The organism is Pantoea sp. Fr+CA_20 (assembly GCF_024520835.1).
GTDB classification, from domain to species: domain Bacteria; phylum Pseudomonadota; class Gammaproteobacteria; order Enterobacterales; family Enterobacteriaceae; genus Pantoea; species Pantoea allii.
Genome location: NZ_JALNPN010000003.1, coordinates 229970 through 343337, shown reverse-complemented (window position 1 = coordinate 343337; position 113368 = coordinate 229970). Strand labels below are relative to the sequence as shown.

At 52.7% G+C, this 113368-nt stretch carries 117 protein-coding genes, 5 tRNA genes and 1 pseudogene (2 of these 123 cut by a window edge); 43 read left to right on the top strand and 80 right to left on the bottom strand.

From position 1 onward, the window contains the following. Together lolD and lolC are read right to left on the bottom strand one after the other, a co-directional pair. On the bottom strand, positions 1-232 hold the start of the coding sequence (gene lolD, locus NR177_RS06490) for a lipoprotein-releasing ABC transporter ATP-binding protein LolD (RefSeq protein ID WP_063879098.1). It extends 473 nt beyond the left edge of the window; the window shows 232 of its 705 coding nt (coding positions 1-232); it begins with the start codon at positions 230-232; its stop codon lies beyond the left edge, outside the window. Continuing rightward, positions 225-1424, bottom strand: coding sequence for a lipoprotein-releasing ABC transporter permease subunit LolC (lolC, locus tag NR177_RS06485; protein WP_256852488.1), 1200 nt, complete (start codon positions 1422-1424; stop codon positions 225-227). Before lolC ends, lolD begins: the two co-directional genes overlap by 8 nt. 408 nt (positions 1425-1832) lie before the next feature. On the opposite strand from lolC, the gene mfd reads away from it, so the two are divergent. After that, a complete protein-coding gene (gene mfd, locus NR177_RS06480) occupies positions 1833-5282 on the top strand; it encodes a transcription-repair coupling factor (RefSeq protein ID WP_256852487.1) in 3450 nt (1149 codons plus the stop codon). A gap of 146 nt (positions 5283-5428) precedes the next feature. Here mfd and NR177_RS06475 read toward each other — a convergent pair whose 3' ends face one another. Further along, positions 5429-5896, bottom strand: coding sequence for a carboxymuconolactone decarboxylase family protein (locus NR177_RS06475; RefSeq protein WP_063879095.1), 468 nt, complete (start codon positions 5894-5896; stop codon positions 5429-5431). 108 nt (positions 5897-6004) lie between these two features. Between NR177_RS06475 and NR177_RS06470 the strand changes: the two genes are divergently transcribed. Then, a complete protein-coding gene (locus NR177_RS06470; RefSeq protein WP_256852486.1) occupies positions 6005-6436 on the top strand; it encodes a MarR family winged helix-turn-helix transcriptional regulator in 432 nt (143 codons plus the stop codon). Between the two features lie 208 nt (positions 6437-6644). Here the strand turns inward: NR177_RS06470 and NR177_RS06465 are convergent, their stop codons facing one another. The 8 genes from NR177_RS06465 to hinT all read right to left on the bottom strand — a co-directional run bounded on the left by NR177_RS06465 (position 6645) and on the right by hinT (position 12802). Then, a complete protein-coding gene (locus tag NR177_RS06465; RefSeq protein WP_063879093.1) occupies positions 6645-7187 on the bottom strand; it encodes a glycine zipper 2TM domain-containing protein in 543 nt (180 codons plus the stop codon). Between the two features lie 287 nt (positions 7188-7474). Then, positions 7475-8779, bottom strand: a complete 1305-nt coding sequence (locus tag NR177_RS06460) for an NAD(P)/FAD-dependent oxidoreductase (protein WP_074181004.1) — start codon at positions 8777-8779, stop codon at positions 7475-7477. 211 nt (positions 8780-8990) lie between these two features. Beyond that, positions 8991-9533 carry an alpha/beta hydrolase YcfP gene (ycfP, locus tag NR177_RS06455; protein WP_063879092.1) on the bottom strand — a complete coding sequence of 181 codons (543 nt, stop codon included), beginning with the start codon at positions 9531-9533 and terminating at the stop codon, positions 8991-8993. A 51-nt stretch (positions 9534-9584) separates the two neighbouring features. Beyond that, complete coding sequence (nagZ, locus tag NR177_RS06450) at positions 9585-10625, bottom strand: beta-N-acetylhexosaminidase (protein WP_063879091.1); 1041 nt, start codon at positions 10623-10625, stop codon at positions 9585-9587. 31 nt (positions 10626-10656) lie between these two features. Continuing rightward, entirely contained in the window at positions 10657-11469 is an 813-nt protein-coding gene (gene thiK, locus NR177_RS06445) for a thiamine kinase (RefSeq protein WP_063879090.1), read from the bottom strand. Next, positions 11453-12049, bottom strand: a complete 597-nt coding sequence (lpoB, locus tag NR177_RS06440) for a penicillin-binding protein activator LpoB (protein ID WP_063879089.1) — start codon at positions 12047-12049, stop codon at positions 11453-11455. The genes thiK and lpoB overlap by 17 nt, the downstream gene beginning before the upstream one ends. 10 nt (positions 12050-12059) lie before the next feature. After that, positions 12060-12431 (bottom strand): YcfL family protein, encoded by a 372-nt coding sequence (locus tag NR177_RS06435; RefSeq protein WP_063879088.1) that lies wholly within the window; start codon positions 12429-12431, stop codon positions 12060-12062. 20 nt (positions 12432-12451) lie between these two features. Then, positions 12452-12802, bottom strand: a complete 351-nt coding sequence (gene hinT / locus NR177_RS06430; protein WP_063879087.1) for a purine nucleoside phosphoramidase — start codon at positions 12800-12802, stop codon at positions 12452-12454. Between the two features lie 221 nt (positions 12803-13023). Here hinT and NR177_RS06425 point away from each other — a divergent pair, with 221 nt between their 5' ends. Next, on the top strand, positions 13024-13152 hold the full coding sequence (locus tag NR177_RS06425; protein WP_256852529.1) for a hypothetical protein: 129 nt from the start codon (positions 13024-13026) through the stop codon (positions 13150-13152). A 119-nt stretch (positions 13153-13271) separates the two neighbouring features. Here NR177_RS06425 and ptsG read toward each other — a convergent pair whose 3' ends face one another. The 14 genes from ptsG to yceD form a co-directional block, all read right to left on the bottom strand. After that, entirely contained in the window at positions 13272-14708 is a 1437-nt protein-coding gene (gene ptsG, locus NR177_RS06420; RefSeq protein WP_063879086.1) for a PTS glucose transporter subunit IIBC, read from the bottom strand. Between the two features lie 282 nt (positions 14709-14990). Further along, a complete protein-coding gene (locus tag NR177_RS06415) occupies positions 14991-15788 on the bottom strand; it encodes a metal-dependent hydrolase (protein WP_145394784.1) in 798 nt (265 codons plus the stop codon). Between the two features lie 15 nt (positions 15789-15803). Continuing rightward, a complete protein-coding gene (gene holB / locus NR177_RS06410) occupies positions 15804-16793 on the bottom strand; it encodes a DNA polymerase III subunit delta' (RefSeq protein ID WP_063879084.1) in 990 nt (329 codons plus the stop codon). After that, positions 16790-17425: a dTMP kinase gene (tmk, locus tag NR177_RS06405; protein WP_063879083.1), complete on the bottom strand. Its 636-nt coding sequence runs from the start codon at positions 17423-17425 to the stop codon at positions 16790-16792. The genes holB and tmk overlap by 4 nt, the downstream gene beginning before the upstream one ends. Continuing rightward, a complete protein-coding gene (gene yceG, locus NR177_RS06400; RefSeq protein ID WP_256852485.1) occupies positions 17415-18434 on the bottom strand; it encodes a cell division protein YceG in 1020 nt (339 codons plus the stop codon). Before yceG ends, tmk begins: the two co-directional genes overlap by 11 nt. After that, a complete protein-coding gene (pabC, locus tag NR177_RS06395) occupies positions 18434-19246 on the bottom strand; it encodes an aminodeoxychorismate lyase (RefSeq protein WP_256852484.1) in 813 nt (270 codons plus the stop codon). The genes yceG and pabC overlap by 1 nt, the downstream gene beginning before the upstream one ends. Before the next feature lie 122 nt (positions 19247-19368). After that, a complete protein-coding gene (fabF, locus tag NR177_RS06390; RefSeq protein WP_063879080.1) occupies positions 19369-20610 on the bottom strand; it encodes a beta-ketoacyl-ACP synthase II in 1242 nt (413 codons plus the stop codon). 85 nt (positions 20611-20695) lie between these two features. Then, complete coding sequence (acpP, locus tag NR177_RS06385) at positions 20696-20932, bottom strand: acyl carrier protein (RefSeq protein WP_003849865.1); 237 nt, start codon at positions 20930-20932, stop codon at positions 20696-20698. A gap of 153 nt (positions 20933-21085) precedes the next feature. Beyond that, positions 21086-21820, bottom strand: a complete 735-nt coding sequence (fabG, locus tag NR177_RS06380) for a 3-oxoacyl-ACP reductase FabG (RefSeq protein WP_014593428.1) — start codon at positions 21818-21820, stop codon at positions 21086-21088. A 10-nt stretch (positions 21821-21830) separates the two neighbouring features. Further along, positions 21831-22763 (bottom strand): ACP S-malonyltransferase, encoded by a 933-nt coding sequence (gene fabD / locus NR177_RS06375; RefSeq protein ID WP_256852483.1) that lies wholly within the window; start codon positions 22761-22763, stop codon positions 21831-21833. Between the two features lie 16 nt (positions 22764-22779). Next, positions 22780-23733 carry a beta-ketoacyl-ACP synthase III gene (locus tag NR177_RS06370; protein WP_145394791.1) on the bottom strand — a complete coding sequence of 318 codons (954 nt, stop codon included), beginning with the start codon at positions 23731-23733 and terminating at the stop codon, positions 22780-22782. Beyond that, positions 23734-24774, bottom strand: coding sequence for a phosphate acyltransferase PlsX (plsX, locus tag NR177_RS06365; RefSeq protein WP_063879077.1), 1041 nt, complete (start codon positions 24772-24774; stop codon positions 23734-23736). It lies immediately after the preceding gene. A gap of 25 nt (positions 24775-24799) precedes the next feature. Continuing rightward, on the bottom strand, positions 24800-24970 hold the full coding sequence (gene rpmF / locus NR177_RS06360; protein ID WP_013025362.1) for a 50S ribosomal protein L32: 171 nt from the start codon (positions 24968-24970) through the stop codon (positions 24800-24802). Positions 24971-24984: 14 nt separating this feature from the next. Further along, positions 24985-25506: a 23S rRNA accumulation protein YceD gene (gene yceD, locus NR177_RS06355; protein WP_063879076.1), complete on the bottom strand. Its 522-nt coding sequence runs from the start codon at positions 25504-25506 to the stop codon at positions 24985-24987. A 140-nt stretch (positions 25507-25646) separates the two neighbouring features. Here yceD and NR177_RS06350 point away from each other — a divergent pair, with 140 nt between their 5' ends. After that, positions 25647-26234, top strand: coding sequence for a nucleoside triphosphate pyrophosphatase (locus NR177_RS06350; protein ID WP_241536771.1), 588 nt, complete (start codon positions 25647-25649; stop codon positions 26232-26234). Positions 26235-26245: 11 nt separating this feature from the next. Here NR177_RS06350 and rluC read toward each other — a convergent pair whose 3' ends face one another. Beyond that, positions 26246-27202 (bottom strand): 23S rRNA pseudouridine(955/2504/2580) synthase RluC, encoded by a 957-nt coding sequence (rluC, locus tag NR177_RS06345; protein WP_063879074.1) that lies wholly within the window; start codon positions 27200-27202, stop codon positions 26246-26248. Positions 27203-27772: 570 nt separating this feature from the next. On the opposite strand from rluC, the gene rne reads away from it, so the two are divergent. Further along, positions 27773-31078, top strand: coding sequence for a ribonuclease E (gene rne, locus NR177_RS06340; protein ID WP_256852482.1), 3306 nt, complete (start codon positions 27773-27775; stop codon positions 31076-31078). Positions 31079-31494: 416 nt separating this feature from the next. Here rne and flgL read toward each other — a convergent pair whose 3' ends face one another. From flgL to flgB, 11 genes are all read right to left on the bottom strand, one after another. Further along, complete coding sequence (gene flgL, locus NR177_RS06335) at positions 31495-32457, bottom strand: flagellar hook-associated protein FlgL (protein ID WP_063879072.1); 963 nt, start codon at positions 32455-32457, stop codon at positions 31495-31497. A 14-nt stretch (positions 32458-32471) separates the two neighbouring features. Continuing rightward, positions 32472-34112 (bottom strand): flagellar hook-associated protein FlgK, encoded by a 1641-nt coding sequence (gene flgK, locus NR177_RS06330; protein ID WP_256852481.1) that lies wholly within the window; start codon positions 34110-34112, stop codon positions 32472-32474. Between the two features lie 124 nt (positions 34113-34236). Continuing rightward, on the bottom strand, positions 34237-35181 hold the full coding sequence (gene flgJ / locus NR177_RS06325; RefSeq protein ID WP_063879070.1) for a flagellar assembly peptidoglycan hydrolase FlgJ: 945 nt from the start codon (positions 35179-35181) through the stop codon (positions 34237-34239). Further along, positions 35181-36290: a flagellar basal body P-ring protein FlgI gene (locus NR177_RS06320; protein ID WP_096012331.1), complete on the bottom strand. Its 1110-nt coding sequence runs from the start codon at positions 36288-36290 to the stop codon at positions 35181-35183. The genes flgJ and NR177_RS06320 overlap by 1 nt, the downstream gene beginning before the upstream one ends. Before the next feature lie 9 nt (positions 36291-36299). Continuing rightward, complete coding sequence (locus tag NR177_RS06315) at positions 36300-37004, bottom strand: flagellar basal body L-ring protein FlgH (RefSeq protein ID WP_172823921.1); 705 nt, start codon at positions 37002-37004, stop codon at positions 36300-36302. Positions 37005-37069: 65 nt separating this feature from the next. Beyond that, positions 37070-37852 carry a flagellar basal-body rod protein FlgG gene (gene flgG, locus NR177_RS06310; RefSeq protein ID WP_063879066.1) on the bottom strand — a complete coding sequence of 261 codons (783 nt, stop codon included), beginning with the start codon at positions 37850-37852 and terminating at the stop codon, positions 37070-37072. Between the two features lie 17 nt (positions 37853-37869). After that, a complete protein-coding gene (locus NR177_RS06305) occupies positions 37870-38628 on the bottom strand; it encodes a flagellar basal body rod protein FlgF (protein ID WP_063879065.1) in 759 nt (252 codons plus the stop codon). Between the two features lie 20 nt (positions 38629-38648). After that, complete coding sequence (flgE, locus tag NR177_RS06300) at positions 38649-39896, bottom strand: flagellar hook protein FlgE (RefSeq protein WP_063879063.1); 1248 nt, start codon at positions 39894-39896, stop codon at positions 38649-38651. 26 nt (positions 39897-39922) lie between these two features. Next, the gene (gene flgD / locus NR177_RS06295; protein ID WP_063879061.1) at positions 39923-40594 is read right to left on the bottom strand and encodes a flagellar hook assembly protein FlgD; all 672 of its coding nucleotides are present in this window, start codon (positions 40592-40594) and stop codon (positions 39923-39925) included. 12 nt (positions 40595-40606) lie between these two features. Then, positions 40607-41011 (bottom strand): flagellar basal body rod protein FlgC, encoded by a 405-nt coding sequence (gene flgC, locus NR177_RS06290; RefSeq protein ID WP_063879059.1) that lies wholly within the window; start codon positions 41009-41011, stop codon positions 40607-40609. A gap of 2 nt (positions 41012-41013) precedes the next feature. Then, positions 41014-41427: a flagellar basal body rod protein FlgB gene (gene flgB, locus NR177_RS06285; RefSeq protein ID WP_063879057.1), complete on the bottom strand. Its 414-nt coding sequence runs from the start codon at positions 41425-41427 to the stop codon at positions 41014-41016. A 153-nt stretch (positions 41428-41580) separates the two neighbouring features. Here flgB and flgA point away from each other — a divergent pair, with 153 nt between their 5' ends. From flgA to flgN, 3 genes are all read left to right on the top strand, one after another. Further along, positions 41581-42240, top strand: coding sequence for a flagellar basal body P-ring formation chaperone FlgA (gene flgA, locus NR177_RS06280; protein WP_063879055.1), 660 nt, complete (start codon positions 41581-41583; stop codon positions 42238-42240). Positions 42241-42343: 103 nt separating this feature from the next. Continuing rightward, entirely contained in the window at positions 42344-42646 is a 303-nt protein-coding gene (gene flgM, locus NR177_RS06275) for a flagellar biosynthesis anti-sigma factor FlgM (RefSeq protein ID WP_063879053.1), read from the top strand. A 5-nt stretch (positions 42647-42651) separates the two neighbouring features. Beyond that, positions 42652-43083 carry a flagellar export chaperone FlgN gene (gene flgN, locus NR177_RS06270; RefSeq protein WP_063879051.1) on the top strand — a complete coding sequence of 144 codons (432 nt, stop codon included), beginning with the start codon at positions 42652-42654 and terminating at the stop codon, positions 43081-43083. A 367-nt stretch (positions 43084-43450) separates the two neighbouring features. Here flgN and NR177_RS06265 read toward each other — a convergent pair whose 3' ends face one another. The 5 genes from NR177_RS06265 to rimJ all read right to left on the bottom strand — a co-directional run bounded on the left by NR177_RS06265 (position 43451) and on the right by rimJ (position 49411). Beyond that, a complete protein-coding gene (locus NR177_RS06265; RefSeq protein ID WP_256852480.1) occupies positions 43451-45142 on the bottom strand; it encodes a methyl-accepting chemotaxis protein in 1692 nt (563 codons plus the stop codon). A gap of 440 nt (positions 45143-45582) precedes the next feature. Continuing rightward, positions 45583-47121 carry a murein biosynthesis integral membrane protein MurJ gene (gene murJ, locus NR177_RS06260; RefSeq protein WP_063879048.1) on the bottom strand — a complete coding sequence of 513 codons (1539 nt, stop codon included), beginning with the start codon at positions 47119-47121 and terminating at the stop codon, positions 45583-45585. Between the two features lie 121 nt (positions 47122-47242). Then, positions 47243-48163, bottom strand: coding sequence for a Gfo/Idh/MocA family protein (locus NR177_RS06255; RefSeq protein ID WP_256852479.1), 921 nt, complete (start codon positions 48161-48163; stop codon positions 47243-47245). Beyond that, positions 48164-48805, bottom strand: a complete 642-nt coding sequence (locus NR177_RS06250; protein ID WP_256852478.1) for a DUF480 domain-containing protein — start codon at positions 48803-48805, stop codon at positions 48164-48166. It abuts the gene before it with no gap. A 15-nt stretch (positions 48806-48820) separates the two neighbouring features. Continuing rightward, positions 48821-49411, bottom strand: coding sequence for a ribosomal protein S5-alanine N-acetyltransferase (gene rimJ, locus NR177_RS06245; protein WP_063879045.1), 591 nt, complete (start codon positions 49409-49411; stop codon positions 48821-48823). Positions 49412-49852: 441 nt separating this feature from the next. On the opposite strand from rimJ, the gene NR177_RS06240 reads away from it, so the two are divergent. The 8 genes from NR177_RS06240 (at position 49853) to NR177_RS06205 (ending at position 55503) form a co-directional block, all read left to right on the top strand. Beyond that, positions 49853-50416: a lipoprotein gene (locus tag NR177_RS06240; protein WP_096012325.1), complete on the top strand. Its 564-nt coding sequence runs from the start codon at positions 49853-49855 to the stop codon at positions 50414-50416. Between the two features lie 157 nt (positions 50417-50573). Next, entirely contained in the window at positions 50574-51617 is a 1044-nt protein-coding gene (gene pyrC, locus NR177_RS06235; protein WP_063879042.1) for a dihydroorotase, read from the top strand. A 62-nt stretch (positions 51618-51679) separates the two neighbouring features. Next, positions 51680-51925 carry a DNA damage-inducible protein I gene (dinI, locus tag NR177_RS06230; protein WP_096012324.1) on the top strand — a complete coding sequence of 82 codons (246 nt, stop codon included), beginning with the start codon at positions 51680-51682 and terminating at the stop codon, positions 51923-51925. Between the two features lie 145 nt (positions 51926-52070). Continuing rightward, positions 52071-52343 carry a hypothetical protein gene (locus NR177_RS06225; protein ID WP_063879040.1) on the top strand — a complete coding sequence of 91 codons (273 nt, stop codon included), beginning with the start codon at positions 52071-52073 and terminating at the stop codon, positions 52341-52343. Between the two features lie 247 nt (positions 52344-52590). Then, positions 52591-52845 (top strand): biofilm formation regulator BssS, encoded by a 255-nt coding sequence (bssS, locus tag NR177_RS06220; RefSeq protein ID WP_063879039.1) that lies wholly within the window; start codon positions 52591-52593, stop codon positions 52843-52845. Positions 52846-52941: 96 nt separating this feature from the next. Next, positions 52942-54057, top strand: a complete 1116-nt coding sequence (solA, locus tag NR177_RS06215) for an N-methyl-L-tryptophan oxidase (RefSeq protein WP_256852477.1) — start codon at positions 52942-52944, stop codon at positions 54055-54057. 293 nt (positions 54058-54350) lie between these two features. Continuing rightward, entirely contained in the window at positions 54351-54926 is a 576-nt protein-coding gene (locus NR177_RS06210; RefSeq protein WP_109716066.1) for a cytochrome b, read from the top strand. Position 54927: 1 nt separating this feature from the next. After that, positions 54928-55503 (top strand): YceI family protein, encoded by a 576-nt coding sequence (locus NR177_RS06205; RefSeq protein ID WP_063879036.1) that lies wholly within the window; start codon positions 54928-54930, stop codon positions 55501-55503. 38 nt (positions 55504-55541) lie between these two features. On the opposite strand, the gene NR177_RS06200 is transcribed toward NR177_RS06205, so the two are convergent. Then, positions 55542-56591: a rhodanese-related sulfurtransferase gene (locus NR177_RS06200; protein WP_063879035.1), complete on the bottom strand. Its 1050-nt coding sequence runs from the start codon at positions 56589-56591 to the stop codon at positions 55542-55544. Between the two features lie 263 nt (positions 56592-56854). Here NR177_RS06200 and NR177_RS06195 point away from each other — a divergent pair, with 263 nt between their 5' ends. From NR177_RS06195 to NR177_RS06185, 3 genes are all read left to right on the top strand, one after another. Continuing rightward, on the top strand, positions 56855-57778 hold the full coding sequence (locus NR177_RS06195) for a Kdo(2)-lipid IV(A) acyltransferase (RefSeq protein WP_063879034.1): 924 nt from the start codon (positions 56855-56857) through the stop codon (positions 57776-57778). Between the two features lie 225 nt (positions 57779-58003). Further along, positions 58004-58354: a DUF3147 family protein gene (locus NR177_RS06190; RefSeq protein ID WP_063879033.1), complete on the top strand. Its 351-nt coding sequence runs from the start codon at positions 58004-58006 to the stop codon at positions 58352-58354. 185 nt (positions 58355-58539) lie between these two features. After that, positions 58540-58941 (top strand): MysB family protein, encoded by a 402-nt coding sequence (locus NR177_RS06185; RefSeq protein WP_063879032.1) that lies wholly within the window; start codon positions 58540-58542, stop codon positions 58939-58941. Here the strand turns inward: NR177_RS06185 and NR177_RS06180 are convergent. The 3 genes from NR177_RS06180 to NR177_RS06170 all read right to left on the bottom strand — a co-directional run bounded on the left by NR177_RS06180 (position 58932) and on the right by NR177_RS06170 (position 63402). Then, positions 58932-59171, bottom strand: coding sequence for a YceK/YidQ family lipoprotein (locus tag NR177_RS06180; RefSeq protein ID WP_063879031.1), 240 nt, complete (start codon positions 59169-59171; stop codon positions 58932-58934). The two genes, NR177_RS06185 and NR177_RS06180, sit on opposite strands and share 10 nt — an antisense overlap. Positions 59172-59318: 147 nt before the next feature. Further along, positions 59319-61871, bottom strand: a complete 2553-nt coding sequence (gene mdoH / locus NR177_RS06175; RefSeq protein WP_063879030.1) for a glucans biosynthesis glucosyltransferase MdoH — start codon at positions 61869-61871, stop codon at positions 59319-59321. Further along, positions 61864-63402 carry a glucan biosynthesis protein G gene (locus NR177_RS06170; protein ID WP_172823920.1) on the bottom strand — a complete coding sequence of 513 codons (1539 nt, stop codon included), beginning with the start codon at positions 63400-63402 and terminating at the stop codon, positions 61864-61866. Before NR177_RS06170 ends, mdoH begins: the two co-directional genes overlap by 8 nt. A gap of 280 nt (positions 63403-63682) precedes the next feature. On the opposite strand from NR177_RS06170, the gene mdoC reads away from it, so the two are divergent. After that, positions 63683-64807 carry a glucans biosynthesis protein MdoC gene (mdoC, locus tag NR177_RS06165; RefSeq protein WP_063879028.1) on the top strand — a complete coding sequence of 375 codons (1125 nt, stop codon included), beginning with the start codon at positions 63683-63685 and terminating at the stop codon, positions 64805-64807. A gap of 33 nt (positions 64808-64840) precedes the next feature. Here the strand turns inward: mdoC and NR177_RS06160 are convergent, their stop codons facing one another. Further along, positions 64841-66301 (bottom strand): phospholipase D family protein, encoded by a 1461-nt coding sequence (locus NR177_RS06160; RefSeq protein WP_256852476.1) that lies wholly within the window; start codon positions 66299-66301, stop codon positions 64841-64843. 156 nt (positions 66302-66457) lie between these two features. On the opposite strand from NR177_RS06160, the gene NR177_RS06155 reads away from it, so the two are divergent. Then, complete coding sequence (locus NR177_RS06155) at positions 66458-67618, top strand: beta-glucosidase (RefSeq protein WP_256852475.1); 1161 nt, start codon at positions 66458-66460, stop codon at positions 67616-67618. On the opposite strand, the gene NR177_RS06150 is transcribed toward NR177_RS06155, so the two are convergent. From NR177_RS06150 to NR177_RS06125, 6 genes are all read right to left on the bottom strand, one after another. Next, a complete protein-coding gene (locus NR177_RS06150; protein ID WP_164484302.1) occupies positions 67609-67782 on the bottom strand; it encodes a hypothetical protein in 174 nt (57 codons plus the stop codon). The two genes, NR177_RS06155 and NR177_RS06150, sit on opposite strands and share 10 nt — an antisense overlap. A gap of 32 nt (positions 67783-67814) precedes the next feature. Continuing rightward, a complete protein-coding gene (locus NR177_RS06145) occupies positions 67815-67958 on the bottom strand; it encodes a hypothetical protein (RefSeq protein WP_014606152.1) in 144 nt (47 codons plus the stop codon). A 131-nt stretch (positions 67959-68089) separates the two neighbouring features. Beyond that, the gene (locus tag NR177_RS06140) at positions 68090-69496 is read right to left on the bottom strand and encodes an efflux transporter outer membrane subunit (RefSeq protein ID WP_256852474.1); all 1407 of its coding nucleotides are present in this window, start codon (positions 69494-69496) and stop codon (positions 68090-68092) included. Further along, on the bottom strand, positions 69493-70587 hold the full coding sequence (locus NR177_RS06135; RefSeq protein WP_218995293.1) for an HlyD family secretion protein: 1095 nt from the start codon (positions 70585-70587) through the stop codon (positions 69493-69495). The genes NR177_RS06140 and NR177_RS06135 overlap by 4 nt, the downstream gene beginning before the upstream one ends. Next, on the bottom strand, positions 70587-72269 hold the full coding sequence (locus NR177_RS06130) for an MFS transporter (RefSeq protein WP_218995291.1): 1683 nt from the start codon (positions 72267-72269) through the stop codon (positions 70587-70589). Before NR177_RS06130 ends, NR177_RS06135 begins: the two co-directional genes overlap by 1 nt. A 2-nt stretch (positions 72270-72271) precedes the next feature. Next, entirely contained in the window at positions 72272-72700 is a 429-nt protein-coding gene (locus tag NR177_RS06125; protein WP_063879023.1) for a MarR family winged helix-turn-helix transcriptional regulator, read from the bottom strand. 154 nt (positions 72701-72854) lie between these two features. On the opposite strand from NR177_RS06125, the gene NR177_RS06120 reads away from it, so the two are divergent. The 4 genes from NR177_RS06120 to NR177_RS06105 all read left to right on the top strand — a co-directional run bounded on the left by NR177_RS06120 (position 72855) and on the right by NR177_RS06105 (position 76421). Continuing rightward, complete coding sequence (locus NR177_RS06120; protein WP_218995290.1) at positions 72855-73700, top strand: AraC family transcriptional regulator; 846 nt, start codon at positions 72855-72857, stop codon at positions 73698-73700. 42 nt (positions 73701-73742) lie between these two features. Continuing rightward, the gene (locus NR177_RS06115) at positions 73743-74150 is read left to right on the top strand and encodes a DUF2000 domain-containing protein (RefSeq protein WP_256852473.1); all 408 of its coding nucleotides are present in this window, start codon (positions 73743-73745) and stop codon (positions 74148-74150) included. A gap of 370 nt (positions 74151-74520) precedes the next feature. After that, on the top strand, positions 74521-74781 hold the full coding sequence (locus tag NR177_RS06110; RefSeq protein ID WP_063879020.1) for a biofilm/acid-resistance regulator YmgB/AriR: 261 nt from the start codon (positions 74521-74523) through the stop codon (positions 74779-74781). Between the two features lie 134 nt (positions 74782-74915). After that, a complete protein-coding gene (locus NR177_RS06105; RefSeq protein ID WP_256852472.1) occupies positions 74916-76421 on the top strand; it encodes a SulP family inorganic anion transporter in 1506 nt (501 codons plus the stop codon). A 37-nt stretch (positions 76422-76458) separates the two neighbouring features. Here the strand turns inward: NR177_RS06105 and NR177_RS06100 are convergent, their stop codons facing one another. Next, the gene (locus tag NR177_RS06100) at positions 76459-76656 is read right to left on the bottom strand and encodes a DUF6404 family protein (protein WP_063879018.1); all 198 of its coding nucleotides are present in this window, start codon (positions 76654-76656) and stop codon (positions 76459-76461) included. 193 nt (positions 76657-76849) lie between these two features. Here NR177_RS06100 and NR177_RS06095 point away from each other — a divergent pair, with 193 nt between their 5' ends. Then, complete coding sequence (locus tag NR177_RS06095; RefSeq protein ID WP_156506658.1) at positions 76850-77101, top strand: hypothetical protein; 252 nt, start codon at positions 76850-76852, stop codon at positions 77099-77101. 124 nt (positions 77102-77225) lie between these two features. Here the strand turns inward: NR177_RS06095 and NR177_RS06090 are convergent, their stop codons facing one another. The 3 genes from NR177_RS06090 to NR177_RS06080 form a co-directional block, all read right to left on the bottom strand. Beyond that, entirely contained in the window at positions 77226-77495 is a 270-nt protein-coding gene (locus NR177_RS06090; RefSeq protein ID WP_063879017.1) for a YrhK family protein, read from the bottom strand. A gap of 844 nt (positions 77496-78339) precedes the next feature. Then, positions 78340-78546, bottom strand: coding sequence for a hypothetical protein (locus NR177_RS06085; RefSeq protein ID WP_063879015.1), 207 nt, complete (start codon positions 78544-78546; stop codon positions 78340-78342). A gap of 395 nt (positions 78547-78941) precedes the next feature. Further along, a complete protein-coding gene (locus tag NR177_RS06080; protein WP_256852471.1) occupies positions 78942-79250 on the bottom strand; it encodes a hypothetical protein in 309 nt (102 codons plus the stop codon). A 672-nt stretch (positions 79251-79922) separates the two neighbouring features. On the opposite strand from NR177_RS06080, the gene NR177_RS06070 reads away from it, so the two are divergent. Next, positions 79923-80792, top strand: coding sequence for a hypothetical protein (locus NR177_RS06070; protein ID WP_210453675.1), 870 nt, complete (start codon positions 79923-79925; stop codon positions 80790-80792). Between the two features lie 142 nt (positions 80793-80934). Here the strand turns inward: NR177_RS06070 and NR177_RS06065 are convergent. Beyond that, positions 80935-81462: pseudogene (locus NR177_RS06065) on the bottom strand (DUF4113 domain-containing protein); the annotation flags it as partial. A 108-nt stretch (positions 81463-81570) separates the two neighbouring features. Here NR177_RS06065 and NR177_RS06060 point away from each other — a divergent pair. After that, positions 81571-81807, top strand: a complete 237-nt coding sequence (locus tag NR177_RS06060) for a hypothetical protein (RefSeq protein ID WP_256852470.1) — start codon at positions 81571-81573, stop codon at positions 81805-81807. Positions 81808-81964: 157 nt separating this feature from the next. On the opposite strand, the gene NR177_RS06055 is transcribed toward NR177_RS06060, so the two are convergent. The 8 genes from NR177_RS06055 to uvrY form a co-directional block, all read right to left on the bottom strand. After that, entirely contained in the window at positions 81965-82186 is a 222-nt protein-coding gene (locus NR177_RS06055; protein WP_256852469.1) for a hypothetical protein, read from the bottom strand. Next, positions 82183-82797 (bottom strand): hypothetical protein, encoded by a 615-nt coding sequence (locus NR177_RS06050; protein ID WP_256852468.1) that lies wholly within the window; start codon positions 82795-82797, stop codon positions 82183-82185. Before NR177_RS06050 ends, NR177_RS06055 begins: the two co-directional genes overlap by 4 nt. A gap of 640 nt (positions 82798-83437) precedes the next feature. Further along, positions 83438-83524, bottom strand: a tRNA-Leu gene (locus NR177_RS06045). Between the two features lie 10 nt (positions 83525-83534). After that, positions 83535-83608 (bottom strand) — tRNA-Cys (locus NR177_RS06040). A 40-nt stretch (positions 83609-83648) separates the two neighbouring features. Further along, positions 83649-83724: transfer RNA gene (locus tag NR177_RS06035), tRNA-Gly, on the bottom strand. 191 nt (positions 83725-83915) lie between these two features. Further along, complete coding sequence (gene pgsA, locus NR177_RS06030; protein ID WP_063879010.1) at positions 83916-84464, bottom strand: CDP-diacylglycerol--glycerol-3-phosphate 3-phosphatidyltransferase; 549 nt, start codon at positions 84462-84464, stop codon at positions 83916-83918. 68 nt (positions 84465-84532) lie between these two features. Then, a complete protein-coding gene (uvrC, locus tag NR177_RS06025; protein ID WP_109717265.1) occupies positions 84533-86365 on the bottom strand; it encodes an excinuclease ABC subunit UvrC in 1833 nt (610 codons plus the stop codon). Further along, positions 86358-87017 carry a UvrY/SirA/GacA family response regulator transcription factor gene (gene uvrY, locus NR177_RS06020; protein WP_063879008.1) on the bottom strand — a complete coding sequence of 220 codons (660 nt, stop codon included), beginning with the start codon at positions 87015-87017 and terminating at the stop codon, positions 86358-86360. The genes uvrC and uvrY overlap by 8 nt, the downstream gene beginning before the upstream one ends. A gap of 430 nt (positions 87018-87447) precedes the next feature. Here uvrY and NR177_RS06015 point away from each other — a divergent pair, with 430 nt between their 5' ends. After that, positions 87448-87672 carry a DUF2594 family protein gene (locus tag NR177_RS06015; RefSeq protein WP_013025302.1) on the top strand — a complete coding sequence of 75 codons (225 nt, stop codon included), beginning with the start codon at positions 87448-87450 and terminating at the stop codon, positions 87670-87672. 33 nt (positions 87673-87705) lie between these two features. Here NR177_RS06015 and NR177_RS06010 read toward each other — a convergent pair whose 3' ends face one another. The 3 genes from NR177_RS06010 to NR177_RS06000 all read right to left on the bottom strand — a co-directional run bounded on the left by NR177_RS06010 (position 87706) and on the right by NR177_RS06000 (position 90780). Continuing rightward, a complete protein-coding gene (locus tag NR177_RS06010) occupies positions 87706-88317 on the bottom strand; it encodes an acyl-homoserine-lactone synthase (protein WP_063879007.1) in 612 nt (203 codons plus the stop codon). A gap of 122 nt (positions 88318-88439) precedes the next feature. Then, the gene (gene sdiA, locus NR177_RS06005) at positions 88440-89162 is read right to left on the bottom strand and encodes a transcriptional regulator SdiA (RefSeq protein WP_145395161.1); all 723 of its coding nucleotides are present in this window, start codon (positions 89160-89162) and stop codon (positions 88440-88442) included. A gap of 922 nt (positions 89163-90084) precedes the next feature. Beyond that, positions 90085-90780 carry an extensin family protein gene (locus NR177_RS06000; RefSeq protein ID WP_145395160.1) on the bottom strand — a complete coding sequence of 232 codons (696 nt, stop codon included), beginning with the start codon at positions 90778-90780 and terminating at the stop codon, positions 90085-90087. A gap of 281 nt (positions 90781-91061) precedes the next feature. Between NR177_RS06000 and cycA the strand changes: the two genes are divergently transcribed. Further along, on the top strand, positions 91062-92453 hold the full coding sequence (gene cycA, locus NR177_RS05995) for a D-serine/D-alanine/glycine transporter (protein WP_063879004.1): 1392 nt from the start codon (positions 91062-91064) through the stop codon (positions 92451-92453). A 43-nt stretch (positions 92454-92496) separates the two neighbouring features. Here cycA and NR177_RS05990 read toward each other — a convergent pair whose 3' ends face one another. The 3 genes from NR177_RS05990 to NR177_RS05980 all read right to left on the bottom strand — a co-directional run bounded on the left by NR177_RS05990 (position 92497) and on the right by NR177_RS05980 (position 95267). Further along, positions 92497-93471 (bottom strand): metal-dependent hydrolase, encoded by a 975-nt coding sequence (locus NR177_RS05990; RefSeq protein WP_256852467.1) that lies wholly within the window; start codon positions 93469-93471, stop codon positions 92497-92499. Between the two features lie 47 nt (positions 93472-93518). Further along, entirely contained in the window at positions 93519-94154 is a 636-nt protein-coding gene (rutR, locus tag NR177_RS05985) for an HTH-type transcriptional regulator RutR (RefSeq protein ID WP_256852466.1), read from the bottom strand. Between the two features lie 198 nt (positions 94155-94352). Continuing rightward, positions 94353-95267, bottom strand: a complete 915-nt coding sequence (locus tag NR177_RS05980; RefSeq protein WP_256852465.1) for a DMT family transporter — start codon at positions 95265-95267, stop codon at positions 94353-94355. Positions 95268-95793: 526 nt separating this feature from the next. Here NR177_RS05980 and wrbA point away from each other — a divergent pair. From wrbA to NR177_RS05965, 3 genes are read left to right on the top strand one after another with little or no spacing between them, the layout of a single operon-like run. After that, complete coding sequence (gene wrbA / locus NR177_RS05975; RefSeq protein ID WP_256852464.1) at positions 95794-96402, top strand: NAD(P)H:quinone oxidoreductase; 609 nt, start codon at positions 95794-95796, stop codon at positions 96400-96402. Between the two features lie 11 nt (positions 96403-96413). Continuing rightward, entirely contained in the window at positions 96414-96644 is a 231-nt protein-coding gene (locus tag NR177_RS05970) for a YccJ family protein (protein ID WP_063878999.1), read from the top strand. A gap of 56 nt (positions 96645-96700) precedes the next feature. Then, the gene (locus NR177_RS05965; protein ID WP_109717259.1) at positions 96701-98074 is read left to right on the top strand and encodes an NAD-dependent succinate-semialdehyde dehydrogenase; all 1374 of its coding nucleotides are present in this window, start codon (positions 96701-96703) and stop codon (positions 98072-98074) included. Positions 98075-98138: 64 nt separating this feature from the next. Here NR177_RS05965 and agp read toward each other — a convergent pair whose 3' ends face one another. The 3 genes from agp to NR177_RS05950 all read right to left on the bottom strand — a co-directional run bounded on the left by agp (position 98139) and on the right by NR177_RS05950 (position 100311). Beyond that, on the bottom strand, positions 98139-99797 hold the full coding sequence (agp, locus tag NR177_RS05960) for a bifunctional glucose-1-phosphatase/inositol phosphatase (protein ID WP_256852463.1): 1659 nt from the start codon (positions 99795-99797) through the stop codon (positions 98139-98141). 264 nt (positions 99798-100061) lie between these two features. Continuing rightward, positions 100062-100149, bottom strand: a tRNA-Ser gene (locus tag NR177_RS05955). A gap of 74 nt (positions 100150-100223) precedes the next feature. Further along, positions 100224-100311 (bottom strand) — tRNA-Ser (locus NR177_RS05950). Positions 100312-100532: 221 nt separating this feature from the next. On the opposite strand from NR177_RS05950, the gene yccA reads away from it, so the two are divergent. After that, complete coding sequence (gene yccA, locus NR177_RS05945; protein WP_063878996.1) at positions 100533-101189, top strand: FtsH protease modulator YccA; 657 nt, start codon at positions 100533-100535, stop codon at positions 101187-101189. 103 nt (positions 101190-101292) lie between these two features. Further along, positions 101293-101619, top strand: coding sequence for a TusE/DsrC/DsvC family sulfur relay protein (locus tag NR177_RS05940; protein ID WP_063878995.1), 327 nt, complete (start codon positions 101293-101295; stop codon positions 101617-101619). Here NR177_RS05940 and yccX read toward each other — a convergent pair whose 3' ends face one another. Then, positions 101620-101898 (bottom strand): acylphosphatase, encoded by a 279-nt coding sequence (gene yccX, locus NR177_RS05935; RefSeq protein WP_256852462.1) that lies wholly within the window; start codon positions 101896-101898, stop codon positions 101620-101622. It lies immediately after the preceding gene. An 82-nt stretch (positions 101899-101980) separates the two neighbouring features. On the opposite strand from yccX, the gene rlmI reads away from it, so the two are divergent. Together rlmI and hspQ are read left to right on the top strand one after the other, a co-directional pair. Next, positions 101981-103171 carry a 23S rRNA (cytosine(1962)-C(5))-methyltransferase RlmI gene (gene rlmI / locus NR177_RS05930; RefSeq protein WP_109717256.1) on the top strand — a complete coding sequence of 397 codons (1191 nt, stop codon included), beginning with the start codon at positions 101981-101983 and terminating at the stop codon, positions 103169-103171. 60 nt (positions 103172-103231) lie between these two features. Then, the gene (gene hspQ, locus NR177_RS05925; RefSeq protein ID WP_063878992.1) at positions 103232-103549 is read left to right on the top strand and encodes a heat shock protein HspQ; all 318 of its coding nucleotides are present in this window, start codon (positions 103232-103234) and stop codon (positions 103547-103549) included. 33 nt (positions 103550-103582) lie between these two features. Here hspQ and NR177_RS05920 read toward each other — a convergent pair whose 3' ends face one another. Beyond that, positions 103583-103996 (bottom strand): CoA-binding protein, encoded by a 414-nt coding sequence (locus tag NR177_RS05920; RefSeq protein ID WP_063878991.1) that lies wholly within the window; start codon positions 103994-103996, stop codon positions 103583-103585. A 167-nt stretch (positions 103997-104163) separates the two neighbouring features. Here NR177_RS05920 and NR177_RS05915 point away from each other — a divergent pair, with 167 nt between their 5' ends. Beyond that, positions 104164-104802: a DUF2057 family protein gene (locus tag NR177_RS05915; protein ID WP_063878990.1), complete on the top strand. Its 639-nt coding sequence runs from the start codon at positions 104164-104166 to the stop codon at positions 104800-104802. Between the two features lie 67 nt (positions 104803-104869). Then, a complete protein-coding gene (gene mgsA, locus NR177_RS05910) occupies positions 104870-105328 on the top strand; it encodes a methylglyoxal synthase (protein ID WP_256852461.1) in 459 nt (152 codons plus the stop codon). A gap of 1 nt (position 105329) precedes the next feature. Here mgsA and helD read toward each other — a convergent pair whose 3' ends face one another. Further along, positions 105330-107384 carry a DNA helicase IV gene (helD, locus tag NR177_RS05905; protein WP_256852460.1) on the bottom strand — a complete coding sequence of 685 codons (2055 nt, stop codon included), beginning with the start codon at positions 107382-107384 and terminating at the stop codon, positions 105330-105332. Positions 107385-107505: 121 nt separating this feature from the next. Between helD and NR177_RS05900 the strand changes: the two genes are divergently transcribed. Both NR177_RS05900 and yccS read left to right on the top strand, forming a co-directional pair. Then, positions 107506-107949 (top strand): YccF domain-containing protein, encoded by a 444-nt coding sequence (locus NR177_RS05900; RefSeq protein WP_096012247.1) that lies wholly within the window; start codon positions 107506-107508, stop codon positions 107947-107949. Continuing rightward, on the top strand, positions 107930-110077 hold the full coding sequence (gene yccS, locus NR177_RS05895) for a YccS family putative transporter (protein ID WP_218995360.1): 2148 nt from the start codon (positions 107930-107932) through the stop codon (positions 110075-110077). Before NR177_RS05900 ends, yccS begins: the two co-directional genes overlap by 20 nt. Here yccS and NR177_RS05890 read toward each other — a convergent pair. Continuing rightward, positions 110074-110700 carry a TfoX/Sxy family DNA transformation protein gene (locus tag NR177_RS05890; RefSeq protein ID WP_063878985.1) on the bottom strand — a complete coding sequence of 209 codons (627 nt, stop codon included), beginning with the start codon at positions 110698-110700 and terminating at the stop codon, positions 110074-110076. The genes yccS and NR177_RS05890 overlap by 4 nt on opposite strands. A 210-nt stretch (positions 110701-110910) precedes the next feature. Here NR177_RS05890 and sulA point away from each other — a divergent pair, with 210 nt between their 5' ends. Together sulA and ompA are read left to right on the top strand one after the other, a co-directional pair. Continuing rightward, complete coding sequence (gene sulA, locus NR177_RS05885) at positions 110911-111402, top strand: SOS-induced cell division inhibitor SulA (protein ID WP_063878984.1); 492 nt, start codon at positions 110911-110913, stop codon at positions 111400-111402. A 351-nt stretch (positions 111403-111753) separates the two neighbouring features. Next, positions 111754-112827 carry a porin OmpA gene (gene ompA / locus NR177_RS05880; RefSeq protein WP_256852459.1) on the top strand — a complete coding sequence of 358 codons (1074 nt, stop codon included), beginning with the start codon at positions 111754-111756 and terminating at the stop codon, positions 112825-112827. Positions 112828-112933: 106 nt separating this feature from the next. Here ompA and matP read toward each other — a convergent pair whose 3' ends face one another. After that, positions 112934-113368 carry the 3' portion of a macrodomain Ter protein MatP gene (matP, locus tag NR177_RS05875; RefSeq protein WP_141248571.1) on the bottom strand. Its footprint extends 33 nt past the window's final position, so 435 of the gene's 468 nt are visible here — the last part of the coding sequence; its start codon lies beyond the right edge, outside the window — the gene reads right to left on this strand; its stop codon occupies positions 112934-112936.

Below are 113368 nucleotides of genomic sequence, written 5' to 3'. Positions count from 1 at the left end.
ACATACCGTTGAGTGAGCGACCGTCAAACACCACTTCGCCCGAGGTGGGCGCATCCAGCCCGCCCAGCAGGTGCAACAAGGTGCTTTTCCCTGAACCCGAACTGCCGACAATCGCCATCAGTTCACCGGGTTGCACATCAAAGGTCACATTGCGCAGCACGTCGGTCTGCACGCTGCCTTCCTGATAGCGTTTGCACAGGTCACGGCACTGCAACAAAGGAGAGTTACTCATAGCGTAAAGCCTCAGCGGGTTGGACGGCGGCAGCGCGCCATGAAGGGTAAAGCGTAGAAAGCAGCGCAATAAGCATTGCACTAAAGGCGATAGTGACGACCTGCCACACATTGATATCGACAGGCAGCGCCGCACCATCCAGGAACAGGCCAATGACCGGCATCAGATGATTAAGCTGGCTGGCTAACAGCACGCCAAGCAGCGCACCGAGCAGCGTGCCGATGATGCCGGCGCTGGCACCCTGCACCATAAAGACGGCGACAATCTGACGGCGGGTTAATCCCTGCGTTTGCAGGATAGCGACTTCGCCCTGCTTCTCCATAATCAGCAGGCCCAGCGAGGTAATAATGTTAAAGGCGGCAACGGCAATGATCAGGCTCAGCAGCAGCCCCATCATATTTTTCTCCATGCGCACGGCCTGGAACAGGTCCCCTTTGCGTTCGCGCCAGTCCTTCCACACCATGCCAGGCGGTAAGGCCTGCTGAGTGACGCTGTCAACCTGTAACGGTTTATCCAGCCACAGCCGCCAGCCGGTAATGTTCCCCGCCGGATAACGCATGATGCGTGAGGCATCCTGCTGATTAACCAGAATCTGGTAACCATCGACTTCACTGTTAGCCGCATAGGTTCCGGCAACGGTAAACAGACGCTGACTCGGTACCCGGCCCATCGGTGTAAACTGACTGACGGACGGCACCATCAAGCGCAGCATGTCACCCCGTTTGACGCCCAGTTGCGCGGCCAGCTGTTCGCCCAGAATCACCTTGTATTGCCCCGGCTGTAGCACGCTTTGCTGCGTGTTCACGAGGTAAGGCGTCAGCGGATCTTTTTCATCCGGCTGAATGCCTAACATCACGCCAACCGAAACGCTGTGTGAGCTTTGCAACACCACGTTCGCCGTGGTTAACGGCGCGATGCGGTTAATCCCCTTAAGCTTCAGCTCGGATGCCGGGAATTGTTGAGGATTAATGCTGCCTTTGTCGCTGGTCACCAGCGCCTGCGGCATCAGGCCCAGGATGTTGCCCTCAAGCTCTCGCTCGAAACCATTCATCACAGACAGCACAGTAATCATTGCCAGCACGCCAAGCGTGATACCAATGGTGGAGAGCCAGGAGACAAAGCGACCGAAACGGTCTGCAGCTCTTCCGCGCATGTAGCGCAGACCGATAAATAGCGCGACAGGTTGATACATGGAATCCAATGTACAGTTGCTGGAAAATAAGTAGAGAGGATGATAAAGGAGCGGCTCACTTTATGAAACCTCTAACCCTCTGAGTCTGCTGCAAAGTTGTATCAGAATAGGTTATCAGCGGGTTGATGCACAGGATTAGCCTATAAAGATGATGTTAATCGTACGATGATGCAGCGTGAGAGCCGATATAATCATTACCGTAAAGAGATGACGGCAATGAACGTTACTCTGATGTACCCGTTTGACTTTCCTGCGAACGTTGTTCGCAAAAAAGATTTACACACAGCAACCCTTTAGTCACGCCTGCTTTAAGGCGAAGCGGTAGAAAAAATCTCCCGCAGAGGTGATCCCCATGGCGTATTATGGAATGATTACGCCCTGGTAAAAATGGAGCAACCTCGAGATCTCATGTCCGAACCGACTCGCTATACCCTGCCCGTGAAATCTGGCGATCACCGCCAGCTCGGCCAGCTGACTGGCGCTGCGCACGCGGTTGAGTGTGCCAGCATTACCGAGCGCCATGCTGGTCCGGTGTTAATGATCACACCCGATACACAAACCGCCCTGCATCTGCTGGACGAGATCCGTCAGTTTACCGACTTGCCGGTCGCGCATCTCGCGGACTGGGAGACGCTGCCCTACGACAGCTTCTCGCCGCATCAGGACATCATTTCGGCACGCCTTTCCACCCTGTACCAACTGCCCACCCTGCAGCGCGGCATGCTGATTATGCCGGTGAACACGCTGATGCAGCGCGTTTGTCCGCACAGCTACCTGCACGGTCATGCACTGGTCATGCAACAGGGCCAGAAACTGTCACGCGATCGCCTGCGCGATCAGCTTGAGCAGGCGGGTTATCGCCATGTGGATCAGGTGATGGAGCACGGTGAGTACGCAACCCGTGGTGCTTTACTCGATCTGTTCCCAATGGGCAGCGAGCAACCTTACCGCATTGATTTCTTCGATGACGAAATCGACAGCCTGCGCCTGTTTGACGTCGACAGCCAACGCACGCTGGAAGCCGTTCCCGCGATTAATCTGCTGCCGGCCCATGAATTTCCCAGCGATAAAAACGCCATTGAGCTGTTCCGCAGCCGCTGGCGTGAAATTTTTGATGTGCGCCGTGAGGCCGAGCATGTTTATCAGCAGGTGAGCAAAGGCACCCTGCCCGCCGGTATTGAGTACTGGCAACCGCTGTTCTTTGAACAGCCTTTACCTTCGCTGTTTAGCTATTTGCCCGACAACACCCTGATTGTTAACTGTGGTGATCTGGAAGGCGGGGCAGAACGATTCTGGAATGATGCCAACGCGCGCTATGAAAATCGCCGTGTTGACCCCATGCGTCCGCTACTTGAGCCTGCCACGTTGTGGCTGCGCCCGGATGCATTAATGGGCGAGCTGAAAGCCTGGCCGCGCATCCGTATGACCCACGACGTTCTGCCAGCGAAAGCCGCCAATACCAACCTTGGTTATGAATCCCTGCCGGATTTATCGGTTCAGGCGCAGGCGAAAGCCCCGCTGGATAACCTGCGCCAGTTCCTGGAGCAGTTCAGCGGCGGTGTGGTGTTCTCCGTGGAAAGCGAAGGTCGCCGCGAAAGCCTGCAAGAGCTACTGGCGCGGATTAAAGTGCGCCCCAAGCCGATTCATCATCTGAATGAAGTCAGCGCTGGACAGCATACCCTGATGATCGGTGCCAGCGAGCGTGGCTTTGTGGATACACAAGGCAACCTGGCGCTGATTTGTGAAAGCGATCTGTTGGGCGAGCGCATCAGCCGTCGCCGTCAGGATACACGTCGCACCATTAATCCGGACATATTGATCCGCAACCTTGCGGAGCTGCACCCCGGTCAACCGGTGGTGCACCTTGAGCATGGCGTAGGGCGCTATATCGGCATGACCACGCTGGAAGCGGGCGGCATACAGGCGGAGTACCTGATGCTCTCCTACGCCAACGATGCCAAGCTGTATGTGCCGGTTTCCTCGCTGCACTTAATCAGCCGCTATGCGGGCGGTGCCGATGAAAACGCGCCGCTGCATAAGCTGGGCAGTGATGCCTGGTCACGCGCCCGCCAGAAAGCCGCCGAGAAAGTGCGTGACGTCGCCGCCGAGCTGCTGGATATTTACGCGCAGCGCGCGGCAAAAACCGGCTATGCGTTTAAGCACGACCGCGAGCAGTACCAGCTCTTCTGCGAAAGCTTCCCGTTTGAAACCACGCCCGACCAGGCCCAGGCCATCAATGCCGTGCTGAGCGATATGTGCCAGCCGCTGGCGATGGATCGTCTGGTGTGCGGCGATGTGGGCTTCGGTAAAACGGAAGTGGCTATGCGTGCCGCCTTCCTGGCGGTGGAAAACAATAAGCAGGTTGCCGTGCTGGTGCCGACCACGCTGCTGGCGCAGCAGCACTATGATAACTTCCGCGACCGTTTCGCCAACTGGCCCGTGCGTATCGAAATGCTGTCCCGTTTCCGCAGCGCCAAAGAGCAGAATCAGATATTGCAGGACGCCAGCGAAGGCAAGATTGATATTCTTATCGGCACCCATAAGCTGCTGATGAGCGATATCAAGTGGCATGATCTGGGCCTGCTGATTGTGGACGAGGAGCATCGGTTCGGCGTTCGCCACAAAGAACGCATTAAGGCGATGCGCGCCGATGTCGATATCCTGACGCTGACCGCCACGCCCATTCCGCGTACGCTGAATATGGCGATGAGCGGGATGCGCGATCTGTCAATTATCGCCACACCGCCCGCGCGCCGGCTCGCGGTAAAAACCTTTGTGCGGGAATATGACGATCTGGTCATCCGTGAGGCGATTCTGCGTGAAGTCCTGCGCGGCGGGCAGGTTTATTACCTGTATAACGATGTCGAAAATATTGAGAAAGCCGCTCAGCGGCTGGCGGAACTGGTGCCAGAAGCACGGGTTGCCATCGGTCATGGGCAAATGCGCGAGCGCGACCTGGAGCGGGTGATGAACGACTTCCATCATCAGCGTTTCAATGTCCTGGTGTGTACCACCATCATTGAAACCGGTATTGATATCCCAACCGCCAATACCATTGTGATTGAGCGTGCTGACCACTTCGGGCTGGCGCAGCTGCACCAGTTGCGCGGGCGCGTAGGCCGCTCACACCATCAGGCTTATGCCTGGCTGCTGACCCCGCACCCAAAAGCCATGACAACCGACGCGCAAAAACGTCTGGAAGCCATCGCATCACTGGAGGATCTGGGCGCAGGCTTTGCACTGGCCACGCACGATCTGGAAATTCGTGGTGCCGGGGAACTGTTGGGTGAAGAGCAAAGTGGTCAGATGGAAACCCTGGGCTTTTCACTCTATATGGAACTGCTGGAAAATGCGGTTGATGCCCTGAAAGCGGGTCGGGAACCGTCACTGGAAGATCTCACCAGCAACCAGACGGAAGTCGAATTGCGGATGCCCGCGCTGCTGCCGGAAGACTTTATTCCGGACGTCAACACTCGCCTGTCACTGTATAAACGCATTGCCAGTGCCGAAGCAGAAGATGAGTTGCAGGAGCTGAAGGTAGAAATGATTGACCGCTTCGGGCTGCTGCCCGATCCGGCCCGTAATCTGCTGGATATCGCCGTATTGCGGATGAAAGCCAAGGCTCTTGGCGTGCGTAAAATCGAAGCCAGCGATAAAGGTGGCTATTTCGATTTTGCGCCGCAGAACTGCGTGGACCCGGCCTGGCTGATTGGCCTGCTGCAAAAAGATGCGCGGCAGTGGAAGCTTGAAGGCCCGACGCGCCTGCGCTTCACCCGTGAACTGGCAGAACGCAAGGTGCGGATGGAGTGGGTGCAGTCGTTTATGTCCCAGCTCATGGAAAACCGTATCGCCTCCTAGCCCGCCACATGGCGAACAGCACCGCAGTGCGTGCATAAAGCCGCCTTAATGAAAGGCGGCTTTTTTTTGCCTGAATTCCCGCGTAGTTATTGAGCCTGTGCGGTTTTCACAGAAATTGCGCGTGTGAGGCGCTGCCCGAATCTTCTTTATCGGGCCAGCGGCGGGGCAAACTGCAACGCACCTGCGATACGGTTCCAGGCATTGATGGCCCCAATTGCCGAGGTCAGGAACATCACCTCCTGCGGCGTAAACAGGGTGCTGAGGTTATCGTACAACGCGTCCGGCACCGGCTGCTGTGACATGAGGGTTAACGCCTCGGTCCATGCTAGCGCCGCCGCTTCACGCTCGGTGTAAATGCCTGCATCGCGCCAGGTCGCCACCAGATCGATTTTAGCCGCAGCCAGCCCTGTTTTACGCGCTATATTGAGATGAAACTGCAGGCAAAAGGCACAGCCATTAAGCTGTGACGCCCGGAGCTTAATCAATTCAGTCAATGACTTATCCAGGCCAGCGTTGTCAACCGCCTTGCCCAGCATGCTCAGGGCAGCGACAACTTCCGGCGCCGCCCGCTCAAACGTGGACCAGTCACTTCGGTTATGAGAATGCGATGTCATAAATAATCCTGTCTGTTAATATAAGAACTCGAACAACAATATAAGAGTTCTTATATTATGCGCAAGTCAGGATCGCACAATCTGCCGCTGCCAGGCCCCGGAGAAGGTATGCGAGGCACGAAAGGCCACATTGGCTACCTGCTCCGCCAGGCACATGCTGTTCACAAGATACGGATGGAAAATGCCTTAAAAGCCACCGGCCTTACCCTGCCCCAGTTTTCGGTACTGACCATGCTCGCCGCCTATCCGGGCGCATCGGGCGCGGAACTGGCCCGGCTGTCGCTACTGACGCCGCAAACAATGAGTGTGATTGTCAGCAACCTTGAGCGGGCAGGCATGATTCACCGTCGTCCTCACGACGAGCATGGCCGAATCCAGATCATTGGTCTTACGGATGACGGATTGCAGGTGCTGGCACACAGTAAAGTCGCCGTGCAGTCGGCAGAGGCCGGTTTGCTGTCCGGGTTGTCCCCTGAGGATGAGGTGGCCGTGCGGCGCTGGCTGGTTAATGTTGCGACCTTGCCGACTAAAAAGGAGTGAAAGCTGTATTATCCCGGCTGATCCCGCTTCGGCTCATCGCAGAACCGTGCTGGCAACGGTTTTTTAACGCGCCGTGAGGCTGGCGAATCAGGCAACCTTTTCGGTTAACGCACAATCCTCAGCCATAAAAAAAGCGCATCCAGGGATGCGCTTTTGAGTTTCATACTGTGCTGTGTGACCGCAATGCGGCAATCTTTGCCCTTGTCCCTTATGCTTTATCGCCGTTCAGGATTAACTGTCCGTTACGGTCTACCGGGATACGCGTACCGGGATCGTTTTCCATCCGGATTTTACCCTGCTGGTCGCCGATCTTGTAGGTGACGTCATAGCCCAGCATTTTTTCTTGTTTGTCGTATACGGTTTTACAACGCTGTTCAGAGGTCGTGTAAGTATCACGATCCTGCATACCGCTCTGAACCTGGTTGCCCGCATAACCGCCCGCAAGCGCACCGGCTACCGTTGCGACGTCGCGTCCACGACCACCGCCAAGTTGATGGCCCAGAACACCACCGGCTACCGCACCCAGTACTGAACCGGCGATACGGTTTTCATCCTGAACCGGACGACGGTGCGTCAGCGTCACGTTACGACACTCCTGACGCGGTTGTTTAATCGATTCTTTAATAGGTGTTGCTGACAGCACCTGTGCGTATTGAGGACCGCGATCAAACACGTTAATGCTTGCTACGGCGGCAACACCCAGTGCCGCTGCCACGCCAATACCGATACCCGCTAACATTGATTTATTCACAGGAAGTTCCTCCTGAAAGTGTTACCGCGCATTCCTGCCGCTGGGATATCCCTTACAGCTCTGGCAGAACCGACGTGCGCGACTCGCCGTTTGGTTGAGATAAGTTTTACAGATGTAAAGCTTTTGCAATATCAGATAATGGGAAGAAAATCGTGCAGGAGGGCTTAGTGCCACCTTTTAGGAGAGTTCTGAGCAGTCGATACAGGCTAAAATACCGCGCTGATTTCATTATCTTCAGGAAAGTTAATAGTGAAATCAGCGGGTTAAATACAATCTTACTGATGCGTTTAGTGAAGTTTCAAACGGGGACGAATGACCCGGTTAAGGCTACCTACCACCATCATCAGCCCGGTTTTGATATAACCGTGCAACGCCACCTGGTGCATACGGTAGAGAGAGATATAGACGAACCGGGCAATGCGCCCTTCTATCATCATGGAACCTCTCATCAGATTGCCCATCAGACTTCCAACGGTGCTAAAGCGTGACAGGGACACCAGCGAACCATGGTCTTTGTAGACATACGCTTTAAGTGGCTTGCCCTGATACTGCAACAGGATGTTATGCAGCGCACAGGAAGCCATCTGATGAGCGGACTGGGCGCGCGGCGGCACAAATCCCCCACCGGGTAAGGCGCAGGAGGCGCAATCGCCGATAGCGTAGATATCTTCATCCAGGGTGGTCTGGAGCGTCTCTTTCACCACCAGCTGGTTGATACGGTTGGTTTCCAGTCCGCCGATCGCTTTCATAAAGTCAGGGGCTTTTATGCCCGCCGCCCAGACCATTAAGTCCGCTTCGATAAACTCGCCGCTTTTGGTATTCAGGCCCAACTTTTCCGCGCTGGTCACCATCGTTTGTGTCATTACGCGCACGCCAAGTTTGGACAGCTCCTGATGTGCCGCGGACGAAATGCGCGGCGGCAGGGCTGGCAGAATACGTTCGCCCGCTTCCACCAGCGTGACGTTCAGCGCCTCACTGCCCAGCGCTTTGTAGCCGTAGCTGTGCAGTTGCTTAACCGCATTGTGCAGTTCTGCCGAGAGTTCAACGCCGGTTGCGCCTCCGCCGACAATGGCAATGTTAACCTTCTCTACCGCACCTTCGCTGGCAGAGAATTTCAGGAACAGGTTGAGCATTTCATTATGGAAACGGTGCGCCTGCTGGGGGCTGTCGAGGAAGATGCAGTGATCTTTAACGCCCGGCGTGCCGAAGTCGTTTGAGGTACTGCCCAGCGCCATCACTAACGTGTCGTAAGCCAGCTCGCGCTCAGGCACTAACACTTCGCCCTGAGCGTTGACGACTTCGGCCAACTGGATGACTTTTTTCTCACGGTTGATGTTGGTCAACGAGCCCAGTTGGAACTGAAAACCGTGGTTACGGGCATGCGCCAGATAGCTCAGGGCATCAATGCCTTCATCCATTGATCCGGTCGCCACTTCGTGCAGCAGCGGCTTCCACAGATGGCTGTGGTTACGGTCGACCAGGATAATCTCGGCTTTCTTTTTACGTCCCAGCTTATGCCCTAACTGCGTGGCCATTTCCAGGCCGCCGGCACCACCGCCCACAATAACAATTTTCTTAACAGATGTAGTCAACAAAGACCCCCTTAAATTGTGAACCAAAAGTTAATCAATGGTTAAATTAAACCTTAATAAACATAGGGTTGGCGACATAATTTCGCTATCTGCAGGCAGAATAGCATGGCGGGCAGAGCGGAGCCTCAGAAAATTGATGTACATCAAATTTAGCAGACAGTTCCTGGCAGAACCGGTCAGGCGATCGGGCACCGCCTGGGTGCCTGATACGTTAATCCGCAGTTTTGAAGGCTTTCAGACGTTGCAGATGCGGCGAGATGTTGCGGAACTTGTGGCTTTCGCTTTCGTCCCAGACAATCGGATAGTAAGGATCTAACAAGGCAGCGGTGCGCTGGCTGTCAAGAAGCTCATCATGGCGGGATAAAATCGTCAGGCAGCGGTCACGGTTGCGTTCACGAAAGTCACTCACGCACTTGGTGGCGATATCCTGGTACTCTTCCGGCCGGTCTATTTTGCCTTCCATGTTTTCATGTGGGAACAGATTGGGATTGAAAACGGCCTGGCGAATCGCACATAAAAAACCAATCCGCTCTGACCAGTATCCGCCCAGTCCGACACCACAGATAAGCGGGCTTGGGTCATCGCTCAGGCTGAGGATTTTATCGGTTTCTTTGAGCAGAAACTGCATGTCATGTTTGGGATGGCGCGTACTGTAACTAATGAGCCTGACATCGGGGTCAATAAACTGCAGTTGCAGCACTTTTTCATGGTTGCCCGGACTTGAGGAGTCAAAACCGTGGAGATAAATAATCATGGTTATCCTTAAGGGTCATCATGCCGGGCAACCTGTGTTTACCGCCTGGGGTTACAAGGCTGCTTTATGCGCCAGCCAGCGTTCCTGCAGTGCACTCAACTGCTGTGCATTGTGTTTCCAGCGGCTACTGGCCTTCAGGCTGTCCCGGCTAAAGGTGCCCCGATGGTACAACTGCACAACCGGTTCCGCCTCGATCAAGGTCAAATTATCCATTACGCTCACCGCGCCCTGGCGATCGTTACAGACCAGAATCATGTCGCAGCCAGCAGACAGCGACTGCTGTGCACGCTCAGCATAGCTGCCCATTACCGCCGCGCCTTCCATTGAGAGATCGTCAGAGAAAATCACGCCCTTGAAACCCAGTTCCTGACGTAGCACCGTTTTCAGCCAGTAAGGCGAGCCACTGGCAGGCAGCGGATCGGCTTCTGTATAGATCACATGCGCGGGCATAATGGCGTCCAGCGCCTGCTCACTAATCAGCGTGCGGAATATCGCCATGTCGTGCTCACGCAGTACAGCTTCACTGCGGTCATCACGCGGCGTCTCTTTATGGGAATCTGCGCTGACCGCACCGTGACCGGGAAAATGCTTCCCGGTGGTTTTCATCCCCGCCTCATGCATACCGGCAATAAAACGTCGCGCCATCGCCAGCGCAATAGCCGGATCTTCATGGAAGGCGCGGTCGCCGATGGCGGCGCTGATATGGCCGATGTCCAGCACCGGGGCAAAGCTGATATCAATATCCATGGCGATCATTTCGGCCGCCATCTGCCAGCCTGCCTGCTGAGCCAGCTCGCCTGCCGTGGTCATATCATTGAGCGCCGCAAAAGACTGCATGGCTGGCAACTGAGTAAAACCGTCACGAAAACGCTGTACGCGTCCGCCTTCCTGGTCCACCGCCACCACCAGACGTGTGTGCGAGGCCGCACGAATCTGACGCACCAGTTCCGCCAACTGAGCGGGATCGTGATAGTTACGGGCGAATAATATCAGTCCCCCCACCAGCGGATGGCGGAGGATCTCGCGCTCTTCCGCATCCAGTTCGAAACCTTCAACGTCCAGCATTAAGGGGCCGGGAAAACGTGTTGTCATAACCTGAATCCTGTCTCTCGGCGTAACGCCGTTAAATCTGTGACCAGCTCTGTTGAGCCAGCTGTTGTAAATGCTCATCGCCACTCTGTTCAGCGCGCAGTTGATACCAACTGGCCATTAACAGATGCAGCCAGGGCTGCCAGCGTGAAACCTGCCGCTGCAGTGAGGCCAGCGGTAACTGCATGAGCGCCGCATAGTCACGCAGCCAGTAGATCTGTTGAGTCGGGTCCGACAAACAGACGGCGGCCAGCTCAAGCGCCACATCGCCGTCTGCGGCATATTCCCAGTCAATGAGGTGCAGCCCCTGTTCTGACTGAATCAGGTTAGCGGGATGCACGTCCATATGCAGAGGAGCAAGCCGTAATGGCCGGGGCTCGCCTTGCTGCGTTAACCGTTGTAGCTGACGCAGCCAGCGATGATGTCGCTGCTGGCAACGCTGCCAGTATTGCCAGAGCAAGGGCAACAGAGATAAACGGTAACCGGTGAGCGGCTGCTGATGAAGCTGTTGCAGTAGCGCAAGGACCTGACGCCGCCCGGCACGAAACCCGGCATCGCTCATGACCTCTCCCTCCTGCCATGGCAGAATAATGCCATGGCGGTTGGCTGCCAGCGGAGCCTGCACCAGACCGCTGGGCCGTAATTTACGCAGTAGCCGCCCTTCGCGCTGGCGATTAACAAAAGGTATCGGCGGCTGTGGCGCCGGACGGAGAAGACGTCGTCCCTGCTGGGTGACGATGTGACAGCTCTGCCCGGTTAATCCCGCTAACGGCGTTACAGTGACCTGTTGCTCACCGATAGTTGCCGTGATCAGTTGCAGAAACGCCGCATTAATTCTGGGCGACACCGTCACCAGACCAGATAATTTCGCCCGTCTGTACCAGCATGAGCTGCATCTGTAAGGTCGGTGCTTTTACATCGCCCTTCGCCGTGCTGTACAGCACGTACTGTGCGTTCAGGTTACGGGCCAGGCCAATCGCTTTACTGCGCGAGTTCAGGCTGTCGTCCGGCGACAGCCCCAGGGTTTGTTTCGCCTGCGCCAGTTGTTCTGATGACACCAGGCTGAACTTACCGTTGTTATTCAGCGCGTTCTGAATAGCGTTCGTTGCCTTTTCACCCTGCAATGCACCATTGGTGCTGTTTTTGATGCGATCGACCAGTAACACGCTGCCCGGTGTAACGGTGGCGGCACGAACCATCTGCGCAACCAACGGCTCAACGCTGGCATCCCAGTTAATGGTCACCAGCTTAGGCGGTTGTGGAACAGGTTGCGGTTGTTGTACCGGTTGTTCCGGCTGAGGAACAGGCTGAACCGGCTCCACAGGCTGAGTGGGTTCAACGGGGGCAGGTTGCTGCTGTTTTAGCACGCAGCCAGAAAGAATAAGCGCCATCAACAGCGCGCCAGTACGATTAACACTGCGAATCACGTAACAGTCCTCAGAGATAGATATAGAGACGAACCTTGCTGGCCGTCAGGTTACCCAGTTGCGAGACGGCAGCAATGCTTCCGTTCGGGGGAACCGTGACGATCTGTGCGGGTTCACGCGGCGTTATTTCAAGCCCTTTGTCGTCGTACCAGTAATAACGATAATGCACAACCACCGGCGTTTCACGCTGATTGTAAAGTACGCTGCTGGCGCGTTTCTGACCGTCGTGGTCATCCAGCGTCGGCTCGTCAGTAATAATGCCCGCCGAGAGCACCGAGGACTCCATCACCAGCGACTGCGACGTATTAATCATCGGTTTATCGCTGCTGCAACCGGTAAGGCTCAGCAGCACAACAGGCAGGCAGATCAACCATGAACGCATAGCAAGGTTCCCTTAAGGGATCAGTGTGACAGCATCGGGCCAAGCGGCTTGCCGCCCACCAGATGCATGTGGATATGGTAAACTTCCTGACCGCCATGTTTATTGCAGTTAACGATCAGGCGATAGCCCTGCTCGTCAATGCCTTCTTCACGGGCTATCTTCGCGGCAGCCGTGAACATCCTTCCCAGTGCCTGCTCGTGTGCCGCCTCAACATCATTGGCGGTCGGAATCAGGATATTGGGCACAATCAAGATATGCGTGGGCGCCTGAGGTGAAATATCACGGAAGGCCGTGACCAGTTCATCCTGATACACCACGTCGGCGGGAATTTCACGACGGATAATTTTACTGAAAATCGTTTCTTCAGCCATAGAGCAATTCCTTTAGCCTGGAGGGTAATACCTCAGTATGCGGGAGAAATTCGTTTTCTTTCAACCTCAGGCTGTTTTTTCTTATACCAACTGGCTGTGTTTAACGCATTCCGCGGTTTGCCTGGGCGCGAAAACTATTTCCCCCCTTTTCTTACCGCCTTCCGCCCTAATTTTCACACTTTCTTTTATTGCCTGCCTGGCCGCTTATTGCTGTCGCGCAGATGGACAGCGATACACAGCAAAATGCGGCGCTGGTGGAAGAAACGGCGACGGCGACCGCAAATTTGCAGCTGTTATCGGACCCGCTGTTGCAGACCACGGCAAAATTTGTGACTCGCGAAGCCCTCTGATGCCTCTGAGAGCCGCTTAGCACGGCATCCTTTCAGATCCTCTATCCAAATGGCAAAAAAAACCGCGTTGAGCAGTGACTCAACGCGGTTATCGCGGTGCAAAACGGTGCTATGCCTTTTTACATACTACGGATGTAATCATCCATATCGGTTTTCAGGTTGTCGGATTTTGTGCCGAAAATCGCCTGAACACCTGAACCTGCCACCACGACGCCACGCGCACCGAGGTTTTTTAGTTCAGTTTGATCCACTTTGCTCACATCAGCGACGCTGACGCGCAGACGCGTGATACAGGCGTCAAGGTTAGTGATGTTCTCTTTACCACCGAATGCAGCCACCAGTTTGCCCGCCATTTCACCGCCGGTCGCTGAAGAAGACTGTTCGCTTGCGCTGTCTTCACGTCCTGGCGTTTTCAGATCCAGCTTAACAATCAGGACACGGAAAACGGTGTAGTAAATTGCGGCATAAATCATACCGACGATAGGGAACAGCCAGATTTTGCTGCTGTTACCACTGAGGACGATAAAGTCGATCAGACCGTGCGAGAAGCTGGTGCCATCACGCATACCGAGCAGGATACAGATAGGGAATGCCAGACCTGCCAGAAGCGCGTGAATGACATACAGGATTGGCGCAACGAACATGAACGAGAACTCGATTGGCTCGGTAATACCGGTCAGGAACGAGGTCAGCGCAGCGGAGATCATGATACCGCCCACTTTGGCACGGTTCTCAGGTTTGGCGGAATGCCAGATAGCAATCGCCGCGGCAGGCAGGCCGTACATTTTGAACAGGAAGCCACCGGAAAGTTTACCCGCAGTCGGATCACCCGCCATATAGCGTGGGATATCACCGTGGAATACCTGACCAGCGGCATTGGTGTACTCACCAATCTGCATCTGGAAGGGAACGTTCCAGATATGGTGCAGACCAAATGGCACCAGTGCACGCTCAACTACGCCGTAAATACCAAATGCCACAACCGGGTTTTGGTACGCCGCCCACTGGGAGAAGTCCTGAATCGCGGAACCGACCGGAGGCCAGATAAACGACAGCACCAGACCCATCGCAATCGCCGCCAGACCGGAGATAATCGGTACAAAGCGCTTACCGGCAAAGAAGCCCAGATATTCAGGCAACTTAATGCGATAGAAACGGTTGAACATATACGCGGCAATGGAGCCGGCAATAATGCCGCCCAGCACCCCGGTATCGGCAAGGTGTTTCGCCTCAATTTCCGCCGCAGGAAGATGCAGCACTAAAGGTGCCACCACCGCCATGGTTTTCACCATGATGCCGTAAGCGACAACCGCGGCCAGGGCTGAAACCCCGTCGTTGTTGGTAAAGCCCAGTGCCACACCAATGGCAAAAATCAGGGGCATATTGGCAAAGACCGATCCACCCGCTTCCGCCATGACATGCGAGACCACCGTAGGTAACCAGCTGAAATTTGCTGAACCCACACCTAATAAAATACCGGCGATCGGCAGAACCGATACCGGTAGCATTAGCGATTTACCAACTTTTTGTAAGTTGGCAAAAGCGTTTTTAAACATAGCGTGAAACTCCTGAGTATGTGTGCGTTTTTCGCGCAGCGCGCGTGGTAAAGAGGGAGGTGCTTTACCGGTTGGCGTTATCCGCCATTTTGATTTATTACGAAGGGTAAAATAAATTACCCTTCGTTACTTTGACGGCTATCACGTTTCGCAAATCAGAACGCTAAAGCACGTAACAATAGTGATTTTATTGAGTATTTTTCAGGCAAAAAAATTGACCCTGTATGAAAAAAATAGGGTCAATCAATAATATTTCGTATTTATTACAGCACCTGAAATAAATCAGGATGCGCTGGTCAGGCGGCTCATTGGAATATGAAACAGCTCAGAAAAGTTCCGGGTGGTGGTTGCCGCTAAGGTTTCAATGTCCACGCCCTTTAGCACTGCTAAATAGTCAGCAACATCTCGCGTGTAAGCAGGCTGGTTCTCTTTACCCCGGTACGGCACGGGGGCCAGATAAGGGGAATCCGTTTCGACCAGAATGCGATCGAGCGGTACATAGCGCGCCGCGTCACGAATCTGCTCTGCATTGCGGAAAGTAACAATGCCTGAGAAGGAGATGTAGAAACCCATATCCAGCAGCTTTGCCGCTGTCGCCTGATCTTCCGTAAAACAGTGTAGTACACCGCCACAACGTTCGACCTGTTCTTCCTTCAGGATGGCCAGCGTGTCTTCACGTGCATCACGCGTATGCACGATAATGGGCTTGTTCAGCGCAATCCCGGTACGGATGTGTTCACGAAACGAGCGCTGCTGCTGCGCTTTGGTTTCCTGCTGATAGTAGTAATCCAGCCCGGTTTCGCCCAGCGCAACCACCTGAGGGTCGGCAGCCAGACGACGGAATAACTCGACATCATACGGCGCTTCCTGGTTCAGCGGATGCACGCCGCAGGAGAGCGCGATATTTTCACGCTCGCCTACCAGCGCTTTCAGGGTGCTAAAGCCGGGTAAGGTCGTGGCAATCGCCAGCATAAACCGGACGTCACGCGCCGCCGCTTTGGCAATGACATCATCGAGATCGTGATGGTTTTTTTCATAATCCAGGCCATCGAGATGACAATGGGAATCAACAATAAACATATTTTTCTCAGTAAATTAGCCAGGCACGTGGGGCTTCAGATGGTCCGCCCAGCTCAGTAACCGGTCAGTTAACAGTAGTTCACGATTCACTGCCGTAACCTGTAACAACGTTTCACGGCAGCGCATCCAGTCATGGGCGCTGTTATTGAGCGCCGTTTGCGAGAAATGCTGCGCCAGCATCGCCACCACGTCCTGGCGATCCACGTTGGTGAGCCACTGGCTCGCGCCCTGTTGCCATTTCATCGCATCCAGTATTAATGACAGCAGCCAGCCGATACGCGCCGCACCGTTGTCAGCGTTCAACGCTGGCAGCAATTGCAGAATGTCCTGTTGCAGGGCACTCGCCAGGGAATCGCACAGTTTTTGCCGTGCCTGCCAGAGTCCGTCCTCCAGCAGGGCCAGCGCCGCACCGGGTGCACCGGCGCTCAGTCGCAGCGCCGCAAGTAAGTTCGCCTCATCATGCGCGCCTTGCTTTCTGAGCCAGGCCAGACTCACGTTTTCGTCCGGCGGTGGCAACGTCAGCACCATGCAGCGGCTTCGTAGCGTGGCCAGCAGGCGGGACGGTTCCCGGCTGCTTAAAAAAAACCAGCTATTCGCCGGCGGCTCTTCCAGGGTTTTCAGTAAGGCATTGGCCGCCGCTTCACTGAGCTGTGCCGCATCCGGTAGCCATACCACTTTGGCACCGCCCTGCTGCGCATAGTGATACATTTTTTCCGTTACCTGACGCACGGCATCAATGCCCAACGTGGCTTTGCCTTTTTCTGCTTCCAGCCGGTACCAGTCAGGATGGGTATTTGCCTGCATCAGTTGGCAGCCATGGCAGTGGCCACAGCTTTTTAATCCGTCACGGTGCAGACACATCAGCCAGCGGCTTATTCCCCACACCAGCGCGTCATCACCCATACCATCAATCGCCTTAACTAACAGCGCGTGATGGGCACGGCCATCCTGATGCTGACCAATCACCTGGCGATAAGGCTGATTTAGCCAGGGATACCAGTTCATGCCTGCTGTTCCGCCAGCCAGGCCGTCAGGGTGGATTGCAGCGCGCGGGTCACCTGCTCAAGCGGCTGGGTAGCATCGATCGTCAGGATGCTGTCGTCCGCAGCAGCCAGCGCCAGATAGCGATCACGTGTGCGTTCAAAAAAGCGCAGTGACTCCTGCTCAATCCGATCTAATTCCCCGCGAGCGCGGGCACGCTGTAATCCGGTTTCCGGCGTGACATCAAGATACAGCGTCAGGTCAGGGCGAAAATCCCCCAGCACCGTATCACGTAAGGTACGCATCAGTTCCGCATCCAGCCCGCGACCACCGCCCTGGTAAGCCTGGGACGAGAGATCGTGGCGGTCCCCTACCACCCAGGCACCGCGCGCCAGTGCGGGTTTAATCACCGTTTCCACCAGCTGTACCCGCGCGGCATAAAGCATCAACAGTTCCGCTTTATCAGTGACCTGTTCGCCCGCTATGCCCTGCTTGACCAGCACGCGCAGCTGTTCTGCCAGCGGTGTACCACCGGGTTCGCGGGTAAAGACAATGTCCTCTATGCCACTGGCGCGCAGTGTTGCGACGACCGCATCGCGCGCTGTGGTTTTCCCTGCGCCTTCCAGGCCCTCAATAACGATAAACTTACTGTCCATTTTTTTCCTTTAACACAAGCCGGTAAGCCTGCACGGCCTTGTTGTGGCTGGCAAGATTAGTGGTGAAAGTATGCCCACCTTTGCCATCCGCAACAAAATAGAGATAGTCGGTTTTTTCAGGATGGGCGGCCGCGATTAAGGAAGCTTTGCCTGGCATCGCGATGGGTCCCGGCGGCAGGCCACTGATGATATAGGTATTATACGGCGACGGCGTTTCCAGATCTTTGCGCGTCAGCGTGCCAGTATAGGCCGCTCCCATGCCATAGATCACGGTAGGATCGGTTTGTAAACGCATCCCCACGCGCAGACGATTAATAAACACAGAGGCCACTTTGGCCCGCTCTTCGCTGACGCCAGTCTCTTTTTCGATAATCGACGCCATGGTGACCATCTCCTGCTCATTTTTATACGGCAGGTTATCCATCCGGCCCTGCCAGACTTCATCAATAGCCTTTTTCATCCGTTGATGCGCGCGTTCCAGCAAGGCGACATCGCTGGTATTGGCGGTATAAAGGTACGTGTCCGGGAAGAAGTTGCCTTCGAGTTCGTTTTCGTCCAGCTTGAGCGTGCTGGCAACGGTCGCGTACTTGTCGTCCTGTAGCGTATGTTTCACATAGGGCGCTTTGCGTAATTCGCTCAGCCACTCTTGCAAACGCTGACCTTCAACAAAGCGTAGCGGGAATTGTGCCTCTTTACCGCTGGCCAGTAGCTCCAGCAAGCTGCGTACCGTCATCGACGGCTCAAGGCGATAGGTTCCGGCTTTAAATTTGGCCAGCTCTGGCTCAAGTTTAAGCAATGCGCCAAACCAGATGCTGTGAGGAATAATGTGCTGGCTTTGCAGCTGCGCTTCTAAGGCGACGCGACCGGTCCCTGCCGGCAACGTATAGATCTGTTCCTGGGAAAGGGTTAAGCGGCTGGCAGCGAGTTGTTTCACCTGCCAGTAGCTTACGGCTGCCGCGATGAGCAGGATGACCAGCACGCTCACCATTATTTTTTTGCTTCGGCTCATTATGCTTCCATTATCTTTCTACAGCTTGCCTGTAGCTGGTTAAACAAGGTGCGCTGGTTGAATTCCACCGCATCAAGTTGTCGAACGGATAATACGGGCATCAGCGCATTGCATATGACGATTTCATCAGCTGCCAGTAGCTGCGCTAATCCCGCCTGTACCACCTGACAAATTTGGCCTGCGGCACGCATTTCCGCTATCAGACTCCGCCGCATAATGCCGTCAACGCCCGCCTGATCCAGCGCCGGAGTAAAAAGTGCGCCGCCGCTTCGCCAGAATAAATTAGCCGCACAGCATTCCACCACCCAACCTTCAGTGTCAAGCACCAGCGCCTCATCAGCGTCTGTCTGCTCAAGATGGGCACGAATCATCACCTGCTCCAGCCGGTTCAGGTGCTTAAGACCGGCAAACTGTGGCTGCCGAGCCAGACGTACCGGGCTGACGGCCAGTTTGACGCCGGTTTGCTGTAACCTTGCATAATGCGCTGGCCAGGCGGATACCGAGACGATTCGCGTGGGGCCGCTACAGCCTGTGCGGCTGTAGCCGCGCCCACCGCTGCCGGCGCTGAGGATGACTTTAAGCACTGCCCTGTCATGTCCGCTCGCCGCCTGTTGCATCTCCTGCGCCAGCGCAGACCAGTCAACACCACTCAGCCACAACCGTTCACAGTTTTGCTGCAACCGCTGCATATGCATGTCAAACAGGACGATTTTGCCCTGACAGACGGCGGCGGTGGTAAAGCAGCCGTCGCCAAACTGTACGGCGCGATCGCTGGCCGCCAGATGGGGTTGTTCCGTGCCGTTTATCCACATTGCCCTTACTCCGGTGTCAGCATGTTGTTCAGCGATGGCCGTGATTTTATCGTTTTTTCTGGGCCACTGAATAGAAAAAAGGCCCGCATTGCGGGCCTTTACAGCAATCATAAACGCGATGTTTAGATTTTACGGAAAATCAGCGAGCCGTTGGTGCCGCCGAAGCCGAAGGAGTTACAGAGTGCGTATTCCAGTCCCGAAACCTGACGTGCGGTATGCGGTACGAAATCAAGATCGCAGCCTTCGTCAGGGTTATCCAGGTTCAACGTCGGTGGAACCGCCTGATCGCGCAGGGCCAGAATCGAATAAATCGACTCAACCGCGCCCGCCGCACCCAGCAGATGGCCGGTCATGGATTTGGTCGAGCTGACCATCACCGTCCTGGCTGCTGCACCAAAAACCGATTTCACGGCCTGGGCTTCTGCTTTGTCACCCGCTGGCGTTGAAGTACCGTGTGCATTGACGTAACCAATCTTGTCTGGTGTCATCTGCGCATCACGCAACGCGTTGATCATTGCAGCGGCTGCACCTGAACCGTCTTCCGGCGGTGAGGTCATGTGATAAGCATCGCTGCTCATCCCAAAGCCCACGATTTCCGCGTAGATTTTTGCGCCACGTTTCTTAGCATGCTCGTACTCTTCCAGTACGATAATGCCCGCCCCGTCACCCAGTACAAATCCATCACGGTCTTTATCCCAGGGACGGCTTGCCGCCTGAGGGTTTTCGTTGCGCGTCGACAGCGCACGCGCCGCGCCGAATCCACCTACGCCAAGTGGCGTACTGGCTTTTTCCGCACCGCCCGCCAGCATCACGTCAGCATCGTTATACGCGATGATACGTGCAGCATGACCGATATTGTGCACGCCAGAAGTACAGGCGGTCGCAATGGAAATGCTGGGGCCTTTTAAGCCATACATGATGGTGAGATGACCCGCCACCATATTGACTATCGTGGAAGGCACAAAGAATGGGCTAATTTTACGCGGGCCGCCGTTCACCAGAGAAGTATGGTTGTCTTCGATCAGACCCAAACCACCGATGCCCGAACCAATTGCTGCGCCAACCCGGCCTGCATTTTCATCGGTCACAACCAGACCGCTGTCCTGCATGGCCTGAATGCCTGCCACGATGCCGTACTGAATGAAGTCATCCATCTTGCGTTGATCTTTACGAGAGATAAAGTCATCGCAATTGAAATCTCTTACCAGACCTGCAAAACGTGTTGCATAGGCGCTGGTATCAAAATGGTCGATCAGGTTAATGCCGCTCTGACCGGCAAGGAGAGCACTCCAGGTAGACTCTACGGTATTGCCGACAGGAGACAACATGCCAAGACCAGTCACAACTACACGACGCTTAGACACGTTCGTCCTCCAGGGAGGGATAAAAATGACTATTGAGGGGCAAACATAAAACTCAGGCGGTCAATTGACCGCCTGAAGATATTCATTAGCCTTTATGGCTATTGATATAGTCGATCGCTGCCTGAACGGTAGTGATTTTCTCAGCTTCTTCGTCTGGAATTTCAGTATCAAACTCTTCTTCCAGAGCCATTACCAGCTCAACGGTATCAAGAGAATCGGCACCAAGGTCTTCTACGAAAGATGCAGAGTTGGTCACTTCTTCCTCTTTCACACCCAGCTGCTCACTGATGATTTTCTTAACGCGTTGTTCGATATCGCTCATACTATTTAATTTCCTATCAAAACTCGCTTTCGCGATGGTTTTCGTAGTGTATAAAATGTTGAAAAAGATGCAACAAAATCCCGGCTGGTCGAACCACGATTTTACGCTATTGTGCGGTTTTATCCGCAAATAATGCAAATGATTTCGTAATTATCAGACCATATACATGCCGCCATTAACGTGCAGCGTCTCACCCGTGATGTAGGCTGCTTCGTCAGAGGCTAAGAATGCAACGGCATTAGCAATTTCCTGCGCTTCGCCTAAGCGACCCGCTGGGACCTCCGCCAGAATACCGGAACGTTGATCTTCGTTCAGTGCCCGCGTCATGTCGGTCTCTATGAAGCCCGGAGCCACGACGTTGACGGTAATGCCACGTGACGCGATTTCCCGCGCCAGTGATTTGCTAAAGCCAATCAAACCTGCTTTTGCTGCAGCGTAGTTTGCCTGACCCGCATTGCCCATGGTTCCAACAACAGAACCGATGGTGATGATACGACCCATGCGCTTTTTCATCATGGCACGCATCACCGCCTTAGAAAGACGGAATACCGATGTGAGGTTGGTATCAAGGATATCCTGCCACTCATCGTCTTTCATACGCATCAGTAGATTATCACGCGTAATGCCTGCATTATTGACTAAAATGTCCACTTCGCCAAATTCCGCGCGAATTTTCTCTAAAACACTGTTTACAGAAGCGGCATCCGTCACGTTTAACAGCAGACCTTGTCCTTTATCGCCAAGGTAATCACTGATAGCATCGGCACCACTTTGGCTGGTTGCAGTACCGACCACTTTCGCACCGCGTGCCGCCAGGGTTTCTGCAATCGCACGGCCGATGCCGCGGCTTGCGCCAGTTACCAGCGCTACTTTACCTTCAAAGCTCATGATTTTCCTCTTATTCCTGTGCAAGCGCCGCAGTCAATGACGCAGTATCGTTCACCGCTGCTGCGGACAGGCCGTCTACAATGCGTTTTGTCAGACCGGTAAGGACTTTACCTGGTCCCATTTCAAACAGCTGAGTGACGCCCTGAGCGGCCATGGCCTCGACGCTTTCTGTCCAGCGTACCGGGCTGTAAAGCTGACGAATCAACGCATGACGAATCGCGTCGGCGTCCGTTTCTGCTTTTACATCCACGTTATTAATAACCGGTACCACTGGCGCATTAAAGGTGATGTTTTCCAGCGTCAGCGCCAGTTTATCGGCTGCTGGCTTCATCAGCGCGCAGTGGGAAGGAACACTTACCGGCAACGGGAGCGCACGTTTTGCACCTGCCGCTTTGCAGGCTGCACCCGCGCGTTCAACCGCATCTTTGTTACCGGCGATCACCACCTGACCTGGCGAGTTGAAGTTTACCGGCGAAACGACTTCGCCCTGCGCACTCTCTTCACAGGCTTTTGCAATGGCTGCATCATCAAGACCGATGATCGCCTGCATAGCGCCGGTGCCTTCTGGCACGGCTTCCTGCATCAGTTTACCACGCAGTTCAACCAGCTTGATGGCGTCCGCAAAATCCAGCACGCCTGCGCAGACCAGCGCTGAGTACTCACCCAGGCTATGACCGGCCATCAGGGCTGGCTGTTTGCCACCCTGTTGCTGCCAGACACGGTAGATAGCTACCGAAGCCGCCAGTAGCGCAGGCTGTGTCCGCCAGGTTTTATTTAACGCTTCAGCAGGTCCCTGGCTGACTAACTGCCACAGATCATAACCGAGGACGTCAGAAGCTTCACGGAACGTAGCTTCAACGGCCGGATAAGCAGCCGCCAGTTCCGTTAACATGCCCACGGTCTGTGAGCCCTGACCTGGGAAAACAAAAGCAAATTGCGTCATTTTCAGTTCCTGTCAATCAAAAGCGAACCAGCGCAGAACCCCAGGTGAATCCACCACCAAAGGCTTCCAGCAAAATAAGTTGTCCGGGTTTGATGCGGCCATCGCGCACGGCCTCATCCAGCGCACTCGGCACAGACGCGGCTGACGTATTACCATGACGATCCAGTGTGACCACCACTTTTTCCATGGTCATGCCCAGTTTTTTCGCCGTAGCGCTAATAATACGCAGGTTAGCCTGATGCGGCACCAGCCAGTCCAGGTCTTCACGCGCAATGTTGTTTGCCTGCAACGTCTCATCAACAATGTGCGCTAGCTCTGTTACCGCCACTTTGAAGACTTCGTTGCCCGCCATCGTCAGATAAGCGGGTTGATCCTGATTTGCACGATCCTGATAAGGCAGCGTCAGCAGTTGGGCATAGCGGCCGTCCGCGTGCAGATGGGTTGAAATGATCCCCTGCTCTTTGCTCTGACCCAGTACCACGGCACCCGCACCATCACCAAACAGGATGATCGTACCGCGATCGTCAGGATTGAGCGTACGCGCCAGGACATCCGCACCGATGACTAACGCATGCTTTACCGCACCATTTTTAATATATTGATCGGCCACGCTTAACGCATAGGTAAAGCCAGCACAGGCCGCTGCAAGATCAAACGCTGCACAATCTTTGATGTCGAGCATCTGCTGAATCATGCAGGCAGAGCTTGGGAAGGCATGACTGGAAGACGTGGTTGCGACAATAATCAGCCCCACATCATTGGCGTCGACGCCTGCCATTTCCAGTGCACGCTGTGCAGCCTGATGCCCCATGCTTGCGACAGTCTCATCCGGAGCAGCAATACGGCGCTCACGAATGCCGGTACGGGTAACAATCCACTCGTCCGAGGTCTCCACCATTTTTTCCAGATCGGCATTGGTGCGGATCTGGCTGGGCAAATAACTGCCCGTACCGATAATTTTGGTAAACATCTAGGCTTTGTCACTCCTGGCTAATACAGCGTCCAGACGGGCGGCAATGCGTTCAGGAACCTGCCGCCTCACCGTCTGCTCGGCCTGATTGATCGCCACGGCAAAAGCATGTTGATTTGCTGCGCCATGGCTCTTTATCACTGTCCCGCGTAATCCTAACAGACAAGCGCCATTGTACTGGTCGGGGTTGAGATGCCCGAAGCGCCTGGCCAAACGCTTTTTAATCCAGCGCCCCAGCAACGTCAGCCACCACGACCGCTTTTCACCTTCCCCTGACGACTTGAACAGGGAAAGAAACATTCTTACTACGCCTTCCATGGTCTTCAGTGTGATGTTTCCAGCGAAACCATCACAGACCAGCACATCCGTTTTGCCAGTCAGTAAATCGTTACCTTCGAGATAACCAATGTAGTTAATCTGCGGCAATGCCTTGAGACTTAACGCCGCATCGCGGATGCTTTCAAGCCCTTTGTGCTCTTCATGACCAATATTGAGAAGTGCCACACGGGGATTCGCAATGCCCAGCACTTCTTCCGCCATAACTGAGCCCATCACCGCAAACTGCACCAGCATCGCACTGTCAGAGTCGACATTGGCACCTAAATCTAAAATGACCGTTTTTCCCTTCTGCTGATGGGGTAAAACGGTCATAAGCGCCGGACGTTTAATGCCGTCCAGCGGCTTAAGTAATAGTGTCGCCAACCCCATCAGCGCGCCCGTGTTGCCGCTGCTGACGCAGGCCTGGGCCCGCCCTTCTTTGACCAACTCTAACGCCACTCGCATTGAACTGCCGCGGCTGTTACGGATGGCTTGTGCGGGTCGCGCATCACTTGCAATAACTGATTCGGCAGGCACAACCTGCAGTCGCTCCAGTAAGGAGGAATCCGCTTTGGCAAGCAATGGCGTGAGAATGTCGGGATCTCCGACAAGAAGAAGGATAATTTCCGAATGAGAGGCCAGTGCCTGCAATGCTGCAGGCACCGTCACGCAGGGGCCGAAGTCCCCGCCCATGGCATCGATAGCCAGGGTCAAACGTGCCAAGGTATCGCCTTGCTAAGCAAAGAACTTACTTAACGATAACCTTGCGACCGCGGTAGTAACCATCCGCAGTGATGTGGTGACGCAGATGAGTTTCACCAGAAACTTTATCTACTGACAGAGTGGCAGTGGTCAGAGCATCGTGCGAACGACGCATACCACGCTTAGAACGGGTGGGTTTATTCTGTTGTACGGCCATGGACCTTACTCCTATTACTTACGCTTTAAACTGGCTAATACGGCAAATGGGTTTGGTTTTTCTGCCTCTGCAGGCAACTGACCAAACACCATGTCCGCCTCGGACACTTCACAGTGTTCAGAATCGTGCACCGGAACCACAGGCAGCGCGAGAATAACTTCATCCTCGATAACTGCCAGCAGGTCGATCTCACCAAACTCGTTGACATCAACCGGCTCGTACGCTTCCGGCAACGCCTCGGCCTGCTCGTCAGACGACACAGGACTGAAGCAATAGCTTACGTGTACATGATGTGGAAAAACCTGGTTGCAGCGTTGACACCGCAGCGTAACTTGTACTTCAGCAGTACCCGTCAGTACTGCCAGACGCTGGTTATCAACCGCAAACGACATGACACAATCTACATCACTGTCCACACTAACGACCGACTCAGCGACACGCTCAACCTGTTGAGAGGTATAAACACCTTGATAATCGAGGCGTTTCTGAGCGGTGCGGACTGGGTCCAGCGTTAGGGGTAATTTTACCTTTTGCATAGGGCGCGCATATTAACTTTGTAATCACATAGAGTCAAAGAAAAAGGCCGTTAAACAGCATCTTTCAACCACTATTCGCATCCAGTGCGGCGCACAGTTTAAAATGACTGTCACCAATTCGCTATCAATATTGAAAAAAAATGACAGCATCGATTCTTTTAGCATCAACCTCCCCCTTTCGTCAGGCGCTCCTGGCCCGGCTGGGCTTGCCTTTTACGGTCGCCTCTCCCCAAACAGATGAAACGCCGTTAGAGAATGAACGCGCAGAGGCACTGGTGACGCGACTCGCCATCGCCAAAGCGCAGGCGCTGGCCGGAAGCTACCCCGACCACTGGATTATTGGCTCTGACCAGGTGTGCGTACTGGATGACGTGATAACCGGTAAACCCCATACCGAGGCAAACGCGGAAGCACAGTTGCGTGCCGCCAGCGGTAACCGCGTCATCTTTTACACCGGGCTGGCGTTATATCACCCTGCCAGCCAGCGCTTAATGCACTGCTGCGAACCTTTCACCGTGCATTTCCGGACCTTAACCCAGCAGGAAATTCGTGCGTATATAAAGAAGGAGCAACCGCTGCAGTGCGCGGGCAGTTTTAAAAGCGAAGGACTGGGGATTTGTTTGTTTGACCGCCTGGAGGGACGCGATCCAAATACGCTGGTGGGCTTACCGCTGATTGCGCTGACCGACATGTTGCGCGAAGCAGGCATCAATCCATTAGAGGACTGATGCCCCGTGCGTCAGCTCTTCTGCTGGCGCAGCTTCGTCAGGCAGTGCTGTAACTTATCATCCAGCGGCGCTTCCATGCGCAACGTTTCACCGCTGTTGGGATGAGTAAAGGTCAGCGCGGCCGCGTGCAGGAACAAGCGGTTAAGCCCCGTGGGAGCCAGTTGGCTGTCAAACGCCCGATCGCCATAGCGGTCATCAAACGCAATCGGATGACCGGCATGTAAGGTATGCACACGAATCTGATGGGTGCGCCCGGTAACCGGGCTGGCTTTGACCAGCGTGGCACCGTCAAAGCGCTCTTCCACTTTAAAACGGGTTTCTGAAGGCTTGCCTTCTCCGCTCACCCGCACCATGCGCTCACCGCTTTGTAGAATATTTTTCAGCAGCGGAGCCTGAACCACTTTTAAATGTGAAGGCCAGTTGCCCTGTACCAGCGCCAGATAATCTTTCTGCATGCCCTTCTCGCGCAGCTGTTCGTGCAGCGAGCGCAAGGCTGAACGTTTTTTAGCAACCAGTAAAACACCGGATGTGTCCCGGTCCAGACGGTGCACCAGCTCCAGAAAACGGGCTTCGGGACGCAACGCGCGCAACCCTTCAATCACGCCAAAACTTAGCCCACTGCCGCCGTGTACCGCCGTTCCGGAGGGCTTATTCAATACCAACAGGTGGTCATCTTCAAAGAGGATGGCGTTTGCCAGCGAAGCCACTTTTGCCAGCTTCGGCGACACGGCTTCGTCATCCCGTTCGGCCACGCGCACCGGCGGGATGCGGACCTCATCGCCCTCTTCAAGCTTGTATTCCGGCTTAATGCGTTTCTTGTTAACCCGCACCTCACCTTTACGCACGATGCGATAAATCATGCTTTTTGGCACACCTTTTAAATGGGTGCGCAAAAAGTTATCAATACGCTGTCCGGCATTTTCAGCCGTGATGGCGACAAATTGTACGCCGGGATTCTCTGTTTTCATGGCGGCGATTCTAAATAGTGTCCCCTGATAGCGCCACCCCTTTTTCTGTGCTTAACTCTCTGCATCCCCTCAGAACGGGCAATGTGATTGCTGTGATTTACAGCAGCACTGGCGCACTTTCTGTCGCAGGGTTCTTAAAATGTAAAGAAAATTGATCAGTGAGTTAAAGTCGCCTTGCTATATGAAGGTTAGCAGTGGAATAATGCTTAGGTTTCTTAGCTGAAGATTCAGAGAAGAAAACAGCGAAATTAGTTATTTTGTCGGATTGAGCAGACACGCAGCAATGGCGTAAGACGTAATGCGAAATCAGACAGTTAGCGGGCTGCGGGTTGCGGCCTGGACATGAGATGGAGTGCTCGGGTTTACTGAATTATCTCTCGCATTTCCACTATCTGGTGCTGTTGTTCCTTATGAAAAACAGGCCACCGACGTTATTTGCGCCCCTCGCGCGGTCGATAACCGTGAGGTTGACGACATTGCACTAAGTCACGGGGCCATCGGTTGATACTCGTCCAGGGTAACTATGCCCGCAGCTTTAATCACTCATGAAAGAATAACGAGTACGTCACGATGAAAAGAATGTTAATTAACGCAACTCAGCAGGAGGAGTTGCGCGTTGCCCTGGTTGATGGTCAACGTCTGTACGATCTGGATATCGAAAGCCCAGGACACGAACAGAAAAAAGCCAACATCTACAAAGGTAAAATTACCCGTATCGAACCCAGCCTTGAAGCGGCCTTCGTCGATTACGGTGCAGAACGTCACGGTTTCCTCCCCCTGAAAGAAATTTCCCGCGAATACTTCCCTGCTCACTACAACTCTCACGGTCGTCCGAATATTAAAGACGTGCTGCGTGAAGGTCAGGAAGTGATTGTTCAGATCGATAAAGAGGAACGCGGCAACAAAGGCGCGGCCCTCACTACCTTTATCTCTCTGGCCGGTAGCTACCTGGTATTGATGCCAAACAACCCGCGTGCGGGTGGGATTTCACGTCGGATTGAAGGTGATGACCGTACCGAGCTGAAAGAAGCCTTGTCGGCACTGGAACTCCCGGATGGCATGGGGCTGATTGTTCGTACCGCTGGCGTCGGCAAATCTGCAGAATCCCTGCAGTGGGACCTCAGTTTCCGCCTGAAGCACTGGGAAGCCATCAAAAAAGCCGCTGACAGCCGCGCTGCGCCTTTCCTGATTCATCAGGAAAGCAACGTGATCGTGCGCGCGTTCCGCGATTATTTACGTCAGGATATCGGTGAGATTCTTATCGATAACCCGAAAGTGCTGGAGCTGGCTCGTCAGCATATCGCTGCCCTGGGTCGTCCGGACTTTACCAGCAAGATCAAACTTTACACCGGTGAGATCCCGCTGTTCAGCCATTATCAAATCGAATCGCAAATTGAATCCGCTTTCCAGCGCGAAGTCCGCTTGCCTTCCGGTGGGTCGATCGTTATCGACAGTACCGAAGCGCTGACTGCCATCGATATCAACTCCGCACGTGCGACTCGCGGCGGTGATATTGAGGAAACCGCCTTTAATACCAATCTTGAAGCCGCCGATGAGATTGCCCGTCAGTTGCGTCTGCGCGATCTCGGCGGTCTGATCGTTATCGACTTTATTGATATGACGCCCGTTCGTCACCAGCGCGCGGTTGAAAACCGTCTGCGTGAAGCCGTGCGTCAGGATCGCGCTCGTATTCAAATCAGCCATATTTCACGTTTTGGCCTGCTGGAAATGTCCCGCCAGCGTCTCAGCCCATCGCTGGGCGAGTCCAGCCATCACGTCTGTCCGCGCTGTAGCGGCACCGGCACCATTCGTGATAACGAATCCCTGTCATTGTCTATTCTGCGCCTGATTGAAGAAGAAGCGCTGAAGGATAACACCAAGGAAGTGCATGCCATTGTGCCGGTTCCGGTTGCCTCTTATCTGCTGAACGAAAAACGTGAAGCAGTGAATGCTATCGAGAAACGTCAGGGCGGCGTGCGTGCGGTCATCGTTCCTGACGACAGGATGGAAACGCCGCACTACTCCGTTTTACGCGTGCGTAAAGGTGAGGAAACCCAGACGCTGAGCTACCACCTGCCGAAGCTGCATGAAGCTGAGATGGCGATGCCATCAGAAGAGGAACATGCCGAACGTCGCCGTCCGGAGCAACCTGCGCTGGCAGCGTTTGTGATGCCTGATGCGCCGCCGGCACCTGCGGAAGCCTCTCCGGATGCGGTTACCGCTGCTCCAGCGTCGGTTGCTGAGACCGCCCCTGCTGCTACAGCAGCGCCTGCCAGTGCGGGCCTGGTAAGCCGTTTGTTAGGTGGATTGAAAAAACTGTTTGCTGGCGAACCTGCCCCAGCTGCTGCCGAGCCTGTTGCTGAGGTTTCTGAACCGCAGAAAGCCAGCGAAGAGGAAAATGGCAATCAGCGTGGCGATCGTCGTAACAACCGCCGCAACAACAATCGCCGCGAGCGTACGCCACGTAATGGCGACAGCACGCAGCAGCGTGAATCCCGTGATAACCGCGAATCTCGTGACAACCGTGACGCTCGTGATAACCGCGAGCCTCGCGACAGCCGCGAACCGCGTGAAGACAATCGCCGCAACAAGCGTCAGACACAGCCGAATGAAGCGCGTGACGATCGTCCGGTACTGAGCGACGAAGCCCGTCAGCAACGTGATGAGCAGCAGCAACAGCGCCGCGAACAGCGTGCTGAACGTCAGCGTCGCCGTCAGGAAGAAAAACGCGCCCAGCAGGATGTCAGCACCACGGTTGAAGAAGCCGTTGAGGTTGTAGCCCCGGTCGCTGTGGATGCGCAGGAAGATGAGCGCGTGCAGGTGATGCCACGCCGCAAACCACGTCAACTGACGCAGAAAATCCGCGTTGGCGAAAACACTGACCAGCCTCAGGTGGCAGCTATTGAGTCAGCAGAACCTGCTGAAGCTCGTCAGGTTCAGCCTGTTGTTGAAACCTCGCAGGTTGAGGAGACGGAGGAACATGACGGTCGCGATAATGCCAATATGCCGCGCCGTTCACGCCGTTCGCCTCGTCATCTGCGTGTCAGTGGTCAGCGTCGCCGTCGTTACCGTGATGAGCGTTACCCGACGCAGTCCGCCATGCCGTTAGAAGCCGCCTCGGCTTCTCCTGAAATGGCCTCGGGCAAAGTCTGGGTTCGTTATCCGGTCGCGCAAACCAATGAAGAGCAAACCCTTCAGGACACAGCGAAAACGACGCCAGATTACCACCGCGAAGAAACGGCACCAGCCATTGCACTGCCTGTCGTGACTGATGAAGCCCCTGCTTCCCAGGCTGCACCGGTGCAAATTGCTGAACCGCAGGCTGAAACCCCGGTTACTCTGGTGAATACTGATGATACCCACGCGATTGATGCGCCGGTGAATCATGAACCCGCGGTAATTCCAGCGGCCGTTGAAGCCCGCGCTGAAGAAATTGCGCAACAGGCACAGCCTGCTGACGTTGCCGAAGAACCTGAGGTTAACGCACCAACCGCAGTAGCATCCGCCGCAGTAGAAACGGCGCAATCTGCAACGGCAGAACATGCCGGCACCGACGTGAGCGCAGCGACCGAAGCCCAGGTGGAAGAGGTCTTAAACGCGCCTGTCGCCGCTGAGGAAACCCTCACTCCGGTTAGCGAACCTCATGCGCCGGTTGCCGCACGCGATGTTCCTGTAGAGGCGGTTAACGCCAATGTCGAAACGCGCTGGAAGCATTTTGCCTCTGCGCCGATGACTAAGGCACCTGCACCTGCATGGCAACCCGAGCCTGCGCCTCAGAGTGACTGGCAGCGTCCTTCTTTCCAGTTTGATGGCAGAGGATCGGCGGGCGGCCATAGCGCCACCCATCAGGCCACTGCACCTGCTACCAAGCCGTAAGGCCAGGTAACGGTATCGACAAACCCGGCTCCGGCCGGGTTTTTTATTGCCTGTTGTCTGCTGTATTGCGAAGAGAAAGCCACTTTTGTGCCCTGGCGACTGCATGTGGAAACTCCGGGCTTTGTCGCCAGACAGTCAAACCCTCTGCCAGCCTTCGTAGCCGTCCATTGCCTGCCCCCTGCTAGCGGTCTGACCTCTTCATCGTCGGCGAGCCAGCTTTCCCCCTTATCCCACCACCAGCGTGTCGTTATACCGGGCAGAGGATTTAGCTTCAGCCCTGACTGATGCGCCGCCGGACGCATCAATACCGACCTCCGTGAAAGGGAGAATATTCAGGCAAAAAAAATCCCACCATCCCTAATTGGGAAGGTGGGAAAAACTAAGCGCACCCGGTTAAAGTACGCCCAAATTTCGTTTTATGAATTTAACTGAAACAGTGACATCTGAGACATATCGGTAAAGGTCTTGTAAGAAGCCTGCAGCGCCTGCTGTTGCATGGTGTAGCTGGAGATCGCCTGGGTGTAATCAACGTCCACCAGGCTGCTCATCTGGGAATCATAAATTACCTTGCGATCGTCCCCCTGCGCATTCAACGTATCTAACTCTTTCAGCTGGGTACCGATCTCGGAACGGACGCTGAGCACGTTGTTAAGTGAGTTGCTCAGGCCACGGCTGGTTTTATCCATTGCCGCAGAAAACGTGGCTTTCGTCGCATCGTCAGCGCCGTTTTGCGGCACTTTCAGCGCACTGATGGCGCTGTCCAGCATGTTAAACACGTTCGTTTCACTGGTACCGCCGTTAGGCTCTTTCACCGCATTGCTGGTAATCGACATCACGATGCTGTTGCCGGTATGACCGATGGTCATCGTACGGTCAGTGTCCACTTTCTGGGTAATCGCATCGGTTCCGCCCTGATAAGTGACGCCGCCCGCACCATCCACAAACGGTGGGCTATCCGTTTTGTAACCTGCAAAGATATAACGTCCGTTGGCATCTTTGCTGTTTACCTGATTGAGTAACTGCGCACGAACCCCTTCCAGCTGCGTGGCATAAGAAGCACGGTCGTCGTCGCTTAAGGAACCATTAGCGGAGGCCACAATCATCGACTGCGCGCTCATGATGCTGTTCGTGACGCCATTAAGGGTGTTTTCTTCCAGCGATAATCCCTGGTCGGCAAAGGTTCGCGCGACAGAATACTGGCTTGCCTGCGCCTGCGTTTGCGACAGCACGACCGCACGAGACGCGGCAATCGGGTCGTCTGAAGGATTAGACACTCTGAGTCCGGTGGAAAGCTGTTTTCCCGCATTTAACCAAGAGGACTGCGCATCGCTAACGCCGCGAACCTGCTGGTCAAAAATCATATTTGTACTGAGTCGCATGATGTCCTCTGCTTTTAGTTGATGCTAAGCAGGGCGTCAAAAACGGTGCTGGCCGTTTTTAAAACCTGCGCATTCGCCATGTAATATTGTTGGTATTTCGTCAGGTTCGCGTACTCTTCATCCAGGTTCACGCCAGAAACAGACTGCTGACGGTTGGTTAGCTGCGTCACCACATTTTGCTGCGTCGTGCTGGTGGTTTTGAGTGCCTGGGTTTTGTTGCCGATGGTACTCACCATCGCGCCGTAAGCCTGGGAAATCGTCGCGTTGCCGTTAACGACTTTGGCATCCTGCAATGCCAGCAGCTTTTGTGCATTGCGGTTATCACTCTCACCGCCGGTCGCCGCCGCAGCGGCGATTTGTGATCCGCTGGTAATAGCAACCGACATGCCGTTAACCACGTTCTGAACCGGTTTCACCAGGAAACTGTCTTTGGCGTTTGGCGTGCCGTTGACCGTCAGGCTCATCCCATCCAGGTTAAGCGTCGTAGCGCCGCCCGAGGTAGTGGGTGTGAGCGTGGTTTTGGTGTTATCTGACAAACGTGTCGCTGACCAGTTTGTCCCGTCATAGCTGACGGTATAGTTTGATGCCTGCAGGGCACTGGTGTTAGTCCACGCTGCCGTCAGGGTGGCAGAAGAGGTATTTTTGCTGTTCCCCTGCACCGTAGGACTGCCGATATTAAAGAAGTCGACGCCCTGATTACCGTTGCTGTCGAAGCCTTGCTTGTGCACGGTGTTAAAACTGGTCGTAAAGGCAGCCGCTAACTGGCCCAGTTGGTTTTGTGCCAGGTCCAGATCCTGCGAACGGAAGCTCAGCATACCGCCCAGCGAACCCGTGGTCAGAGACGATTCCGGAATCTCCACGTTGCCAGCCTGAGGGTCGACATAACCGACTGTGGTGCGCGTCAGGTCACTGCTGGACGGCATGGCCACCAGCTTGGTGGACTGAAAACCATTCACCAGTGACGTGCCGTTCGCCATCGAAACCGTATAGCTGCCGTCTTGCTGTGACACTGTCACACCAACGATATTATTCAGGCCGTTCACTAACTGATCGCGCTGATCAAGCAAATCATTCGGTGTTGCACCGTTAGCCGTGCTTAGTTTGGCAATTTGCTGGTTAAGATTCGAGATCTGCGTGGTGAAGGTATTAATCTGATCGACGTTAGAGGCAATATTGGTGTTCACGCTGTTTTGCATGTTGGTCAGGTACTGCGCCTGAGTCTGGAACTGGTTAACCAGCCCCTGCGAGTTGCTGAGCATCGACTGGCGTGCCGCCGGATCGTTGGCGTTACTGACCACGTTTTGCATGTTGCTGAAGAAGCCCTGAATCGCCGTCGACAGGTTAGTGGTCGACGTCGACATCAGATCATCAATATTAGATACCTGCGAATACTGGGTATTCGCCGCATTATAGTTGGCCGACGATCCGCGCAGCTGAGCGGCGATAAAACCGTCATATTCACGCTGAACACCGGTGACGTTAACACCATTGCCGTAATAGCTTTTCCCCTGCAGGGTACTGTTTGCTTCGGCCAGAATGGTGGTCTGACGCGAGTAGCCCGCGACAGTGTAATTACTGATATTGTTACTGGTCGTGCTTAAGGCGGCCTGTGCGGCACTGAGCCCGCTCATTGCGGAGTTAATTATGCTGGACATCTCGGTTCCTTACATTCCCCCGTTGAACGGGTGGCTGTCATCAGTGTGGTCGCCAACGTACGCTGGCGCGCCTGGCTCTTGTTGTTATTATCGGCATGCTTAAGTGAAACTTGAGGCCGAATAATCAGAACAGGGTGCTTAAATCCTGGCTATACGCTTTAACCACTTTTTCACCCATGCTCTTGAATTGCTGAATCATTCCAACCAGTTTCTGTGCATATTTTGGATCGGTCGCATAACCGGCAGCCTGCAATGCCTGTGCGCCCTGCTCCGCGCTCTGCGCATTCGTTACGGCCGCATAACGTGGATTGTTTGAAATCAGTTTGACGTAGTCATTCAACGCTTCGAAATATGATCCGTAAACGCGGAAGCTGGCGCGCACTTTTTTTGCTTCGCCATGCTCGTATTCCGTGGTCATGATATCGGTTGTTTCACCCTTCCAGTTGGCGCTGGCTTTAATGCCGAAGACGTTGTAACTCGGCTTACCGTCACGGGTCAGGATTTGACGTTGCCCCCAACCAGACTCCAGCGCAGCCTGCGCCAGAATCAGGTGGTGCGGAATCCCGCTCTGCTGGCTGGCAGCCTGAGCAGGCTGCGTCAGTTGGGCAATAAAATCGCGGCTGTCGCCGGGCAGTCCCGTCGGCGAGGCTGGCGGCAGACGCGGCATGGCTTTGCGCACCATCTGCTCCAGTGGCGTTGCCCCGATATTGCTCATAATGAAACTGTTATCCAGTTTCATCGGAACGGTGCCGGCGGTCTCATCCGGGGCTTTGGCGGGTTCCATCTGTTTCACGATGATATCCGCCAGGCCCAGGCCACGTTTTCCGATGTCTTGCGCAATCTGCTGATCGTACATTGAAGTAAAAAGTTTGGTCTGTTCATTGCTGAGTACGCCGTCCTGCGGTAACGCATCGCGCATACTCTTTAGCATCATCTGAACAAACATCCCTTCGACCTGCTGTGCCACCTGCAGCGCTTTTCCTTTCGGATCGGCGGTGACCTGGCGTTTAAGGTCGTTCAGTGAGCGGCTGTCAAAAGCCGCATTCATCAGCGATTGCGCATCATTCATCAGATAATTTCCAGTTTAGCGCGCAGGCAACCCGCGCTCTGCATTGACTGCAAAATAGACATCAGCTCGATAGGCGATGCGCCCAGGGCATTCAGTGCACGTACCACGCTGTTCAGGTTGGCGCTGGAATTCACCCGTTGCAGGGCACCACCGCTCTGACGCAGGTCGATCTGTGTATTGGTGGTTGCCACGGTTTGTCCACCCGCCAGCGGTGTATCAGGCTGGCTGACGTTCTGCTGCTGATTAACCGTCACAGACAAGTTGCCCTGCGCCACTGCACAGGTGTTCAGTTTCACTTCACGATTCATCACGACAGAGCCGGTACGCGAGTTGATAATGACTTTGGCATCTTCAACCGGGACAGACACGTCGATGTTCTGAATCTCGGCCAGCAAGCGAACCTGTGCACCGTTATTAGGTGATACGCGTACCTGAACGGTGCGGGCATCCAGCGGCTGCGCAGAGCCGTAGCCGCCACGTCCATTGATCGCATCCGCAATACGTTGCGCCATAGAGAAATCGGCGGTGTTGAGCTGCAGGTTAATGGTGTTTTGCGAGCCAAAGTTGCTCTGCAATTCACGCTCAACCGTCGCGCCTTCGGTAATACGTCCGCCGTTCAGTTGGTTAACCTGAACACTACTTCCCCCGGCAGAAGCACCCGCACCACCGACCAGGATATTCCCCTGAGCCAGGGCATAAACCTGGTTATCCACGCCTTTCATCGGCGTCATTAATAACGTCCCGCCGCGCAGGCTTTTGGCATTACCCATGGATGAGACAACCACATCCAGCGTCTGTCCCTGACGGGCAAACGAGGGTAATTTAGCCGTGACCATTACAGCCGCTACGTTTTTGAGCTGCATGTTAGTGCCGGGCGGCACGGTGATGCCCAACTGGGACAACATGTTGCTGACAGTCTGCGTCGTAAAGGGTGTCTGAGTGGTCTGGTCACCCGTACCATCCAGACCCACCACCAGCCCATAGCCCAGCAGTTGGTTGTCGCGCACACCTTGTACGGTGGTTAAATCGCGGATCAGATCGGCGTGAGCCATCAGACTTACGCCTAACAGTAACCCCAGACCGACACGCCATAATGCTAACTTTTTCATTGAAACCTCTTAGAACGGCGAGATGTTCAGGAAGAAACGCTGCAGCCAACCCATGGTTTGCGCTTCATTGATATAACCATTTCCGATGTACTCAATACGTGCATCGGCGACGGCCGTTGACAACACCGCGTTACTGGCGCTAATGGTGCGTGGGTTAACCACGCCCGAGAAGCGGATAAACTCGGTGCCCTGATTAATGGCAATCTGTTTTTCACCGACCACGTGCAGGTTGCCGTTCGACAGAACCTGATCCACGGTCACGGTGATGGTGCCGGTAAAGGTGTTGTTGGCAGACGCACCGCCTTTACCTGCGAAATCATTTTTGCCACCTGCCGCAAAGTTGGCTTTTTCACCTGCAGCGCCTGCCAGACCGGCAAGGCCCGTAGGGACGGCGGTAATGCCCAGGCTACCGCTGCCGTTTCGGCTGGCGTTAGAGGACGAACTTTTGCTGGCGCTGACGTTTTCTTGCAGCGTGATGGTCAGCGTATCGCCGATATTACGTGGGCGACGATCCTCAAACAGCGGCTGATAACCGTAGTTGAGGGGCGCGACGCCCTGAAAAATTGAACCGTTCACCACCGGTGGTGCAGATGGCAACGGCTGAGCCGTGGTCGCCCCTTGCACCAACGGCGTGCGCGGTACCAGTGCACAACCGTTAAGAGTGAGTAGCAGGCTTGCTACTAACCAATGTCCAGGCTTGAGAATATGTTGCATCGCCACGGAGTCACGACCTTATAAATGACTATTCTTCAGGCCAGCCTGAGCCGGCCCTGTTCGCATTACAGCTGAGTTAACTTCGCCAGCATCTGATCGGAGGTGCTGATCGCTTTGCTGTTAATTTCATAGGCGCGCTGCGTCTGGATCATGGTGACCAGTTCTTCAGCAACGTTAACGTTGGAGGTTTCGGCATAGCCCTGATACAGCAGACCTGCGCCGTTCTGGCCTGGCGTGCTGTCAGTCGGTGCACCGGATGCCTGGGTTTCTTTGTAAAGGTTTTCACCTACGCTATCGAGACCGGCGTTGTTGATAAAGGTGCTCAGGGTTAACTGCCCGACCTGCGCGGCCTGAGTTTGCCCCTGCTGCGTGACACTGACGACACCATCACGCGACACAGTAATGCTGGTGGCGTTGGCTGGAATCGTAATGCCTGGCTGTACCGGGAAACCGGAGTTGGTCACTAACTGACCATTCTGATCCACCTGGAACGAACCATCACGGGTATAAGCAGACGTACCATCTGGCATCTGGATTTGGAAAAAACCCTGCCCGTTAATGGCAATATCTTTCGAGTTGTTGGTCTGCGACAGGTTGCCTTGTGTATGCAAACGCTCAGTCGTCACCGGACGCACACCGGTACCAATTTGCAAACCTGATGGCAGCGTGGTTTGTTCGGATGACTGGGTACCCGGTTGACGCATTGTCTGGTACATCAGATCTTCAAATACCGCACGTGAACGCTTAAAGCCATTAGTACTGACGTTTGCCAGGTTGTTGGCGATAACGTCCATGTTCATCTGCTGTGCATCAAGACCGGTTTTCGCGATCCATAAAGAACGAATCATGTATTTATCCTCGTGCCTTAGCTGCCGATGCTCAGCAACTGATTGGCTTTTTGTTCGTTTTCGTTGACGTTAGAAATGACCTTCATCTGCATCTCAAAACGTCGGGCATTGGCGATCATATCGACCATGGTCTCGACCGGTTTAACGTTACTGCCTTCCAGAACGCCAGGCATCACCTGCATGGTAGGATCGGCCTGCAGCGCCGCGCCGCGTGTAGCCTGCGTCGCGGCGGTTGGACGGAACATGCCATCATCCCCGCGCTGTAACTCTTTACCTGTTGCCTGAACCAGCTTCAGACGACCCAACTGCACCGTGGCATTCGGTGAGTCGCCTGCGTTAAGTCCGGTAATAGAACCGTCAGCCGCAATGGTGACCTCTGTGCCTTGTGGGATCACAATCGGACCACCGTCGCCCATGACGGGATTGCCCTGCACCGTCAGCGTGCCGTCCGAACGAATTTGCATATTACCGTTGCGGGTATAGGCTTCGCTGCCGTCTGCCGTTCGTAGTGCAAGCCAGCCGTCCTGCTGCATCGCCACATCCAACGGACGTTCGGTGTAGTCCATTGCACCCTGACTCATATCGGCGCCCGGCGTGGACGCCGTTACCAGCGTACGCGTTGGCAGCGACCAGCCAGTAACCGGTACAGCACGCAACGCGTTCAACTGCGCCCGGAAACCGGGCGTTGATGCGTTGGCGAGGTTGCTGGCGGTAACCGCCTGCTGATCCAGTGTCTGACTGGCCGCGCCCATCGCGGTATATATCGCGTGATCCATAGAGCAATCCCGTTAGCGAATTAACGTAAGTTGACCAGGGTGTTAAGGATCTGGTCCTGCGTTTTGATGGTCTGCGCGTTCGCCTGGTAGTTGCGTTGCGCGACGATCATGTTGACCAGCTCTTTACTCATATCAACGTTCGAGGACTCCAGCGCACCGGCGGTCAGTGAACCAAATGTTCCGGTGTTCGCCAGGCCAACTGCGGCCTGTCCAGACGCATTGGTTTCCGACCAGACGTTGTCACCCTGAGATTTCAGGCCTTCCGGGTTAGAGAAGCTCGCCAGAACGATTTGTCCCAGCAACTGAGTACGTTGGTTGGAATAACTGCCGGTGATGGTGCCGTCATTATTAATGGCGTAGCTGGTCAGGTCGCCTGGGGCATAACCGTTTTGCGTGGCGTTACCAAAGGTAGTCGCACCGGTGTTTTGCTGCAGGCTACCCACAAAGTTCAAGGCCACGGTCGTGCCATTTGCGCCATTGACACCAGGAATGGTGATACTGGCTGTGCTTGGCGTGGTTGAACCCGCGACAACGGCGCCTGTCGCATCCAGGCTGGACACACCGGTCATTTGACCGTTGGCATCGTAGGACATCTGGTAGTTACCCACAGCGGAACCCGCGGTTGAGTCAATGCCATGGATCTTCCAGGTGTTGTTTGCCGTCTTAACAAAATACATGTCAAGCGAGTGGGCGTTACCCTGCGTGTCGTACATGGTAATCGTGTTTTTAGCACTGTACGTCGTCGGGTCGGTGGCTGAAAACTTGGTGTCATCCAGCGTTGCAGACGTTGAGTTCAGCTTTGCCACCTGGTTAGCCGTGGTGGTCGCGTTCGCAGACATCTGCGTGGTTGGGATTTTAATCGCAACCGGGTTAGCACCGCTTTGAATCGTTGGCGGCACGCCTGATGCCGGATAACCGGTTACATTCAGACCCTGGGTATTCACCAGGTTACGGTTCTGATCAAGTGTGAACTGACCGTTACGTGAATAGGAAACCGCGCCCGCAGAGTTGGTCAAACGGAAAAAACCGTTTCCGCTCAGCGCAACATCCAGTCCACGGCTGGTGGTGGTGGTTGAACCATCGTTAAAGTTCTGGATAACGGCGGCAACTTTTGTACCCAGACCTACGTTAGAGCCGGCGAACATGTCAGCAAACGCGATGGTACTGGATTTGAAGCCCGCTGTGGCGGAGTTAGCGATGTTGTTACCGATAACGTCCAGGTTACTTGAGGCAGCGCCGAGACCGCTGACCGCTTGTGAAAATGACATTTAAACCTCTCCTGTCTACAGGTGAATCAGAGAATCTGACGTACGTCGTCAAGGGTGGCGGAGCCCATGGTGCCGAGATCCAGTGTTGCGGTATTACCCGCCGTGCTTACGCCATTGACGTAGGCATAATTAAGTGGCTGTGCTACCTGTTGACCGCTGCTGTTACTGGCAGCAATCGCAACTTTGTATTTACCGTCTGGCGCAACACTGCCATCAGGTAATTTTCCGTCCCACGAAAAGGTGTGAACGCCTGCAGTGAGTGAACCCAGGTCCTGGGTACTGACCACATTGCCTTGTGCGTCACTGATCGTCGCCGTGGCGGTGGTCGCTGCGTTAGTCAGCTCAACGCCAAACGGTGTCGTGGTGCCTTTACCTACCAGGATCTGGGAGCCATTGACCATCACCCCATGTCCAATCAGCGTGGAGCTCTGCAGAGACTGGCTGGTGCTGATCTGGCCGGAAATCGATCCCAGCGTGGTATTCAGTTTTTCAATACCGCTCAGGGTGTTGATCTGTGCCAGCTGCGTCGTCAGCTGACTGTTATCCATTGGATTTGTCGGGTCCTGGTTTTGTAACTGTGTGACCAGCATGGTCAGGAACTGGTTTTGCAGGTCCTGAGAACTGTTCCCCGTGCCGGTGCTGGACGAACTCAGTACCGTGGGGTCCAGCTTTTCATTAACGCCTACCGAGATAGCCATTCTTTTTCTCCGTTACTGACCCAGGGTCAGCGTTTTCATCATCATCGACTTCACGGTGTTCAGTACCTCGACGTTAGCCTGGTAGCTGCGTGACGCCGACATGGTGTTCACCGTTTCGGCTACCACATCCACGTTAGGCATTTTCACGTAACCTTTGTTGTCTGCCATTGGGTTACCTGGGTCGTAGACCAGTTTTGCCGGCGTAGGATCGTCCACGACCTGCGCCACTTTCACACCACCTGTCGCAGCACCGGGAGCAGCATCGGTCTGAAAAACGACCTGTTTTGCCACATACGGCTGTCCGTCCGGGCCGGTCACGCTGTCGGCGTTAGCCAGGTTACTGGCGCTGACGTTTAATCGCTGTGATTGCGCGGTCATTGCTGAGCCGGCAATGTCAAAAATATTAAGCAAGGCCATAATTATTGCCCTTGTAACACGCTCATCATGCCTTTGATTTGGCTACTGATAAGCGTGAGGTCGGTTTGATATTTCAGGCTGTTATCCGCGAACTGCGTACGTTCGCGGTCCATATCCACGGTGTTACCGTCGGCAGATGGCTGATCCGGAATGCGATACAGCATATTCATTGACGGTGCCGAGTTCGTCTGCGCTTCAATGTGACGCGACGAGGTGACTTTGAGCGCCAGGCTACTGCCTTCAGCACGTCCATTCGCCATTGCCCGATTCAGCTCGCTGGCAAAGTCGATATCCCTGGCCTGATAGCCCGGGGTGTCGGCGTTGGCAATGTTAGATGCCAGAATCTCCTGACGTTGAGCTCGCAGGTTAAGGGCTTCGGTACCGAAATGTAGCGCCGCATCGAGTTTGTCGAGCATGCTTCCTCCGCAAATGAGAATTTCGAGTTGGCAGCTTAATCGGGAAAAAGCAAGAGTCATCGTCTGAATAACGCCTCAAATCGTCGCTATTTTTGCTCTTGAGTTTTTTTTTAAGCGCGTACACTCGTTGACATCATCAGTGAGGAAAAGCACATGCGTGGATATCCAGCCCTGTTAGCCGGCCTGCTGGCCCTGTTTGCCTTACCCGTTATGGCAGGCGATTTCAGTGCCCAACTGAACCAGTTTTTTAAGGCGCGTGATCCCCAACACGCGGCAGGCATGAATGTGGTTATTCGCACGCCGCAGACGCAGTGGCCAGCGTGTGACGCGCCACAATTTACGCTGCCGGGCAATAGCCGGGCATGGGGCAACATGAGTGTGGCGGCTAACTGCGGTGAGAATCGCCGTTATATTCAGGTGCAGGTACAGGTCACTGGAGCGTATCTGGTCGCTAAAAACGCCATTCCCCGTGGCAATACCGTTAGCAAAGATGATTTCCGCATTGAAAACGGACGTCTGGATACGTTGCCTCCGCGCACGTTGCTCAACGATGAGTCAGTAGCGGATGCGGTGGTCTTGCGTGATATCCAACCGGGGCAACCTGTAAGTCAGTCTATGTTGCGCCAGCCATGGCGCGTTAAAGCAGGCCAGGATGTGATGGTCGTGGCCAGCGGAGACGGGTTTGACGCTAGCGGTGAGGGCAAAGCGTTGAACAATGGCACGATATCGCAGTGGGTTCGGGTGCGTATGGGAAATGGTCAGGTTGTGAGTGGTCGTGTGAGCGATGATGGGAAAATTCTTATAACACTATAAAACATTAAAGAAGCCTGTTTATCTGCCGATAGAAGAATCAGCTAAGCGATTACGCTATTATGATTCAGGTGGCAGACTCCCCTGACCTCACAGGAGCCCGAATATGAGCATCGACAGAACACAACCGTCTAAGCCCGCAAGCACCGTGCAAACACGTGACAGCAGCGAGCAACAAACTGCCCGAGTGCGTCAGAGCAGCAGTACAACTGCAACCACGCCTGCAGCCGCCCAGGTTAACCTGAGCAGTGCACAAGCACAGCTTATGCAGCCCAGCAGCCAGGACATTAATGTCCAGCGCGTAGAACAATTGAAAACCGCCATTCGTAATGGCGAGTTGAAGATGGATACTGGCAAAATCGCCGATGCGCTAATTGCCGACACTAAGGCGTATTTAGAGGGTAAATAATCCCCATGAGTAATTTGCTGACCACGTTAGATAAGATGCAGGAAGTGCTGGTGTCTCTGGCCACCGTGCTGGATGAAGAGCAACAACAGCTGTCGTCTGGAATGATCAACAGCAACAACTTGCAGCGCATTACAGAAGATAAAAGTGCGCTACTGAGTACGTTGAATTATTTAGACGAAATGCGTCGTAGTAACGAGAAAAGCCTGGGTACATCTGCCCCTTATCGTGGTCAGAGTGACATGGCGCGCCGCTGGGAAGGTATCCAGCAGCACACGCGTCGGTTACACAATGCAAATACTCACAACGGTATTTTGTTGCAGCATCAAATTACCTTTACCCATGACGCTTTAGACGTTCTGAAACCTCACCAGACGCAGGCGTTTTATGGCCCGGACGGGAAAGGACAAGGGCAGGCAACGCTAAGCCGTAAAGGCTGACCGGTGTTGCTGTCACTCCCCAGAGACAACCTGTTGTCTCTGCTGGGTGATGACAAACCTTAAGTCATCCGTATTGAAAAAACCGTCATCTCACAGGGATGACGGTTTTTTTATATCCCAACGCTCGGCTCTGAACCCGCCTGCGCGCTGCCGTATCGATTCTTGCGGCGCGTGCGCCTCGCCATTTATGAAATTGCAGACTGATATCAGGCTTGCCTGAGACGTGGCAATAAACACAGGCAATTCCGTCTGATCATGGCGGCTTCACCCGCCATGTCCTTCGCGCTGGATATAATAGCCGCTTAAGCCTGACGTGCATCTCACCTAAAGAGAAAACACGCATCCCGTCGGCCACTCTTGCTGCTGCTTAAAAGGCCTCCCAGTTTTCATGTCCGACGTCAGGCACAGTCAATACTGCGTCAACGGATTTGGCTACCGCAGAGAAAGGGGGAAGGGAATGAGTTACAGAGTGGTTTTCGATTTTGAAAACTGAAACGGCCTGGGTCAGTTTATCGGCCTGATCTTCGAGCGAAGCCGCCGCCGCCGAGGCCTGTTCAACCAACGACGCATTCTGCTGTGTCACAGCATCCATTTCGGTAACAGCCTGACTAACCTGCTGAATGCCCTTGCTTTGTTCATCGGAGGCCGCCGCGATTTCAGAAATAATGTCATTCACCCGGCGAAAGGACTCAACTGTTGCCATCATAGTACTGCCCGCGTCGCTGACAAGCGCAGTGCCGCCGTTAATCAGCCCGACAGAAGCCGAAATCAGTGTTTCGATTTCTTTTGCCGCCTGCGCGCTGCGCTGCGCCAGGTTGCGCACTTCACTGGCAACAACGGCAAAACCACGGCCCTGTTCCCCTGCCCGCGCGGCTTCTACCGCCGCATTCAGCGCGAGAATATTGGTCTGGAAAGCAATGCTGTTAATAACACTGGTGATTTCTGCAATCTTTTTCGAGCTGCCGGAAATGTCGTCCATCGTTTTTACAACGCGGTTCACAATGTCGCCGCCCGTCTGGACTTTACCCGACGCGTCAGATGCCAGCTGACACGCATGATGAGCATTGTCTGCGTTTTGCTTCACCGTCGCCGTCAGTTGCTCCATGCTCGCCGCCGTCTGTTCCAGTGATGCGGCTTGCTGTTCTGTCCGGGACGAAAGATCGCTATTGCCGGAAGAAATTTCTCCCGCACTCTGGAGAATCGCGATTGCGCCAGTGCGCACCGAGCCGACCGTATTCGACAAGGAGGACTGCATCAGTTGAAGACTGGACAACAGCCGGCCCGGCTCGTTGCGTCCACAGGCGGAAGGCCTGGCGGTCAGGTCGCCATGGGCGATCAGGTCAATACGGAACAGAGACTGCCGTAACGGGGTAATCACCACCCTTTTGAGTAACACAAAAGCGAGTAGCACAACCAAAACTGACGACACAAAAGCCGCTAACATGGTGATATAACCTGTCTTAACCTGCTCTACGGCCTGCTGTTTTATATCCTGAGAGCGCTGATTCCGCATCTGAATCGCTTTCATCAGCACATCTTTATAGGCCCTGTCGAGGGTGTCGGCCTCGGTTTCATCTGCAATGATCTCTTCAAAACTGCCCTGTTTGGCCGCCTCGATCATCGGCAGCAGTCCCTTATGAAGATAATCGTTAAATCGGGACTGAAGCTGCGCATCAAGATCGATCCCGGCCTGCGTCTTAACGGCGCGGCTAAGATAAATGTTGAGTCCTTTCTCGGCCTTCTTAACGCTGGCATCGGTGGCGAGTAAAAACGCGTTATATTTGTCGGTGTCCGCAATGCGCGTGGCAGCACCCGCCTGAATGATATTCAGCCTTGCTGAACGCATGTGCGTTGAACTGTCAAGCAGCCCCTGCCGAACCTCAATTTCATCAGTCGAAACGTCAAGCGAATGCCTGCCCTGGCTCAGAAACCAGGCGGAAATACTGCTGCTTAATACGAACAGAAATAAGATGCTGCCGAAGATCAGACTGAACAATGGAATAAGCTTGAGGTTGTGCCAGAGACTTAGCTTTTCGTTTTCAGTGGCGTTGGTGTGCATTTCCCTTCTCTCCTGTTGATGATTGACTGACTGTATTCATCGGCAGGACGGGAAAGGGTTTTATGCAAAAATCTACTTTTGAATCAATTTATTACAACATTAGCTTTTTCACGATCCCGCTTTTCCAGATACAAAAGATCAACGAATAAATCGTGAATTATTGATGACAAATCTCAGTGAAACGCTTTTTTCTCGCTACATCACAGGTTGTACCTTCATCACAACGCTTTATTCATCAACCCTTGCCATAACGTGAGCCGGTATCACCTGCGCTTTATAGCGCAACCAGGAGCGTTGCATCATGGCTGTCATTGAGTGAGGCCGAGGGAACGCCATACCTCACCCAGCTCAACGCCTGGGCAGTAAAAAGCCGCAACGCGATCCGTTGCGGCTTGCATAAAGGGTTAACACATCACGCTACGCTCAAGGCATTGTTACATTTAGACGGTCGTGCGTCGCGCATAATCGCGCAGGCGAAAGCCCATCAGCCCAAGCGCCAGGAAGTAAGCGCCACCGCCAACGGCACAGACCAACGCCAGCCGCAGCAAACGCCACAGCATGTTGCCCTGCTCCCAGACAGGCATCCAGTAGAGCATCGCAAACAGCGCGGCAGCCATTATCACGACAGCCACTAATAAACGCAGTAAAAAACCCACCCATCCCGGTTGCGGCTGGAAGATCTTCTTTTTACGCAGTTGCCAGTAAAGCAGCGCGGCATTCAGACAGGCACCCAAACCAATTGAGAGCGCCAGCCCGGCATGCTTAAGAGGGCCGATAAAGGCCAGGTTCATAAGCTGAGTCACAATCAGCGTTACAATAGCAATCTTGACCGGAGTTTTAATGTCCTGACGTGAATAGAATCCCGGTGCCAGTACTTTCACCACAATCAGGCCCATCAGGCCGACCGAATAGGCGATCAGGGCGCGCTGGGTCATCGCCGCATCAAAAGCGGTAAACTTGCCATACTGGAACAACGCGATAGTCAGAGGCCCGGACAACATGCCTAACGCCACCGCACTGGGTAACGCCAGCAAAAAGCATAAGCGCAGGCCCCAGTCCATTAAGCGTGAATATTCATCATGATTGCCACTGGAGAAACTTTTCGCCAGTGACGGCAACAAAATGGTTCCCAGCGCAACGCCCAGTACGCCGGAAGGAAACTCCATCAGGCGGTCAGCATAATACATCCAGGAAACGGAACCAGACACCAAAAAAGAAGCAAAAATGGTGTTGATGATGAGCGAGATTTGACTGACCGACACGCCCAGAATCGCGGGTCCCATTTGACGCATAACGCGCCATACACCGGCATCACGCAGGTTGAGACGCGGCAGGACCAGCATCCCCAGTTTTTTAAGATGGGGTAACTGGTAGCCCAGTTGTAACACGCCGCCCACCACTACGGCCCACGCCAGTGCCATAACCGGCGGATGAAAGTGCGGTGCGGCAAAAAGGGCAAACCCAATCATGCTGACATTCAGCAAGGTTGGCGCAAATGCGGGAACGGAGAAACGGTTCCAGGTGTTCAGTATCGCCCCGGCGAGTGACGCCAGGGAGATCAGCAGAATATACGGAAAGGTCACGCGCAACAGCGCGCTGGTGAGGGCGAATTTATCCGCGGTGTCCGCAAACCCCGGCGCGGTCACCAGAATAACCCAGGGCGCGGCAACCATTCCTGCCACGGTCACCAGGGCCAGAGCCAGGGTAAGCAGCCCCGATACGTAGGCTACAAACAACCGGGTGGCTTCTTCTCCCTGCTTACTTTTGTATTCCGCCAGAATGGGGACAAAAGCCTGCGAGAACGCGCCTTCCGCAAAAATACGTCGCAGCAAATTGGGCAGTTTAAACGCCACAAAGAAGGCGTCAGTGGCCATGCCAGCGCCGAATACACGCGCCACAATGGCATCACGGGCGAAGCCCAGCACGCGGGAAAACAGAGTCATAGAACTGACCGCTGCCAGCGATTTCAACAAATTCATAATTGACGGGGCATCCTGAAAAGAATCGGCTAAATGCGTGACTTAGCACGGGTTAGGTCACAGCTCGGGCGATAGTCTACTGCCATCGTGCGAAATGACCAGCGCTGAGTGTTACAAGGCATTATTCCCGTTCGGCATCGCGCCACATCGATTCGACCACGCGTTGCGCCAGCAGGGCCTGCTCGCCGCTGGTCTCCGGCTTTGTCTGATTTTCGACACATTGAATAAAATGTTCTGCCGCCCCGACAAAACCGCGTTGGGCAAGATGGCTCTGCCATGGCGCAGGTGGTGCCTTGATCACGCCCGCCCCGCGCTCCTCCTGCCAGTCGCGCATATCCAGAATATCAATGCACTTGCCATCCCCTACCGCGCTGATGCGTTCACGCTGGCTTCCTGCACGACGATGCATGCTGGTGGTCACCTGCACCTGGCCGGCATTGAAATGGTGCTCAGCATAGAGCATTTGTCCCTGTTCATTGGTGGCGATATGTCCCTGCCGGGGAAGCCTGCGTCCTCCGGCCAGCCACAGCGCGGTGTCGACGACATGAAGGTAATCATCCAGTAAGGTGAAGCGCAGATCATGCGGCCCTACGCTGTCGCCGCGGTGCTTCTCAATGCGCAGTGAGGCAACGGCGTCCATCTCTGCCTTGAGCTGCTGATAGCGGGGCGCAAAACGGCGGTTAAAGGCCACCATCAACCGGCGCTGTTTCTTTTCGGCCAGCGTCACCAGCATTTCAGCCTGGTTAAGGGTTTCCGCCAGCGGTTTATCCACACACACATCCTTTCCTGCCAGCAGCAGCGCATGCACCACTTCGTAGTGGCTGGCGGTACTGGTATGAACAAACACGGCATCACAGGCGGCAGCAAGGTCATTCAAAGACCCGAAACACGGAATACGATAACGTTCACAGACGACCTGCGCTTTTGCCTGATTAGGGGAAAAGGCACCGACCAACTGCCAGGATTGAGCCTGAGACAGAACAGGCAGCCAGGCCTTTTGTGCAATACCACCCAACCCGACTACACCAATGCGAATCGTCATCTATTGTTCTCTTTCCAGTAAAAGCGCCAGTTGCGCCTGTAAGTCTGCAACAGACTGCTCCAGCAACGTCACGCGCTCCAGTAGCGCAGCATCATCCGGGACGGCATCAGCCTGAGAGGGTATTTGCTCCACGTCGCCGGCAAACAGGTGCATAAAACGGCTTTCACGTTTGCCGGGTTCGCGGGCCAGGCGCACCACCATCGCACCGTCCTCGCGCGATGCCAGCCCTTCCAGGGTCTGTTCGACTTCGGTGACATCTACAAACTCATGCAGGCGACCACTTCGCGTGCGCAGTTCGCCCGGGGTTTGCGCCCCGCGCAGGAACAGTAATGTGAGTACGGCGACTTCTGCACGACTCAGTTGCAAATGACCAAAAGCTGAATTGCAGAAACGCTGTTCGTACTTAACGACCCGTTGACCGAAGCCGCTGTTAGACGTGACCAGGTGTTTTTTTACCAGTAGATCGAGTTCAGCCTGCACGTCGCTTTCGCTCAGCGCCATAACCGGTTCGCGGTTTGATTTCTGATTACAGGCGGTCACTACGCCGTTTAATGAGAGCGGATACTGTTCCGGTGTAGTGATTTGCTTTTCCAGCAGGCAACCCAGAACGCGCAGGGCCTGCGCTGATAAGGCCATCTTCATTCAGCATTCCTCTTCTTACCCACGACGATTAGGTGTCCATTCTTTGCAGGTTAACGCCGTGAGGACATGATCCTGCCACTGGCCGTTAATCATTAAATAATTTTTAGCATATCCCTCTTTTTCAAAGCCCAGGCGCGCCAGCAGATCACCACTGCGTTGGTTGTGCGGCATATAGTTAGCCATGATGCGATGAATATATTGTTGCCGCTGCATGTACGGGATCGCCGACTGCAGTGCCTCAAACATCATGCCCTGCCCCTGCCACTTCTCGCCGAGGGAATAGCCGAGATAGCAGGCATGAAACGCCCCACGCAGGACATTGCTAAAGTTCGCCACGCCGCGGACTTCCGTTTCGTTGCTGTCCATCAAAACAAAGTAGAAAGCTGAACCCTGTTTGTGCATCTCTGCAATCAGGCCCAGCCGGGCCTGCCAGCCAGAGGGATAGCAGTGGCTGTCATCACGTACCGGTTCCCAGGGCCTGAGAAAATCGCGATTTTCAGCATAGTAGTCCGCTAATCGCCACGCATCGCGTTCGTGAACCAGTCTTACCACCAGCCGCTCGGTTGTGAGTCGCACCCTCAGCGCGGCAGAACGATAGCCAAACATCATCTCTCCTGAAATCCATGGCGGGAAGGAAATGCCAGTCTTTGATAACATTCACTATAACCGCCGCCAGGTCTGCGGTAAAACGTTACACACACAATGGCCGCCGGGCTGTTTGTTTATCATCCGACACGCTGACCGTGGAGGTGATCGGAATGGTTTTACGCTGACCGGCATGATAAAGGCCGCGTCTGATGTCGCCGTGGTTTTCATCCCCTCCTTGCTTTGCCTTGACAGCATCAGCCCCTGACAAAGCCGCCTGACTTGCGCCAGAAGGCGCATTTACCGGACAAGCTCAGGCCGTGCATTTATGCCTGAGGGACCTCCAGCGCCCTGGCTGAAAGGCACATACGGCAACGCCATCTCAGCCCATTCCTGATGACAGACTGCCTGCATTCAGGCAGGCTATGGCGTGATCTACTTTTTCATTTAAATGAGGGAAATATGAAGAAGGCTTTTTACGGGCTGATTGCCCTGTTTTTAGCGGTATTGCTGAGCGGCTGTAATCAGTTAACCCAATACACCATCAGCGAACAGGAAGTGAATCAGGCACTGCAAAAACACAATAATTTCGAAAAAGACATTGGTGTGTCGGGACTGGTTAATGCCCATATCGTGCTGAACAACCTCACCAGCCAGATTGGTCGTGAGGAGCCGGGTAAGGTCACGTTATCGGGTAATGCCAAGATCAATGTGTCCTCGCTGTTTGGCCCACAGCAGGCCGATATGCAGCTCAAGATGCGCGCCCAACCTGTGTTCGATCAACAGCAAGGTGCCGTCTACCTGCGTGATATGGAAATCGTGGATGCGCAGGTTCAGCCAGACAAGATGGCTTCTATCATGAAAACGCTGACGCCCTACCTGAATCAGTCGCTAAAAAGCTATTTTGACCAGCAGCCTGCGTATGTGCTGAGCGCCGACCGCAGTAAAGCTGAATCGCTGGCGAAAAAATTTGCTAAAGGTCTGGAAGTTAAACCTGGCGAACTGGTGATTCCGTTCACCGATTAATGCTTTACCGATGACTTGATCCCGCTTCAACTCCGCGCTTTTCGGCGCGGATTTTTTTTGAGATGCAAAAACAGGTGCAAACGGTTGCCTGAGTCCTTATGCTTATAACCCGGCCCAAACACGCCATTCGTTTATCCTTCATGCCGGAGCCGTATTAATGACCGCACAACCTCAGCAACTTACTATCCGCCGCCCAGATGACTGGCATATCCATCTTCGTGATGACGATATGCTTAAAACCGTGCTGCCTTATACCAGCGCGGTCAATGGTCGTGCCATCGTCATGCCTAATCTGGTTCCGCCGGTGATAAGCGTCGCAGCGGGCGAAGCTTATCGCGATCGCATTCTGGCTGCGTTGCCTGATGGTCATGCTTTTACGCCGCTGATGACCTGCTATCTCACTGACTCGTTAGATCCTGAAGAACTGACACGCGGCTTCCGTTCCGGGCTGTTCACGGCAGCCAAGCTCTATCCTGCTCATGCGACCACCAATTCCAGTCATGGCGTCACCAATATTCAGTCAATTGCCTCGGTGCTGGAGCGGATGCAAACGCTGGGCATGCCGCTGCTGGTGCACGGTGAAGTCACCGACGCGCATATTGATATCTTTGATCGCGAAGCCCGCTTTATTGAAACGGTGATGGAGCCACTGCGTCAGCAATTTCCTGCGCTGAAAGTCGTGATGGAGCACATTACCACTAAAGACGCGGCGGAATATGTGGAAAGCGCCAATGAAAATCTGGCCGCCACCATCACCCCTCAACACCTGATGTTCAATCGTAACCATATGCTGGTCGGCGGGATTCGTCCTCATCTTTACTGCCTGCCGATCCTGAAGCGCAATACACATCAGCAGGCTCTGCGTAAGGTGGTAGCCAGCGGTCATCCACGCGTCTTCCTGGGGACCGACACGGCACCGCACTTAAGTCATCTGAAAGAGAGCAGTTGCGGCTGTGCAGGCGTCTTTAATGCGCCAACGTCCCTGCCCGCTTACGCGACGGTATTTGAAGAGCTCGATGCCCTGCAGCATTTTGAAGCGTTCTGTTCTGAGAATGGTCCACGCTTCTATGGCCTGCCGCTTAATCAGGACCAGATCACGCTGGTGCGTGAGCCGTGGACAGTGGCAGAAACCATTGAGATGGGTTCACATCAGTTGGTGCCTTTCCTTGCCGGTGAAACGCTGAACTGGCGCGTAAAATAATTTCACTTGCCTCCCGATTAATAATACTGTATTTATATACAGTACCTTATACGGAGGCTTTTATGCGTGTTGAAATTACCGTTGCCAAGACCCAACCTCTTCCCGCTGGCGCGATGGAAGCCCTGAGCCAGGAGCTGTCGCGCCGCATTGATGAACACTTTCCGCAATTCACGAACCACGTCAAGGTGCGTTACGCCACGGCTAACCAGTTAAGCGTTCTGGGTGGTGATAAAGATACGCGTGATCAAATCAGCGAAATCCTGCAACAAACATGGGAAAGCGCTGACGACTGGTTTATTACCGATTAACCGCTACTGTGCTGTTTTTTGCCGGGTTTCGCCACCCGGTTTTTTTATCTTCATTTAAAGTCTGACTAACCGCTCGCCCCATCTGGACTCCGAATGATCAATGCCCTATGCTGGCGCTGATCATGCATAAAAGGAGTTGCATCCCATGACTACAGACAAACCAGAAGAAGCGATGACCTTTGGCGAGCTGTTAACGCTTATCGGTGAACAGCAGCGTCGTTTAACAGTGCTGGAAAATGCATTCTCCAGCCTGATTTTCTGTCTTGATGACCGGGCCAGTCAGTTACTGGTGCATAATCTTTCTCTTGAAGCGCAAAATCAAAACCATGATGAGCAGCTGCAGCAGCAGTTTGCCCGCCTGGCAGAGACGTTACAAAAGCGCAGCGGCACGACAGGCGCTGAAACCTCGCTTATCTGACGTGGTGTCAACGAGGGATAATAAGCCATTTTTATTGTTCAATTAGGACGATTACTGCCCCAGCATTCAGGTATTATATCTTCTCAGCCTTACCGTTTTAGAAACAAATATTCTGCTTTCAGGCGTTCCGTGATACGTTTAATCAGTAAATCGCTATTTTGCTGTTATAATTGTTTCGCAGTGGAAATTAAAAAGCCGCATTGAACCTCATCATGCACTTCGTTTAACGAGTAATAAGGAGGTTATAATGGACAGTCGCAAAGATGTAATTCAGACCCATCCACTGGTGGGCTGGGATATTAGTACTGTTGACAGCTATGATGCGATGATGATCCGTCTGCACTCCCTTTCGTCGCAAGATCAAACTGAAGAAGACGCAGACGTTGGCCCTACCTACTGGCTGACGACTGATGTAGCAAAGCAGTTCATCTCCATTCTTGAAGCGGGTATCGCTAAGATAGAATCTGCCGAACAGATAGAACGACTACTAAAGAAGCATTAATACTGCTGCATCAGCAAGGCACCCTCAAGGGTGCCTTTTTTATTGGGCTTTCTGGTATGCTGTTGATTATGTAACCCTTTCAGGAGTTCCATTTTCATGATTTACGATCTTATTGTGGTCGGTAGCGGTTCCGTTGGCGCAGCCGCAGGCTATTACGCCACACAAGCGGGCCTCTCTGTGCTGATGATTGACAGCGCACATCCGCCCCATACTCAAGGCGCTCACCACGGCGAAAGCCGCCTCATCCGTCATGCTTACGGAGAAGGCGAACGTTATGTCCCTTTGGTTTTGCGGGCACAAGCATTATGGGATGAGCTGGAAAAGCAGGCTGGCGAACGCATCATGCACCGTTGCGGCGTTTTAAATATCGCGCCCGCGCATTCCGAATTTATCCAAAACGTCATCAATAGCGCAAAAACCTGGCAGCTTGCTGTCGAGGTATTACAGGCCGAGGAAGTCAGAAAACGCTGGCCACAGTTTACCGTTCCCGATGGTTATCTGGGCGTCTTTGAACCTCAGTCCGGCTTTTTAAAAAGCGAACAGGCCGTACGAAGCTGGATTCAGCTGGCCGAAAAACAGGGCTGCGCGCAGCTGTTTAACTGCCCGGTGACGCAAATCAGCCGTGAAGGCGATTTACAGCAGGTCACCACCCTTGACGGCATTTATCGCGGTCGCAAAATGTTGGTGAGCGCAGGCACATGGGTGAGCAAACTGATACCTGACCTGCCGGTATCACCAACACGTAAAGTCTTTGCCTGGTATCAGGCGGATGGGCGCTACAGTGAAAACAATGCGTTTCCGGGGTTCACCTGTGAAATGGCCGATGGCAGCCAGTATTACGGCTTCCCCGCCGATAACAACGCCCTGAAGTTAGGCCGCCATGACGGTGGTCAGCTGATGACCCAACCGGAAGATCGCAAACCGTTCGGCAGCCTTGCCGCTGATGGCAGTGAAACATTTGGCTTTTTACGCCAGTTCTTACCCGGCGTGGGCGTATGTCTGCACGGTGAAGCCTGTAGCTATGATTTCAGTCCCGATGAAGATTTTATTATCGATACCTTGCCGGGCGAACCCAATCGTCTGGTGATAACCGGCTTAAGCGGCCACGGATTTAAATTTGCCAGCGTGTTAGGTGAGCTCGCCAGTCAGTTTGCTCAGAACCAGCCTTTTGAATTTGATCTCTCACCGTTCAGGCTGTCACGTTTTCATTAAAAACGGTGCGGCGAACGGGATTAACCTGGCGCCGCGCTGACATAAATTTACACTCAGCGATTTTTTACGTTTTATTCCCTCGTTATCTCTCCATTACCGGCCAGTTTTGTCCCCTTTTTGCCTTTTTCATCCATTCTGGAATTTTCTCATTCAATAATATTGTGCTTACCCGATTCACTTCGCGAGTCGATTTCATCAGTACACAAGATATTTATAGAAAAGTAAGCATTATTGCTTTTGTGTTTCATTCTGTAGATTCTTATTTCCACTTATTCTTAAGATGCCGCTGCAAAATGTCGCTAAATAATTCATCCAGCCATTATGGATGGCTCTCTGTTTTCTTACACTGGTCAATGGCATTGGTCATTTATGCCATGTTCGCACTGGGTTTATGGATGGTCGGTCTGAGCTATTACGATACCTGGTATCACAATGCACCAGAGATCCATAAAAGCATTGGTGTCATGCTGATGCTGGCCCTGATTATTCGTCTCCTGTGGCGCGTGATTTCCCCGCCGCCAAAACCCCTGAGTAGCTACTCTGCCGCCGTACGTATCAGCGCGGTTGTCGCGCATTGGTTACTTTACAGCCTGCTTATCGCCATTTTGTTCAGCGGTTATTTAATCTCTACCGCCGACGGCAAACCCATTTCCGTATTCGGGTGGTTTTCCCTGCCTGCTCTACTGACCGGCGCGGGCGAACAGGCAGATTTAGCGGGAGATATTCATTTATGGCTGGCATGGAGCATTGTGATCCTTTCGGGCTTACATGGCCTGGCCGCGTTAAAACACCACTTTATCGATCGCGATATCACCCTGAAAAGGATGCTGGGTCTGCGCATCCGATCAACCTCTGAAAAGGAAAAGTAATATGTTTAAGAAAACGCTTCTGGCCATCACAAGCGCCGGTTTACTGCTAGGTTCACTGACCGCCAACGCGGCGGATTATAAAATTGATAAAGAAGGCCAGCACGCCTTTGTTCAGTTCCGTATTCAGCATTTAGGCTACAGCTGGCTGTACGGCACCTTTAAAGACTTTGATGGCTCATTCAGCTTTGATGCCAATAACCCCTCGGCGGATAAAGTGGATGTCACCATCAACACCAACAGCGTGGACACCAACCATGCCGAGCGTGACAAACACATTCGTGGCCCGGAATTCCTGAATGTCGCAAAACATCCGACGGCGACGTTTAAATCCACGGCAGTGAAAAAAGAGGGCGACAAGCTGGCCGTAACGGGTGATTTAACGCTGAACGGCGTGACGAAACCGGTGACGCTGGAAGCCAAAATGATGGGCGAAGGTAAGGACCCATGGGGCGGCTATCGTGCCGGCTTTGAAGCCGAAGGCGAGATTGCGCTGAAAGACTTTAACATTACCCAGGATTTGGGCCCTGCTTCTCAGAAGGTTGAGTTAATCATCTCAGTGGAAGGCGTGCGTAAGTAATAACAAGCCGCCTGAAGCCAGGCTTCAGGCGGCTGCGACTATTTGCGGGTTGGCGCTGGAATAGTCATATTCAACAAACCACGCGACTTATTGAAGATTTTATTCCCGTTCTCACGTCCGGCGCGGCGGGCACGTTGTTCTTCAGGCGACAGGCGTGCTTCCTCCTGGCACAGCGGGCTACAGCAGTGCTCGTACTTTTCCGCACAACTTTCACACTGGATGAACAACAGGTGGCAACCGTCATTGACGCAGTTTACGTGGGTGTCACAAGGCGTACCGCACTGATGGCAGTTAGATAACACATCATCTGAAATGCGCTCACCCATACGCTCATCAAAAACAAAGTTTTTACCTTTGAAGCGTACCGGTAAATTTTGTTCACGTGCACGGCGGGCATATTCAATAATGCCGCCCTCGACATGGTAGACATCCTCAAAACCGTTATGCCGCATCCAGGCGCTGGCTTTTTCACAGCGAATTCCCCCCGTGCAGTACATCACGATTTTTTTATCTTTCTTGTCCTTGAGCATGTCCACAGCCATGGGCAGTTGCTCGCGGAACGTATCGGCGGGCACCTCAAGCGCATTGTCAAAACGCCCCACTTCATACTCATAGTGATTTCGCATATCGACGAAGACCGCGTCAGGATCGTCGAGCATGGCGTTCACATCTGCCGCCTTCAAATAGTTGCCAACATCGCTGGCATCAAAGGTCTCGTCATCGATGCCATCGGCAACAATGCGGTCACGCACTTTCAACCGCAGTACCCAGAATGATTTGCCATCGTCGTCGAGCGCAATATTCATTCGCAGGTTATTCAACGCCGGATCAAAGCCGTACAGAAAAGCTCTCATCGCCTCGTACTGGCTGGCGGGAACGCTGAGCTGTGCATTGATACCTTCGTGCGCGACGTAAATACGACCAAACACCTTTAACGCGGTTAAACCGAGGTACAGTTCGTCACGAAACGCTTTTGGATCGGCAATAGTGAAGTACTTGTAAAAAGAGACTGTGGTGCGCGGCTCGGTTTCAGCCAACATACGCGCCTTCAGCTCTTTATTGGAAACAAGGTTATGTAACACTGGCATGGTGTTCGTTCCTGTTATCAATAGAAGAAATTTAGCGCGCACATGATACCTGAATTGATAAAAATGCGAAGCGTATAAGAAAAATTGATAGTTAAACCTGTACATTTTCGTTGGCCCGAGTACTTATATCTCTCTTTTTTCACTCCCGGCAACAATCTGCGAAATGTTGTAACATTTCAGCAGTGGGAAAAAAAATGGCACAATAACCGCAACTGACGAAAAACAGCACCGCTGGTGCACGACGCAGGATAATAATATTTAAGATGACCCAATTGCCTCAATTTTCACGTGCGCTTCTTCATCCCCGCTATTGGTTTACCTGGCTGGGTGTCGTTTTACTGTATATCCTGGTATTGCTGCCCTATCCGCTGCTCTACGCGCTGGGTAGCGGCATTGGTCGCCTTGCCAGACGATTTATGAAACGACGCGTTGCCATTGCTCGCCGTAATCTTGAACTCAGCTTCCCGGATATGCCCGATGTCGATCGCGAAGCCATGATCAAGCATAACTTTGAATCGGTGGGCATGGGACTGATTGAAACCGGCATGGCCTGGTTCTGGCCCGACTGGCGGATTCACAAATGGCACAAACCTTCTGGTCTGGAACACATCCAGCAGGCGCATGACACCCAGCGTGGCGTGTTGTTAATTGGCATGCATTTTTTAACGCTGGAGATCGGCGCACGGATGTTTGGCATCCACAATCCCGGCATCGGCGTTTATCGGCCCAACGACAACAAACTCATCGACTGGCTGCAGACGCGAGGCCGCATGCGATCAAACAAAGGGATGTTAGATCGCAAGGATCTTAAAGGCATGATTCGGGCGTTGAAGCGTGGCGATATTATCTGGTACGCACCCGATCATGATTATGGCCCGCGCAGCAGCGTATTTGTGCCCTTCTTTGGCGTCGAAAAGGCGGCAACCACCGTGGGTACGCATATGCTCATTCGTACCGGTAAACCGGCGGTTATTCCCTTTGTACCGCGTCGTCTGCCTGAAGGACGCGGCTACGAGTTGATTATTTTGCCTGACGTGAGCGCTGACTTTCCGCTGACCAGCGATGAAGACACCGCACGGCGCATGAATAAGGTGGTGGAAGACGGTGTGCTACTGGCACCTGAGCAGTACATGTGGCTGCACCGTCGTTTTAAAACCCGTCCAGAGGGTGAACCCTCCCGCTATTGAGTCCACTGCGGCGTCGCGGTCCGTGCCTGTAGCGGACCGCGATGGCTCGGTCGATGATGATGATAAACGACAGTGACATAAGAGTGACATCAGCCCCAAGGGTTGTGTGCGCTCTGATTCAGCAGTAGAGATCGTGTTAGCATCCTTAAGCATGGTGTTCCACCGGAAACCGCGCTGATAACACCGCGAGCGCTGCCGCTTAACTGATTCATTACGGAAAAATTCATGCTCTGGCTTATCTCGAAATATGCGATCACCGCCCTGATGGTGGTGATCATTTCTGAAGCGGCCAGGCGCAGCGATCGCCTGGGTGGACTGCTGGCGGCGCTGCCGCTTGTCACTATCCTTGTGCTGATCTGGATGAAAATTGAAGGACAGACCCAGGCGAAAATTGCCGCTCATGCCTGGTATACGTTTTGGTATGTGGTTCCGACCCTGCCGATGTTTATCCTGTTTCCTTTTCTGTACCAACGCACCGGCTTCTGGCTCACGCTGGGACTCAGTTGCCTGATCACCCTCGTCCTGTTCGTGCTGTGGGCGTTATGCCTGAAAAGGTTTGGTATCGACCTGCTGTAATCCGTCGTTCCCACCAGGTACTCAACCCAGCAGGCTTGCATACAGAGCCGTTATTCAGCCAGTAAACGGCTCTGATGGTGCAGTTTATGGCCCGAATTTCTGACCTGCGCAGCGTCCTGACTTTCCCTCCTGAAATTTTGGTCTATTCTTCACTGAAATCACGTTAATCAGGCAAGGAGAGAAGCATGAGTATGTTCACTACACTGGAAGAAGCGATTGAGGCTGCACGTGAAGAATTTCTCGTCAGTCATCCGGATATTGAGCAAGACGATGCCTCAATCAACCAGTTTGGCCTGCAAAAATATGTGATGCAGGATGGCGACATCATGTGGCAGGCAGAGTTTTTTGAAGATGAAGGGGATTCCGGCGAGTGTTTACCGGTGCGCAGCGGTGAAGCCGCTCAGGCTATTTTCGACGGCGATTTCGATGAAATTGAACTGCGCCAGGAGTGGTTAGCGGAGAATACGCTGCATGAATGGGATGACGGTGAGTTCCAGCTTGAGCCCCCGCTGGACAGCGAGGAAGGTAAAGCCGCTGCACAGGAATGGGAAGACGACAACAGCGACTCTGACCGCAGTTACTCATAAGGTCCGTGGCTGGCATCCACCGGTATCAGTAAAGTATCGACCACCAGCGACAGCGGCAGGTCGAGAATCGTGATCACCCGCCATGCGCCATCCCGGATATCCCACTTTACGCCAGAATAAAACTGATTACCGTGTCCCTGTCCGGGCACGGTACGGCTGATAATACTGCCGCAGCCGCTCAGGGTGACAACAGCCAGGGATAACGCGGTTAATTTAGCGAATTTATTCACAGTGGTGACCCAGATTAAACAGCCGCTATTTTAATCACGAGTGAGGCTGGGTTGCCATCCCATTTCGGTAAAAGTGCAAAATAATGTTGCTGTCTGTAACCTGACGACAGGCATAAAAAAAGCGGCATCTCTGCCGCTTTTTAAGTATTACGCCTGATGCGGTAGCGCATCGGGGTTGAGAGGGAGTTTTTGATAACTCTCTACCCACTGATGATACTTCTCACCGTTTTCCCACAAGCGAGTATGCACACGAGCCAGCACCACCGGATCGCTGATCAGCTGCAGACGCTGCTCCCGACTCAGTTTTTCCGGTGCATCACTCAATGCCTGATCAACCCGGCGATCGCGCGCATAATCCAGCAACTGACTCTGCTTATGACGTGAGGTGGCCAGTGCCGTCGCCAGAGCGTTAAACGCCGGATGGAACAGCGCATGCATAAAGCCATTTTTCAGCGCACGTTGACGGTTCAGCTCCACATAGCGGTCTGTGTCTAACAGCTCCTTCGGCGGATCGTACTCCTCCGGTATCAGGAACAGCTTCGCGTTCTTACTCTTAATGCCAAGGCCTGAGCGGCTCGACATCACCGATACAAAAGGTGACAGAATAAGCGAGAACACGATAGGTGCCAGCCACCACAGGAAGTTGAGATCCAACCAGCCCATGCCGGCGGCCCAGACGATACCTAACGCCATTTGTGAACCGTGGCGCTTAAAGGCTTCGCTCCATGGCGTTGCATCATCGTCACGCTGTGGCGAGTTCCACACCACTTCCCAGCCCAGGAACGCGCTGACCACAAAAACGGTGTGGAACAGCATACGTACCGGCGCCAGCAGTACCGAGAACAGCATTTCCAGCAGCAGAGACACGAACAGACGCAGTGCACCGCCGTAAGGTTTCGCCCCTTTGCACCAGATCAGCACGACGCTCAGCAGTTTCGGCAGGAACAACAGCACCAGCGTGGTTGAGAACAGGGCTATCGCCAGTTCAGGACGCCACTGCGGCCACACCGGGAACAGCTGTCTTGGCTGCAGGAAGTAGGTCGGCTCCATAAGCGTATGTACCACCTGAAGCGCGGTGGACAGTGCCAGGAACAGAAACCACAACGGTGCTGACAGATAGGACATCACGCCCGTCAGGAAGACGGCACGGTGAACCGGATGCATCCCTTTCACCAGGAACAGGCGGAAGTTCATCAGGTTACCATGACACCAGCGGCGGTCACGTTTAAGCTCGTCCAGCAGGTTTGGCGGAAGCTCCTCATAGGAGCCCGGCAAATCATAGGCGATCCAGACGCCCCAACCGGCACGGCGCATCAAGGCCGCTTCAACGAAGTCATGCGACAGGATGGAGCCGGCAAACGAACCTTCGCCAGGCAACGGTGCCAGCGCGCAGTGCTCGATAAAGGGTTTCACACGGATGATGGCGTTATGGCCCCAGTAGTGCGACTCACCCAACTGCCAGAAGTGCAGACCGGCGGTAAATAACGGCCCATAAACCCGGGTAGCAAACTGCTGGCAACGCGCATACAGCGTGTCCATGCCCGACGCTTTTGGCGATGACTGAATGATACCGGCATTAGGATTCGCATCCATCATGCGCACCAGCCCCGTCAGACATTCCCCGCTCATGACGCTATCGGCATCCAGCACCACCATATAGCTGTAGTTGCTGCCCCAGCGGCGGCAGAAGTCATCAATGTTGCCGCTTTTACGCTTCACACGACGACGACGACGACGGTAGAAAATCTTGCCTGCGCCACCAACATCACGGACCAGTTCCATCCAGGCTTTCTGCTCAGCAATGGCGATGTCGGCATCATAGCTGTCGCTCAGGATGTAAACATCAAAGTGCTCAGCATTACCCGTGCGTACCACGGATTCCCAGGTCGCCCGTAAACCGGCGAAAACGCGTCCCACGTCTTCGTTACAGATCGGCATGATCAGTGCGGTACGGTGCTCAGGATTAAGCGGTTCATCCCCGACGGTAGAGTAAGAAATACTGTATTTATCCCGGCCAATCAGCAGTTGCAGAAAGCCCATCAATGCCGTCCAGAAGCCCGCCGACACCCAACAGAACAGAATCGCAAACAGGAACAAAATCCCGGTCTGCAACACATAAGGCAGGATCTGCATGACAGACTGCTGCCAGTTCTGGTTGATCATGTCCATGGGGTCCAGCAACGTCCAGCCCTGGTAAGGCAAAATGGTTTTCATATACCAGGTGGCGACCACGGTCTGCATGATGGTGAGGATCAACAGGATATAGCGGCGAATGGAGCCAACGTGACGCCACTTTTCTTCGGCGCGCTGCTCTTCGACCGTCGCATAACGGGGCACAGACTTATGGCCACGTAATGAGTCCCAGGCACGTGCCAGCGGGTTCGTTCGCCAGGCTTCGGGGAACATCAATGAACGCTTCACTTTCGGCATCGCCTTAAGCGTGGTGCGATCAAGATAATCCTTGCCCAACTGCTGGCCGTCAGCGAGGGAATCGGACCAGGCCATTTCCACGCGTGACGATACCGATTTTAAGGGTGCATCGTCAGGACGATCGCTGGCAGCCACATCCCGGCCCAGCGATTCGTGTAACTGGTGAAACGTCTGCGCGTTTTGCAGTGACGCAGCCAGACGCATTTTTCCTGCCGCATCCAGCGGCAGGGCTTCTACATAACGTTGAGGTGTAAAAGTCAGATTATTCATTGGCAGGTAACTGATAGCTCCAGGTTTCCGTCAATGTTTTGTCACCGCTCACCAGCGCTGCGCGCATCTCCGTGGCCTGCTTGTTATCTTTAACACGCAGACGCAGTACCAGACGCCAGCCTTTGGTCACCGGATTGTAGCGAACGCTTTGTTCCACCACTTCACCGTTTTTACCTACGCTGACCTGCGGTGCAACCTGGCTGTCGGCAGGCATTTCACTCATGTCTTTCCCAACGAAATCGATGGTGAAGGCCACGGTGCCATCCGGTTGACGGACTAAATTTGACTGCTTCACGTCGCCGGCTGAACGCAGAGTATCTTTCACCCAGGCAACATCGTCAGAATGCAGTTTGTTTTCATTACGGCCAAAGTGCAGACGATAGTTGAAATCCATCGCTTTGCCCGGTTCTGGCAGGTTTTCCGGTGTCCAGAAAGCCACGATGTTATCGTTCGTCTCGTCGGCGGTTGGAATCTCCACCAGCTCAACGCGCCCTTTGCCCCAGTCACCGAGTGGCTCAACCCAGCCGCTCGGGCGCAGGTCGTAACGGTCATCCAGATCCTGATAGTTATTGAAATCACGGCCGCGCTGTAACAGCCCGAAGCCTTTAGGATTTTCAATCGTATAGGTGCTCACGGCCAGATGGCGTGGGTTATTCAGCGGACGCCAGATCCACTCACCGTTGCCGCTGTGAATCGACAGACCGTCTGAATCATGCAGTTCAGGGCGGAAATTAGACACTGGCGATGGCTGGTTGCGGCCAAACAGGAACATACTGGTTAACGGTGCAATGCCCAGTTTACCGACGCTGTCGCGTAAATAGACTTTGGTCTGCACATCCACCGTGGACTCCTGGCCCGGGTGAATCGTAAAGCGGTAAGCACCGGTTGCGCGTGGCGAATCCAGCAGCGCATAGATCACCAGCTGCTTGTCCTGCGGTTTTGGACGCTCAATCCAGAACTCTTTAAAACGCGGGAACTCTTCGCCTGAGGGCAGCGCAGTATCGATTGCCAGACCACGGGCAGACAGACCATAGACCTGGCCTGCACCAATCACGCGGAAATAGCTGGCGCCGAGGAAGCTGGCGATTTCGTCATCTTTCTTGTTCTTACTGTTCAACGGATACAGGACTTTGAAACCGGCAAAGCCAAGGTTTTTAACCGCATCGGCATCGTGTTTCACATTGCCGAAGTTGAAATAATCAGGACTGTATTTGATTTCACGTACCGTATTGGCGGTGATCTCGTTAATTTTCACCGGCAGATCGAAGTACATCCCCTGATGATAGAATTCGAGTTTGAACGGCGTACGCAGTTTGCCCCAATACGCTTTATCGTGGTTGAACTGAATCTGCTGGTAGTCAGCAAATTTCATATCACGAAATTGAGAGGGTAAATTACTTTTTGGCGCTTCGAAGCTTTTTCCAGACAGATCTTTGGCTTGTTTAGCCACATCATCAAAGTTAAACGCCCAACTGTTGTTGGCATACAAAGCCAGCAGGACTGCCGCGCCAATCCAGCGCATTTTCGTCAGCCCAACATTATTTTTTACTTTAGTCAGCACATCCCCCCCTTTCGTGTGCTTAATACAAACCCGCTTATCTTAATGGATAATTCGGCTTTCCGACAGCTTATGCGCAACAATGTTCCCGATAATCCGCTACTCAGGGGGTGATTTTAGGACAATTAAACGTTACGGGCTCAACTGAGATTCAACTGATAGTAAACTCTGTTATCTGCAGCTAGAATTTCCTTCCGACATAATACGGTTTCAGGGCGAAACCGGCTAAAACGTACTAACGAACTGGAACTTTATGAGTACAATAAAAACTGAGCGTGAATATTTTCTCGACTCCATTCGGGCCTGTTTGATGTTATTGGGCGTGCCGTTTCACGTTTCCCTGATCTATTCGTCACAGAAGTGGGCCGTCAACAGCAGCGAAGCCTCGCTCTGGCTCACCACCCTCAATGATTTTATTCATGCGTTCCGCATGCAGGTCTTTTTTGTCATCTCCGGCTACTTTTCTTACATGCTCTATCTGCGCTATCAGCCTCAGCGCTTTCTGAAAGTGCGTTTAGAGCGGGTTGGCATCCCGATGCTGACAGCAGTGCCACTCATCACGCTTCCGCAGTTTTTTATGCTTAAGGCATGGACAACAAAGTACGCGGACTGGGGCACGCTTCCCCTGTACGACAAATTCAACAACCTGATGTGGGAGCTGATCTCGCACCTGTGGTTTTTACTGGTGCTGTTGATTCTTACCACATTGGGGATGATAACCTTCCGCTGGCTGCGCGATCAGAAGCGTAACATTGATTATCAGCATGTGGGCTGGAGTAAGCTGGCGCTCGGCCTGGTGGTCTGGTGTCTTCTCTGGGGCGGCTTTCGTCGTATTGTGTTTTACACTCACCCTGCGCTGTTAAGCGACGCACTGTTTAATTTTGTCGTGATGCAGACCCTGTTTTACCTGCCCTTTTTCATGTTGGGTGCGCTCAGTTGGAAACATCAGGCATTAAAACAGCTGTTTGTGCGAGTGAATCCGGTGCTGTTTATCGGCGCTGTGTTGCTGCTGGTGGCTTATATCGTCAACCAGCGGACGAGCAGCGGTGAGGGCTGGTTGTATGAGCTAGACGCGTTAATCAGCAGCATGATGGGCCTGTGTATGCTGAACGTCTGTTACAGCCTGGGGCATAAACTGCTTAACTCGCATTCTCCACGCATCATGTACCTGGTGAACGCCTCGCTGTTTATTTACCTGGTGCACCATCCCCTGACGCTGTTATACGGGATCTACGTTACGCCAGTGCTGCATAATAATACTCTGGGCTTTCTGCTGGGCCTGGTCATGGTGTTTGGTGTCTCATTTACGTTGTATGAGTTGCACCTGCGTGTTCCTGTACTGCGCTTTCTGTTTTCCGGTAAACCACAGAAGCGATAACAAAATAAGGCGATCGCTGACGATCGCCTTATTTTAGAGCAGCCACTCGATAGGTAAGCGCCACACGAGTCGAACTTGTAAACGCTGCCACCATGAGCAGCCCGGTTCATGCTTGTGAATCACCTGCTGCGCCTCGCCTGGGTACTCCAGCCAGTTCACCCTGCCCCACTTATCCAGTTGTAAGGTCCAGGCGCGATCGCGCATGGAGTCGCTAAACCGCTGGTGCGTGTCGGCGGCCAGCTTTTCACTTTCGATCACCAGCCCCATTTCGGTATTAAGCACTGCGGAGCGCGGATCGAAGTTAAACGACCCGATAAACAGTATCTTTTCATCTACCGAGAACGTCTTTGCATGCAGGCTTGAACCGGAGTTACCGGTTAAGCCGCGATCGTGCGGCGCGTCGTTCAGCCCGACCTGAGGTTTTAACTCGAACAGCGAGATACCGTGCCGCAGCAGCTTTTTCCGCCATTTCGCATAGCCCGCATGCACAATGGATACGTCGTTTGCCGCCAGCGAGTTGGTTAAAATAGCAATCTTCACACCTTTGCGCTTTAAGGCCAGCAACTGGGCAACGCCGGCGCGGGTTGGCACAAAGTAAGCGGAAATAATGTCAAACTGACGCTGGGGCGTGCCGATCACTTCCAGCATACGCTGTGGCAGGAGTGACCTACGGCGGGCTTTCCCTAGCCCTTTGCGTGGATCATCGCTTAACAATCGCGTCTTTGCCCAGACAAAGGGTAAGGTGTCCTGCGTCAGTTGGTTAATCAGCGAAGAGTGATCCAGCCGGTCAAGATAATGCTGTACTGCCTCGCTGTCTCGCCATTCCGGTGGCAGCACCACGTCAGGATGCTCCGTTGCCTGCTGTTCCAGTACCTCGTTTAGCGGCGAAACCGGTTTACTGTTCCAGTACCGTTCAAAGTCGCCTGCCACCTCGTTAACCACTGAACCGATAGCCAGCACGTCGAGATCGGCAAAAAGCGGCTCATTACCTGTACCAAAATATTCGTCGCCAATATTGCGTCCTCCCACAACCGTGGTGACGCCATCCGCCGTGAAGCTTTTGTTATGCATACGCCGGTTAAGGCGAGCAAAGTCAGTGAGATAACCCAGGGCACGTAAGGTACGAAAGGAGAACGGATTGAACAGCCGGACGGTGATATTGGGATGATGATTAAGCTGGGCAAGGGTATCGTCCAGCCCCGGCGTATTGTTATCGTCCAGCAACAACCGTACGGTGACACCGCGATTCGCGGCCTCCAGCATGGCGCTAAACAGCAACCTGCCAGACATATCGTTTTGCCAGATATAGTATTGTATATCCAGCGACTTCGCGGCTTTTTCCATCAGCAGGAAACGGGCGGCAAAAGCATCGAGTCCGTCGCTGAGCGGATGAATACCGCTCAACCCCGGATGCTGCTGACAAAGTGGAACAAGCCGTTGTTCAAGCCAGCTCTGCTGTGATGGGCTCTGGGGCAGTTCAAACGCTTCGGTCATGGATATTCCCTAAATCATCCTGTCATTTATTATTATTCCTCCGCGCGACAGCGTATGCCAGCGTCGGTTGCACATCAGACATGCTGATGGCAGCGTTTTTTAGTCTAGACTTAGTCGAACGATCTGTGACTGAGATTTGTCTGGCAGGAGAGGAATATGAGTAACCCGCCCTTAACTGACGACCGATTACGCCATCATCCCCGCCTGTTCCAGAGTTTTTTTCAGGGCAGCTTCCCCTGTTCCACCGCCTGCCGTACACCGGGCAAACGGCTGGATATGGTGATCAGCAGTGGGCACGATATGCTGCTCAGGAAAGACTATGCCGCGCTGGTCGACCTGCGTGTGTTAACCGCGCGGGACGGCGCACGCTGGCACCTGATTGAAAAAACACCCAACCAGTATGACTGGAGCAGCTTTCTGCCTATGGTCGAAGCGGCGCGGGAGAATCAGTTACAGGTTATCTGGGAACTGGCCCACTTTGGCTATCCCGACCACATTAATATCTGGAAAGCGGGCTTTGTCGACCACTTCGAACGTTATGCCCGGGAAATGGCAAGGGTGATTCTCGATCAGGGCATCCAGCAGCCTTTTTTCACCCCCATTAACCAGATCTCATTCTGGTCATGGGCAGGCGCAGACGTTGCCTGGTTTAATCCGCATGCCAGCCAGCGCGGTAAAGAGCTGAAGCGTCAACTGGTTCGCGCATCCCTGGCCGCCATCCAGGCTATTCGCGAAGTGATCCCTGATGCCCGTTTTGTGCTTACCGATCCACTGGTACAAATTGCCCATCATCCTGACAATCCAGACAGCAAACCCGGGGCTGATGCACAGCACCAGGCGCAGTTTGAAGCCTGGGATATGTTAGCCGGTCGGCTTGATAAGGAACTGGGTGGGCGCGAAGATTGCCTGGATATTCTGGGGCTGAATTACTATCCCGATAACCACTGGTTCTTCCCCGATCAGCCGATGGATAAAGACGATCCCGTCCGCGCCCCGCTTCATCTTCTCCTGGCCCAGTACTGGCAGCGTTACCAACGCCCGATGCTGATAGCCGAAACCGGTGCCGAAGGCGAAGCCCGCGCGAGCTGGTTACAGGAAGTCAGTGAAAACGTTGCCGTCGCGCTGGACCAGGGCATTGCTATGGAAGGGATTTCGCTTTACCCGGTGGTGGAATACCCGTCATGGGCAGATGACAGGCGTTCGCCGGGTTCACTGTTGGGCCTGGCCGATCCCAATGGCAACCGCACCGTGCATGAGAACCTGGCACTGGTGCTGCGGAGCCAGCAGATAAAGTTCAGTAAGCGCGATCAGACCTGACGCGACGGGGGTTTGGGATAGCAGGTCTGCGTGTCAACGCCTTCCAGCGGTGGGGCCTGATGGCTGTCGTTTAGCCACGTCACCACAAACAAGAAAGTGACACCGATCAGGCAAGCCGTCAGCAAGCCAATAATTGCAATCAGTTTATCATCTCTCGATTCCATCCCTCACTCCTTTCAGGTCCGGTTGATAAACACTAGCTCATCCAAAGCGTGACGATCAGAACAAAAATGATCAGCGTTACTGACGTCACCGCAAGCACCACAATCGCAAAGTGAGCATCGGCAAGCGGCTGAACTACGGGTTCATCGTGCTCTTCTGGTGGGCTGGGTAACAACATGCTCTTCCTGGTTAACGCGTGACGCAAGGCTACATTTGCGGGTTACAGTGTAGAGCAATCTTATTCAGTAATCCGTTCTTTTACAAACCTACGCAGAGGAGAAGATACGGCCAAAATACGTTGACCGCTAATCACTGCTTCACCGGCTCGCGCGAAGACGCGTTTTCGGCAGACCAGCCGCCGCCCAATGCGCGATACAGCTCAATTTGCGCCTGCAACAGATTATTTTTGACCGTGACCAGATTCAACTGGGTTGCAAACAGGGTACGTTGTGCATCCAGTTCATCCAGATAAGAGGCATAACCGTTTTGGTAACGGTTGGTCGCAATGCGCAGCGCCTCGGCAACAAACTGTTCCTGCTTCTGCAGCGCCGCCTGCTGAGCTTCCCCCTGACGGATCGCATCCAGTGCATTATTCACCTCGGAAAACGCGTTACGCACCACTTTCTCATAGCTGTACAGGGCCTGATTCCGCGAGGCCATGGAAACATCGACCTGAGCGGTCAAGGCTTCACGATTGAGTAACGGCGCCAGAATACTGCCCCCTTCGCTCCACAGGCGGAAGGGATCGTCCACCAGCTGGTGCAACACGGAACTCTGCAGCGTGCCGGATGCGGTCAGGTTGATCCCCGGCAGCAGCTTCGCTTTGGAAGAAGCCAGCGTGGCATCGGCAGCCAGTAGCTGACGCTGCGCCTGCACAATATCAGGACGGCGATTCAGCAAGGCAGAAGGCAGCACGCCCGGCATGACCTGCGGCATAATGGCAGTGAATTCGCGCTGGCGAGCGATTTCTCGTGGGTTCATGCCCACCAGGATGCTGAGCGCATTTTCCTGTTGCGCAATTTGGTGCTGGAGCTGCGGCACCTGGGCTTTGGCAGATTCATATTCTGATGACGCCTGCATCCACTCGAGCCGTGACGTGTAGCCCGTTTCGAACTGGCGTTGCGCCAGCCTGAGCGAGTGACTCCGCGTTGCCAGTGTGTCCTCGGTAACGCGCAGCTGCTCATCAAGCGCGCACAGCGTCATATAACCCGATGCAACGGAACTGGCGATGGTCAGTTCGGCTGCCGAGGCGGCGGCCTGTTGTGCTTCCAGCGTCGCCTGTGCCGCATCGATCGAACGGCTGCGTGCGCCCCACAAATCCACATTGTAGCTGGCCTGCAGCTGTCCCTGAAAAACGGAGGTGTCATTAGGCTGACCGGTTGCCGCGGACAGCGCACGCTGACGCGTTGCAGCCACGCCCCCGCTCAGCGTCGGGAAGTCGTCCCCCTGGGCTGCACGCAACTGGGCCCGGTATTGATCAACCCGCGAGCGGGCAATCAATATATCTGGATTATTGCGTAATGCCTGGCTCACTAACCGATTGAGGTCCGGATCGCCAAACGCCTGCCACCATGCCGCTTCCGGCGGCGCAGAAGGCCCAACCTGCTCACGCCATTGTGGCGGAATCGGCAAAGATGCCGGGGCTTTGTCGACCTGGGTACTGCATCCCGCAAGGACGATCGCCAGCAGGCCTGCGGCTACGCGATAGCCCATCATGGCGTTTTTTCTCCGTCTGCGCTTGCAGCCGTATCAATACTGACTTCAACCGACATGCCGGGACGAAGCTGCTGCTGAACCTCCGGCGCGACATCAATACGTACCGGAATACGCTGCGCAATTTTGACGAAGTTGCCGGTCGCGTTGTCCGGCGAGATGGCGCTAAATTCTGATCCCGCTGCGGGTGAGAGATATTCGACGTGACCGTGGAATGTCTTACCGTCCAGCGCATCAACACGAATCGTCACCGGCAATCCGGCACGAATATGGGCCAGTTGGGTTTCTTTGTAATTGGCGATAATCCATTTATGGTTCGGCACCACCGACGTCAGGCGCGTCCCGGCCGTCACATAGGCACCTTTACGCACCGATAACTGCCCCAGCTGTCCTTCATCAGGTGACGTAATGCGCGTGTTAGCCAGATCGATCTCTGCCAGTTCCAGCGCCGCGTTTGCACTGGCCACATCCGCCTCCAGCGAGGCGCGGTTAACAATGACCGTTTGTAAGTTCTGCTGGGCGACGGCAACCTGTGCTTCGGCCTGATGCAACTGCGCCAGGCCCTGTGCATTTGCCGCCCGCGCCGCATCGCGCTCGCGAACCGAGAGCGAACCGTCAGCAGCCAGATTTTCGACACGTTTAAGGTCCAGGCCGCTTTTCACCGCCTGTGCTTTGGCGTTTTCCAGCGCCGCTTTATTACTTTGAATGGTTGCCTGCGCGCTGAGACGCTGCTGCTGATTATTACTCAGCGCCGCCTGCTTCATTGCCAGTTGGGCCTGGGCCTGGTGCAGGCGCTGACGATAAATACGGTCGTCAATCGTCATCAGTAACTGGCCTTTTTTTACCGGCTGCAGGTCAACCACATTCACGGCCGTCAGATAACCGCTGACCTGCGGGCTGATAAACGTGACCTGCCCTCGGACATAGGCGTTTTCCGTGCTCTGCACGGAACTGGTGAAGGGCCAGAGCTGCCAGGCATACAGAATCACCAGCACGCCAATCACCACAATACCGCTGCCTAAGGCAATGGAGAGAATACGACGGCGATTTGCCCGGTCGCGCTCTGCTGCCTGAAGTTCATCCTGCTGACTCATTATTGCTCCGTTCGTTCTTGTGCGGCGGCAAGCTGACGCTGCTCTGCCAGATTGAATGTGGCCTGTCGCCAGTCGAGATAGCGCCGGCGGGTTAAGCGCCACAGCACCCACATCAGGGTGATCAGCGCCAGCGCGGCCGTCAGCAGATAGGTGTCGTTATAGGCCAGCACGTTGGCCTGTAAGGTTGCGACTGACTGAAGCTGGCTGATGCTTTGCGCACTCAGCAGCGCACTGTCGCTGATTTGACTGTTAAACAAAGCACCATATTGATTAAGCCGTTCGCTGACATTGGGGTCCAGTAACGATAATTGATCGCCGAGCAGGCTGGAGTGATATTTTTCACGCCACGTCTGAAAGGTCCCCAGAATAGCCGAGCCGATTAAGCCGCCCAGGTTTTGGCTCATGCCGAACAGCACCACAAAACTGACCAGGTTTTTAGGCTGGGTCACTACGCTGCCGATCCCCATCAACATCGCCGGGGCCATAAAAAAGGCGCTACCAAATCCCAGTAAAAACTGACTCAAGTACATGTTATTGGCACGAGTGACCGGACTGGACTGCGCATCCATCAGAGAGGCGATGATCATCACGATGAGCGACACCACAATCGGCCAGTTAAGATGGGTAGGTTTAATGGTCAGCGCACTGGCTGCAATCCCGGCAATGACACCGGCGATGATGGCAAAGGCCAGGCCGTGCATTTGATCATTCTGTAGACCCATCTGCTGTAGAAAACCTATCGCACCGGTATTCTGCTCCGCCAGCACGATACGAATCATGATCATCACAATGCCTAAACGCACGATCGACCCGTTGCTGAGCCAGCGCGTGTTGATCAGGGGATTGCGGCGGTTATGCTCAATCACAAATGCGGAGACGATCAGCACTAATGCCAGCGCAGCGCACATCCCCAGCCACGGTGTGCTAAACCACCATTCAATGCGGCCAAGCGACAACACGCCGCACAACAGCGCCATGCCCGGAGCCAGCAGCATAAAGGTGACGAAATCCATCTTTTCGAACGCCTTGATGCGATCGCCCGGCGGCAACTTAACCACCAGCACCGCGCCCAGGGCAATCAGGGCTAAGCCCAGCTCAAACAGGTAAAGCCCGCGCCACTCTTCAAGCTGGAGCAATTCGCTGGAAAAGAGCCGGGCCAGCGGAATCGCTAACTGAGAAACGGTCAGGCCGATGACCAGCGCTTTCAGGCGATGTTTCGCCGGCCACGCCTGGACCTGATAATAGATGCCCAGCGAACTCAAAGCGGCCCCCACCATGCCATGTGCCGTGCGCACAATAATCGCCGAGCTGAGATCGTTGGCAAAAAGATGGAAAAAGGCGACGAGCACATAAAGCACCAGAAAAGCTTCGGTAAACACCCGCAGTCCGAACTGCTGGCGAAATTTCACCAGCAGCAGGTTGATGGAGATATTCCCCATCACATACACCGCCGGTAGCCAGGCGATTTCATTCGAATAAGCCGCAAAGGTGCCCTGCAGATTCGTCAGATTGGCGCTGACCAGCGCATTGCTTAAGGCACCTGTCAGGGAGATCAACAGGCCGATTAAGCCAAATGCCAGGCGTTTAGGCGTTGAATGCAGCGGGGTGGAAGGTGACCCCGGCAGCATGGGTTTTTCATGTGGCAACCATTCACGCGCAGCGTAGGGATTGCGCCGGGCCATAATTACATCGTTCCCATTCGGGTCAGAAGCGTCTCTAACACGCGCTCAACAATCACCAGCTCCTGAGGATCGATATCAGCCAGCAATTCAGTACGCAATGCATCGGCGTGCGTTTTGACATTCATAAAGGCTTCGTTGCCCTTTTCAGTCAGAACCAGATGGCGTTTGCGACGATCTTCAACGGGCTGCACGCGCATCAGCAGATCCTGTTTCACCAGGCGGTCTATTAGCGGCACCATGCTGGCATCCTCCAGCCCCATCCGCTGCGCCAGCTCAGTTTGCGTAAGCCGCTGAGGCTCGCTGGCGATCAATCCTATCGCCATCCAGCTGCTGGTGCTTAATCCGCTGTCTTTTAAGTGACGATCAACGGCCAGGCGCCAGGCATGGGCGGTAAGATGCAGTAAATGCGTAAAGGTACGGTTAGATGACATTTAAGTAGCAACCTAATGATTAGAGATCTAATTAGTTGAATAAGTTATTATACGCAAAGCAAATTGCGAATGAAAAGTGCCTAATCTGTTAAATAATGGATAATCGCGGCAGAATGTACAGGTTGATACTCTCGTAAAAGCCCTCTGGAGTAAAATGCGTGTGAAAGATTCATCAGACAGCTGGGTTGATTTACGTCGCGACCCGAACAGCGGCATTGAATCCATACGGGCGCATTTTACCGGCCATGCCTACGATCCTCACTGGCATGACAGCTATTTAATTGGCGTGACGGAACAAGGCGTGCAGCAGTTCCATTCACGACGTCAACGTCACCAAAGTCGCCCCGGCACTGTCTTTATGTTGGAACCTGAAGAGCTTCACGATGGCGATGCGATTGATGCGCAGGGCTTTACCTACCGTATGCTGTATCTGTCACCTCATCATCTGCATCAGCATCTTGCGCCCGCCAGTCTTGATGGCCCGCCTTGCGGAGAACTGCGTTTTGCCACCACGCTGCAGGATGATGGTCAACTTTCCTGGGCAGTCTGGCATGCGTTTGAAGCGCTGTGGCACGATCATCCCCAACTCATTAAAGATGCGGCGCTGGACCGTTTATTCCGGCAACTTCGTCACTATCCTGTCTGGCATGGTGCGAAAACGGATGCGGCTCTGTCGCTGGCGCATCAGGCTCGCGACTGGCTGATCGCTTATCATGCGGACAATCCCGGGATTGCACAGCTGGCACAGGCCCTCAACGTTGATCGCTTTCGTCTTTCCCGGCTGTTTCAGCAGCAATGGGGCTTACCGCCGCACGCCTGGTTAGTACAGTGGCGGCTCAGCCAGGCACGACGTCGGCTGGCTATCGGTGAATCGCCTGCACAGGTTGCAGCCGAACTGGGTTTTGCCGACCAAAGTCATCTGGGCCGCTGGTTTAAGCGTGCCTGCCAACTGACTCCCGCCCGTTACCAGCAGCTGTGCACAAATCTTCCAGACGCCTGAAAAGAGCCTTGCCATAATGGCTTTTTGTCTCAGGAGAAGAACATGACAGAATCACGATGTGTAATGATATTGAACAGCGCGCTACCCACAGGCAAAGCGGCAAATGCCGCAGCCGTCATCGCTCTGACGGTGGGCCAGCGTCATCCCTCTCTGACAGGTGAAGCCCTTGAGGATGCCGCCACGCGGCGCTTTCCCGGTCTGATTCCCGTAGGTATTCCCGTGCTGGCTGCAGATGTACACCAGCTCAGTGCCTTATGGCATCAGGCTGAAGTGGCGGAATGCGACATTGTGGTATTTCCGGAAGAAGGCCAGTCGACCACGGATTACGGCGCGTTCACGGCCGCAATGAAGACACTGCCGGCGGCAGAATGGCGTTTACTGGGTATCGCGGTAGTCGGTGACAAGAAAAAGGTGCGTAAGCTGACGGCAAAACTCAATCTGTTTGGTTAACGCTGTCGGGGAATGCTGTTTTCGTGAAGAAATTGTTATTTTGTACACATTTTGTTGTACACATTGCCTGCAAAAAAATTATCTAACCTATTAATTAATAGGCGTTAGCATTTTTTGTCTAATAATTTACTTGTACAATTAAAGTTTCATTGTATAACTTTACAGCCAACGAGTTGTGATCACGACTCTGTAACGAATGATGCATCTGCGTCGCCTCTGAAGGTGTAATGGATTTCCACCCTCAGAGGTTTCTTTTTTGACCATCTGGACCTGTTTACGGCGTTGGGTTCCATTGTATTTTATGCGATGGCTTTTAGGTCTGTTTGTCCTGCTGTCCGCCCGGGTAGCTGGCTATTTGAAAGGCTAACACATGCAAAACACACTGCCCCAAACTGATAAAGAGATTGCTGAATATTTTACCGTTGCGGCACATAAGCCTGACAGTGATATGGAAATTCTTGGAATGGTGGTCGCAGAAATTCTTCAGTCAGGGATGGCCGTTAATAACAAAGCGATTATTTCTAAACTGATTCATCGTCTTGAACTGGAACGTGACGAAGTTTCACTCGATGTTTATCGTCACCTGCTGGAGCTGGTGGTCTACAAAACACCTGACGACTTAACGGTATAATCCCTGCTCCATGGATGGAGTCATTTCTCTTTCTCTGGCTTCTTCGTTTATCGATCGGTAACATCTGCCCCTCATTATATCCAGTCTGCCTTGCCTTTCGCGCAAGATGAAAATAAAAGAGCCTGCACAACATTATGATTCAACAAAATGATGTCGCCACTGCTACGGTTGTGGAAAACGATATCAGTGTGAGGCGAGTATTGCGTTCGCCTGCACTGCTTACCCGAGAATGTCTGGCTGGCGTGATTACCGCCCTGGCATTGATCCCGGAAGTCATCTCGTTTTCTGTTATCGCGGGTGTCGATCCTAAAGTCAGCCTGTTCGCCTCGGTGGTGCTTTGCCTGACGCTGTCCATTCTTGGCGGCCGCCCTGCCATGGTGACCGCGGCAGCGGGATCGGTGGCGCTGGTGATTGGCCCGATGGTACATGTACATGGCGTGGCCTATATCCTGCCTGCGGTGGTGATGGCCGGACTGATTCAGATTCTGTTTGGTGTGACAGGCATGTCCAGGGCAATGCGCTACATTCCACGTTCCGTGATGATAGGTTTTGTTAATGCCCTTGGGGTTTTGATTTTCTTTGCCCAGGTGCCTCATGTCTGGGGCCAGTCACCCTTGGTATGGGCGCTCTTCGCCGTCACTCTGGCGATTGTGCTGCTACTGCCACGCGTGCTTAAAAGTGTTCCTTCTCCTCTGGTCGCCATTGTTGTCGTGACTGGCGTGGCGCTGTTGATGGGCTATCGCGTACCTGATGTGGGAGATGAAGGCCCGATGAGTGCCGGGCTGCCCGATTTCACGACCTTAGCCGTACCGCTCAATCTACACACGCTGCAGATCATCTGGCCCACCGCCCTGAGTATTGCGTTTGTCGGTCTGATGGAATCGCTGCTAACGGCCAAGTTAGTTGATGACCTTACAGACACGCCTTCCAGCAAACGCCGTGAATCATGGGGACTGGGCATAGGTAATATTCTTGCTGGCTTTTACGGCGGAATCGCGGGATGTGCGATGATCGGGCAGACGATCGTTAACGTGGAATTAGGCAAAGCGCGCAGCCGGGTTTCGACGGTGGCTGCAGGCCTGGTCCTGTTACTTCTGGTCACCGGTCTGAGCCATGTTATGGCTAAAATTCCCATGGTGGTGCTGGCCGGAATCATGATGGTCGTCGCCGTGAAAACCGTCAACTGGCATAGCCTGCAACCTGCGACGCTGAAACGGATGCCCTGGTCGGAAACCCTGGTGATGGTGTTGACGGTCGGCATAACGGTGTTGACGGGTAATTTGGCTCTCGGGGTGCTGGCTGGCGTTATCGTTGCGATGCTGTTATTTGCACGCCGCGTGGCGCATGTAATCCATGCCGAAAGACAGCTAAGCGAAGATGGCCAATCAGTGCGCTACTCCGTGCGCGGACCGCTGTTTTTTGCCAGCAGCAACGACCTGTTTGAGCACTTTGATTACGCGCACGACCCGCAATCTGTCACCATCGATTTAACCCATGCACAAATCTGGGATGCATCGACCGTGGCGGCACTTGACGGCATCGAATACCGTTACCAGCGCTATGGCACCCAGGTAACAATTGAAGGCCTGGATATGCGTAGCAGCGACTTTCATCGGCGCTTAACCGGCAATCTGGGCTAAGTGCCTGGCCTGCTGCTTCCGGGCAGCAGGCCGACGGTCAGGCTTGCTGCCGCCGTGCTCTGTAGCGGGCAACCATGGTGATCAGCGCCTGATAAAGCAGCCCGGCATAAAGACTCATTAAAATCGCCAGTCCAATCTCTTTACCCTGCTGCTGCCATGACATAAACCACATGAAGACGCCCCACAGAACCGAAAAAATCAGCCAGCCTCGGACGAATTTCAAAATGCCATTCATAACATCACTCCTCTTTATTGATGCGCTACCTTAGCGGGAGTTGTGGCAAAAAACCGGATCACTGTCGTGAGATGAGAAGTATCTCAAAAAACAAACAAATGGGCTTCGTCGCTTCGCTTTTATCCCCAGCCACCGTATTTTTAATAACGGTCGTCTACAATTAGCTTACTGTTAATTTCATAAGGGAAATAGCATGAATCGTCGTCTGACCTTTTTCGCTGCTGTTTTTGTAACATCCACGCTCACCGCCTGCGCGCCACCGCCGCCAGGTCCGGGTTGTGCTGCACCGCCACCACCACCGCACGATCGTCGTCCTCCGCCACCGCCTCCTGCACCGCCAGGACAGGCATTCGCGCCGCCGCCGCCCGGACAAGCTGAAGCGCCACCACCACCACCGCCTACCACGGGTCAACAGACGCCGCCACCACCAGCGCGCACCTGGTAATCCGGCAGCAAACCATCACACAATTTATCTCTAAATCACGCATAGCCTGACCGCAGCGTACAACCATTCGGTCAGGCTGATTTACCTGAACAGAAGTGATCAGGCTGAGGAAAACGGCATTAAATCATTCCTGATTTACTGACTGTGAGCGATAAACGCGCCTGACGTGGACGAGTTCCGCCAGGGTTATCGCCGGACGTAACAGCAACTGAAGACTGCCGACCACAAATAACCAGGTGCCGCCGGTCATCAGCGAATCGAAGAAAAAAAGAATGCTCCCCGTCAGAAACCAGATGGCGATAAAAAGATCGTTGAGTGCGCCAAGGGCGCGGTAGCGACGTTCTATTATGATGTGGTCTGAACCGAAATCGATTTCTGCTTGATGTCCGGGCACGGCCTGTCCTTATCGGTTTGATCAACGTATCGAATGACAAGGGTAGTGCACGGGAAAGGATTTGTGCCTGTCTTTTTAGAGTGGGCAGGATTGAGATGCGAAATTATCGTGCGCTTAACCATGCTATCAGGCTTCACGGTAAAAAGAGTAATCTGTTTATTCTGTCGAACGCATTACTTCAGAGGCGGAAGTTAGTGACAGAAAATAAAAAAGCCGATCACCCCCTCACCTCGCCGATTTTTTTCCTTCCTATTTCAACAAGATATTTGCGATGCTTTAGCTAAGCATGCAAGGAGCTGCGCTCACAGGAAACAGGGCTTGTCGAGGGACTCCTGCTCATCGCGACCTCATGTGGCAGTAAAAAAAGACGGAGACGACCAGCAGAATAAGATAGCTGCAGGCAGTAAGAACGCTGATGTCGCTGGGGAATGTTGGGAATGTTGGGAATGTTGGGAATGTTGGGAATGTTGGGAATGTTGGGAATGTTGGAGGCAGAATAATAGCTTAAGTGCAGCATTTCATTTCACAGGCCGTTGAAAAATAAATAAAAATAGTAAAAATTATCGTCATCTCGCGTTTTATTATTGTCTGCGGCTTAAGCTTTCAACGTTGCTGCCGATAATCAAAATGTAATTGATAGTACCTTATATTTATAGCCCGTTTCGCTATGCCCACATCCGAGTGGGCTTTTTTATGCCTGCCGCATGCACATCGTGCCTTTTACTGATCAAAAGTCATTCAGTTATATCTAAAAGACAGGATCACTGTATGCTTGCACAGTCAGTCGAGACTGACTGCTGGATTTTCCCTTGTAACAGTTTCTGCCTGTGTAACGCAGGCCTTTTTAATTTATTGCCTTGCCTGCTCTGACAAATTCAGCTGCCATTCTGTAGACCTCAGCCTGAAGCGGGTTAGTTTCCTTTTCCATCCACTCTTCAAGTATTTCAGCAAGTTCCAAATCAAAAAAATTATCTTGCACATCAAGCAGTTCTAGTACGGCTTTACCGATAGCGGTGAAGATGACATAGGGCCGTTCATCATAGTCGTCCATGTGTGCCTAAGTTGTGAAACGGATGTGCATCATAGCACATTAAATGAACAATTAATTTTATTCCTGGCATCACGGCTGCGGTGCTTTTCTGGTTCACTCCTGCTAACGCTAAACGTTATCGTTTATGCATCTGGCTTTATCCTTAACGCCTCGCACCAGTGTCTTCCGTTTCCGTTCCGGCACAGCCTGACTAAGCCTTCCACCGCGACATTTCCATGAACGGCTCTGTGATCGATACCAAAGCGCTTTGCCGTAACCTTATGCTCTTCCACGCCGGGAAGATAATGCTGTGCGACCTGAACCTTAACGCTGAGAACCTACTTGCTCATAAAAAACTGCACCTTACTCAGTTGGGTGTCAAACTGTTGGGGTGCAGTTCACGTTTAAACCCTGGTTTAATTCTTGTATCTTTTTCGATGTTCTTTGCATACGTCGATCACTGTCCCCATAGACTTCCTAGGATAAGGATGATCTCTTACTTCAGTCTGAAACCCGCCATCTTTAGGGGGTACCAGGTGATCAACGGTAATGTTTTCCAGCTTTGTCCACATCGGCAGGCTTAACCCATCATGCTCAATAATGGCCTCGATAAACGCGACAGCAAACACAATCTCACCAGCTTCGTCCTGAATGATTTCGTACTTGAAGTATTTATCGTCCACATTGTTGATGTAGATGGTTTTAGCAACAGATAAACAAGTCATGAGCGCCTCTTTTCATAAAATAAATTAATAGATTAGCTCAACATCCATGACAGAGTGAGCCTTTAACCTATCTTTTGAACATTTATTTATAGAAAATGTGAAAAATCACTAATGTGTATCAGTTCATAGCCAATATTGTTTCTGTAGCGCTATCTGATGGTTTTAACAGCTCTGGCTTAAAGCCAGGCAAGAAGCAAAAGCTGCTTTTCCTGAACCAGATTTCAATTTCACTTTTCGTGACTTACAAGCAAAAGGGATATCCCATCTCGAGGGCAACATTTATACCAAACAGGAAATTTCAGGGCATAAGAACGTGAAACAAACCGCACGTTACCACAGGAAGAACGTGTTTGTGCTGGTTGTCGGAGGTCAGAAACAGGATTGATATATTATGAAGTGGGGCTTTTAAAACAAAAAACCGCCCAAATAGGAGGCTTAAACGACATTGCTACTACTTGATTTTATTGGTGTTTCAATATGGTGCCCGGGGCGGGACTTGAACCCGCACGACCTTGCGATCGAGGGATTTTAAATCGCGTTTTTTTATCTTTCAATTCATAAGCTTGATGTGTTATTTCATAATATTAATATTATTTTGTCTCAAGCGAAAACAACAACTTGCCGATAAGAAACTGAGTATATTATGAAGCTTTTCTTCACAAAGGACTGGTTATGACTCCCGAATATAGATTAGACGCTGAAAAAAGAATCACTGACTACTTAAAAAGCCAAAACGTTGAAAATATTAAGTTTATTCAAGTTGAGCAAACTTTCACCGATTTGGGGCATGAAGTTCATATCTGGAATGTTAAAACCAAATCAGATGGCAATTGGTGGGTAGGTGAAGGCGAGAACGTCCCTCTTAATCTCTACACCCAGGATGAGTTTTTTTTCTCCGCTGATGAGGCATATTCATTCCATATAGGTATTACTGAGCGACTTCAGTCTCGAAGCAGAGAAGAGTTCCGCCATGTCATTGACGAACTACCGTTAGATTTAGATATGGTTAGATCGATAAGCAGAAGATTGAATGCGGCAGCTTTAGAGATAGGCAATATAACTGCCCCTGAAGACGTTCAGCACATCGGGCTGACCTGTAGGGAAAGCATGGTTGAACTAGCCGGAACCCTATACAAAAGCCACCAGGACATTCTCAAAAAAGAAGACATAAAAGCAGCTGATTTCAAAAACATTTGCCGGGTCATAATAGGTCTGTATGCGTCAGGAAAGAGAAATTCAAGCTTAAGAAAGTACTGCAGAAGCACTATTGAATCAGCTTGGGACTTATCAGCGGAGACTGTTCATTCTTCTAATAAAAACATGCCTGATGCAAAAATATGCCTCTTGCTTACATGTACGGCTGTTTCCGTTATTCAAAATCTGTTTTTTAAATTCCTAGGCTATGACAACGAAATCAAATGTCCTAATTGCCATAGTCTGGAAAGTGATGTTTTTGAATCAGAGGGCGATGGGCAACTTCATGTTGTTTGTCGGTCGTGTGAGCATGTTATTCAGACGATACCTCAAGAGTCAGAGGCTTAAATTAAGCACTGTCATGGGGTGTCAGGGGTCGGAGGTTCAAACCCTCTCGTGCCGACCAAATAATCCCTTAAAAAGCAGCATCTTACGGCTGCTTTTTTAATGCCTGCGATTTGCGATGGTAAAACAATGGTAAAACTTGCCCTCATTTAACAACTGGCAGTTCTGCAAAACGGGTCGTGTAAGCAGATGAAAGCATCTCCCGCTTCATTGCCCAGGACTTTTCAATTCCCTGCCCCGCAAAAAATAAATTAGCCTTGCCACTCTTGTTAAGCCCATCAACAATACACATCAGCGCTTCGCTGTTGGGCTGTGGCCGGTACTCATTAAACAGGTTGAGCTTGAGATACTCCCTGGCTGAAAAAATCGCCCAGCATTACTCCTGCTTTCAATAGCGGTGACCGTCGAGCCATATCTGATCCAGTGCGTCCATAGCCACCCGGATAATGTCGTGGGTACCGTTAGAAGGCGTGAGCAATTTTCCGTTGGCCTGATTACCGTAAAAAACCTCTCACTCTGCGTGCGGGATGGTACGCACAAATACAGCAATCTGTTTGCAGTATTGCCTTTCTTTCCTCAGCTTTTCTGCGGCGCGTTCTGCAAAGGCGCATACTGCCTGGCGCATATCCGTGTATTCGGTGATACGCGAGCCAAATAAACGTGAGCGCACCATCTACTGTTTAGTTGCGCGAATTCCCTTGTAGGAGGGTTCAGAACAGGCCAACAACATGCGCTGTTAACGAGTTATAATCTTTCTTTTACACAAAAGGATGCTGAAATAATGTCTACATATCTTCAGATTGCAGCTACTTTCATTGGCTTGATAGGCACGTTGTTGATGTTTTTCAACAGCTATTCTCTTCTAACCTATGAATCAGCAATGATGGGTAGCGATGAAATTATTGAGTATGACCGCCTTATAAGAACTAAAAACCATAAAATGCTTGTGAGGCAAAAAATAGGAATAGGACTTTTAACTTTTAGCTTTTTGCTTCAACTGGTCTCGTATGCTTTGTGATTATCGCAAGGCAAGAGGCAAAGGCTGCATTTCCAGAGTTAGATTTTAAAAAAGATTGAGGCTTATTATTAATCATAAGCTCATGATACATAGCGACTTTCAACGTGCCCATGGCAGCGCATTACTACTGCATAATTTGTTTTTACCGCCACTAAAATCACCAGTCGCCAGGGCTTTCATCGTATATTTTTCGCACGGCAAACTTAAAGATATAGTACCCAATAACCAGCCCCGCTAAACTCGCTACGGTTAGGTAATATTTGTATACGTTATGAGAAAAAAACAAATACCAACCCGCATAGATGAGCGATAGACCACATATGCCGATACCAATGCCTTGAACAATGCGAGATATAGCAGCAAGCAGAAAATTTTTCATATATTTACTTTCTCAAAAAAAAAGCAGCACGTTTGGTGAAATTTTTCTCTATCTGTTACCCAAAGCTGGGCAGCGTCTTCAAAAGGTCTGGTTTTATCAGCCACTAAAAAATAAAGGAGATCCATATCACCCATGCGCCTTAAGGTGTCATAGATTGAAGGATTTCTTTGCTGTAAATCTCTTGATACGTAAACCGCACGCGACATTGCGGCCCCTAGAGACATGATACTGCCGATAGTTAGCCCGGAGGCAATACGAGGAATTAAACGTGAAGAGAAAACATAACCCATGTTGGCAGCAGCCAATTGGTTGAATGTCATGCGGCCAACAAAATTCCCGCCTCCCTTAGCGGAAATCTCTTTCATCTTAGTGAAATCAACGTGTTGAAAAAAATTATCCATGAAAATTTTAATAACTTTTTCAAGATTATGCCTGGACGCCATCCCATGCTTTACTAATCGTATAAGTCTTTCTTTATCAAGAGAATTTACATATCGATCATCAGTATGGAAGAAATCATTGCCCAGGTAATAAAAATCGACGGGCAAGCTCATAAATCCCTGTATAAACCCCCGAAACATGTTGCTGTCCAAGTGAATAGCTTCTGCCATTTGATCAGCCAGCTTTCGCGCACTTATCATCGTTACCTCCATGTTTCCGACATAAATGACTATCTTCAAAGAAGATTATCTTAACTTTTTTATTAATAGTTTTCACACTTACGCTGACTATAAAATCATTAAAACTATCAACGCTGCTTGTTAAGCATAACCTAATGAAATATAAATTATTTTTCCTTTGAATACATCAGCGTTTGGCTAGCATGGCTCATTCGAGGTTTGTTAGCTCGAATCAAATACGTGCGCTGTAAAATTACAACCACCTCGATCCGTATTGTGCAAAAGATTGCAATGTTCTTATCATCTTTCTTATGCACCCTAGCCTCCCGCTTTTGGGCCGGAGACACAAACATCTGTAAATTATAAAGCCGCCTGCGTCAGTCAGATCCTTACGGTAATCATTTAGATCATTTTTACATCATAAGTTTATCTGCTCAGTTTACTGACGCTCGGACGCTGACTTTTGCAAACGCTTGTAAAACTGTCTAACCGTCTAAAGACAGATTATAAAAATGCCATCGCCAAGTCATCGCCATTTTGCTGCCACTGCCGAATTTCAGGCACAAAAAAACCGCCCAAAGAGGCGGCTTAAACGACATTGCTACTACTTGATTTTATTGGTGTTTCAATATGGTGCCCGGGGCGGGACTTGAACCCGCACGACCTTGCGATCGAGGGATTTTAAATCCCTTGTGTCTACCGATTTCACCACCCGGGCGAGGTATAACTGGAGGCGCGTCCCGGAGTCGAACCGAGGTACACGGATTTGCAATCCGCTGCATAGCCACTCTGCCAACGCGCCTAAAACTGATATGCTGCCAGGTTGTCCTGACCTGCTAATTTGGAGCGGGAAACGAGACTCGAACTCGCGACCCCGACCTTGGCAAGGTCGTGCTCTACCAACTGAGCTATTCCCGCATCATCTCACCATTCAGTTTGCTGCCTGCTGAAGGGGTCGATTTTTACTACGTTTCATCGAACTTACTGATTTTTCTTAGCTTCTGCAGCAGTGCTGCCGTTCGATGCGATGCATTCTACTGAGATGACGCGATGAGTCAATAAAATTATCCCCACATTGCGTCCGTTTGCTGCTTTTTAAATCGTATCGATCACGGTTCGAGCAAATCCCCACGCGCGGCACTCAAATACTGGAACATTGACCAGAAAGTCAGCACTGCAGCAATGTATAACGCAACAACACCTACGCCGACGACCATGCTGTCCGGACGCCACAGCAAGGCAAAAAGTGAGAACATCTGGGCCGTCGTTTTCACCTTACCAATCCAGGATACGGCGACGCTGCTGCGTTTGCCAATTTCCGCCATCCACTCGCGCAGCGCAGAGATAATGATCTCTCGCGCAATCATCGTTGCAGCCGGCAGGGTGATCCACCAAGCGTGAAAGTACTCCGCAACCAGCACCAGAGCAATGGCTACCATAACTTTATCGGCAACAGGATCGAGAAACGCACCAAAGCGCGTGGTCTGCTTCCAGCGGCGCGCCAGAAAGCCGTCGAACCAGTCAGTTACGGCTGCGACAATAAAGATTAACGCGGTAACCAATGGCGCCCAGTGGAACGGCAGATAGAAAGCCAGCACAAAGAACGGAATAAGAACGACGCGAAACAGGGTAAGACAGGTCGGAATGTTAAATTGCATATGCTGGTAACTGTCTGGATTGGGTGGTGTTTGGCATATGTTCCTACATTGCCCCCCCTGTTTCAATGCTAGTGTTTCAACGAGTAGTAGATTTTTTCTGCCAGGGCATGCGATATGCCCGGTACATTCGCGATCTCCTCCACCGATGCATTCATCAGTGGCTGCAGGCCTCCCATGTACTTGAGCAGCTGCTGACGTCGTTTTGGACCCACACCTTCAATGCTTTCCAGTGCACTGGTGTTTTTGACTTTAGCTCGTTTTTTGCGGTGGCCCGAAATTGCATGATTGTGAGCATCATCACGAATATGCTGGATCACGTGCAGGGCTGGTGCGTCGGGTGACAGCGAAACGCCCTCACCTTCTGCCTCAAAAAATAACGTTTCAAGTCCGGCTTTACGATCGCTACCTTTTGCCACGCCCAGTAAAATCGGACGTGTTTTATCCCAGGAAACGTCCAGTTCGGCAAACACCTGCTTTGCCTGGGCCAGTTGACCTTTTCCGCCGTCAATGAGAATCACATCGGGAATCTTGTCCTCCTCGATAGCTTTTCCATAACGACGACGCAGCACCTGATTCATCGCGGCATAGTCATCCCCGGGGGTAATGCCGGTAATGTTGTAGCGGCGATAGTCGGCGCGCAGGGGGCCGTTTTGATCAAACACGACACAGGACGCGATGGTCTGCTCTCCCATGGTATGACTAATATCAAAACACTCCATCCGGCTAATCTTATCCAGCTCCAGAAACTCGGCTAACGCCGTCAGACGCTGATGAATCGTCGAGTGCTGGGACAGCCGCGTTTTTAATGCCGAACCGGCATTGGTTCGTGCCAGCTTGAGATAGCGAGCACGGTCACCGCGAGGCTTACTTTGAATATTCACTCTACGCCCGGCTAATTCCGTCAATGACTCGGACAGCAGTTCGCGCTCAGGTAAGGTGAAATCAAGCAAAATCTCGCTGGGCAACGAGCGCATCTCACTGCCCTGCAAATAAAACTGCCCGACAAAGGTTTGCACGACTTCCGCCAGATCGGTATCGGCAGGGACCTTGGGAAAATAGCTTCGGCTACCCAGCACTTTACCCTGACGGATAAATAACACGTGCAAACAGGCCATCCCGGCGTCATAGGCCACGCCAATCACATCCAGATCGTCGCCCTGGTTAGACACAAACTGCTTCTCGGTGACGCGCCTGACGGCCTGAATCTGGTCACGCAGACGGGCCGCTTCTTCAAACCGTAGGTCGTTGCTGGCATCTTCCATGCGGCTGACCAGTAAATTCAGCACCTGATCGTCTTTGCCTGCCAGAAACAGCCGCACGTAATCCGTCTGCTGTGCGTACTCTTCCTCGCTGACCAGCCCGGCTACACAAGGCCCAAGGCAGCGACCAATTTGGTATTGCAGACAGGGACGTGTACGGTTGCGGTAGACGCTGTTCTCGCATTGGCGAATCGGAAAGACTTTTTGCAGCAACGCCAGCGTTTCACGCACGGCATAGCCATTAGGAAAAGGACCGAAGTACTCCCCTTTTGCGTGTTTCGCGCCCCGGTGCATAGCCAGACGGGGATGGGCATCGCTGCTAAGAAAAATATAGGGATAGGATTTATCGTCACGCAACAGAACGTTATAGCGTGGTTGATAGAGCTTGATGTAATTGTGCTCAAGCAACAACGCTTCGGTTTCAGTATGGGTTACGGTGACATCAATGTGATGAATGTTACTCACCAGCGCTTCGGTTTTTCGGCTGCCTACGTTCGTACGAAAGTAGCTCGTAAGCCGCTTTTTCAGATCTTTGGCTTTGCCGACATAGATAACCGTTCCGGAGGCATCATACATCCGGTAGACACCTGGCTCGCTGGTGACCGTACTCAGAAAAATTTTAGGATTAAAGAGGTCACTCACTACTGATTAACGGCTCCGCATTATACAGGCCATGTCTGATGGCCAGATGCGTTAACTCTACATCGCCACTGATATTCAGTTTACTGAACATCCGGTAACGGTAACTGTTAACGGTTTTAGGACTGAGATTAAGCTGCTCGGAAATTTCCGTCACCTTTTGTCCCTTGGTGATCATCAGCATAATCTGCAATTCCCTTTCCGACAAACAGCTAAAGGGAGATTCGGCTTTTTGCGGCTCAATCTGGCTAAGTGCCATTTGTTGAGCAATGTCCGATGCAATATAGCGCTGGCCTGCTTTGACCGAGCGAATTGCGTTCACCACTTCCTGCGGAGCGGCGCCTTTACTCAGATAGCCCGCAGCACCCGCCTGCATCACTTTCGCAGGCAGCGGATTTTCAGTATGGATGGTGAGCATGATAATTTTGATATCGGGATTGTAGCGCACGATTTTACGCGTGGCTTCCAGCCCACCGATACCGGGCATATTCATATCCATTAAAATGACATCGACCTGGTTGGCACGACACCATTTAACGGCATCTTCGCCACAACAGGCTTCTCCAGCAATCACCAGACCTTTAATATCTTCCAAAATACGGCGGATACCGGCACGTACCAGTTCATGGTCATCGACAAGAAGGACAGTGATCAACGCGAAGCACTCCGCAGCTAATTAAGAGGTAGCATTTAACGATTGCAAGCGGCAATCATACCCGTTTTTGCATTAAAAGCCCATATACAAGGTGATGTAAGGAAAGTATTCAATGATTTATATCAACTCATATGGCGGGTGATCGGCTCACAGCGATGAAAAAACGGCTGACAAGATTAAAAATTTAAAAAATATTCATTTTCAATAAGTTAAAACATATATAATTGATTCAAACAGCACTTTTTTTCACAAAACTCAGCGCCATCACCCTCAACTATTCCCGTCCGTTATTTATTAATTTACCTGAACAAAACGGAGGCGGCATCCTTCGTTTTGTGATGCGCTCAGCAAGCTGTATCCCCTGTGATATACTCTCGGATTGCTAGGCGTACAGATTGAAAAGACGACGTTAACCACCAAGGAGACATTCATGAGCGATGAAGATTTCGCTACCTCGCAGGAAACGCAAAAATTATCCGATGAAGTGGCTTGCCTGAAGATGATGATCACATTGATTCTAAAAGGAATGGGCCAGGCAGATGCCGGTAAAGTGATTATAAATATGGAACGCTACGTTAAAACCTTAGGTGACATGCCGCAGGCAGAAGTGTTTAGCAACACCATCAAACAGATCAAAGCCGCCTATCGCCAGTAACGCTAAGCTGCCCCCGTATCCGGGGGCACACATCTAACCATGCGGATGCCAGTTAACCGATACGCCGAGAGAAGGAAGCACCTCTTCCGGGCTGAATCGTCGTGTACCGCGATATTTTTCTGCCAGTGCCGGCTGAGTGACCGGAATACGAATGGCAAAAAGGTTGTCCTCAGACTGAATCAGACCCGGCGTTAATGGCTGATACACGACCTGATGCTGTTCGAACATTTTTTCCAGCATTGGCGTGGCCGAACTGATAATAAATTCAATACCGTTAAGCTCTGCAAGCTGAACGGCATGCCAGAGAATATTAAGCGGCAACTCAGGGTCCACTTCCAGACGCGCCGAGAAACGCGACATCTCCCATACCTTTTCATGATTAAAGGGTAATACGATACCCTCGGTTTGCTCGGGTTCAGTCCAGGGCATCAACCGCGCACAGCCACTGATGCCACTACGCACACTCCATGCAATCAACCAGGTTACATCAGAGCGATCAAAACGATCATACTCTTGACCAGGCGTGCTCAGACGCGGTGGAATCGACCAACCTTCACCCCGTGCAAACACGCTGTAACGGTAACTGCCAAGCTCGGCAAGCAAGGAGGATGGCATATCCTTTAATTGCGTTTGAACTATTTTCATCATGCGCCTCTGACATCCCCATGTTTGCAATGATTTCTTTGCGTCTGCCCAAGAACGCATCAGCGCAGGGTAGACAAGTGACCTCAACGAGGGAACTACTAAAGTTGGCAGTTGCTTTTCATTTAAATCAGTCCAATTGCTGCGGCGTAGCAGGCAATTTGAGTTTTATTAGAAACATTAAAACGTTTTTTCATATTTTTTTGGTAAAAATTTACGGTGTGCTCAGAAATCGACAAAATAAGTGAAATTTCTTGTGAGGTTTTTCCTTCAGCAGTCCATTTCAAAATTTCCAGCTCACGCTGACTAAAATCATTTCCCTGAACCATCAACGCTTCATCATTCAGGCGTTCGAGCAAGTATAAGCTTTGTTCAGCCAAAAAATGCAGCCTGGCCTCGAGCTCAACTCGCCGACAGTCAGTAATAAAGGGACGCTTTGATCCTATAGATAATATACCAACGGCTCGATTTGATGCCATTGCAGAACACGAAAATCCGCTCAGGAGCCCAAAATCACATGCATCCTGCCACATTTCTTTTGCGCAACTAAACAGTTCCGCCGTCCATTCGACCCCTCTTCCTGAGCGCTGACAAAGCTGTAGCACGGGATCGATGGCATAATAATTCTGTTCTTTATAACGTTTAATCCATAATTTAGGATAAGTATCGTGCAAATAAACGCGTGGCCGGGTAAAGGGGACGCGGTGCTGGATGAAAAAAGCGAAAAAATCAAAACCCAGTGACTGGATATAATCCTGCAAAAGCCCCTTTAATTCTTGGGTCGTGGCTAATGCCTGAAATTTATTTTCAGTTTCAGCCCGCCAGGAAAAATAATCTTCACTTGTCATATTGCCTCAAATCCCACTGCATGCTTGATATTTTTTCATCAAAAATAATTTACCCTGTGTCATGGCATCATAAAAAGCTTTATTTTCATACACTCTTTAGGTCATTTTACAGGCAAAAAGGTGAAAACAGAGTGTAGAGGAATGCCTCAGGCGATTTGAGTGGCTCGCAACAGACCAAATAATAAGATTTTTCTTATATTTTTTCAATCTTTTAACACGGCGCCTGTTAAGAAATAATACTCAATAAGTTACGATCCGCAACTTATTATCCGTCCTGAGGGCGCTATGACATCGGCGCAAATGCATGTACACATTTTCCGCATCAGCCTGACTGAGGACAGTTTTCACTCAAGCCCAAAACGTGGTATTGCCCCAAATAACAGCCAAACCCAGAGCGCTGTTTTTTACTGTACTGAGACAAGAAGAGGCTGGCTAAAAACTATTCACCGGCGCGCAAAAAAACCTGCTGGCGATGCTACGGGTCAGGGTTTTAGTGGGAAGCCTTACATTAGGGGAAGGCAGAATGCCCGATAACATTAATAAGCCTGTCAGACTCTCATTGTGTTTATAACCTAACGTGCAGCTTTAACAGAAAGGATATTTTATTGAAATAATAGCCTATTATTATTGTCATATGAAATCCACGCTGGCAGCGATTATCTTAAAGAAAAAAGAAGATATCAATCATCAGGAAAAGCTGTAATTGTTAATCACAACTAACAAGTCACCACTGTGACGCTTTTTCATCTTCATCAATATCACAGCACGACCGTAACACACAAAAAAGCCGCGACGGAAAGTATATTTTTAAATATAAGAAAAAGAAATCAATATAATCATTAACGATTTCATCCGAAAAAAGAGATAATGCATTTTATTAAAAATAAAAAATCAGCAATTAGCATCGGCATTCGTCAGCACACTATCTGCAGAAACCCGCTCCGCGCATGCCTAAATGAAAGTGTGTGGCATGAGCCGTATTATAATCTGGCCCAAGCGCATTGCCAAAAAAGTCACAACCAGACCGCCATAATCCATGAAGCAATAAGGCTTTATCTGCGGGTTGCTGCCAGTTTTTACTCACCACCAGCCGTTGACCATTGGTCAGTCGATAGGCAGTGATATCCCAGGCATCAGCGCTGGCATGTTCACTTAATCTTCCCTGAGTACGATGATAGACATTGCGACACGCATAGCTGCCAACATGCTCAATACCCGCCAGCTTGCTGCCCGATTGCTGCAGAATCTGCTGACTGCTGTGAACGACATACATAGTCGCTGCAACGGCCATCGGACAACTGGCCAGAAAACTGCTGTTGAGAGAAACGGTGCCAAACTTTTGCACCCGGAGCGGATGCTCAAGCGGGCACCGGCCTGTAATGAGCGGAGGTTGACGAAAGTTAACGAATCCCGACTGCTCTGCGCGACGCATCACGTCCAGACAGGCTGCTGGATCATTTTGCAGCCGCTTTAATTTCAGGCGCGTCATCCAGCCAGGTGCGTCGGTCACCGAAAGGGGCGTAAACGGATTAAACTGTGCGGGTAAATGCTGTTTCAACCAGGGCAGACTCATCCACCCTAGCCCGATCAATACGAAAAGCAGGACAAGCGTGCGCATAGTGCCTCTGATGGCGAAACGAAGAATAATGAGCAAGTGTAGAAGCGCGCTGCCTTGTCTGCCCTGCCGATGACACAAGGTGATGAAAGATTACCTAATCTGACGTAAAAAACGCCTGCATAAGGCAAAAATGCCGCTTTGATGAGAATGTTGTCTGATATTGTTAAAAAATCATTACCGTTTTCATTCCTACTTCCTCTATCTTATGCCAAATTATTTCAGGCAGTCATCCTCAACAGCCATCAGAGCTGACACAACATCAAGACAGGAAAGACAATTTCATGGTTGATCAATCTAATCACTCGCAGAGCCCTCAAGGCTCAGACACCTTGCGGCGTAATCTGCATAACCGGCATATCCAGCTCATTGCTATCGGTGGCGCTATCGGAACGGGTCTGTTTATGGGCTCGGGTAAAACCATTAGCCTGGCCGGCCCCTCGATCATCTTCGTCTATATGATCATTGGCTTTATGCTGTTTTTTGTCATGCGCGCGATGGGCGAATTACTGCTGTCGAATCTGGAATACAAATCTTTCAGCGACTTTGCAGCTGACTTACTTGGGCCGTGGGCGGGATACTTTACTGGCTGGACATACTGGTTCTGCTGGGTAGTCACCGGAATAGCCGATGTGGTGGCGATCAGTGCTTATTTCCAGCTCTGGTTCCCCGGCTTTTCAATCTGGATGAGTGCGCTGCTGTGCGTGTTTGTCTTCCTGGCGTTGAACATTGCCACGGTGAAAATGTTTGGTGAGATGGAATTCTGGTTCGCCATTATCAAAATTGTGGCCATCGTCGCGTTGATCATTACCGGAATTGTATTGGTTTCCATGCACTACCCTTCGCCAGGTGGCGGCACTGCATCCCTGAGTAATATCTGGGATCATGGTGGTATGTTCCCTAAAGGACTCAGCGGATTCTTTGCCGGTTTCCAGATTGCGGTCTTTGCCTTTGTCGGCATTGAACTGGTCGGTACGGCTGCGGCTGAAACACACGACCCGCACAAGGTTTTACCGCGTGCGATTAACGCCATCCCGCTACGCGTCATCATGTTTTATGTTCTGGCCCTGATGGTGATTATGTCGGTCACGCCATGGACAGAGGTGATGGCCGATCGCAGTCCCTTTGTGGAAATGTTTGTCCTGATTGGTCTGCCCGCTGCCGCCAGCATCGTTAACTTTGTGGTATTAACATCCGCCGCCTCATCCGCCAACAGCGGGATTTTCTCAACCAGCCGCATGCTGTACGGCCTGTCACAACAGGGCGTGGCCAGCCGTGCTTTTGGACGTTTATCTGCACGCGCCGTCCCTACGACGGGCCTGTTTTTTTCTTGCTTCTGTTTGCTGTGCGGCGTGGCGCTGATTTATCTGATCCCCAATGTGATGACGGTATTTACCCTGGTCACAACGGTTTCCGCCATTCTGTTTATGTTCGTCTGGACCATTATCCTGTGCAGCTATCTGGCCTATCGCAAAAAATTCCCGGAACGCCATGCGGCCTCGAACTTTAAAATGCCGTTAGGTAAATTCATGTGCTGGGTTTGCATGGCATTCTTCGTGTTCATCCTGGTCTTGCTGACGCTACAGGACGATACTCGCCAGGCATTAATGGTGACGCCATTGTGGTTTATCTTGCTGGCCGTGGGCTGGCAACTGCGCCGACGCAAACACCGTTAAGCGCCGTTAAAAACGCAAAAGCCCGACACGTGTCGGGCTTTTTTTATAGCTGGTCAGCGATATGACTGAGACTGCGTTTTAACGCGCGTTCAGTGGTCGGCAGGCGTTGCGGATGAGCATCCGGTTGTTGCGCCGTGCCCAAACCGAACGTGAAGGTGTAGCGGTTATCTTCACCCATCCGCAAATCGGCGATAGTAACCTGCCCATCATGCTCGCCCATGGCATAAAAGCCGTGACTAAACCAGGCGATACGTTCTGCAAACGCGTTACCTTTAAATGATGAAAATAACGCAGGATGACGTGGCCGCCATGTGACCTTTACAGGGCGACCGGGCGACAGCAAAGACCAGTAAGCCTCGCCATAACGGTCCGGCGTGATAATCACGCTACGCCAGACAACCGTATTTAAGGCCGTTGGCGTTACCAGCACCTTATTCGTCGCAATGCCCTGCTGTTGAAGCGACTGTTTGATTTGGCCGTCTGCGACCTGCTGAATCACAACACTCCAGACCAGATAGGCCGAACTGAGCGCCAGACCTGCGCAGTTCCAGCGTAATCCCCGATCGCTTCGCCGCCATAACGCCACACATAACCCCACGATCAGCGGTAAGGTATACAGCGGATCGACGATATAGATGCTGCCAATGGCGTAAGGATGATCGGTAAGCGGCAGTCCAAGCTGGGTGCCGTACACCGTCATCAGGTCGAGAAGAGGATGGGTAATAAGCGCCAGCCAGACAGCAGGCCACCAGGTTATCCATGTCGCTCCTGCACGGCAAAGCCGCGCGACCAGCCAGGCCAGTAACGGGGAAATCAGCGTCAGATAAAGCAGCGCGTGACTTTCAGTGCGGTGCAGCGTCATATTGCTGATGGCATCACCGTGATCGATAAAGACATCCAGATCGGGCAATGTTCCCGCTATCGCTCCAACAAGGGCTGCCTGCCAGGCCGGAACGCGGCGTCCCATCACCGCCATGGTGACTGATGCGCCCAGTACGCATTGTGAAACAGAATCCATCAGGCCACTCCGTTGTTTGTTCCTGTATTCAGTATGGCCGCGTTCTCTTAGCGCACCCGAATACCTTCAATAATAATGCGCTGAACGTTCTCCACCGTCTCTTCGAAAAACAGGGGATTGCTGAGCTTGCTTCCCGTGATGGCTTCGACCTGGCTGGCAAAATCAGCATAGTGCTGTGTGGTTGCCCACAGCATAAAAATCAGGTGTTGAGGCTGAATACCCGCCAGCCGGCCTTCGGCTATCCAGCGCTGTATGATCGCTGTTTTATCGTCCATCAGCTTTTTTAAATCCCCTGCCAGCTCACCTTTTAGCAAGGGTGCGCCCTGAAGCATTTCGAGGCAAAACAGCCTTGATGCCTGGGGATGATCGCGGGACACTTCCAGTTTCAGACGAATATAATGACGAATGGCTCTTAGAGGTTCCTGATCGTGACTGAGTGCGCGCAGAGGTGCCAGCCAGACATCCAGGATCTCTTTTAACACGGCGATATAGAGCGCTTCTTTCGAGGGATAGTAATACAGCAGATTCGTTTTGGAGACGCCGACATGTTCAGCCACTTTTTCCAGCCGCGTACCATGAATGCCAAACTGGGAAAAAAAGCTCAGTGCGGCATCCAAAATAGCCGCCCGTTTGGCTGCAACAGCCACTGCGCGGCGCGTGGGCACTGATGTTTCCTTTTTCATAGGCTTTTCCCTTCACGTTAACTGTACGCATCATAGCAACGCACTGATTTTATGCCACTTGTGGCGGTACACTTCCCTGAGCGTTAGCACAGGGCGGTAACGCTAAGAGAGCGAGCACCGAGCGAATCCCGGCCTCTGCGGCTCTTGTAGCAGAAGGTGCATTGGTTCAGGCGGTTTGCGCACCGCCCTTCGTCGCCTTCAATCATCCCGCGCGGAGGAAGGGGGGAACGCTTTACGGCGTTTTAAACGCAGTTCACTCATTATTACGCCGCATACGATAAAGGCCGCGCCGAGTATCGCCGTGGCGGGTAAACGTTCTCCCGCGATGCGCCCAACGACGCCCGCCCATACCGGTTCTCCGGCATAAATCACCGTCGCCCGCGTGGGCGACACGCTACGTTGTGCCCAGTTCATCGTCACCTGTATCAGTGCACTGGCCGCGCCCAGGCCGATCGCACTGAGTAATAACGGTGTCGACAGTGCTGGCAACGTTTCTCCATTGGGAAGCATAAAGCAGAAGGCACACAGTGAAGCGACCGTGAGTTGAACAAAGGTCACACGACGAACATCAACATGCCCGGCAAAGCGGCTGATAAGGATAATTTCGCCCGCGATCGCCAGCGTACTGAGCAGCGTGGCAATCTCGCCCTGATTCAGCGAAACGCGTCCATCCTGCGGTCCCGCGACCAGTATTAAACCGCAAAATGCCAGTAAAATACCTAACCACGCCATTAACCGGGGTGGTCGACGCAGGAACAACCACTGCAGGAGCGGCACAACCGGAACGTACAACGCAGTAAGAAAGGCTGACTGGCTGCTGGAAATGGTCTGCATTCCCCAGGTCTGTAAACCGTAACCACCGGCGATGGTCAGGCCGATAAGCGTCCCCGCCTTGATTTCGCTTCCGCTCATGGCGGTGAGATGACGGCGAAAAAAGAGCGCCAGTAATACCGCTGCCGTGGCAAAACGCAGCCCGACAAAGAAAAAGGGGCCGGAATGCTGCATCGCCCGATGCACCACTAAAAAAGTCCCGCCCCAGATAACCGTGATGAAAATAAGTACCCATTCCTGACGCGTTATGCGCAGAGTCAGTCTGCGCGTCGTATCCGACATAGTTCACCTGCCTGGTTGATTCAGGCGCTATTGTGGTAAGTGATGCCAGGTAATGCAATCTCATCCGCCATCGGGCTATGAATGAAGGCCAGCAAACGGCGAATCAACCTGTTGCATTAGGTTGTGACAGGCTCTGTTCCTGCGGGGCGAGCGCGGTGATGGATTTCGACATGCCAGTGCGGGCCAGCATCTGACTACTATCGCTCGCTCAGCATGTGCTGTTACGTAGCCGGGTTCGCCAGGGCTGTCAGATACCTGACTAATGAGTGTTACCCACAGATAGCGTCATAAAACGTATACCACAAGCGTCAAAATGGCTAAATAACAACCAAAATAGTGATTCTTTAGCCGGGAAGTTACATTTAGAAACAGAGTTATCACTAAGAATCGCCCTGGAAATAGAACAATAACCCCACCAAAAGCCCATTTTCAGCGTTTTTTAAACCGTTACGCTTGCGGCTCTCCAGCAGTTGCTCAAAGCTCTTCTATACTTTTGGGTGTGTTGAATAACCCCCCGGAGAGATCAATGGCTAAGATTCTGGTGCTTTACTATTCAATGTATGGACACGTTGAAACCATGGCTAACGCCGTGGCCGAAGGTGCCCGCAAGGTACCGGGTGCGCAGGTAGACCTTATGCGCATTCCCGAAACCATGGACGCCGAGCGCTTTGCAGAGGTCGGCGGCAAAACGCAGCAATCTGCGCTTGAGGCCACGCCAGAGATACTGCCGCAATACGACGCCATTATTGTCGGTACGCCTACCCGCTTCGGTAACATGTCTGGTCAGATGCGCACCTTCTGGGACCGCACCGGTGGCCTGTGGGCATCCGGAGCGCTCTACGGCAAAATCGCCAGCGTATTTGCCTCCACTGGTACAGGCGGCGGACAGGAACAAACCATTACCTCTGTCTGGACCACCCTCGCCCATCACGGCATGGTCATCGTTCCCATCGGTTATGGCACCAAAGAGATGTTCGATATTTCGCAAGTCCGTGGCGGAACACCTTATGGTGCCACCACGCTGGCGGGCGGAGATGGTTCGCGTCAGCCTTCGGAAGAAGAATTGATCATTGCTCGTTTTCAGGGCGAACACGTTGCCGGGCTGGCAACAAAACTTAAGGACTCATCTTCCTAAAGGAGATCGCTATGTCGAATAGTCAGGCAAAAGCACATCATGTTGGCGAATGGGCCAGCTTGCGCCACACCTCGCCAGAAATTGCCGAGGCCATTTTTGAAGTCGCAAACTATGACGAGCGCCTTGCTGAAGAAATCTGGCGTCAACAAGGCAGTGACGATGTTTTAATCCGCGCATTTGAAAAAACCGATGCGGATGTCCTTACCTGGGACGACAAACCCGTAGAACGCAAAAACGTCTGACAGTGTGGCGGGTTATCCCGCCATGCTTTTTTTACTCGCTGACCAAGGAGAGCTGCATGTCTTCCTATCAAAGCATCAACCCTGCTAACAACCAGTTAATGAAAAGCTGGCCTTCCCACGACAGCGCGGCAGTTAGCCATGCGCTGGAAACGGCCGATCACCTGTACCACTCAGACTGGAGCAAAGGCGATATTCAGCCACGCCTCCAGGTGCTGAAAAAACTGGCTGACCTGATTGATGACCGAGCGGAAGAACTGGCAAGCATCGCCAGTAAAGAAATGGGCAAACTGATTGGCCAGAGCCGCGGTGAAGTACAAATTTGTTCTCAGATTGCCCGTTACTATGCCGAGAATGCTGAACGCATTCTTAAGCCACAGCCTTATAACAGTGAACTCGGGGAAGCCTGGGTTGAATATCACCCTATCGGTGTTCTGGTGGCCGTTGAACCCTGGAACTTCCCGTATTATCAGTTAATGCGCGTACTGGCACCTAACCTGGCGCTGGGAAACCCTGTCCTGGCTAAGCATGCCAACATTGTTCCGCATTGTGCTGACGTGTTTGAAAAACTGGTCAGGGAAGCAGGTGCGCCCGAAGGGGCCTGGACTAATCTGTTTATCTCAACCGATCAGGTGGCAGAACTCATTGCCGATGACCGTGTTCAGGGCGTGGCGCTTACGGGTTCCGAACGTGCCGGGAGTGCTGTTGCAGAGCAGGCAGGCAAACATCTGAAAAAATCGACGCTTGAGCTGGGTGGCAATGATGTTTTCGTTGTGACCGAAGATGCCGATCTTGATGAGGCGGTGCGTCAGGGCGTACAGGCGCGACTGAGCAACTGCGGTCAGGTTTGTACTGCCGCTAAACGCTTTATCCTCAATGAGAAAATTGCGGACACCTTTATTGATAAGTTCAGCGCGGCGCTGAATGCAGCAACCCTGGGCGATCCACTGGATGAGAAAACGACCCTCGGCCCCCTTTCCTCCGCGGATGCACGCGATCGTCTGGTAAAACAGGTTGATGAAGCGGTGGCGAATGGCGCGCGGCTGATTACCGGCGGCAAAGCCGTGGCGGGTGTAGGTTGTTTCTACCAGCCGACTGTATTGACCAACATTACGCGCGATAACCCGGCGTACTTCGAGGAATTTTTTGGCCCCGTCGCGCAAATGTACGTGGTGGCTAACGATGCTGAAGCGGTCGCGCTGGCCAACGATTCGCATTACGGCTTAGGCGGTTCGGTGTGGACCCAGGATATTGCCCGCGGTCGTAAGCTGGCCTCCGCCATTGAAACAGGCATGGTGTTTATTAATTCGCAAAGCGACACGTCCGCTGAGCTTCCGTTCGGCGGAGTAAAACGTTCCGGTTATGGACGCGAACTTTCCGACCTTGGCATTAAAGAGTTTGCTAACCAAAAGCTGGTTGTGGTTGCAGGCTGAGCATAGCGTTGCCATAAAAAACCCCGTCTTGACGGGGTTTTTTATTTTCAGGTGCTGAACAGGATCAGTTCGCTGCCGCAGGTTGCTTCGCATCACCATTTTCAGTTTTGGCTGGCGCAGTATTGGCGGTGGCATTATTGCTTCCCGCCTGTGGTGCAGCACTGTCAGCCTTAGCCTTATCATCAGCCGCTTTCTGCGCTGCCGCCTTATCTGCCCTGGCTTTTTCGTCAGCCGCCTTCTGAGCAGCGGCCTTCTCTGCCGCCGCCTTGTCAGCATTAGCCTTATCATCGGCTGCTTTTTGAGCAGTGGCTTTGTCAGCAGCGGCTTTATCCGCTTTGGCCTTTTCATCAGCCGCTTTATCGGCAGCGGCCTTGTCAGCCTCCGCCTTTTGCGCTGCGGCACTATCGGTTGCCGCTTTGACATCGTCAGGTTTCGCCGCTGCAGCGGGCTGTTCCGGCGCCGCAGGCTGCAGTGCTGTGCCCTGAAGCGAGCTGTTTAATACCTGGGCAAACTGATCCCAACTGCAGTAACCGTTAGCGTCTGTCTGGCAACCTGCCAGTTGCAGCGTCACGCGCTTAGGTGGCTTCTTCAGGCTCAGTACTTCTGCATCGCGCAGTTGATCGGCTGTTTGATAAACGTATTCGATTTTCAGCAAATCTTTGTTGTTTTTCGCATCGTGCCAACGCTCAAACACCACCTGCCCGCCGATCGGCGTTTTTTCGTAGGTATCAGGTAATTCATAAGGCTTAACCTGTAACGCACTCAGCAGTGACGCAATGTTAGAATCATGCCCAACCATCAGCGTGACTTTTGGCGAGTCTGACTTTTCCTGATCGATAAGCTGGCTGCGAATGTAGTCCACCAGCGGCGCAGCGACATCGCGTGCTACATCAGGCGTGGTGAACAGCACGTCCTGATAGCCATTTTTAATGGCTGAAAGCGCCTGCCACTGTTCAGGCGTTTTGATTTGTCCCCAGGCAACCTGATCCAGCGGGAAGCCTTCGTAATATTGCAGCGTAAAGGCATCCATGAGTGAATTGCCCACTTTAAGTGGCCCGTTGACGCCAGGCTCTTTGCCGTTTTCCGCGATAAATGTGTTCTGACCCGTACTCAAATCGCACTGCTTTTTGTTGTTACAGGCGGGAGACGATTTGTAATCAACAATCTTCTCAAGACGCTGGAAAGCGGGTTTCAGTGACAGTTTTTCATTGGCTGCGGTCATGCCCGCCAGCGCTTTTTTGATGAATTCTTCATTACCCTCAGTGATAACCGGATTAAATACCGGGTCCATGCTACCCATTTCATCCTGATGGGTAACAGCAATATCACAACCTGGGAAAGCACCATTCACAAAGAACTGCGCCGTCGCCACAGTGCGCTGCAGACTGTTTGCATAAACAAAGACGCTGTTGCTGTCCGGGCAGACGCCGTTCTTAACCAGTCCCTGCTGCGCAAGCCACTGACGCGTATAATTACCCATATACACTTCCAGCACACCGCCTTTCGTGGTCAGTTGTCCACCCGGAACATCCCATTCCGGCCAACTTTTTTTCGTGGACTGTGCCAGCACGCTGCCGTTATCCGCAAGCGGTGCACGCAGGTTATGGCGGCTGAACATCAGCACCTGTTGTAACTGCATATCGTTGTCAGCGGCGTGTGCCAGCGTCCCAATCGGTAATGCAGCAAGTACCGACAATGCGCAAAGACTCAGTTTCTTGATCATTGTGCCTATTCCATTCATTCAGTAAAAAAACACTCTGGCTATCAACCGATTAGCACGCATCAGAGCGACGTGGCGAATAGTGTAACTCAGCTTGCCCCCGAAAAGCGCCAGGCAACAGTAAAAACAATTAATGGACTATAGCAGAGATGCTGGACGCCGTTCAAAACCGTACAGTTTGCTGAAAACGAAGAGATAATTAATAACAGGTGGGGAGGAAGGAATAAAAACGAAGCAGGCCAGCACGCTGTGCTGGCCTGTAAAATGTGGCGGAGGAAGAGAGATTCGAACTCTCGGATGGTTTCCCATCGGCGGTTTTCAAGACCGCTGCCTTAAGCCGCTCGGCCATCCCTCCGGATTGTAACACTACTGCAAAGGCAAGATGCTATTACTCTGTCTTGCCGCTTCATGCCTGACTGGTCAATGAAGTGGCGGAGGAGGAGAGATTCGAACTCTCGGATGGTTTCCCATCGGCGGTTTTCAAGACCGCTGCCTTAAGCCGCTCGGCCACCCCTCCGCAATGACGCGCACTATAAACATCCCCTATGGAGATGTAAAGCCTGTGATAATCCGTTCGCCTGAAAAACAGCCAAATTCGCGTTATTCGTTGGCTAAATCGCCATTCTGCTCAAAGAATTAACGCGTTAACGCGTAAAGAAGGGTAAAACGGCTTTTCCCTCTCTATAGTGCTGCGTATTCTCAGCACATATTTGGTGTTCTGCCTTACAGGAGCGCAACATGGACAGAATAGTTTCTTCATCATCGCGACAGTCATTACTCAGCACACATAAAGTGCTGCGTAACACCTATTTTCTGCTGGGCCTTACGCTTGCCTTCTCTGCGCTAACGGCTACCGCCAGTACGCTACTGGCATTACCGGCTCCCGGCTTGATTCTGATGCTGGTGGGCTTCTATGGTCTGATGTTCCTGACCTATCGCCTGGCTGACAGCCCTATGGGCATTTTAGCCGCGTTTGCCTTTACAGGCTTCCTGGGTTACTGCCTGGGGCCCATCTTAAGTTCCTTCCTGACCGCGGGAATGGGTGACGTGATCGCGCTGGCGTTAGGGGGAACGGCGCTGGTGTTCTTCTGCTGTTCAGCCTACGTGCTGACAACAGGTCGTGACATGTCCTTCCTGGGCGGCATGATGATGGCGGGCTTCGTGGTGTTACTGGTTGCCGTTGTGGCTAACCTGTTCCTGCAACTTCCGGCGCTGCACCTGGCGATCAGCGCGCTGTTTATCCTGTTCTCTGCCGGTGCGATTTTGTGGGAAACCAGCAACATTATTCATGGTGGCGAAACCAACTATATTCGTGCCACGGTAAGCCTGTATGTTTCCCTGTATAACATCTTTGTTAGTCTGTTAAGCATATTAGGTTTTTCCCGCAGCAATTAATCGCCGCAGTTGAAGCGATGAAAACCCCGCCCCGGCGGGGTTTTTGCTTTTTCTGCGCTGTCAGTTTGGTAAACTGCAGCCCAAATGACGATGAGGAAGCACGATGAACTACAACGGTGACGAAATCGCTGTCGATGCCGAAGGCTATTTGAAAAACCACCATGACTGGAGTGAAGGGCTGGCCCGGCAGATTGCGGAAAGCGAGGCTATCGTGATGACTGATGCCCACTGGGAAGTGGTGCACTTTGTGCGTGACTTTTATCTGGAATTTAATACTTCGCCCGCCGTACGTATGCTGGTAAAAGCCATGGCGAAAAAGTATGGCGAAGAGAAAGGGAACAGCCGCTATCTGTTTCGCCTGTTCCCGGAGGGCCCAGCTAAACAGGCGACAAAAATTGCCGGCCTGCCCAAGCCCGCAAAATGTCTTTAATCAGCCGGTGGTAAAACGCTGTGGGATGTCGGCGGGCTGATGCGGCTCCACCCACACGTTCTCCACCTGTGCCGTGCGCGGCCCTCCGGCCTTTAACCAGGCCACTAAAGCCTCCACCTGCTCTGCTTCACCACTGGCCAGCACTTCAACGCGGCCATCATCGAGATTATGCGCATAACCCTTTACGCCGAGCGCATTGGCTTTCGCCTGCGTGCTGTAGCGGAAACCCACGCCCTGCACGGTGCCCTGTACCCAGGCTTTGTAACACACCATCGCCATGGTTCTCTCCTGCTGTTCGTTGCAATTTGCCGTTATCCACTGGACAATAGCGCCTCATTTTTTCAGGTAAGCATAGCAAACTATGACAGTTCGATTGATTCTCGCCAAGGGACGTGAAAAGTCCCTGCTCCGTCGTCATCCCTGGGTTTTCTCTGGGGCGGTCGCCCGTCTTGAAGGTAAAGCCCAGCAGGGGGAAACCATTGATGTTTGTGACAGTAATGGTAAATGGCTGGCGCGTGCCGCTTATTCACCTCAGTCACAAATTCGCGCTCGCGTCTGGAGCTGGCAGCAGGACGAATCTATCGATATCGCTTTCTTTGTCCGCCGTTTTCAGCAAGCACAAATCTGGCGCGACTGGCTGGCGGCACGCGACGGACTGGACAGCTATCGCCTGATTGCCGGCGAGTCCGACGGCCTGCCGGGCGTAACCATCGATCGCTTTGGCCACTTTTTGGTGCTTCAGTTGCTGTCTGCCGGGGCCGAGTATCAGCGCCCTGCCATTATTTCAGCGTTGCAGCAGTGTTTTCCGGATTGCGCTATCTACGATCGCTCCGACGTCGCGGTTCGTAAAAAAGAAGGGCTGGAGCTGACGCAGGGAACCGTAACCGGTGAACAACCTCCCGCGCTGTTGCCGATTACGGAACACGATATGAAGCTGCTGGTGGATATCCAGGGCGGCCATAAAACGGGCTATTACCTGGATCAGCGCGACAGCCGCTATGCAACACGACGCTATGCAAAAGACGCTCGCGTGCTGAACTGCTTTTCGTATACCGGTGGTTTTGCCGTCTCGGCGTTAATGGGCGGTTGTAGAGAAGTGATTAGCGTTGATACATCACAGGATGCGCTGGATGTGGCACGTCAAAACGTTGAGCTGAACGGATTAGATGTTTCCCGTGCCCAGTTCCAGCGCGATGACGTCTTTAAACTGCTGCGCCGCTATCGTGATAATGGTGAGAAATTCGATCTCATCATCATGGACCCGCCAAAGTTTGTTGAAAATAAAAATCAGCTTATGGGCGCCTGCCGTGGCTATAAAGACATCAACATGCTGGCGATTCAGTTGCTGAATCCCGGCGGAATGTTACTCACGTTTTCCTGCTCGGGCTTAATGGCTACTGATCTGTTCCAGAAAATCATCGCCGATGCCGCACTGGATGCAGGCCGTGACGTACAGTTTGTCGAGCAATTCCGTCAGGCTGCGGATCACCCAGTGATTGCCACCTATCCGGAAGGCCTTTACCTGAAAGGTTTCGCCTGCCGCGTCATGTGACTTGAAAAGACTGTCCTCGCCCCCATCTATGATGCAGGACAGTATTTTTCGGAGGTCATCATGATTGCCAGTAAATTTGGTATTGGTCAGCAGGTTCGTCATCGGTTATCCGGCGTGCTGGGTGTGATTGTCGATGTCGATCCTGAATACGCGTTAGATGAGCCACAGCTGGATGAGATCGGAGCAGTCGATACCATGCGTAGCGCGCCCTGGTACCATGTCGTGATGGAAGATGAGCAAGGCAGTCAGGTACATACCTACGTCGCCGAAATTCAGCTTGCTGGAGAAACCAGCCCGGAACATCCCGAGCAGCCGTCGATGGATGAACTGGCTGCATCTGTGCGTCAGCAGCTTCAGGCGCCGCATTTGCGTCACTAACAGCAGGCGGCAATCTGTTTGCCGCCGCTGCATTTAATGCCCCAAACCCAGCCGTGGGATCTCAATTTTGGGGCAGCGATCCATAATAACCGTCATCCCCGCATCCTGGGCCAGCACCGCAGCCTGCTCATTGATCACACCCAGCTGTAACCAGAGCGTATCTGCTCCCACTGCAATGGCATCCTGCGCCACGCCCCAGGCCGCTTCTGAATTGCGGAACACATCCACCATATCAATTTTTCCAGGGACTTCCGCCAGTGAACCATAGGCGGTTTGTCCTAACAGCGTTTGGCCTGCCAGCTTAGGACTTACCGGAATCACCTCATAACCCTGGTCGAGCAAATACTTCATTACGCCATAACTGGGACGTTCCGGGCGATCGCTGGCACCGACTAAGGCAATACGCTTTGTCCGGGTCAATACGTCGCGAATAGTCTGATCATTCATGCGCTTCTCCTTTGAGTCTGCTCTTCATTGTAGATGAGCCTTGATACTCATGACGTGAGTTGCAAAGACATATTGTGCCGCTTCGTTAGAATAAATATGTATAATTGTAAACTTAATGCCATAATGTAAGAATTTGCTACATCCATCCACTGTCAACCGGAGTCGAAATGAAGCTGTCAATGGCTGTAACGGGGTTCATTGCTCTCCTCGTTTCGGCATCCTGCTCTGCAATTACCCTGAAACTTGATCCCCAGATCACCTTGATGGTTTTAGATGGTCGGAAGATTTCTGGTTCACTGCTGAAAGGGGCTGACAGTTTAGAACTGGAGCGTGGTCAACATCAGTTTTTATTTCGGGTGGAACAACAGCCGGGTGACAATAAAACCGTTGCTCAACGCTATCAGTCTGTCCCGATGATTGTGACCTTCTCAGCTCAAGCAAAAACTATTGCCATCCGCCTGCCGCAGCTCAACAATCCACGGGAACGTCATAATTTTGACCGTTCACTGGCCTTCAGGCTGGTGGATGAAAAAGGCAAAGAGGTTTTTAGCGTGCGTGACCGTCTGCCTGTTACAGCCGGTGCGGATGTTGAAAAAGCGATGGTCGATTACAATCGTATGGGATTAGCGGCTTCTGTACCGCAATTCGCCAATCTCACCTCGCCATCCCCGTCTGCACAACTCACCGCCGACCTTGCCTGGTCTGTTGACACCACAACTCCGTCACTTCAGCACTGGTTTCAGCGTTTCGATGAGGCCACTCGTCAGCAGTTTATAAATCTGGTCAAAATGTTGCGGGCAAGTTGATAGTCTGAAATAGCACGAGGTAAACTGCTGCAACGGGCGATTTGCTCCTTTGCATCAGGATGCTGTTATGGAATACACCCTACGTACCCTTGGAAAACAAAAACATATCGCGCTGGTCGCCCATGACCACTGCAAAGCCTCTCTGCTGGACTGGGTCACACGTAATCAGCCAGCGCTCGAACCCCATATTCTCTATGCGACAGGCACCACGGGTAATCTGATAAACCGTCACACCGGCCTGAACGTCAATGCGATGCTGAGTGGCCCAATGGGCGGAGATCAGCAGGTTGGCGCATTGATTGCCGAGAGTAAAATTGACGCACTGATGTTTTTTTGGGATCCGTTAAATGCGGTTCCTCACGATCCTGACGTCAAAGCCCTGCTGCGTCTGGCCACGGTATGGAATATTCCGGTTGCAACCAATCGGGCAACTGCCGATTTTATTATTCAGTCGCCGCTGTTTGCTCAGTCCGTCGATATACGCATTCCAGACTATGAACGCTACCTGGCTGAACGTCTGAAATAACTCAGGCTTTGCGCAGCACCGGCACGTCCAGTTCACGAAATGCCTCGACAAAGACCGACGGTTGCTGCTTATCGAAGAGCAACCAGACCTGCTGTCGCGCGCGCGTGAGCGCGACGTAAGCCAGCCTGCGCTCTTCTGCATCGGGAAAGGCTTCAGGCTGAGGCAGCAAGCCTTGCTCAATAATTGACTCGCGCTGAGCCGCGGGAAAGCCCTCTTTGCCTTGCTGAAGCCCCAGCAGAATCACGTAATCGGCCTGCTGGCCTTTGCTGGCATGAATAGTCAGAAAGTCGATGTTTAATTTTGGCCAGCGGGTTTTGGCTTTATCCAGTAAATCCGGGCGCAAATAGTGATAGCGTGCCAGTAGCAGCACTCGCTCATCGGGTTTTGCATAACCACTCAGTTTATTCAGCAGCGCCTCCAGCTGATCCTGGGGCAACAGCGCGATAGACTTTTTATTGCCTTTAATCAGGCTGTTTAAGGGCTTACGCAACTGATGCGGATTTTGCTGAATAAAGCGGTTGGCAATCTCGCCAATACGATCGTTGAAGCGGTAAGTGGTGTCCAGCACACAGCGGTCGCCCTCACCGAAATAGTGATGAAACGCCGTTGTCAGGCTCATTTCAGCCCCACTGAAGCGATAAATCGCCTGCCAGTCATCCCCCACAGCAAACAGCGTGGTACGCTTGTTTTGCTGGCGCAGTGCGCTCAGTAAGGCCGCGCGTTGCGGGGAAATATCCTGGAACTCATCCACCAGAATATGCTTCCACGGGCTGATAAAACGTCCTTTTTCCAGAATCGCGACGGCCTGATGAATCAGCCCTGAAAAATCGACGGCGCCCTCATCTTTAAGTGCACTCTTCCAGGCTTTGAGCAGCGGTGCCATCAGTTTGATCCGTTTACTGAACAGGTCGCGTAGCGCGTCAGGGACGTCCTCAATCATGGCGGCCTGCGCGCCGCCGTGCATGCGCATCAGACTCAGCCAGCGTTCAAGGCGGGGAGCCAGGCGCTCAGCTAACCGATCATCTTGCCAGAATGCACCTTCGCTGATCTCCCACGCCAGTTCATCACGCAGCCATTGCCGCCAGCCATTAGCCTGAGCCTTCTTTTCGTTACACTGTTGCCGCCAGTGCTCGACCAGCAACGCCCGGCGTGCGCCGGCGTCGCTTTCCAGTTTACTGATAACAGGCTGTTTATTGCTGCCTTCGCGAATGATATGCAAGGCCAGGGAATGAAAAGTACGCGCCTGCATATCTGCAACATCTAGCCGACATTGGATGCGGTCATTCATTTCTTCAGCCGCGTGACGGCCAAACGCCAACAGCAGAATTTGATCGGCGGAGGCGAGCCTGCGCGCTAATAACCAGCCCGCGCGGGCAACCAGCACGGACGTTTTACCGCTGCCCGCACCGGCAAGCACCAGCACCGCATCTTCACCATTGACCACGGCTTCGGCTTGTGAGGTATTCAGTGGTGTGGACTCAACCGTGGCGAAGAAATCCTGATAGCGGGTTAACATCGCGGCCGTCCAGTCGCGGTTGCGCTGGCCGATTGCCGCGTCACCCTGCTGTAACCAGTGTTGGCAAAATGCCCAGTTTTCACGGCAGGAATCAAAACTCTCGATGCGGGATAGCGGCAAGGGTAAGGCATCGAACTGCTTAAGTATCTGGTTCTTAACGGCCTGCAGTTCACTGCGCTTTAACCAACGGTCCTGCTCGCTGAAACCTTGAATTTCCTCACGAAGATCCTGTAATACTGCCGCGCATACCTCACTCATTTCATGGCTCCATGCCTGCCATGACTGCATAAGGTAGTGGTAGAAACGTTGGGTCTCCTGCCATTCGGTGCCATGCAAACGCACAACTTTACCGTCCGCCAGCAAAAACTCCAGCTCTCCCCAGACCATGCCACGCTTACAGGTAATGTCGGACAGTTGGTTAAAGGGGAGCAGATATTCGTGTTTATCGCCGCTGACTTCAACGCCAGCGGCCAACAGGCGAACCCGATTGTAGGGATGCTGGGCAAGCCGTTTGCCCATGGATGTTGCTTTAAGTTCCACGCCGACACCAACGACCGATATAAAGAGTAATCGGAGTTTACCTGTCAGACTCTTGACGCTCCAGCCTTAAAACACGGTAAACTGCGACATATCTTGCGGAGTGCAAAAGGAAAAGCGGGTTATGCGCACTGTTTTAAATATTCTCAATTTTGTTTTAGGTGGATTCTTCACCACGCTCAGTTGGTTGTTCGCAACGCTTATCAGCATTGTACTGGTATTTACCCTGCCGTTGACGCGCTCCTGCTGGGAAATCACCAGGCTCTCGTTTCTGCCGTTTGGCAATGAAGCGGTGCATGTGGACGTCCTGCGCCCCGACAGTAAAAGTCACATCATGAATACGGGGGGAACCTTCCTGAATATCTTCTGGCTGATTTTTTTCGGCTGGTGGCTGTGCCTGTCCCACATTTCAGTCGGTATTGTGCAGTGCATCAGCATCATTGGCATTCCAGTAGGTATCGCAAACTTCAAGATTGCCGCCATTGCACTCTGGCCGGTAGGTCGTCGGGTTGTCTCTGTCGAAGAGGCGCGTGCCGCGCGTGATGCCAATGCCCGTCGCCGCTATTAATATTCTGTCTGGATGGCGCAAGTATTTTTTTAACAGCACCTGGCGTTACCTGCTGCGTATCCTGTTCGCCTTGAGCGGATGCGCAGCGGTTCCCTGGTTACTGCAGCAGATTGACTGGACCATCCCCTTGACCCTTGGCGTGGTCGCCGCCGCGCTGGCCGATCTGGATGATCGGCTGGCTGGGCGTTTAAAAAATCTGTTAATCACCCTGTTGTGCTTTTGTATTGCTTCGGTTTCAGTAGAGCTGTTATTCCCTCACCCGCTGGCCTTTATTGTCGGCCTGGCCATCTCCACCTGGGGTTTCATTCTGCTGGGCGCGCTGGGGCAGCGCTATGCCACCATTGCTTTCGGCGCATTGTTGATTGCCGTTTACACCATGCTGGGCATCGGACTTTTTTCACAGTGGTATCTGCAGCCCATGCTGCTGCTGGTCGGCGCGCTCTGGTATAATCTGCTGACGCTGTTGGGGCACATGATGTTTCCCGTTCGCCCGGTTCAGGAACAACTGGCAGCCAGTTTTTCTCAGTTAGCACACTATCTGGATGCCAAAGCCAACCTGTTTGATCCTGATGCCGATGACCAGGACGATGCGACTTTTGTTGAGGCGGCCATGGTGAACAGCCAGCTTGTCGCCCAGCTTAATCTGACCAAAACAACCCTGCAGAGCCGTTTACGTGGCGACAGGGGTTCACGTGGCACCCGACGGAGCCTGCACTACTATTTTGTCGCCCAGGACATCCACGAACGCGCCAGCTCGTCTCATCTTCAGTACCATTTACTGCGCGGCAACTGGCGTTATAACGAAATTTTGTTTCGCTTTCAGCGCCTGCTTAACATGCAGGCTCAGGCATGCCGACAACTGGCCCGCGCGCTTTTACTGCGCGAACGTTGGGAACATGACAGTCGTTTTGAGCGCGTTTTTGAGCGTTTACACAACGCTATTCAACGTCTCGAACAGAGCCATCCGGATGCAGCCCATACCGGCGCGCTGTTTTGGTTATTACGTAACCTGCAAGCGATTGATGCGCAACTGGCCTCTATTGAGTCTGAGCAGGCGCTGGCGGACGATCCGCAGCACAGCGACAATATGCTGTCGCGCGAGGAGATCAGTGGCTGGAGCGACATTAAGCTGCGCCTGAGCCGCCACCTGACGCCCGCCTCTGCGCTGTTTCGTCATGCTGTCAGGATGTCAGTGGTGATGTGCGTCGGATATGGATTTATTCAGATCACCGGTCTGGAGCGCGGCTACTGGATCCTGTTGACCAGCCTGTTTGTTTGCCAGCCCAACTACAGTGCGACCCAGCGCAGACTGGCACTGCGCATCGGCGGAACGCTGGCAGGCATTGCTATTGGCTTGCCTTTACTGTGGCTGGTGCCCTCTGTGGAAGGCCAGCTGTTTTTGATTGTCGTGACCGGTGTCCTGTTCTTTGCGTTTCGCCAGGTGCAATACGCCCAGGCAACCTTGTTTATTACCCTGCTGGTTCTGCTTTGTTTTAACCTGCTGGGTGAGGGTTTTGAAGTGGCATTACCCCGGGTCGTTGATACGCTGCTGGGCTGCGCGCTGGCCTGGCTGGCGGTCACCTTTATCTGGCCTGACTGGCGCTTTCGCCAACTTCCGGCCGTCGCCACCCGAACGTTGAATGCTAACTGTCGCTATCTTGATGCCATTATGGAGCAATATCATCAGGGTAAAGACAATCGTCTTGCTTATCGTATTGCCCGTCGTGACGCACACAACGCTGATGCCGAGCTGGCATCGGTAGTATCCAATATGAGCAGTGAGACCCGCACCAGCCTTAAACTTCGGGAGTCGGCGTTTCAGTTACTGTGCCTGAATCACTCCTTCCTGAGCTATATCTCTGCGCTGGGCGCGCACCGAGACAAAGTGACGCAGCCTGCCCTGCTGGCGCTGCTCGACGATACGGTATGTTATGTCGAGGATGTGCTGCAGACGGATGTGGTCAGTGACAGCCGGGCAGAAAAAATGCGTATTGAACTGGTGCAGCGCATCGCGCAGCTCACTACCGAGCCGGACCCACGTGCGCCGCTGGTGCTACAGCAACTGGGTTTACTGGTCGCGCTGATGCCCGACATTGCACGCCTGCGACGCACACTGGGCAAACGCTAACGGCCTTTTTCTTTCCCCTCCGACATCATCAGTGCGGCCTGATACCACTCGCCTAACTCGGTTTTAATGGTTTGCGGCAGCGCCGCCTGATGATGACCGGAAATCGCCCCTTCAAGCGCTAACAGCGTTTTGAGGCCAAGATGATGGTTGTTGCGTCTCAGTTTTAACCAACACTGTTTGGCCCCTGCTTCATGCAAGTGTTTTACGGTACAGATACCTATCTCATGCAGCATCATTTCCAGTCGCAGACTGACATTCGGCAGGTCTTTTAAACGCACCTTGCCCTGGCGGTCATCTTGTTCACGCCGGGCGGTTTCCAGTGAAGCGGCAGACAGCGCGACCAGATGCTCTGGGTGAGCCCACAGGTTGTCATCGACCTTATAATAATTCAGGCTGACCGCTATCCCGCGTTTGCGAAACGTAAGCGGTTCCAGCGGCTGTTCTGCCACATATTCCCGTAATTCTTCACTGGCGCGTAAATAGAGCTGATCTTCTTTTATCAGTGCAAAAACGACCCGTTCCACCGCCAGGGCATAGCCACCAAACTGGGTACGGGATTGAACATGACCCAACGGGGCCAACTGCTGTATTGAGCGCAGGATGACCCGCTGCTGTTTCTTCATATCATCACCTCCTTGTAACACAAACCTGTTAAAAACGTTACTATTCAGACGGTTAGAAGATAAGTAAATTCAGTAACAGGTTCAATGAATAAATCCGTTTAAACACAACCTTGTGCAAATTTTGCGAGGCATTTTCAGAAATTCAGGTTGATCTTTATCCAGGATGTCATTACTGTATATCCATACAGTCAACTGCTGAGTGATTAATTTATGCGCACCCAACATACCAGTAATGTATGCTCTGCTCACCGTTACGCCTTGTCCTCTGTTCCGGCAACGCACGGAGGCTGGATCACTGAATTACGTTACAGCGAACAGCCTGGCATGATGCAGATGCTGTTGTTACCGCTGCTACAGCAATTGAGTCAGCAATCTCGCTGGCAACTGTGGTTAACGCCTGCCCATAAGTTGAGCCGGGCCTGGATGCAGGAATCGGGTTTGCCACTTGAGAAAAGTATGCATATCGCCGATGCTGAACGTTACAATGCTGTAGAAGCCATGATTAAAGCGTTACGCACAGGAAATTACAGTGTTGTTTTGGCCTGGATTCCCTACGAACTGGATGAAGATGAACGTCGTGAACTGGAACTTGCGGCGGCGGAAGGAAAAGCCCTGGGGCTCATTTTGCGGTCGGGTGAAACTCCCAAAACGGCAGTAAGACCAGAAAGTTCGCTAAAAATTCAGTCTGATTTGTTTCATTAAGTAAAAAATGAGATTTATCTCAACAGCTTTTTTATCTGACTAAAGGCTAAGACACTGATTCTGCTCCCCCCAGTAATGACAACGGCTTAGCCCCCTTTTTGTGGGGTAAGCACCCCACAGAAGTTCAGGCTAAATTGTTAGAAATTATGTATAAAACACTGTTTTTTTACATAAGTGCCTCACATCACACTTGTAAGTTTCCAATCTCGTTGTAGACTTTATCTCGCCAGGGTGCTCAATAACCTCCGTTTTTTGCGGTAGAGTCATAAGCGAGCGTTTTGACCCGGCGAAGGATTAAACCAAGAGCAACCTTTATGCTCATTGCCTATTTGGATGATAACGAGGCGCAAAATGAAAAAGACAGCTATCGCAATTGCAGTGGCACTGGCTGGCTTCGCTACCGTAGCGCAGGCCGCCCCAAAAGATAACACCTGGTACACCGGTGCTAAACTGGGCTGGTCTCAGTATCACGACACTGGTTACTACGGTCACGGTTACCAAAACAACGACGGCCCAACTCATGAAAGCCAACTGGGCGCGGGTGCGTTCGGTGGTTACCAGGCTAACCCATACCTGGGTTTTGAACTGGGTTATGACTGGTTAGGTCGTATGCCTAATAAAGGCAACCAGGTGAATGGCGCATTTAAAGCACAGGGCATCCAGCTGGCTGCCAAACTGAGCTACCCAATCGCAGACGATTTGGACATCTATACCCGCCTGGGTGGCATGGTATGGCGTGCAGACTCTACTCAGCAGAACGTAGCTAATGGCACTCGCATCAGCGACCACGACACCGGTGTTTCTCCACTGGCAGCTGTTGGTGTTGAATATGCGCTGACCAAAAACTGGGCAACCCGTCTGGATTACCAGTGGGTTAACAACATCGGTGATGCACAGACCGTTGGTGCTCGTCCAGACAACGGCATGCTGAGCTTGGGTGTTTCTTACCGCTTCGGTCAGGATGATGTTGCTGCACCAGCTCCGGCTCCAGCACCAGCTCCAGCGCCAGTGGTTCAGACCAAGCGCTTCACTCTGAAATCAGACGTCCTGTTCACGTTCAACAAGTCGACTCTGAAGCCAGAAGGTCAGCAGGCTCTGGATCAGCTGTACAGCCAGCTGAGCTCAATGGATCCTAAAGACGGTTCAGTAGTTGTTCTGGGCTTTACCGATCGCATCGGTTCAGAGCAGTACAACCAGAAACTGTCTGAGAAACGTGCTCAGTCAGTAGTAGATTACCTGGTATCTAAAGGTATCCCTACTAACAAGATCTCTGCTCGCGGCATGGGTGAATCTAACCCAGTTACTGGCAACACCTGTGACAGCGTGAAAGGTCGTAAGGCCCTGATCGACTGCCTGGCGCCAGACCGTCGTGTAGAAATCGATGTTAAAGGCATCAAAGACGTTGTAACTCAGCCACAGGCTTAAGTTATACGTGATAAAAAACCCCGCTAATGCGGGGTTTTTTTTGTCCTGAATATGAGATGGCTCATGGGGTTTTTGCTCTGAAGCGGCTGTCCAGATGGTACGCCCACTACTCTTTTTCAGAACCCGAGTTGCCTAATATCGCCTGCAGATCCTGCTTCAGCGTCGACATTTGGCTGGCGTACTTCTCTTTGCGTTCGGCATCTTCGATGAGCTGCACGATGGTTTCGGACAGCGTACTGTTACGGCGCTGCGCTAATCCCGCCAGCCGTTGCCAGACCAGATATTCGAGATCGATTGATTTTTTACGTGTGTGCTGATGCTCAGCATTGAAATGGCGCTTTCGCCGGGCACGGATAGTTTGCTTAAGTCGGTTGTCCAGATCGGGATGAATATGCTGGTTGATCCAGTCGTTAATTTCTACCGGATTATTTTCCATCACCAACAGCTTATCGACCGCGGCCTGCGCAGCACTGAGTTCCAGGTGACGCGTGATCAGCTCACCTTCCCGATGTTTTTTCACCAGGTATTTCCACTTCCATCC

Bases quoted from the DNA above. Each gene is read 5' to 3' on its own strand.
- lolC (WP_256852488.1), bottom strand. From the start codon at position 1,424: ATGTATCAACCTGTCGCGCTATTTATCGGTCTGCGCTACATGCGCGGA.
- mfd (WP_256852487.1), top strand. From the start codon at position 1,833: ATGTCCGAACCGACTCGCTATACCCTGCCCGTGAAATCTGGCGATCAC.
- NR177_RS06475 (WP_063879095.1), bottom strand. From the start codon at position 5,896: ATGACATCGCATTCTCATAACCGAAGTGACTGGTCCACGTTTGAGCGG.
- NR177_RS06470 (WP_256852486.1), top strand. From the start codon at position 6,005: ATGCGAGGCACGAAAGGCCACATTGGCTACCTGCTCCGCCAGGCACAT.
- ycfP (WP_063879092.1), bottom strand. From the start codon at position 9,533: ATGATTATTTATCTCCACGGTTTTGACTCCTCAAGTCCGGGCAACCAT.
- nagZ (WP_063879091.1), bottom strand. From the start codon at position 10,625: ATGACAACACGTTTTCCCGGCCCCTTAATGCTGGACGTTGAAGGTTTC.
- NR177_RS06435 (WP_063879088.1), bottom strand. From the start codon at position 12,431: ATGCGTTCATGGTTGATCTGCCTGCCTGTTGTGCTGCTGAGCCTTACC.
- hinT (WP_063879087.1), bottom strand. From the start codon at position 12,802: ATGGCTGAAGAAACGATTTTCAGTAAAATTATCCGTCGTGAAATTCCC.
- NR177_RS06425 (WP_256852529.1), top strand. From the start codon at position 13,024: ATGGACAGCGATACACAGCAAAATGCGGCGCTGGTGGAAGAAACGGCG.
- ptsG (WP_063879086.1), bottom strand. From the start codon at position 14,708: ATGTTTAAAAACGCTTTTGCCAACTTACAAAAAGTTGGTAAATCGCTA.
- NR177_RS06415 (WP_145394784.1), bottom strand. From the start codon at position 15,788: ATGTTTATTGTTGATTCCCATTGTCATCTCGATGGCCTGGATTATGAA.
- holB (WP_063879084.1), bottom strand. From the start codon at position 16,793: ATGAACTGGTATCCCTGGCTAAATCAGCCTTATCGCCAGGTGATTGGT.
- tmk (WP_063879083.1), bottom strand. From the start codon at position 17,425: ATGGACAGTAAGTTTATCGTTATTGAGGGCCTGGAAGGCGCAGGGAAA.
- yceG (WP_256852485.1), bottom strand. From the start codon at position 18,434: ATGAGCCGAAGCAAAAAAATAATGGTGAGCGTGCTGGTCATCCTGCTC.
- pabC (WP_256852484.1), bottom strand. From the start codon at position 19,246: ATGTGGATAAACGGCACGGAACAACCCCATCTGGCGGCCAGCGATCGC.
- acpP (WP_003849865.1), bottom strand. From the start codon at position 20,932: ATGAGCGATATCGAACAACGCGTTAAGAAAATCATCAGTGAGCAGCTG.
- fabG (WP_014593428.1), bottom strand. From the start codon at position 21,820: ATGAGCTTTGAAGGTAAAGTAGCGCTGGTAACTGGCGCAAGCCGCGGC.
- fabD (WP_256852483.1), bottom strand. From the start codon at position 22,763: ATGACGCAATTTGCTTTTGTTTTCCCAGGTCAGGGCTCACAGACCGTG.
- NR177_RS06370 (WP_145394791.1), bottom strand. From the start codon at position 23,733: ATGTTTACCAAAATTATCGGTACGGGCAGTTATTTGCCCAGCCAGATC.
- rpmF (WP_013025362.1), bottom strand. From the start codon at position 24,970: ATGGCCGTACAACAGAATAAACCCACCCGTTCTAAGCGTGGTATGCGT.
- yceD (WP_063879076.1), bottom strand. From the start codon at position 25,506: ATGCAAAAGGTAAAATTACCCCTAACGCTGGACCCAGTCCGCACCGCT.
- NR177_RS06350 (WP_241536771.1), top strand. From the start codon at position 25,647: ATGACAGCATCGATTCTTTTAGCATCAACCTCCCCCTTTCGTCAGGCG.
- rluC (WP_063879074.1), bottom strand. From the start codon at position 27,202: ATGAAAACAGAGAATCCCGGCGTACAATTTGTCGCCATCACGGCTGAA.
- rne (WP_256852482.1), top strand. From the start codon at position 27,773: ATGAAAAGAATGTTAATTAACGCAACTCAGCAGGAGGAGTTGCGCGTT.
- flgL (WP_063879072.1), bottom strand. From the start codon at position 32,457: ATGCGACTCAGTACAAATATGATTTTTGACCAGCAGGTTCGCGGCGTT.
- flgK (WP_256852481.1), bottom strand. From the start codon at position 34,112: ATGTCCAGCATAATTAACTCCGCAATGAGCGGGCTCAGTGCCGCACAG.
- flgJ (WP_063879070.1), bottom strand. From the start codon at position 35,181: ATGAATGATGCGCAATCGCTGATGAATGCGGCTTTTGACAGCCGCTCA.
- NR177_RS06320 (WP_096012331.1), bottom strand. From the start codon at position 36,290: ATGAAAAAGTTAGCATTATGGCGTGTCGGTCTGGGGTTACTGTTAGGC.
- NR177_RS06315 (WP_172823921.1), bottom strand. From the start codon at position 37,004: ATGCAACATATTCTCAAGCCTGGACATTGGTTAGTAGCAAGCCTGCTA.
- flgG (WP_063879066.1), bottom strand. From the start codon at position 37,852: ATGATTCGTTCTTTATGGATCGCGAAAACCGGTCTTGATGCACAGCAG.
- NR177_RS06305 (WP_063879065.1), bottom strand. From the start codon at position 38,628: ATGGATCACGCGATATATACCGCGATGGGCGCGGCCAGTCAGACACTG.
- flgE (WP_063879063.1), bottom strand. From the start codon at position 39,896: ATGTCATTTTCACAAGCGGTCAGCGGTCTCGGCGCTGCCTCAAGTAAC.
- flgD (WP_063879061.1), bottom strand. From the start codon at position 40,594: ATGGCTATCTCGGTAGGCGTTAATGAAAAGCTGGACCCCACGGTACTG.
- flgC (WP_063879059.1), bottom strand. From the start codon at position 41,011: ATGGCCTTGCTTAATATTTTTGACATTGCCGGCTCAGCAATGACCGCG.
- flgB (WP_063879057.1), bottom strand. From the start codon at position 41,427: ATGCTCGACAAACTCGATGCGGCGCTACATTTCGGTACCGAAGCCCTT.
- flgA (WP_063879055.1), top strand. From the start codon at position 41,581: ATGCGTGGATATCCAGCCCTGTTAGCCGGCCTGCTGGCCCTGTTTGCC.
- flgM (WP_063879053.1), top strand. From the start codon at position 42,344: ATGAGCATCGACAGAACACAACCGTCTAAGCCCGCAAGCACCGTGCAA.
- flgN (WP_063879051.1), top strand. From the start codon at position 42,652: ATGAGTAATTTGCTGACCACGTTAGATAAGATGCAGGAAGTGCTGGTG.
- NR177_RS06265 (WP_256852480.1), bottom strand. From the start codon at position 45,142: ATGCACACCAACGCCACTGAAAACGAAAAGCTAAGTCTCTGGCACAAC.
- murJ (WP_063879048.1), bottom strand. From the start codon at position 47,121: ATGAATTTGTTGAAATCGCTGGCAGCGGTCAGTTCTATGACTCTGTTT.
- NR177_RS06255 (WP_256852479.1), bottom strand. From the start codon at position 48,163: ATGACGATTCGCATTGGTGTAGTCGGGTTGGGTGGTATTGCACAAAAG.
- NR177_RS06250 (WP_256852478.1), bottom strand. From the start codon at position 48,805: ATGAAGATGGCCTTATCAGCGCAGGCCCTGCGCGTTCTGGGTTGCCTG.
- rimJ (WP_063879045.1), bottom strand. From the start codon at position 49,411: ATGTTTGGCTATCGTTCTGCCGCGCTGAGGGTGCGACTCACAACCGAG.
- NR177_RS06240 (WP_096012325.1), top strand. From the start codon at position 49,853: ATGAAGAAGGCTTTTTACGGGCTGATTGCCCTGTTTTTAGCGGTATTG.
- pyrC (WP_063879042.1), top strand. From the start codon at position 50,574: ATGACCGCACAACCTCAGCAACTTACTATCCGCCGCCCAGATGACTGG.
- dinI (WP_096012324.1), top strand. From the start codon at position 51,680: ATGCGTGTTGAAATTACCGTTGCCAAGACCCAACCTCTTCCCGCTGGC.
- NR177_RS06225 (WP_063879040.1), top strand. From the start codon at position 52,071: ATGACTACAGACAAACCAGAAGAAGCGATGACCTTTGGCGAGCTGTTA.
- bssS (WP_063879039.1), top strand. From the start codon at position 52,591: ATGGACAGTCGCAAAGATGTAATTCAGACCCATCCACTGGTGGGCTGG.
- solA (WP_256852477.1), top strand. From the start codon at position 52,942: ATGATTTACGATCTTATTGTGGTCGGTAGCGGTTCCGTTGGCGCAGCC.
- NR177_RS06210 (WP_109716066.1), top strand. From the start codon at position 54,351: ATGTCGCTAAATAATTCATCCAGCCATTATGGATGGCTCTCTGTTTTC.
- NR177_RS06205 (WP_063879036.1), top strand. From the start codon at position 54,928: ATGTTTAAGAAAACGCTTCTGGCCATCACAAGCGCCGGTTTACTGCTA.
- NR177_RS06200 (WP_063879035.1), bottom strand. From the start codon at position 56,591: ATGCCAGTGTTACATAACCTTGTTTCCAATAAAGAGCTGAAGGCGCGT.
- NR177_RS06195 (WP_063879034.1), top strand. From the start codon at position 56,855: ATGACCCAATTGCCTCAATTTTCACGTGCGCTTCTTCATCCCCGCTAT.
- NR177_RS06190 (WP_063879033.1), top strand. From the start codon at position 58,004: ATGCTCTGGCTTATCTCGAAATATGCGATCACCGCCCTGATGGTGGTG.
- NR177_RS06185 (WP_063879032.1), top strand. From the start codon at position 58,540: ATGAGTATGTTCACTACACTGGAAGAAGCGATTGAGGCTGCACGTGAA.
- mdoH (WP_063879030.1), bottom strand. From the start codon at position 61,871: ATGAATAATCTGACTTTTACACCTCAACGTTATGTAGAAGCCCTGCCG.
- mdoC (WP_063879028.1), top strand. From the start codon at position 63,683: ATGAGTACAATAAAAACTGAGCGTGAATATTTTCTCGACTCCATTCGG.
- NR177_RS06160 (WP_256852476.1), bottom strand. From the start codon at position 66,301: ATGACCGAAGCGTTTGAACTGCCCCAGAGCCCATCACAGCAGAGCTGG.
- NR177_RS06155 (WP_256852475.1), top strand. From the start codon at position 66,458: ATGAGTAACCCGCCCTTAACTGACGACCGATTACGCCATCATCCCCGC.
- NR177_RS06150 (WP_164484302.1), bottom strand. From the start codon at position 67,782: ATGGAATCGAGAGATGATAAACTGATTGCAATTATTGGCTTGCTGACG.
- NR177_RS06145 (WP_014606152.1), bottom strand. From the start codon at position 67,958: ATGTTGTTACCCAGCCCACCAGAAGAGCACGATGAACCCGTAGTTCAG.
- NR177_RS06140 (WP_256852474.1), bottom strand. From the start codon at position 69,496: ATGATGGGCTATCGCGTAGCCGCAGGCCTGCTGGCGATCGTCCTTGCG.
- NR177_RS06135 (WP_218995293.1), bottom strand. From the start codon at position 70,587: ATGAGTCAGCAGGATGAACTTCAGGCAGCAGAGCGCGACCGGGCAAAT.
- NR177_RS06130 (WP_218995291.1), bottom strand. From the start codon at position 72,269: ATGGCCCGGCGCAATCCCTACGCTGCGCGTGAATGGTTGCCACATGAA.
- NR177_RS06125 (WP_063879023.1), bottom strand. From the start codon at position 72,700: ATGTCATCTAACCGTACCTTTACGCATTTACTGCATCTTACCGCCCAT.
- NR177_RS06120 (WP_218995290.1), top strand. From the start codon at position 72,855: ATGCGTGTGAAAGATTCATCAGACAGCTGGGTTGATTTACGTCGCGAC.
- NR177_RS06115 (WP_256852473.1), top strand. From the start codon at position 73,743: ATGACAGAATCACGATGTGTAATGATATTGAACAGCGCGCTACCCACA.
- NR177_RS06110 (WP_063879020.1), top strand. From the start codon at position 74,521: ATGCAAAACACACTGCCCCAAACTGATAAAGAGATTGCTGAATATTTT.
- NR177_RS06105 (WP_256852472.1), top strand. From the start codon at position 74,916: ATGATTCAACAAAATGATGTCGCCACTGCTACGGTTGTGGAAAACGAT.
- NR177_RS06100 (WP_063879018.1), bottom strand. From the start codon at position 76,656: ATGAATGGCATTTTGAAATTCGTCCGAGGCTGGCTGATTTTTTCGGTT.
- NR177_RS06095 (WP_156506658.1), top strand. From the start codon at position 76,850: ATGAATCGTCGTCTGACCTTTTTCGCTGCTGTTTTTGTAACATCCACG.
- NR177_RS06085 (WP_063879015.1), bottom strand. From the start codon at position 78,546: ATGGACGACTATGATGAACGGCCCTATGTCATCTTCACCGCTATCGGT.
- NR177_RS06080 (WP_256852471.1), bottom strand. From the start codon at position 79,250: ATGACTTGTTTATCTGTTGCTAAAACCATCTACATCAACAATGTGGAC.
- NR177_RS06070 (WP_210453675.1), top strand. From the start codon at position 79,923: ATGACTCCCGAATATAGATTAGACGCTGAAAAAAGAATCACTGACTAC.
- NR177_RS06060 (WP_256852470.1), top strand. From the start codon at position 81,571: ATGTCTACATATCTTCAGATTGCAGCTACTTTCATTGGCTTGATAGGC.
- NR177_RS06055 (WP_256852469.1), bottom strand. From the start codon at position 82,186: ATGAAAAATTTTCTGCTTGCTGCTATATCTCGCATTGTTCAAGGCATT.
- NR177_RS06050 (WP_256852468.1), bottom strand. From the start codon at position 82,797: ATGGCAGAAGCTATTCACTTGGACAGCAACATGTTTCGGGGGTTTATA.
- pgsA (WP_063879010.1), bottom strand. From the start codon at position 84,464: ATGCAATTTAACATTCCGACCTGTCTTACCCTGTTTCGCGTCGTTCTT.
- NR177_RS06015 (WP_013025302.1), top strand. From the start codon at position 87,448: ATGAGCGATGAAGATTTCGCTACCTCGCAGGAAACGCAAAAATTATCC.
- NR177_RS06010 (WP_063879007.1), bottom strand. From the start codon at position 88,317: ATGAAAATAGTTCAAACGCAATTAAAGGATATGCCATCCTCCTTGCTT.
- sdiA (WP_145395161.1), bottom strand. From the start codon at position 89,162: ATGACAAGTGAAGATTATTTTTCCTGGCGGGCTGAAACTGAAAATAAA.
- NR177_RS06000 (WP_145395160.1), bottom strand. From the start codon at position 90,780: ATGCGCACGCTTGTCCTGCTTTTCGTATTGATCGGGCTAGGGTGGATG.
- cycA (WP_063879004.1), top strand. From the start codon at position 91,062: ATGGTTGATCAATCTAATCACTCGCAGAGCCCTCAAGGCTCAGACACC.
- NR177_RS05990 (WP_256852467.1), bottom strand. From the start codon at position 93,471: ATGGATTCTGTTTCACAATGCGTACTGGGCGCATCAGTCACCATGGCG.
- rutR (WP_256852466.1), bottom strand. From the start codon at position 94,154: ATGAAAAAGGAAACATCAGTGCCCACGCGCCGCGCAGTGGCTGTTGCA.
- NR177_RS05980 (WP_256852465.1), bottom strand. From the start codon at position 95,267: ATGTCGGATACGACGCGCAGACTGACTCTGCGCATAACGCGTCAGGAA.
- wrbA (WP_256852464.1), top strand. From the start codon at position 95,794: ATGGCTAAGATTCTGGTGCTTTACTATTCAATGTATGGACACGTTGAA.
- NR177_RS05970 (WP_063878999.1), top strand. From the start codon at position 96,414: ATGTCGAATAGTCAGGCAAAAGCACATCATGTTGGCGAATGGGCCAGC.
- NR177_RS05965 (WP_109717259.1), top strand. From the start codon at position 96,701: ATGTCTTCCTATCAAAGCATCAACCCTGCTAACAACCAGTTAATGAAA.
- agp (WP_256852463.1), bottom strand. From the start codon at position 99,797: ATGATCAAGAAACTGAGTCTTTGCGCATTGTCGGTACTTGCTGCATTA.
- yccA (WP_063878996.1), top strand. From the start codon at position 100,533: ATGGACAGAATAGTTTCTTCATCATCGCGACAGTCATTACTCAGCACA.
- NR177_RS05940 (WP_063878995.1), top strand. From the start codon at position 101,293: ATGAACTACAACGGTGACGAAATCGCTGTCGATGCCGAAGGCTATTTG.
- yccX (WP_256852462.1), bottom strand. From the start codon at position 101,898: ATGGCGATGGTGTGTTACAAAGCCTGGGTACAGGGCACCGTGCAGGGC.
- rlmI (WP_109717256.1), top strand. From the start codon at position 101,981: ATGACAGTTCGATTGATTCTCGCCAAGGGACGTGAAAAGTCCCTGCTC.
- hspQ (WP_063878992.1), top strand. From the start codon at position 103,232: ATGATTGCCAGTAAATTTGGTATTGGTCAGCAGGTTCGTCATCGGTTA.
- NR177_RS05920 (WP_063878991.1), bottom strand. From the start codon at position 103,996: ATGAATGATCAGACTATTCGCGACGTATTGACCCGGACAAAGCGTATT.
- NR177_RS05915 (WP_063878990.1), top strand. From the start codon at position 104,164: ATGAAGCTGTCAATGGCTGTAACGGGGTTCATTGCTCTCCTCGTTTCG.
- mgsA (WP_256852461.1), top strand. From the start codon at position 104,870: ATGGAATACACCCTACGTACCCTTGGAAAACAAAAACATATCGCGCTG.
- NR177_RS05900 (WP_096012247.1), top strand. From the start codon at position 107,506: ATGCGCACTGTTTTAAATATTCTCAATTTTGTTTTAGGTGGATTCTTC.
- yccS (WP_218995360.1), top strand. From the start codon at position 107,930: ATGCCCGTCGCCGCTATTAATATTCTGTCTGGATGGCGCAAGTATTTT.
- NR177_RS05890 (WP_063878985.1), bottom strand. From the start codon at position 110,700: ATGAAGAAACAGCAGCGGGTCATCCTGCGCTCAATACAGCAGTTGGCC.
- sulA (WP_063878984.1), top strand. From the start codon at position 110,911: ATGCGCACCCAACATACCAGTAATGTATGCTCTGCTCACCGTTACGCC.
- ompA (WP_256852459.1), top strand. From the start codon at position 111,754: ATGAAAAAGACAGCTATCGCAATTGCAGTGGCACTGGCTGGCTTCGCT.